Here is a 115,343-nt window from a genome sequence, read left to right on the forward strand (position 1 = left end):
TTCTCTCTGGGGCGTTTCACCACTCAAGAAGAGATCGACTACGCCATTGCGCTGGTGCGTAAATCCATTGGCCGTCTGCGTGACTTGTCCCCGTTGTGGGATATGTTCAAACAGGGCGTGGATATCAGCAGCATTGAATGGTCTCACCATTAATTCCAGACTTTAAGACTCAGGAGTAATCACATGGCTTACAGCGAAAAAGTAATCGATCATTACGAAAATCCACGCAACGTCGGTTCATTCGACAACGCAGATCCTACTATTGGTAGTGGCATGGTTGGCGCACCCGCTTGTGGTGATGTCATGAAATTGCAGATCAAAGTCAACGAAGCCGGTATTATTGAAGATGCTCGTTTCAAGACTTATGGTTGCGGTTCAGCCATTGCTTCCAGCTCTCTGGTAACTGAATGGATGAAGGGTAAATCTCTCGATCAGGCTGAAGCGATCAAAAATACTCAGATCGCCGAAGAACTGGAGTTACCGCCAGTCAAAATTCACTGCTCGATTCTGGCAGAAGATGCCATTAAAGCAGCTATCGCCGACTACAAAAGCAAACATACTGCCAAGTAGTTGTAACATAGGTTATCAATTGTTAGCAGAGTTGAGGAAGGTGTATGTCGATATCAATCAGCGACAGTGCTGCACAACGGGTCAGTGCCTTTTTAAATCACCGTGGTAAAGGCTTGGGTCTGCGCTTGGGCGTAAGAACATCGGGCTGCTCAGGTATGGCATATGTACTCGAATTTGTTGATGAAATGAACGACGATGACGTCATTTTTGAAGACAAAGGTGTGAAAGTGATCATCGACGGCAAAAGCATGGTCTATCTTGATGGCACCGAATTGGATTTCGTCAAGGAAGGGCTGAACGAAGGCTTTAAGTTTAACAATCCGAATGTCTCAAGTGAGTGCGGATGTGGTGAAAGCTTTAACGTCTGACGCCTGTTTTTGTTTCTACCTCAGGTACTTGTGCTTCATACAGCTCTCTTGCATAACAAGAGGGCTGTATAATATTTGCTAAGCCATCACTATATTCCAGAGCATGCTATGGATTACTTCACATTGTTCGGGCTGCCGCCTCGCTATCTGGTTGACGGCAACCAACTCACTACCCGCTATCAGGAATTACAACGTCAATTCCACCCTGACCGTTTTGCTAACCAGCCTGAACGCGAGCGTTTAGCCTCGTTGCAACAAGCCGCCACCATCAATGACGCTTACCAAACCCTCAAGCATCCGTTAAAACGTGCCGAGTATATGTTATCTTTGCAGGGTTTTGATTTAGGTAATGAACAGCACACCATGCGTGATACTGCGTTTTTGATGGAGCAGTTGGAACTGCGTGAAGAGCTTGATGAGATTGAGCGCAAACCCGATGCTGAAACACAGCTTGCTGCATTCAGTAGCCGCTTAGCGTTGATGACGCAAACGCGCAGTCAGCAAATGGTGGAACAACTGGATAAGCAACAGTGGGAGCTGGCGGCTGATACCGTGCGTAAATTGCGTTTCTTGGATAAGTTACAACAGCAGGTTGAACAACTTGAAGAGCGCCTGTTTGATGATTTATCTCGATAGTTTAGTGAAGTGAAAAGTTGTATCTAATTGATAAAAATAAATAAAGATCAATTTATTGATGACTGCAATGCCCAGCTACTTCTTATTAGGGCGCGTCACTAACGTTTTTATATGCTCTAAATAATTCGAGTTGCAGGAAGGCGGCAAGTGAATGAACCCAAGGAGTTGAGATAACGCCTTGGGTGAGTGATGGCAGCCAACACACATGCAGCTTGAAGTATGACGAGTATAGATTGATGGAAGCTCAACATGGCCTTATTACAAATTAGTGAGCCTGGTTTAACTGCGCAGCCGCATCAACGTCGGCTGGCCGCAGGCATAGACTTAGGTACGACCAATTCATTGGTCGCCACCGTGCGTAGTGGTAAAGCGCAAACGCTGGTTGATGAGCAGCAGCGGGATCTTTTGCCCTCAGTGGTTCATTATCAAGCAAATAGTATTGATGTTGGTTGGAATGCCCGCAATCTGGCGGCATTGGACCCGGTCAATACCATCAGTTCAATTAAACGTATGATGGGCCGCTCTTTGGTGGATATCGTACAGCGCTATCCTAATCTGCCTTACCAATTCCAGCCCAGTGAAAATGGCTTGCCGATGATCCAGACTGCCAGCGGGTTGGTGAATCCGATCCAAGTGTCTGCGGATATTCTTAAAGTATTGTCTGCTCGCGCCCAGGCGGCACTGAGCGGTGATCTGGATGGTGTCGTGATCACCGTGCCGGCGTATTTTGATGATGCTCAGCGTCAGGGTACCAAAGATGCGGCACGTCTGGCGGGGCTACATGTATTACGTCTGCTTAATGAACCGACCGCAGCGGCCATTGCCTATGGCCTGGATTCAGGTCAGGAAGGGGTGATCGCCGTTTATGATCTTGGCGGTGGCACCTTTGATATCTCTATTCTGCGTTTGAGCCGTGGCGTGTTCGAAGTGTTAGCAACCGGTGGTGATTCTGCCCTGGGGGGTGATGACTTTGACCATCTATTAGCCGATTGGCTGCGTGAACAAGCAGGTATTGACTCCCGTGATGATCATGGCATTCAGCGGCAATTACTTGATGCAGCGATCGCGGCTAAAATCGCGTTGAGTGACGCTGAGGTTGCAGAGGTGTCCGTTGCTGGCTGGCAGGGGCAGATAACTCGTGGGCAGTTTGAATCGCTGATCACCGCGTTAATCAAACGCACATTAATGTCTTGTCGCCGTGCGTTGAAAGATGCCGCAGTGGCCCCTGATGAGGTGCTGGAAGTGGTGATGGTTGGTGGCTCAACCCGTGTGCCGCTGGTGCGTGAGCAAGTCGGGCAATTCTTTGGTCGCACGCCGCTCACCTCGATTGATCCCGATAAAGTTGTGGCAATCGGTGCCGCCATCCAGGCCGATATTTTAGTGGGTAATAAGCCCGATAGTGACATGCTGCTGCTTGACGTTATCCCGCTCTCATTGGGGCTGGAAACCATGGGTGGCCTGGTGGAGAAAGTTATTCCGCGCAATACCACCATTCCAGTGGCCCGTGCGCAGGAGTTCACCACCTTTAAAGATGGTCAGAGCGGGATGAACATCCATGTGCTGCAAGGCGAACGTGAATTGGTGCAAGATTGTCGTTCATTAGCCCGCTTTACCTTGCGTGGCCTACCGCCACTGCCCGCTGGTGGCGCGCATATTCGTGTTACTTTCCAGGTAGATGCTGACGGTTTATTGAGTGTCACTGCGATGGAGAAATCCACCGGTGTTGAGGCATCGATTCAGGTTAAGCCATCCTATGGGCTGTCTGATGATGAAATTGCCAATATGATTAAAGATTCGATGGCAAATGCGCAAAGTGATGTCAGTGCGCGTAAGTTAGTGGAGCAACAGGTCGAAGCATCCCGTGTGCTGGAGAGTTTACAAGGCGCATTGGCAGAAGACGCAGCATTACTCAGTGAGCAAGAGAGTACCGCTATCGCACAGGCGATGGCCTTATTACAGCAGCAGATGCAGGGCAACGACCCACACGCAATCGAAGCTGCGATCAAAGCGTTAGATACGCAAACGCAAGATTTTGCCGCGCGCCGGATGGATGCTTCCATTCGCCGAGCGTTGGCGGGTCATTCAGTGGATGAGGTTTAATCATGCCCAAAATAGTATTTCTGCCCCATAAAGACCTTTGCCCGGATGGTGCAGTACTGGAAGCAACCCAAGGTGAGACTATACTCGACGTTGCCTTGCGCAATGGGATCGATATTGAGCATGCCTGTGAGAAATCCTGTGCCTGCACCACCTGTCACTGCGTGGTGCGTGAAGGGTTTGATTCCTTACCAGAAAGCAATGAGTTGGAAGATGATATGTTGGATAAAGCCTGGGGTCTGGAGCCGGAGAGCCGCCTGAGCTGCCAAGCCAGAGTGACCGACGAAGACTTGGTGGTTGAGATCCCGCGTTATACCATTAACCATGCTCGGGAACATTGATATGAGCTTAACATGGCAAGATACCCAAGAAATCGGCGAAGCACTTTACGACAAATTCCCTGATACCGATCCGAAAACCGTGCGTTTTACCGATATGCATCAATGGATTTGCTCTTTGGACGATTTTGACGATGATCCGCAGAAATCGAATGAAAAAGTGCTAGAGGCCATTCTATTAGTGTGGTTGGATGAGTTTGAATAAGTATTGTAGGGTCGCGAAAGCGGCCTTTTTTCTACCTGATCTGATACCTTATACAAAGAAATATTATTGGGTCCGCCGCAGTCAACACAGGGCTGCGTATAACTAGCTGAATAACAGCAAAAAATAATAATGAAGAGGTTGTCATGACAACAGAATTGATGCAAGTATCCCTGTCGCATAATCCGGCAGATGCCCGTTGGGGCGAGAAAGCGCTGTTGAGTAGCGATGCCGAGGGGATGACTATCCACCTGACGGGCAACGGTAAATTAGGTGCGATTCAACGTGCCGCGCGCAAAATAGATGGTCAGGGAATCAAACGCATAAAACTGGCCGGAGAGGGCTGGGGGCTGGAGCAAAGTTGGGCATTCTGGCAAGGGTTCCGTGGGCCAAAAGGTCAGCGTAGTGTGGAGTGGGCAGAACTGCCAGAGAACGAAAAAACTGAACTGGAACAACGCATAAAAATTATCGACTGGGTGCGCGACACGATCAACGCACCGGCGGAAGACTTAGGTCCAGAGCAATTGGCCAAAAATGCCATTGATTTGATGTGTGCCGTCTCGTGTGATGCGGTCAGTTACCGTATTACTAAAGGCGAAGATCTGCGTGAGCAGGGCTATGCTGGGATCTATACCGTGGGGCGTGGATCTGATCGTGCACCGGTATTGCTGGCATTGGATTATAACCCAACCGGTAATCCTGATGCGCCGGTAATGGCCTGTCTGGTAGGTAAAGGGATTACGTTTGATTCCGGCGGTTACAGCCTGAAGCAGAGCGCGTTCATGGACTCGATGAAATCTGATATGGGCGGTGCAGCCACCGTGACGGGTGCCTTGGCCTTGGCGGCGGCGCGTGGCTTGAAACAGCGCGTAAAGTTGTATCTGTGTTGTGCCGACAATATGGTTAGCGGTAATGCCTTTAAACTGGGTGATATTATCCGTTACCGCAATGGTAAAACTGTAGAAATCATGAATACCGATGCTGAAGGGCGTCTGGTACTGGCTGATGGCCTGATTGATGCCGCTGAACAAAACGCACCGCTGATTATAGATGCTGCCACTTTAACCGGCGCGGCCAAAACAGCATTGGGTAACGACTACCATGCACTGTTCAGCTTTGATGATGAACTGGCACAAGCGCTGCTGAACAGCGCGCAAAGTGAACATGAACCTTTCTGGCGTTTACCGCTGGCGGAATTCCATCGCAGCCAGTTACCGTCTAACTTTGCTGAATTGAATAATGTAGCGGGCGCGGCTTACAGTGCAGGTGCCAGCACTGCCGCTGCTTTCCTGTCGCATTTTGTGAAAAACTACCAACAAGGTTGGCTCCATATTGACTGCTCTGCTACTTACCGTAAAAGTGCAGTTGAACAATGGTCTGCCGGTGCTACAGGTTTAGGCGTTCGTACCATTGCTAATCTGTTGTTGGCGAAAGCTAAACAGTAAGTTTGGTGAATGAAGGGGCTAGCACACTTACGGGCACTCCGGCAGCTCACGGCGCTACGTCCGAACGGTGCGCTTCCCCTGCGTTTGGCTTTGTAAGCTACCAATGGGGCGCATTGACGTCCCTTTGTTCGATCTGCTCGACGTTTTTCGGAGTACAAGATGAGTTTGCTACAACCACCTGCCGATGATCACCACGATCACCATCACCATGATGAGGATCAGAGTCTGGAGTCGTTGTTAAAACTGGCGGCGACGGAGTCAATTTATCGTACTGCCTTTTTCCGCACACTATTGGATGCCACGGTGTTAGTGCTGGTGGCCGGCTCAGAACCGGGCGGTGAGGATAGCGAGATGACCTTCACTGCGGGCAATGGGGTGAATATTCTGCATTGGGAAAAGCAGGATGGTGAATCGGTCATTCCATTCTTTACCTCGATAGAAGTGTTGCAGCAGGCGCTGGATATCGCCGAAGATCAACAGATTGACAGTGAAAAACAGCCCTTTATTGCAATGCCAGTGCGAGTGTTATTTGAAATGACGCAGGGTGCGCACCTGTTCCTGAACCCGAAATCAGAACATGGTAAAGAGTTTTGGCCGCAGGAAGTGGCGATGCTATTGGAAAATGGCGGTTTAGCCCAACCGGCTGAAATGAGTGTGGATAAAGAGAGCCAAATCTTATTGGGCCAGCCGGAAGAGTATCCGGCGGTGATGGTTGATGCCCTGATCAAACTGTTCAGCCAGCGCAAACCGGTGCGGCGTGCTTTCCTGGCATTGATGCATGATAAAAGTGTGGATGAGCAGCCTAACTTACTGATTGGCTTGGAAGTAGATGCCTCGCCTGAGGAAATAGATCAACTGATTCAGGAAGCGGGCAATGTGGCCAGTGACCATGCACCAGATGATCGCCCGGTCGATTTCTGTCTGGTTAACGAGAAAGAGCGTGGGGTAAGCCACTATCTGATGACTCATACGCAGGCGTTTTATCAGCGCCGCTGGGGCAGTTGGCTGAGAAACGTTATTCCCTCGACCAGCCATTAATTCGCTGTTGGTGGGTCAGGTTAGGCCGATATAGGAAAGGGAGCCGTAACTGGCTCCCTTTTTTGACACACCATTCTCATTGCTACATGAAGAACTTAACGTGTTATTTAGAAGGTGTAAGCAACGCCCATATTAATAGTCATTGGGGTCGCAATGTTTTTACCTTTAGAGACTTTAACTTCAGAACCGATTGACAGGTTAGAGGTCAGGTTTACATTGACACCCACGCCCGCGTTAGCACGAGTCCCTTTCAGGCTGTTATCAAACATTTCGTTGTTAACCATCACCTTGTTACTGGCCATCAGGTCATGATCCACTGAGAAGATAGCGTAAGGCTTAATTTCAGTACCAGCGTTCAACACAAAGCGATAACCGGTGTTCATCCCCAGAGTACCAGTGGTAGAACGTGCGCCTTGGCTCTGTGCTTCCATGCCGTTAGACAGTTGGTACTGGCTCTTACCGGAGCTAAAGGTGTTCAGTGCGACATAAGGAGAGATATACATCTCATTGATATTGATATGTTTACCCGCCTTCATGGCCAGACCAAGACCGGAGAAGTTAGTATTGCCGGTGGCGCTGCCGCCTTTAGCTGTCACATTGAGGTTCTGTTTAAACTGGTTAGTTTTCAGCACACCATTAATGTAATAACCGCTATTAGCCAAATATTGCGCGTAAGCACCCAATGAGTTGCTTTCCACACTGCCGCTGCTCTGGTAATCAGATTTGATATTTGAGCTGCTGTAGCTGGCGAAGCTACCGATACTGAATACGGCATTACCTAAATCAATGGCTTTATCGCCACCTAAAGTCATACCATTCAACTTCTGGTTGAAGTTGGCCGCAGTGCCTTTCACGTTATAGCTGTCGTTCAGGTAAGTGAGCCACACGCCGCTTTCGTTAGCCGACGAGCTTTGCTTATCCAAACGATTCTGAATCGAACTTAATTCAGCATTAAAGATAACCGGCATGGTATTGGCGACAGCCAGCACACCCGCAGTACTTGGTGTCAGGGTTGTTTTATCAGCTACCAGTTTGAAGCCACCTTGACCATCACTGACCAGGTTGTGCTTATAGTTACCCAGATCTACCGGGCCATTAGCCAGTGCAAAGCGTGCGTTATTGGTGCCTGCCACATCAACGACATTCAGGTTAGCCGGAGCAACACCGCTGGCATCGATCTGAACGTTGAAATCACCATTGGCATCACCCGTTACATTCAGTGGTGCAGTAGCGTGGTTATGCAGGGATGAACCTAGGTTAAAGCTACCGTTACCTGCCAATGAGCTGATGGTCAGTTGCGCTTTCGTTTGGCTCATATCGATAGAACCGCCCGCCAGCGTGACATCTTTAAAGGCGAATTTAGCGGGTTTGCCATTCATGGCGCTAAAGGCCGCACGGGAAGTTGGGTGTAGCCTGACATAAGGTGCATCTTCGGCCACCAGCACCATGTTACCGGCTAAATTCAGGTCTGCATTTTGGGTTACTGCACCGTCATGGACGCTCAGGAAACTGCCTTGGTTGGCATTAATGATCCCTTCGACTGCGGCAGTTTGGGTGAAAATGGTGGTACCGCCATTTAACTCCGCATCTTTCAGCGAACTGTAGATCAGTGCATAACCGTCTTCAACCAGTATCTTATTGGCTTGCATGCGCGACTTAAGCTTCAAGATACCGCCGTTTACCGTGGTGTTATCAGCTTTCGCATTGCCACTAACGGTGAATTCTGCACCGTTATTAACCGTGGTATGCTGGGCGTTTGCGCTACCAGCAAGCTCGAAATGACTGTTATTCAGTTCGGTATGATCGGTGGTGGCACCATCATTAACAATGAACTTGCCGCCATTAACCGTCGTATACTCTGCTGTGGCACCAGTTGCCAGCGTGAAGGTACCGTTCTCAAGTGTGGTGTTAGAAGCACTCGCCTTGTCATTAACCGTGAATTCGCCATCATTGATAGTCGTACGTATCGCTCCCGCACCAGCTTCAACGGTGAAAACACCGCCATTCAGCGTGGTATCTGCTGCGATAGCTTTGCTTTGCAGGGTTAAGCTCCCACCTTTGATGATGGCTTTAGAAATAATAGCGTTATCTTTGGCAGTAATATCACCTTCGCTAACTATCTCATTGATATAAGAATACTCTCCGGCTGTAACCTTGCCACCTTTAGCAATCACCGCACCTTCTGATTTGGCTCGTTCAGTCTCATTTATCCCTTTAAGGCTCAACTGACCTTCTGCACCAACATTGGTATTTTTATCCGTACCACCGTTATTTTCCATAATGCCTTTGGTGATAACAGTGCTATTTGCCAATGCGCCAAGCGCCAACTTTACGGTGCCATCTTCGCTAACAATGCTGCCAATGATTTCGCCGTCTTTTTCCACATTTTGCGTGCCGCCCGATACTTGGGTATCGAGTGCAAAGGTTCCTGTAGCGACAGTTTGTTGCTCGGTGCTGGCAATTCTTTGCTCAAATGCAGGTATATCAATAGTCGTAGTCGTTACTTTCTCTAAATTAGCTAATTCTGCTGTCGCATTGTGCATTTCTGTCGTGCTGGTTGCGAGCTTATCCGCAGCGTCAGTTTTAATCTTATTGGCAGCAGTAACCTTAAGCTCAATGTCATTAAAAGCAACGTCGGCAGACTGATGTTTCTTGGTTGCGGCATCAGCTAACAGTTTTGCGGCTGCTGCATCCTTGATGGCCTTTTGCGCGTCTTCAGCCTTGGTTTTTTTGTCCACAGGCGTGTTTGGATCATCAATCAGTTTTTGTAGCTCGTTGTCGAGATCTGGTGTCTTATCATCCCAGGCTACATTGACAGCTTTAATTGCCGTGGTTTTTTCAGTATCAAGTTGTTTTAAGTTATCTTCAGCTTGAGTTTTTTCTTTCTCAGCGAGTTTGAGCTTTGCTTGATTAAATTTTAATTGAGGAGTCAGACGTACGACATCAACACTTGCTTTTTTTTCTGCTTCTTCTGCTTTTTTATGCGCCTGTTCAGCAACAGCGAGCTCGTTGAACTTAACTTGTTTATCGGCAAAATAAGCCGCCAGTTTTTCCTTTTGTTCCTGGCTAATCACACCTTGAGTCAGGTAATTTTGTACCTTAGTCAGAGTATTTTGGCTTGTTTGTTGCTGCTTTATTACGGTGACTTTTTGCTCAAGTTCTGGCGAAATAGTTGAATTATCGTTGGTTAATGACGCAGTAAACAGTGAGTTGGCTTCTTCAGCGGTGAACTGCCCCGGCGCTTTGTTATTGAGTGAGGCTGTAAAAGCATCTTTTGCTGCTGCATTGAGTTTGTTCTTGTTGTCTTCGGTCTTGTCTTTTGCATAAGCAACAACGGCTTCTAACTGCGCGATATTTTTTTCAAATACACCTTTAAATGAGTCTAGTTCTTTGTTCGCTTGTTTTTGTTGTGCCGGTGCTAATGCAGCAATGTTGGTTTCATAATCCTTAATCTGCTGCTGGTGATCCTGTTGCATTGTCGTAATTTGCGACTCAACCTGAGTAATCATCTCTGGTGTAATTGTTTGGCCTTCAGGGAAGATACTTTCCAGCAAGATATCTTCAGGGGCTTTGGTGTTAACCACGGTGTTAGTGGTTACGATAAAGCTGCCAGCATTGCCCATACCGAGAGTTGCACCGGGTATAAACGTAGATGTTGACGCAGCAATTGCCCCACCAGATATCAATGATGAGACCAAAATAGATAACGGCAATAAACGTGTATTTAATGTGTTGCGATGACCCATGGTTTTATACATTCCTATTTATAGATGAGTTTAAAAGACGAAATACTCAAAAGGGGTAATAACGACAAAATGTTGGATGAAATATAAATTGGTAAGCCGCTCATTCCTATTTATTAAAATATTAATTCAGGTGGTTTATATTAATTTGATTTTTAATTTTATTTTGTTGTGATGTTTTTCTTGTTTTTGTATTGATTTTATTGGTTTTTATCTTGGTGCTGTCTTTTCTTTCATTGGCGGATTGAATAATTTAATTTTTATTAAAAAAATATTAAATAGGTTTTTGGTGTGCGTTGTTTAGAAATGGCGATATAAATGCGAGCCAATGCGCATTTTTTTATGAAGAGAATGACTTGATTCCTCCCTCCCTATATTCCCTTTCATACCGATGCTATAATCTTGCTATCAGCCAGGGAGCAAGATATGAATCACAATGGTTTGCGTCGGTTAATGTCAGGAATTAAAGGGTGTCGGGCGGCTATATTGATCGCTGCGGCGTTGTTATTAGCCGCTTGTGATGACAGCAATAATAAGGGTGTGGTCACACCGCCTGCGGCTCAAGCCAGTACCTCGGCGGCAAAAACACCGGCGAGTAAACCCACAGATACAGTGGTACTGGCGGAGTTGGCAAAACGCCATGCTGGCCAGCCGCTCACCTTGCTGGATGCCTCTGAGCTGCAACTTGATGGGGCCAGTGCCATGGTACTGACCTTCTCGCAGCCACTGGATCCCAAGCAGGACTTCGCCGCGCAGGTGCATTTGGTTGATACTGTCAGTGGCAACATCGACGGTGCCTGGGAGCTATCCGATAATCTAATGGAGCTGCGTTTACGCCACCTCAAACCGGAGCGTAAATTGCTGTTAACTGTCGACAGCACGCTGAAAGGCGTCGGTGGCGCGCAACTGGGTGCACAGCAACAGCAGCAAATCACCACCCGTGATATTAAACCGAGTGTCGGTTTTGCCAGCAAAGGCTCTTTGCTGCCGGGCAAACTGGCGCAGGGATTGCCGGTGATGGCGCTCAATGTTGATAACGTCGATGTTAACTTCTTCCGCATTAAGCAAAGCAGCCTGGCTAACTTCCTCGCTAACTGGCAAAACCGCAGTGCGCTCTCTAACTGGGAATCGGACGAACTACTGAAAATGGCTGATTTAGTCTATACCGGCCGTTTTGATCTCAACCCTGCGGTTAATACCCGTGAAAAGCTGTTGCTGCCCTTAGCCGATATCAAGCCGTTACAAGAATCCGGCGTCTATCTGGCCGTTATGCAGCAAGCCGGTCACTATAGCTATACCAATGCTGCCACCTTATTTACCCTGAGTGATATCGGTGTTTCGCTGCATAGCTACCATAACCAGATGGATGTGTTCACCCAGGCATTGGCCGGTGGAGCGGCGTTGAAAGGCGTGTCACTGCAACTGTTAGATGATAAAGGCCAGGTGTTGGCTCAGGCCGAAACCGACGGCAAGGGCCATGCGCAGTTGGAAAAAAACGCTAACGCCAAATTGCTACTCGCCGCGCAAAATGGGCAGACCAGTCTGATCGACCTTAATGCACCCGCTTTAGATCTGGCCGAGTTTGATATTGCCGGTCCAGAGGGTTTCCAGAAGCAGTTCTTTGTCTTTGGCCCCCGTGATCTGTATCGGCCAGGTGAAACCGTAATTGTTAATGGGTTACTGCGCGATGCTGATGGTAAACCCCTAACAACCCAACCAGTTAAAGTCGATATCCTCAAACCGGATAATCAAGTGGTGCGCAGCTTTACCTGGCAACCACAGGATGGCTTGTATCAATACCAATATGCATTACCTGAAGGTGGCCCAACTGGCGAGTGGTCATTGCGCCTGAATTTGGGTGATAACCAACCACGGTTGTACAAATTCAAGGTAGAGGATTTTCTGCCAGAACGTATGGCGCTTGATATTGCCACCAATAAAGAACCGATCGCCACTGACAGTGAAGCTAGCTTTGCCGTCACTGGCCGTTACTTATACGGTGCCCCGGCCTCGGGCAACCGTCTGCAAGGCCAATTATTCCTGCGCCCACTGCGTGAAGCTGTTGCCACACTGCCCGGTTTTGAATTTGGTTCGATTATCGAAGAGAACCTCTCCCGCACTTTAGATGAGTTTGATACCACCTTAGATAACGAGGGGCAGACAGATATTGCGGTGGATAACAGTTGGCAGCATGCCCAATCGCCACTGAAATTGATTTTACAGGCCAGTTTGTTGGAGTCGGGTGGTCGGCCAGTCACTCGCCGTGCGGAGCAAGCGGTGTGGCCTGCTGATGCGTTGGTGGGGATTCGCCCGCTGTTCAATAAACAGCAGGTTTATGATTACCGCAGTGACAGCTATAAATCGCAGGCGATGGTGGATCAAGATACGCAGGCTGATTTTGAAATTATCTATGCGAATGCCAGCGGCGAAAAACTGGCCGCCAATGGCATTAAAGTGAAGTTGGTACGTGAGCGGCGTGATTACTACTGGCAGTGGTCAGAAAGTGACGGCTGGCAGTCGTTGTTTGATAAAAAAGATCTGACTCTGGCAGAGCAAAGTGTGAATATCACCGCCAACGGGAGCGCTAAAGTCAGTTTCCCGGTGGAGTGGGGCGCATACCGCATTGAGGTGAGTAACCCAGATAATGAATTGATCAGCAGTTCTCGCTTCTGGGCCGGTTACAGTTGGCAGGATAATACCGCTGGCAGTGGAGCGGTGCGTCCTGATCAGGTCAAATTAACATTGGATAAACCCGCTTACCGTCCGGGCGAAAAAGTGAAGCTACATATTGAAGCACCGGCTGCTGGTAATGGCTATCTGCTGGTGGAATCCAGCGACGGCCCGCTGTGGTGGCAGGAAGTGACTATTCCTGCGGGTGGTGCAGAGGTCGACGTGCCGATTAACAAAGAGTGGAATCGGCATGACCTGTATCTCAGTGCCACAGTGATTCGCCCCGGTGATAAATCACAACAGGCGACGCCAAAACGAGCGATTGGTTTATTGCATCTGCCGTTGGTGGATGAAACCCGCAAGTTGGCATTGCAATTGGATGCTCCTGAGCGTATCCGGCCCAATCAAACTTTAACGGTAAAAGTGAAGGCCAGCCGCAGTGGTGCGCCGTTACCGGAAAAAGTGCAAGTTTTACTGTCAGCCGTTGACAGCGGGATCTTGAATATTACGGATTACGCCACACCAGATCCTTACGATGCCTTTTTTGGCCGTAAGCGCTACAGCGCCGATCGCTATGATGTCTATGGGCAATTGATAGAAGGGCAAGGGCGCTTAGCCAGCTTACGTTTTGGTGGTGATGGTGATGAGGAAGATGCGCTGTCCCGTGGTGGCAAGAAACCCATTACCGAAGTGACCATAGTGGCGCAGCAAGCCCAACCGGTGACATTAAACGCACAGGGTGAAGGCACCGTTGAGCTGGCGATTCCAGACTTTAACGGTGAGCTACGTTTAATGGCCCAGGCCTGGAGTGATGAAGAGTTCGGCAAAGCAGAGTCGAAAGTGGTGGTGGCTGCACCATTGATTGCGCAACTGGCAGCGCCACGTTTTCTGGCCGGTGGCGACAGTACCCAACTGGCTCTGGACTTAAGTAATTTATCCGGTCAGGCGCAAACCTTAGCGCTGAAATTGGCCGCCAGTGATTTACTGGCGCTAAATGGTGCGCAAACTCAGTCCGTTACGCTGGCGAACGGTGAGCGTAAAACGGTACTGATCCCGGTTCGGGCGCTGAACGGGTTTGGGCAGGGTGATCTTGGTCTGACGATCAGTGGCATGGTACTGCCAAACGAAGAACTGCCAGATTACCAGCATCATTGGAAGATCGGCGTGCGGCCAGCCTATCCGGCCCAAACGCGCCATTTCGCTAATGTGCTGCGCAGTGGTGAAAGCTGGAGTTTGCCTGCGCAGGCTACGGCGGGATTGAGTGCTGAAACATTGCAAGGCCAACTGCTAATAACCAGCCGTCCACCTCTTAATTTGGCTCGTTATATCAGTGAGTTATACGCCTATCCTTATGGCTGTCTGGAGCAAACAGTCAGTGGATTGTATCCCTCACTGTACAGTAACCATGCACAGTTGACCGCGCTGGGCATCAAGGCCGATAGCGATGAAAAACGGCGGCAGACAATTGATGTCGGGATTGAACACCTACTGAGTATGCAGCGCTACAACGGTGGTTTTGGTTTGTGGAGCAACGACAGCCCGGAAGAGTTCTGGCTCACCGCCTATGCCACCGACTTCCTGTATCGTGCCAGCCAACAAGGTTACAGCGTACCAACGGCGGCACTGACGGCGGCGAATACCCGCTTACAGCGTTATTTACAGGATCCTAATCAGGTTGAAATTCGTTACAGCGAGCAAACCAAGCATACCCGCTTTGCGGTGCAAGCCTATGCAGGGTTGGTATTGGCGCAGCAGCAGCAGGCTTCGCTCGGCGCATTACGGCAGTTATATAGCCGCAACAGTGAAGCGCGTTCTGGCTTACCCTTGGTGCAGTTGGGGGTAGCATTGAAATTGATGGGCGACATGCCGCGTGCCAAAGAAGCCATCACTCAGGGGCTAAATACCACACGCAGTGATAAGGACTACTGGCTGGAGGATTACGGTAGCCCGATACGCGATGATGCCCTTATTCTGGCACTGTTAACCGACAACAATCTACTGCCACAAGCACGTGATAGTCGTCTGCTGGCCCTGTCTGATGCCTTGACCAGCCGCAACTACCTGTCAACGCAGGAGAGCAATGCTATATTCCTTGCGGGGCGCACCTTGATGAACGGCGCTGAAACGCCGTGGCAGGTTGCTATCGCGCCACAAGCTGAGCCAATTGCAGATAGTGTGACTCTGACCCAAAGTACCGCGTTAAACCAAAACTGGTCGGCATCACAACTGGCTGCGGGGATGCAACTGCAAAATCGGGGGGATACACCATTGTATAGCCGCGTTGCAGTGGTGGGATATCCGCAGCAAACCCCGGCACCATTCAGTAATAATTTACATATCACCCGGAGTTACATTGGGCTAGATGGCAATCCGTTGCAATTATCACAACTGAAAAGTGGTGAGTTAGTCTTGGTGCATCTGGATGTTTGGGCCGATAAACGGGTGCCGGATGCGCTGGTGGTCGATTTGCTGCCTGCTGGTCTGGAACTGGAAAACCAGAATCTGGGCGATAGCAGCGCCAGTTTGGGAGAGAGCGCCAGCAGCGTGACTGAGCTACTACAGGATATGCAGCAATCCGATATCAAGCATCAGGAGTTCCGTGATGATCGTTATGTCGCTGCCGTCAGTGTCGATGGCTACCGTCACACCACGCTGCTCTATCTGGCGCGGGCGGTCACGCCAGGCATCTACCAGGTACCTGCGCCACAAGTAGAATCGATGTATGTACCCGATTGGCGTGCGCTGGGGAGTACTCCGGCGCAGCTTGAAATCGTTAAGTGAATATTTACTTCCCCTGAGCGGCAAAATAGCTGTCAGGGGGAGTAATACGGTTAATGCGCAAAAAAATCTATTCCCGCTATCGGCGTATGGGCTGGGCGTTAGCGCTTATTCTGGAGTTGTTTCCGGCCACTCTTTGGCTGGCGGATAGGCTTTGGCCATTGCCTCTGGCTGAGGTTCAGGTAGCGCGGGTAGTGGTAGGCGAAGATGGCACACCGTTATGGCGTTTTGCTGATGCTGACGGCGTATGGCGTTATCCGGTGACGTTGAATCAAGTTTCGCCGTATTATTTGCAAGCACTGCTCACTTTTGAAGACCGCTGGTTTTACTCCCATCCTGGGGTGAACCCATTGGCGCTGGCTCGTGCCGCCTGGCAGGATCTGCGCGCCGGTAAGATACTTTCAGGTGGCAGCACGTTATCGATGCAGGTTGCCCGCTTGATCGACCCTCATCCGCGCACGTTAGCTGGCAAATTACGTCAAGTCTGGCGTACTTTTCAGTTGGAATGGCATTTTTCTAAAGAAAGAATCCTCGAGATCTACCTTAATCGCGCTCCATTTGGTGGCACCCTGCAAGGGATTGGTGCTGCCAGTTGGACCTATTTAGGTAAGCCGCCCTCTCAATTAACAGCGGCAGAAGCCGCGCTGCTGGCAGCATTACCGCAAGCTCCCAGCCGGCTACGCCCCGATCGCTATCCCCTACGGGCAAAGGCTGCCCGAGACAAAGTGTTAACCCGGCTGGCGGACTATCAGGTTTGGACCGCAAAGAATGTGGCTGATATCAAACAAGAGGACGTCTGGCTGGCACCACGTCAGATGCCACAATTGGCTCCTTTACTGGCTCGCCGTTTAACCAGTGGTAATCAGCGCGAAGTGATCCACACCACGCTGGATACCGGATTACAGCGCCAATTGGAGGATATGGCTACCGGCTGGCGTCACCAACTACCAGAGAAAACCTCACTAGGCTTGCTGGTGGTTGACCATACCACTATGAAGGTGCGCGCTTATCTTGGGTCGGTGGATTTTCAGGATAATAGCCGCTTTGGTCATGTGGATATGGTCAGTGCATGGCGCTCTCCGGGATCGACACTCAAACCGTTCCTGTATGCCATGGCACTAGATGACGGCCTGATCCATGCTGAATCTCTGCTTCAGGACGTGCCGCGCCGCTTTGGTGATTACCGGCCCGGCAATTTTGATACCGGATTCCATGGGCCGGTCAGTGCCAGTGAAGCTCTGGTGCGTTCGCTGAATTTACCGGCGGTTCAATTATTGGAAGCCTATGGCCCAAAACGTTTTACCGCCAATTTGCGCAATGGTGGTCTGAACTTACGTTTCCCCTCTCACAGTGAACCCAGTCTGGCGGTAATTTTAGGCGGAACCGGTTCACGGTTGGATCAATTGGTTGCCGCGTATAGCGCTTTTGCCCGTGGCGGAGTGGCGGCAACACTACGCTTTGAACCGCAGCAACAAATACAAGAACGGCGGCTATTCTCGCCGGGAGCGGCATGGATTACCCGGCGCATTATGGCCGGTGAAGCCAGACCATTACCGGATGACATTTTGCCAGCCAGCGTACCACTGGCATGGAAAACCGGTACCAGCTACGGCTATCGTGATGCTTGGGCTATTGGCATCAATGCGCGTTATACAATAGGCGTGTGGGTGGGGCGTCCAGATGGCACTCCGGTTGCCGGGCAGTTTGGTTATGCTACTGCGATACCGATACTTAATCAGGTCAATAACCTGTTGATGGCAGGGTTACAGCAAAGCATTCGCAGGTTACCGTCAGATCCAAGGCCATCGTCAGTCAGTCGGGAAGAGATTTGTTGGCCGGGTGGGCAACCGTTGGCGGTTGGCGATAGCAACTGTCGACAACGGCGTCAAAGTTGGGTGCTCGATGGTACTGTACCGCCCACACTGGCTGCACCCGGTCAGGAAAATATGCAGGGTAGCCAACTCAGTGTGTGGTTAAATCAGCAAGGCGAACGGGTTGCTGCGGATTGCTTAGGGGCCAAGCCAGCGCTAGTGGCCCTGTGGCCGTTGCCACTGGAGCCTTGGTTGCCACTGGCTGAGCGCCGCAATCAACGGTTACCCGCAGCAAGCCAGCAATGCCCACCACAAAGGGAGGCCAGTGCCGCCCCATTGCTGATTTTAGGTATACGTGACGGTGCCGTTGTTAAGCGCTTACCTGGCCATAATAGCCTTGATCTGCGCCTGGTAGCGCAAGGCGGGAGAGGTCAACATTGGTGGTTCCTCAATGGGGAGCAGGTGGCGGTGACCGAGAATAATCAGTCATGGGTACAAAGCTTATCTGTGCCGGGCGGTTATCAGCTTAATGTATTGGATGAAAGTGGTCAGGTGGGTAATATAATGTTCCGTATGGAATAGTAATACTGATAAAACTAATTAATAACAATGGTTAATTGGTTTTGGTATTTATCATTAAAATAACACCCCTGTGATAAATAAAATGATATCAATGCTTTTATTAGCCAGATAAAGTAATTACATCATGGTTTTTAGCACTGCTACTTATTGCTGGGGATTATTAGATGAACCATAATTACTTAATGATATTTTTCACGCTAATATTAACTGAAAACGTTTCTGCTCAAGAGGAAAAAGTGTGTTTCTTTGCTAATAATAACTATACGGGGAAATCAGTTTGTGCGGGGCAGGGGCAAGAAGTAAGTGATCTTAAGGATGAATGGAGTGACAAAATATCATCTATTTTTGTTCCCTCAGGTATGATTGTCACGGTTTACGAAAATAATGATTTCTCAGGTAAAGCATTGACATTTAGAGATGATGTTGATTTATTTTCCTCTCGCAGTTGGGCTGATTTAAATAATGAGATTAGTTCCTTTAGAGTTCGAAGCGCTGCCTGTTTTTATGAGCAAGATAATTTTTTAGGTGAATCAATTTGCCTCTCTGGTAACGAATATATTGATCTGTTCAATAATACTGATCGCCGTAGAAAACAATCACATGTTTTAAACCCACTTAATGATCAAATTAGTTCGATAAAACTACCGCAAAATACCCAAGTGACCGTTTATAAAAATGATAATTACAGTGGCGATTATTTTACTTTGACTGATGATTACTCAGCTTTTGATTTGCAAAAAATAGGCATGGATTATAGTATTAGCAGCATTCAGGTTTCTCAGCAAGAATATTTTATTTGCGACCAATACTGTGTTGTAAAGAATAGGATGATTATTCCGATACAATACGCCTTTGGTCGATATTGGGGTGATGAACGAATAGGTCAAAAACAAACCTTGGTAAGTTTTGATTTGAATGATAAAGGTAATTACTCTATAGAAATAATTGGCGGTGGTATATTTAAGATAATAGGTCGTGAGGCTTTTTTTATTCATGAAAGCAGAAGTCATAGTTCTATATTCAAATTGAGCAATGAAAGCGATACATTATCGATGTTATCGACATTTAACGGTGGCTATTTCGAGGTTCAACTTATAGAGTCTATTGGCGACCAGGTGGTTTATTACTATCCACTGATCACCTATTTGTTTGATGTAGATAACACTAATGTTAGATTTTTTATTAATAATGCAAATAAAATTGATCCATTAATTATAAATAAAATAGTGCTGACGGCTGAAAAAAATCAAAGTAGGGAAGGGCGAAGTCTGGTTGGAACAACCGCTTGTTGGTTAATTCCCCTGCTTAATATTTATAATTATGTTATCCAAGGGCGGTGTAATCAGGTAGACCGGTTTGTCACTAATGCTTATGATTTTTTCAATGGCGCTAACAATAAGATATTGCAAGTATCCGGTTCTTCGAAGCCCCTCCCTAAATTAATGACGAATGAAGCGTTGTCTGCTGACGTGTTTTTGACTGAGTTGTCCACTGAGCCGGTCGGTATATTGACTCAAATTAATTCTGATATGAACGGTAAATCATTGACAGTACCGGCCAGTGCACGGGCCTGTAAAGTTTCAATGAAAGATGAAGTGCTCCCTCATTTACGCTTTCGCCGCCAGCTTATTCCCCCCTGCATTGATTGGACATTGAATATTTTGACTGATTTTACACTGCTCTTTGGTGACAGTCTTGATAGTTGGAACGCTGAAAATTTTGGTCGGGTTATTGCACGGATTATCCGCTCAGGTGATACCGGTTATGCGGCATTAGATACAGCGACTGATGCGCGGTTTATTGAAAGTGTCCGAACCTATATCGCGGAGAATATTGATAATATCGCCTTGTTAAAGACAGCATTTGATTTTTCACAACTTAGCTATTCTGTTTATTTACATCACAATAGTCTGGATTTTAATGTCGAAACACCACAAGTAGCACAGCTACTACCTCAAGGGCGCTATGAGTTGGCACTGCAAAATTTCGAGTTTGTCGAAACCATCCCCAGAATACGGCAACACAATCAATGGCTAGAACAGCCTGAAATGCACTTTGATATTGAAATCATTAGCGGCGCAACCGAAGACACGTTGGCTGCCAGGCAACATGTCCTCCCGGATATCGAAGAATGGCGACGGCGCTACCGTGAGGCCGCGCAGACTTTAAAAAGCGCAACGAATATTGAAAACATAGGCAATCCCAATCTGTATGAGGGGATGGATGTGGTTATTTCTGCCTCGAATTTGGTGAGTGACGTGGTGCAGAGTTGGCTAATAACACCCCGTGACGATTATATCTATGTGATCGTTCGTCTATCAGGAGAGGTTATTAGCATCACGCTGGCCGTTGATATTAATGAGTTTGATGCTGGTGTTGCCGGCTCGCTGACTCATCCAGCTTATGTACTACATCCAACGGCTGAAGGTGTTATCAGAGGCGCAGGTACAGCGGCTATCAGAGCATTAGCCGGCTATTTGGCCAAAAAAGGGAAACGCGCACTGGTATCGGATGTGATCAGCCAACCCTCTGCCATTGTGAAAAAAAAGGTGGGCTTTCAATTTATCAATGAACTTTGATATTAATAACGTTTTGCCTGCAAAGCACTGCGAGTATGGCAAATGGGTTTTTATGCAAAGTGTGAGTTGTACGCAAAAATGAGTAATTAAGATAAATATTTTTTAATGAAATGTTGTGATTCCCGTATGCAAGCGTTAATCGCGCACTTATAATCGGCGGCCACTGTACAGGGGGCGGCATAATTTTGTAGTAAAGGAACCGTTCGCCAGCCAAGTTTATATCCTTATTTAGGGTAGTTAGCGGGGCGGGTTCCACGTCCGGTCAATATTAGAAATTCAATAGAGGTTATCATGGCTTTAGAACGTACTTTCTCCATTATCAAACCCAATGCTGTTGCCAATAACGACATTGGTGCTATTTATGCGCGTTTTGAAAGTGCTGGTTTCGAAATCATTGCTGCAAAAATGCTGCGCCTGACCAAAGAACAAGCAGAGGGTTTTTACGCAGAACATAAAGGCCGCCCGTTCTTCGATGGTTTGGTTGAATTTATGACCTCTGGCCCAATTATGGTGCAAGTTCTGGAAGGCGAAAATGCCGTTCAGCGCAACCGCGATATCATGGGGGCTACTAACCCAGATAACGCACTGGCGGGTACTTTGCGTGCTGACTTTGCCGACAGTTTTACCGCTAACGCAGTACACGGTTCTGATGCGGTTGAATCAGCTCAGCGTGAAATTGCCTATTTCTTCGCTGCGGATGAGATTTTTACCCGTCGCTAATGAGTTGATTCTGTGTAGAAATGGCCGGGATTTAATCAACTGAAACAATAAAGTTGCTCCGACACCTTTCCAATCATGGAATCCATGCTCTAAAATTCGTACAATGCCGCGCCCCGGTGGAGACATCTTTCCCGGGGCGTTCTATTATTTATTTATCGCCGTTTCGAAAGCCTATCCGGTTTAACACGCAGCGCCGTAAAGTGTAACAACGAGGCCACGACAACTCATGTCTGAACAATTATTAACTTCATCAGCACCAATTGATGCTGTCCCTACGACAGACAACGCGCCCGCTATTGCCGCGCCTGTCACTGGCAAAATTAATTTGCTCGATTTAAATCGCCAGCAAATGCGCCAATTCTTTGCTGAAATGGGCGAGAAGCCTTTCCGTGCAGATCAGGTCATGAAGTGGATATATCACTATTGCTTTGATGATTTCGAGCAAATGACTGACATCAATAAAGTGCTACGCGCCAAATTGCAGCGAGTAGCAGAAATCCGTGCACCAGAAGTAACCGAAGAGCAGCGATCAACGGATGGCACCATTAAATGGGCCATCAAAGTGGGCGATCAGCAAGTTGAAACTGTCTATATCCCGGAAGGTGACCGCGCAACGCTGTGTGTCTCATCTCAGGTAGGCTGCGCACTGGAGTGTAAATTCTGCTCCACGGCACAACAGGGTTTTAACCGTAACCTACGGGTATCGGAAATCATCGGTCAGGTATGGCGTGCGGCCAAAATTATCGGCGCAGTAAAAGCCACGGGTATCCGCCCAATCACCAATGTGGTGATGATGGGGATGGGTGAACCTTTACTCAACCTGAATAACGTGGTGCCGGCCATGGATATCATGATGGACGACTTTGGTTTCGGCTTATCTAAACGCCGTGTGACCTTATCGACTTCCGGGGTAGTTCCAGCGTTGGACAAATTGGGTGATATGATTGATGTGGCATTGGCTATCTCATTGCATGCCCCAACGGATGATATCCGCGATGAAATCGTGCCCATCAACCGTAAATACAATATCGAAGCCTTTTTGGCTGCGGTACGGCGTTATTTGGATAAATCCAAAGCCAATGGCGGGCGGGTTACTGTTGAATACGTTATGCTGGATCACATCAATGACAGTGTAGAACAAGCTCATCAACTGGCGGAATGCCTGAAAGACACCCCCTGTAAGATTAACTTGATCCCATGGAACCCGTTCCCTGGCGCACCTTATGGCCGTAGTTCAAACAGCCGGGTGGATCGTTTCTCCAAGGTATTGATGGAGTATGGTTTTACCACTATTGTTCGTAAAACGCGTGGTGACGATATAGATGCTGCATGTGGCCAGTTAGCGGGTGAGGTGATTGACCGCACCAAGCGCACCTTGAAAAAGAAAATGGCCGGTGAACCTATCTCTATTAAGACAGTCTGATTGATAGTATTGATTTCTTCTATATAACTAATTGTTATTTAACTTATAATTTGTTAGATGCTCAATACTAAAAAAGTTATACCCTAAATAATTCAAGTCGTGAGCGTTGCTGTAGCTAATGTGCTTGAAGTATGGCGGGTATCTTCACACATAAGGACAATTGAGAAAGCATGAAGCTGACAAGACTGTGGAGAGTTTGCCTGATAGCGACCGTATTGGCTGGCTGCTCCGGCTCATCGCCGGAAAAGGTTAGCCAACCCACCGCCGGGCAAACGCGTTTACAACTGGGTTTAGAGTATTTGGCGCAGGGTGATCTGAATGCCGCGCGGCAGAATCTTGAGAAGGCTGTAGAGGCTGATCCACAGGATTATCGCGCTCAATTGGGTATGGCGCTTTACGAGCAACGTATCGGTGAAAACAGTGCCGCAGAGCAGCGTTATCAACAAGCGATGAAACTGGCGCCGGGAAATGGCACGGTACTGAATAATTACGGTGCGTTTCTGTGTGGTTTAGGGCAGTATGTACCGGCCCAACAACAGTTTAGCGCAGCAGCGTTGTTGCCTGACTACGGTCAGGTTGCAGATAGTCTGGAAAATGCGGGATATTGCTTTTTACGGGCCAATCAAAATGATCAGGCTCGGATACTGTTGAGTCGGGCATTGAAGTATGATCCGGATAAAGGTGAGCCGCTGCTTGCAGAAGCTCAAAGGCATTTTGGAGAAGGGAATCGCGCTCAGGCGCAACTATTACTGGATGTTTACCAACATACGCTTCCGGCCAGTGCTGAAAGTTTATGGTTACAAATTCGTTTCGCCGCGCTAGCAGGCCGTCAAGATAGTGTTCAACGCTATGGCAAGCAGCTTGCGCGAAGTTTTCCACAATCCAAACAGTACCAGCATTTTCTAGCTAATGAATACTGAAGCCTCCCAAGATCAAACAGTTACAGAGACGACAGGTGTGCGCCTGCGTCAAGCCCGTGAAGCTCTAGGGCTAACTCAGCAGACGGTTGCAGAACGTCTGTGTCTGAAGGTATCCACAATCCGTGATCTTGAGGAGGATAAAGCGCAAGCTAATCTCGCCTCAACATTCCACCGTGGTTACATTCGTTCTTACGCCAAATTGGTTCACCTCCCTGAAGATGAACTGTTACCCATGTTGGAAAAACAAGCGCCAATCAGGGCAACAAAAGTGGCCCCAATGCAAAGTTTTTCATTGGGGAAGAAGCATAAAAAACGTGATGGCTGGTTGATGAGTTTCACCTGGCTTATTGTGTTGGTTGTGCTGGGGTTGACAGGAGCATGGTGGTGGCAAAATCATCAGGCGCAGCAAGCAGAGATAATCACTATGGCTGATCAATCCTCTGCCCAGTTGTCGCAAAATGGCGGGCAATCTGTGCCGCTGTCTGATGAGAATAGTGATCCTAACGCGCCGACAGATACCCAGGCTCCGGTGGCAACTAGCCAGCCTGCCTCTACACCAACGGCAAGTGGTGCTGCACCTGTAACAAACAGCGCAGCGCCTGTAGATACGGCAAATAACCGTGTCGAAACAGCAACCAATCAGGGGGCGGCTCCGGCGGAGTCTGTGGTCGTTTCCCCGAGTCAGGCACATGTGCCTGATGCTTCTACTGTGCAATCACCACTACCCACAGCAGACGCTGGGGTAAATGGTGCCGCAGCGTCTGCGGGTTCACTGGTAATGAATTTTAAATCTGATTGCTGGTTACAGGTTGTTGATGCTAGTGGGAAGACATTGTTTAGCGGCATCCAAAAAGGAGGCGCGACCCTCAACCTATCGGGTAAGTCACCCTATAAGCTGACTATTGGTGCACCTGGTGCGCTGACAATCACGTATCAGGGTAATCCGGTAGATTTGAGTAAGTTTATTAAGGCTAATCGCGTAGCCCGCCTGACCGTCGGTGTAGAGTAATATTGTGGTTTTGACAAACTATGTAGTGGTTCAGCTAAACAGCCACTGTAGTTTTGAAAAACTGCTTTGTTGTATAAACTACACGACTGTAAAGGAGAGTGTGTAATGCATAACGAATCCCCAATTATCCGGCGTAAATCTACCCGGGTTTACGTCGGTAAAGTGCCAATTGGTGATGGTGCGCCGATTGCAGTGCAATCGATGACCAATACTAAAACCACGGATGTTGCTGCGACTGTTGCCCAAATCGTAGCATTACAGCGTGTTGGTGTGGATATCGTGCGAGTCTCAGTGCCCACTATGGAAGCGGCTGAGGCGTTTAAATTAATCAAGCAGCATAAAGATGTCATTGTGCCGCTGGTTGCCGATATTCATTTTGACTACCGTATCGCCCTGAAAGTGGCTGAATACGGTGTTGATTGCTTGCGCATTAACCCCGGTAACATTGGTAACGAGGCCCGTATTCGGGACGTAGTTGCTAGCGCTCGCCACTACAACATTCCCATCCGTATCGGTATCAATGGTGGATCGCTGGAGAAAGATATTCAGGAGAAATACGGTGAACCTACGCCGGAAGCCCTGCTTGAATCCGCGATGCGTCATGTCGACATTCTTGACCGCCTCAATTTTGATCAGTTTAAAGTCAGTGTGAAAGCCTCCGATGTGTTTCTGGCAGTAAACTCCTATCGTTTGTTAGCCAAAAAAATCGATCAACCTTTGCATTTGGGTATCACCGAAGCGGGTGGTGCGCGCAGTGGTTCAGTTAAATCTGCCATTGGTTTAGGTCTGTTGTTGTCTGAAGGTATTGGCGATACGTTGCGTATTTCGTTGGCGGCTGATCCGGTTGAAGAAGTTAAAGTTGGTTTCGATATCCTTAAATCTTTGCGCATTCGTGCCCGTGGGATTAACTTTATCGCTTGCCCAACTTGCTCGCGCCAGGAGTTTGATGTTATCGGTACTGTGAATGCTTTAGAGCAACGGTTAGAAGATCTGATTACACCTATGGATGTCTCTATCATCGGTTGTGTGGTCAATGGGCCAGGTGAAGCATTAGTGTCGACTATCGGTGTGACCGGTGCCCATAACAAAAGCGGTTTCTACGAAGACGGTGTTCGCCAAAAAGAACGCTTTGATAACAAAGATATGATTGACCAGTTGGAAGCCAAAATTCGAGCGAAAGCATCCATGCTTGATGCAAGTAATCGGATTACAATCAATCAGTTGGATGATAAGTAAGCATCACTGGTCATGGGTTGTCGGTCAGCACAAAAGCGGGTTTTAGCCCGCTTTACATTGCGCCTGTAGGGGTAACAAGTTGTCATCATTGAATATATGGGTGGCAAGCCTCTATAATCGGCTTTATTTTTTGCACCATGCCCAAAGTAATTAGAGTGGCTGCGAACGGCGTTGCTGCTTCAAGTAAACAGGGTATAAAACTACAGAGAACAGACGTGGCAAAGAACATTCAAGCCATCCGTGGTATGAACGACTACCTGCCAGCCGATACGGCAATATGGCAGCGTATTGAAAGCATCTTGAAGCAAGTGCTTGCAGGTTACGGTTATAGCGAAATTCGCATGCCGATTGTAGAGCAGACCCCGTTATTCAAGCGCGCGATCGGTGAAGTCACCGACGTGGTTGAAAAAGAGATGTATACCTTTGATGATCGCAATGGCGAAAGTCTGACACTGCGCCCTGAGGGTACCGCAGGGTGTGTGCGTGCGGGTATTGAACATGGTCTGCTGTACAATCAGGAACAGCGTCTGTGGTACATCGGTCCGATGTTCCGTTATGAGCGCCCGCAGAAGGGCCGCTATCGTCAATTCCATCAGTTGGGCGCAGAAGTTTTTGGTCTGCAAGGGCCGGATATTGATGCCGAATTGATTTTGCTGACGGCTCGCTGGTGGCGTGCTTTAGGTATCTCAGAGCATGTGCAACTTGAACTGAACTCCATTGGATCATTGGATGCACGCGCTGATTATCGTGAAGCGTTGGTGACTTTCCTGGAACAGCATGTTGAGGTGCTGGACGAAGATTGTAAGCGTCGGATGTACAGTAATCCGCTGCGCGTATTGGATTCCAAAAATCCCGATGTTCAATTGCTACTTAATGATGCGCCTAAGCTATCTGAGTATCTGGATGAAGAGTCAAAACAACATTTTGCAGGTCTGTGTGAACTTTTAGACCAGGCCAGCATCCCATATACCGTCAATGAGCGTTTAGTCCGTGGTTTAGATTATTATAACCGTACGGTATTTGAGTGGGTCACCAATAGCCTGGGCGCACAGGGCACCGTGTGTGCCGGTGGGCGTTACGATGGCTTGGTAGAACAACTCGGTGGGCGTGCAACGCCTGCGGTTGGTTTTGCCATGGGCCTTGAGCGTCTGGTTCTGTTGGTGCAGGCCGTCAATGCTGACTTCCAGGTACCAGCGACAGTGGATGTTTATGTCATTTCGTCTGGTCAGGATACGCAAAGTGCCGCAATGCTACTTGCTGAAAACCTGCGTGATGCTATGCCAACGCTGAAATTAATGACCAATTACGGCGGTGGTAATGTTAAAAAACAATTTACCCGCGCTGATAAGTGGGGCGCCCGTGTTGCATTAATGCTTGGCGAAAGCGAAGTAGCAGCACAGCAAGTGGTCGTAAAAGATTTGCGAAATGGTGAACAAGAAACGCTGGCGCAAGCGGATGTTGCTGCGCGTCTGGCTTTGATGTTGGGTTAAGGAGAGAGACACCGTGGAAGTCTATACCACTGAAAATGACCAGGTTGATGCAGTGCGCCGTTTCTTTAGTGAGAATGGTAAAGCGCTGGCCGTGGGTGTGGTGCTCGGGATTGGTGCATTAGTGGGTTGGCGTTACTGGCAGAGTCATCAGAACACTGTCTTGACGGAAGCCTCCTCTGCCTATCAGCAAGCCAGTAATGCTTTGTCTGCGAATAGCGCCGACGGTGTTGCCTTTGCTGAAAAATTTGTTCAGGGCAATAACAATAACTACGGCGTACTGGCCGGGTTAGAGCTGGCTCATCACTTTGTTGAGCAAAACGTGTTTGATAAAGCGGCACAACAACTTACTCAGGCGCTGGGTCAGACCAAAGATGAAAATCTGTTGTCACTGATTAATTTGCGCCTTGCACGTCTGCAATTGCAATTGAAGAAACCAGACGACGCATTGAAAACACTGGATGCAGTGCAGGGTGATGGTTGGACTGCGATGGCCCAAGATGTTCGTGGCGATGCGTTATTAAGCAAAGGTGACACCGCAGGTGCGCGGGCTGCTTACAGCAAAGGCGTCGAATCAAATGCTTCTCAGGCGCTGCAAGCTTTGCTGCGTATGAAATTGAATAATTTGTCCAGCTAAGGGGTATTCCCATGCAATTGCGTAAAACACTCTTAGTAGGACTGGTATCTGTTGCCCTATTGAGCGGTTGTTCACTGTTTAACAGTGAAGAAGATGTGGTTACCATGTCACCACTGCCAAAAGTTGAGAATCAATTCACACCAACTAAAGTGTGGAGCACCTCAGTCGGTGGCGGTGTCGGTGATTATTACTCCCATTTACGCCCAGCCTGGCAGGGGACAACTGTCTTTGCCGCTGACCGTAAAGGGTTGGTGAAGGCCATGGACGCTGACAGCGGTAAGCAAATCTGGCAAACCGACTTGTCTGAGAAGACCAACTTCCTTTCCAGCAACCGTTCTGCAATGCTATCTGGTGGCGTCACCGCATCAGGTGCGCATGTGTATGTCGGCAGCGAGAAAGCGGTAGTTTATGCGCTTAATTCCGATGATGGTCAGGTTGCATGGCAGACAGTGGTGGCGGGGGAAGCATTATCTCGTCCGATTGTCAGCGATGGGGTGGTACTGATCCATACATCAAATGGCATGCTGCAAGCACTGAATGAATCAGATGGTGCGATTAAGTGGACATTAAACCTCGATACACCAGCGCTGTCTCTGCGCGGTGAATCTGCGCCAGCAGTCGCATTCGGTGCAGCGATTGTCGGGGGTGACAATGGTCGCGTCAGTGCAGTAATGATGGAACAGGGCCAGTTGATCTGGCAACAGCGTATTTCCCAAGTGACGGGTACCACTGAAATTGACCGCCTGAACGACGTTGATACCACGCCTGTGGTCGTCGATGGTGTGGTTTATGCATTGGCATACAATGGTAATTTGACTGCATTAGATCTGCGTTCCGGCCAGATCCTGTGGAAGCGTGAAATGGGGTCAGTGAATGACATTATTGTCGACGCGGGCCGCATTTATCTGGTCGATCAAAATGACCGTATTGTTGCGCTGAAAACAGATGGCGGTATAACCCTTTGGAGTCAAAGCGATTTATTACATCGTAACTTGACTGCCCCAGTGATGTATAATGGGTATCTGGTTGTAGGTGATGCCGAAGGTTATTTGCATTGGGTGAATACCGATGATGGTCGTTTTGTGGCCCAACAGAGCGTAGACAGCTCCGGCTTCCTGAGTGCGCCAGTGGTTGCCAGCGATAAGTTGCTGGTTCAGGCGAGAGGCGGCACGGTATACGCGTTTACCCGTTAATCCTGATTTAGTGCCTGTTTAACAGGCCAATAATAGGTCAATACCCAACGTTATTGGTGTTGCAGCAAGGCAGCAAACAAATGAACCCTGATGAACTGAGACCATCAGTTATTCGGGTTAGTGAGTGCCGCTAATACCGCAGCAATGTTCAAGAACGAAGGGTTTTAAGCGGCTCCTGAGATTCAGGGGCCGTTTGTCTTCTAAAAACTGCGCTGTTGCGGGTTTGGTACAGCGCTGTAATGATTTGAAAATTAAGTAATGAGGCTTCAACAATGATACCTGTCATCGCGCTGGTCGGGCGCCCGAATGTGGGTAAATCCACTCTATTTAACCGCTTAACGCACACTCGTGATGCGTTAGTTGCGGACTTTCCCGGGCTAACGCGTGACCGTAAATATGGTCGTGCCGAGGTCGAGGGTCATGAGTTTATTGTTATCGATACCGGAGGTATTGATGGCACAGAAGATGGCGTAGAAACCAAGATGGCAGGTCAATCGTTATTGGCGATTGAAGAGGCCGATATTGTCCTGTTTATGGTTGATGCCAGAGCGGGGTTAATGCCTGCGGATCAGGGTATTGCCCAGCATCTGCGCAGCCGTGAAAAAGCGACTTTCCTGGTTGCCAACAAAACTGATGGTATTGATCCAGATACTGCTACAGCAGATTTCTATTCATTGGGCTTAGGCGAAGTTCATGCCATCGCGGCGTCCCATGGCCGTGGTGTGACTCAGTTGATTGAAGATGTTATGGCACCCTATATGGATGCTGTAGAGCCTGAAGTTGAATTGACCGATGAAGAAGCGAATGCTGCTTATTGGGCTGCACAGGAAGCTGAGGACGACGCTGTTCCTGAAGATGACGCAGAAGATGATTTTGACCCACGGACTCTGCCAATCAAACTGGCTATTGTCGGGCGTCCTAACGTAGGTAAGTCCACACTAACAAACCGCATTCTCGGTGAAGATCGTGTGGTGGTTTATGATATGCCGGGCACCACGCGTGACAGCATTTATATTCCTATGACTCGCGATGAGCGTGAATATATCCTGATTGATACTGCGGGTGTGCGTAAACGCGGCAAAATCACTGAAACGGTTGAAAAATTCTCAGTAATTAAAACCTTGCAGGCAATCGAAGATTCCAACGTTGTCTTGCTGGTTATTGATGCTCGTGATGGTATTTCGGATCAGGACCTGTCGCTGTTGGGCTTTATTCTCAATAGTGGGCGCTCACTTGTTATTGCGGTCAACAAATGGGATGGCATGACAGAAGAAGCGCGTGCGCAGGTTAAAGATATGCTGGATCTGCGTCTTGGCTTTGTCGATTTTGCGCGGATTCACTTTATCTCAGCCTTACATGGCAGTGGCGTGGGTAATCTGTTTGAATCTATTCAAGAAGCCTATGACTGCTCAACCAAACGTGTGGGCACATCCTTACTGACCCGCATTATGCAAATGGCAGAAGAAGACCATCAGCCTCCTTTGGTACGTGGCCGTCGTGTCAAATTGAAGTATGCCCATGCTGGGGGTTATAACCCGCCGATTGTCGTTATCCACGGCAACCAGGTTACTGACCTGTCGGATTCGTATAAACGCTACCTAATGAATTACTTCCGTCGTTCACTAAAAGTAATGGGTACGCCAATTCGCATCCAGTTTAAAGAGGGTGAGAACCCATTTGCGGGTAAGCGCAATCCATTAACACCAAATCAGATGCGTAAACGTAAGCGTTTGATGTCGCACCTGAAAAAAGGTAAGTAGTAACAGCAAAGCGCGGGCATTCCGCGCTTTTTGCACATTTAATGACCGCCGTCAGTAAAGTGCAGCCTTGGCCGCTTAACGGTAAACAAAGGGAGTTGAAAGCCAGTCATGTCTTGGGAAACCTGGAGTTTTGCATTTAGTGTTACGATGCCTAACTTGCTGATGATGTTACTCGGTGTGCTGTTACGGCGCGTTGGCTTGATGGATGATCGCTTCTGTGATGGTGCGACCAAGCTGGTCTTCAATCTCGCCCTCCCTTGTCTGCTGTTTTTCAGTGTCGCGACCAATCATGTCAGCTTATTGGATAACCTACCCTTGGTTGTCTACGGCGCTATTGGTACGTTAGTGACCTTCTTGCTGTTGGAAGTCGCCGCCAAGTGGCTGGTAAAAGACCCAAAAGAGCGTGGTGTATTCGTGCAGGGAGGGTTCAGAGCCAATACCGCTATCGTCGGGTTGGCTTTTGCCATGACGGCATATGGTGCTGAAGGGGTGGCACTCGGCTCGATGTATCTAACGGTGACAGTGATTTTATTTAATATGCTGTCGGTGATCACCCTGACTCGCAGCCTGCAAGCTGGGCAGAGCGGCAAAATCAGTAAATTATCATTGCTACGCAGCATTGTGACCAACCCGCTGATAATTGGGCTACTGTGCGGTTTACTCTATGCACAAACTCAATTACCCCTTCCTCAGGTGATTGTGCAAACGGGGAGTTATATCTCTGCTTTGGCATTGCCATTGGCTCTGTTGTGCACCGGTGCGAGTCTTGACTGGCACGCGATGTTCCGTTCATCCAATGTGGCCGCGTTATCTTCAACAGCTAAATTATTCGTGGTGCCAATATTGATGACTGCTGGCGGCTTGTTAATGGGCTTTCGTGGGGCGACATTAGGGATTATATTCCTGTTCTCTGCCACCCCAACGGCGGCTGGCAGTTATGTTATGACCCGCGCCATGGGGGGCAATGCCACCCTGGCGGCGAATATCATTGCTATCACCACGGTCGGTTCATTTTTTACCACCGCGCTGGGGATTTACTTCCTACGATCACTTGGGGTGATGTAGTTTTTTAAGGAGAAATAGATGGATGCATTATGCCCGGTTTGCCAAAAACTGATGACCGAAGTAAGTGGCCACTTTCATTGCTCTAACTGCCATGGCAACTATCAGCCACAGGCGGAGTGCCCTGATTGCGCTAAACCGTTGCAGGTACTGAAGGCATGTGGCGCAATTGACTATTTCTGCCAGCACGGTCACGGCCTCATTTCGAAAAGCCGCGTTCACTTTAGTTACTTGCCGACGATTTGACTGGCCGCAATTGAGCCGGGTAGCATTACTCTTTTGCCGCTTTCCGTTGGCGAGCCTTTTTCGCCACATTGATTTGGGTGATTTCACTTTCTACCCAACCGTCCTGCAATCGGGTCGTCAGCTTATCGCCTGCCTGTATCTGCTTCGTGGTTTTCAGCACTACCCCTGCCGAGGTCTGCGTGACACTGTAGCCACGGGCCAGCGTTGCTAATGGGCTGACAGCCTCTAACTGCGAGCAGGCGATACCAAAACGTTGCCGATAACCATTAAGCTGGCGCTCTAATGCCTGGCGCAAGCGGTATTCCTGCTGCTGCACTTGCTGGCTGTAACGGTGAATCTGCCCTTGCGGTTGCACTTGCGCGAGGCGCTGCTGGAGCCGTTCGGTGCGCCGGCTTAACCCGCGAATTTGGTTTTGCGCGCTCTCTTCCAGGCGGCGTTGCAGCTTTAATAACAGGGTCTGCTGACGTGCCAGCCGCAAATGTGGATGTTGTTGCTGTAAACGGTGCTCAAGGCGGGTGAATTGCTGGCCGCGCTGCGCCAGATAATAATCCATCGCCATTTCCATCCGCTGCTGCTGCCCTTGAATTTGCCTGACCAGCTCAATCTGGTTACGGCTTACTAATTCTGCGGCAGCGGAAGGTGTTGGTGCCCGTAAGTCAGCGACAAAATCAGCGATAGTGATGTCGGTTTCATGGCCGACCGCACTGACTATCGGGATGTGGCTATTGAAAATAGCGCGGGCAACCCGTTCGTCGTTAAAACTCCACAGGTCTTCCAGCGACCCGCCGCCACGCCCGACGATTAATATATCGCACTCGGCACGTAGGTTAGCTAACTGAATGGCACGGACTATCTGCAATGGAGCATCAACACCTTGCACTGCTGTTGGGTAAATAATTACTGGCAATGATGGGTCACGGCGTTGCAAAACCTGTAGAACATCATGCAGCGCCGCACCACTGGCAGAGGTGATGACACCAACTTGCCTGGCAGGACTTGGCAGCGGTTGTTTATGATGTTGATCAAACAGCCCTTCCGCCGCCAGTTGTTGCTTGAGTTGGTCAAACTGTTGTTGCAGCAATCCGTCACCGGCAGGCTGCATGCTTTCCGCAATTAACTGATAATCGCCACGCGGCTCGTACAGGGTAATCGATGCCCTAACCAACACTTGTTGACCATTTTGTGGGCGAAACGTAGTACGGCGGTTAGTGTTGCGAAACATCGCACAACGCACCTGCGCTTGGGCGTCTTTTAGGGTGAAATACCAGTGACCGGATGATGGTTGGGAGAAATTGGATATCTCGGCCGTGAGCCAAATCTGGCCCATTTCCATTTCCAGCAGTTGTCGTACCGTCTGATTAAGGCGGCTAACAGTAAAAATTGTTGATGCGGAAGATTGTGACATGTGACCTGGATCAAATTTTAAAACAAGCACTTAATTGATCGATATTACCTACCTCAGACCGGTTGGCAAGAAAAATTATGAGAAAGTGCTGGAGGCAACCGATTACGCTCTGTATAATGCCACGGCAATATTTTATCTTTTCACATCCACCTTGGTGAGATATTGCCCATGCTACGTATCAAGAAAGAAGCTCTGACATTTGACGACGTTCTCCTGGTTCCAGCCCACTCCACAGTTTTGCCTAATACGGCCGAACTTGGCACTCAACTGACCGCAACTATCCGCCTAAATATCCCTATGCTGTCCGCAGCCATGGATACCGTTACCGAAGCTCGTCTGGCCATTGCGCTAGCACAAGAGGGCGGTTTAGGTTTCATTCACAAAAATATGTCCATTGAGCGCCAGGCTGAAGAAGTTAGCCGCGTGAAAAAACACGAAAGTGGCGTTGTTACCGAGCCGCAGACTGTTACCCCAACCACCACACTGCGCCAAGTGAAAGAATTGACTGCCCGTAACGGTTTCGCTGGTTACCCAGTTGTTACCGAAGATTATGAGCTGGTCGGCATTATCACTGGCCGTGATGTGCGCTTTGTGACTGACTTAGACCAACCCGTGACGGCGGTGATGACACCGAAAGAGCGTCTGGTTACCGTCAAGGAAGGCGAGGCTCGCGAAGTTGTCTTGCAAAAAATGCATGAAAAACGTGTCGAGAAAGCATTGGTTGTTGATGATAGCTTCCACCTGCGCGGCATGATTACCGTAAAAGACTTCCAGAAAGCAGAGCGCAAGCCTAACGCCTGTAAGGACGAGCATGGCCGTCTGCGTGTCGGGGCTGCCGTGGGTGCCGGTGCGGGTAATGAAGAGCGTATCGACGCGCTGGTCACCGCTGGTGTTGATGTTTTACTGATTGACTCATCCCATGGTCATTCTGAAGGCGTTCTGCAACGTATCCGTGAAACCCGTGCTAAATACCCTAACCTGCAAATCGTTGGCGGTAACGTTGCGACGGGCGCAGGGGCAAAAGCCTTGGCGGATGCCGGTGTGAGTGCCGTAAAAGTAGGGATTGGCCCAGGCTCAATCTGTACCACCCGTATTGTTACGGGTGTTGGTGTGCCACAGATTACGGCGATTGCTGACGCGGTCGAAGCACTGGAAGGGACCGGTATCCCGGTGATTGCCGATGGCGGTATCCGTTTCTCCGGCGATATTGCGAAAGCCATTGCGGCGGGTGCTTCCTGTGTCATGGTCGGTTCTATGCTGGCAGGGACTGAAGAGTCTCCGGGCGAAATTGAACTCTACCAAGGCCGTTCATTCAAATCTTACCGTGGTATGGGGTCACTGGGCGCGATGTCCAAAGGCTCTTCTGACCGTTACTTCCAAACTGATAATGCTGCCGATAAACTGGTACCAGAAGGGATTGAAGGGCGTGTTGCATACAAAGGTTTGTTGAAAGAGATTGTGCATCAGCAAATGGGGGGCTTGCGCTCCTGCATGGGTCTGACCGGTTGTGCCACTATCAATGAATTGCGCACCAAAGCTGAGTTTGTGCGTATCAGTGGTGCAGGGATTCAAGAAAGCCATGTGCATGATGTGACTATCACTAAAGAATCCCCTAACTATCGCATGGGCTAATTCCAGGGGCTTAAACCGGCGAATTTGGTCATCGTTCGCTGCTCGCATTGCTCATTGACTTGGTGTCAACTGCGCATGCCGTGCTGCGGGCGTTAACCAACTGTTTGGCTTCGCCGACTGGAATGATTCATAAATAATTATGGTAGCTATTTAATTTTATTATTTTTCTGTGGAATACGCCGCACATGACAAAAAATATTCATAAGCATCGCATCCTTATTCTTGATTTCGGCTCGCAATACACCCAACTGGTGGCGCGACGCGTTCGTGAAATCGGTGTTTATTGTGAACTATGGGCGTGGGACGTAACCGAAGCTCAGATCCGTGAATTTAACCCAAGCGGCATCATTCTTTCTGGCGGTCCTGAAAGCACCACTGAACACGACAGCCCACGCGCACCTGATTACGTGTTTACTGCGGGTGTGCCGGTATTAGGTGTGTGCTACGGCATGCAGACTATGGCGATGCAATTAGGGGGCAAAGTTGAAGGTTCAAATCAGCGCGAGTTTGGTTATGCGCAGGTTGAAATCAAAACTGACAGCGCACTGATCCGTGATATCAAAGATGCTATCAATCCAACCAACGAAGCAATATTGGATGTATGGATGAGTCATGGTGACAAGGTCACTGCCATCCCTGCTGATTTTGTGACGGTTGCCAGCACCGATACCTGTCCGTTCGCCATTATGGCTAACGAAGAGAAACGTTTTTATGGTGTGCAGTTCCATCCTGAGGTCACGCATACCAAGCAAGGCCAACGCTTGTTAGAACGCTTCGTGCTGGATATCTGCGGCTGCGAAGCATTGTGGACCCCGGCCAAGATTATCGAAGATGCCATTGTTCGCCTGCGCGAGCAAATTGGTGAAGATCATGTGATTCTTGGCCTGTCCGGTGGTGTTGACTCCTCTGTGACGGCAATGCTACTGCATCGTGCTATTGGTAACCGTCTGACGTGCGTATTTGTCGATAACGGATTATTACGGTTGAACGAAGCCGACCAAGTGCTGGAAATGTTCGGTGATAAATTCGGTCTGAATATTGTTCATGTTGCCGCCGAAGACCGTTTCCTTGCAGCGCTGGCCGGTGTCGACGAGCCTGAAGCGAAGCGTAAAATCATCGGCCGCGTGTTTGTCGAATTGTTTGATGAAGAAGCGTGTAAGCAAGATCAAGTTAAGTGGTTGGCACAAGGCACCATCTATCCTGATGTGATTGAATCAGCAGCGTCTGCCACTGGTAAAGCACACGTCATTAAATCTCACCACAATGTGGGCGGTTTGCCGAAAGAGATGAAACTGGGGCTGGTGGAGCCACTGAAAGAGCTGTTTAAAGATGAAGTACGCAAAATTGGCCTGGAATTAGGTCTGCCGTACGACATGCTATATCGCCACCCGTTCCCTGGCCCAGGCTTGGGTGTACGTGTGCTGGGCGAAGTAAAAAAAGAGTATTGTGATTTGCTGCGCCGCGCTGATGCCATCTTTATCGAAGAGCTGCATAAAGCCGATCTGTACAATAAAGTGAGCCAAGCCTTTACTGTGTTCCTGCCAGTGCGTTCTGTTGGCGTGATGGGGGATGGGCGTAAATACGATTGGGTGGTTTCACTGCGCGCAGTAGAAACCATCGATTTTATGACCGCACATTGGGCGCATCTGCCATACGACTTCTTGGGCCGCGTTTCAAACCGCATTATCAATGAAGTGAATGGTATTTCCCGTGTAGTTTACGATATCAGTGGCAAGCCACCGGCTACCATTGAGTGGGAATAAGTATCTTAACTCGTCGATAAGATAGTGTTGTGACATTAATTAAGCCTCCGATCTTTCGGGGGCTTTTTACTTTGGTTGCGATGAAATAAGCATTTATATTTTATCTTTACGGATAAATAAAAAACGAACGGCATTTTTGTGAGTATCGCTTTTAAGTCAGGTTGCTGTATGTGAATATAAAAACCGTGATGCTTACCTTCCCATGTGATGTAAAGGATACCTTTGGTTTCTTTATAATTAACAGGTGAAATATGAATGCTAAAATTAGTATTTTGATTATCCTATGTGTTTTTATATCAATGCCAGCAATAGCAGACCATCGTAATGAAGATAATGTCTGTTTTTATTCAAAAGATAATTATTCTGAAAAAGAGGATGGTACAAAATTTTGCGTGCCTTATTATACTGAAGATGAATGGCTATTTAGTCAGTGGAATAACAATATTGCATCAATAAAGATCCCTTCTAATTTACGGGTTGATGTGTTCAGTGATTATTCTTTTCTAGGAAAAGCGGCTTCATTTTATAAAAACACCAATGCGGCTGAGTTAGCAACGTATGGATTAACAGCAGACATCAGTTCTTATCGTGTATTACCAAAAAATTTATACTCTGAGAACCATCGGGTGATATTCAATTATCATTCAGATATTTTTCCTGAAAAATATTTCAGCTATGATTATTATGTTAACAATGGTCATAGCATCCTTTTAACTAAGCAAAGTCAGCCTATTGATGCCAATGGACAAAGTTCTTACCTCTTTTATAGTCATGCAGGGCAGATAATGACGGCCTTTATCGGGCAAGGGTTTGATCGTAACCTCTACTGCTTGTCACCGGTGGACCGGCGTAGTAATAATCTTGATGCAAATGTGGCATTTACCTATTGCGATTTTAATAACTCTGGCCAAAATTGGTTTCCCAAAATGGTAGAAAACAAACTACGATTAGTTAATCTGGGAACAGGTAGCGCTTTATCATTGGATCAAATTGGCTTCTATGTGAGGTTACATACTGGTCCAACTAATATTCTTTATGGCGGGAGGAATGAACATTCTCCGCAGAGTGTGTTCATTGATGAAAATACGGTATGGTTTGATGAATCTACTATTGATACGTGGAAGGAAAACGCAGTTAGACCCTTTTTACAATATAAAGAAACGCTTGAATCAAACGGCGTAAATGACCACCGTGAGGTAATTACCCATCGTTTGGATCAACCAGATGATACCTATATCTATTTGGGCAATAAAGATGGCCTAAATCATATTTATTATAATGCAGAAACTCAATACTTGATGGCGTACAATAAATTAAGTGAAGGTAAGGCATTAATAGAATCCTCATGCCTTTCATTATTGAATGATGGATCTGACAAACCTTCAGCCATTAGTTTTACCTACCACCGCAGCAACTACAGTGATAATAGTTTAGAATACCGTTGTGATAATGGTGTTGCTTATAATATGTACAACAAAAAATGGTACTTTATGGCTGACTGGGAATATCATTATCTGGTTAATGGCTATAAAAATAAAGTTTTGCATTTTTATATGAATGACAAACCACAATATATTAACTTCAACGGTGTGCTGACCGGGCCAAAATTAGGCGAATATATTGGTGCAGCAGTGAACTTTAATGAGCGAACCCCCCATGATGCAGTATTCATTAATAGTCCGGCTTTAGGCTATGTGCTTGATGTAGAAAAGAGCATTTGTGCACTGGATGGACTTACCGATGATAAAGGCATGCATTGCAGTGCTCTGAATGCCACATGGTCCGCAACAGGTGTTGGTGTATGGGATGTTAGTCTCAGCCGTGACTATATTCCCTGGCTGCTGGCGCAAATTTCTCACAAGTTACATATAAGCGAATGGACTACAGGATTAGATGCTTACTTGCAAAAAGTGGGAACACTGGAAACCTTTTTTGAGACAAATAAAGACCATCCTGTCGATGAGGCAATATGGCAACAAACTAAAGCACTCTTGGTGGAATTCTTGCATACCTATAACTCAACCGAATATCAGCAAGTTTGGCATCAAGTGGCGTATATCCTTAATCGTATTGAGGTAATGATGGAGGCGAAAACATGATCTACTTCTATAAATACAACGGATGAATACTGCGCTGGTATGCCTATTTGCCCGATTGGTACCATGTATAACGGTATTATCCATGTCGAAATAGCAGCACAGGCTGGTGCAGTTGTGCGCCCACAAGCGGTGGTTTATAAGTTAGAAATTAATGATAAAAAAGCAGATTACCGCAGCCACAGGTTATTAGTTTGAGTCATTATTTGCCACAGCAATTTGGACAATTGGCACTGAATATAAAAGCCGATGATGTGAAGGCGCTGCGCGGGGAATAGTGTATTAAAATAAGGGAGCTAAGGCTCCCTTATAAATTAATGACTTTTTGCCAACTCATTTGCCAGTTTAAGTGTGTTTCTTTGCATTTGAGGTGTAATCTCATCGGTACTGTCAAAAAGGTCGCGAAAGTTTTTGCAGAGCTCCACCGCATCATTATTAGAACAAAATTTATTTCTGGATGAGCAATTTTTTAATAATTCTATTAGTTTTTCTTTTCTTTGTGGATCGAGTTTAAAACTGTTTATTAAATCCGACTTTTGCTTTATTTCTTCATTTTTAAATGTTAATTCATGTAAAGAAAACTTAATTTCTGGATTGCAGTGTACATAATAAACTCCATTCAATTCCTCTATTCTTTCGGTCACCAGTTTCATATCAACAGGCAGGGTGGCTGAGGGTAAATTAGTGTCAAAAATAAAAACCACTTGACGAGTATGATTGTCCTTAATATTTAATGTGTTGATATCCCAATGATTGTCAGCTCCTTCTTCGAGATAGAAAAAGTTTCTAGGGTCCATATTTGCAGTAACATAATATAGCTTTTCACTAACGCCAAATTCAAGCGTGTTAAGTGATATTTCTATTCTTCCATTTAACTCCCCAATGGTGTTCTCTACATCAAATTGACTACTATATTGGTCTTGGATCAATGATTTAATATAATCTGTGGCTTCTATTTTACTATTTAATATTGGGCTGTTATTATTTTCACCTGAAAGTGGAGTATTTTTTTGTGTGAGGTTTATCGTTGCGACAGTCAATTCATTTGATATGGGCTGCATAAATAATCCTTAATTAAGTGGAGGTGAAAGTTGATTGCCTTTTTTCCCTATTTTAAGTAAAGGATTAAAATAGCTAATCAGGTTTTTACCTGATTCTGATTCAACATTGCCTTATTTAACCTTTTCATTATGCCAATGCATTAATATATATTCGCCATCATTACTGATACCGGTAGCTATAGCCACCCACCCCTGTTTTTGATAAAACGCCAGCGCATGCTGGTTTTTTGCCAAACATTTGAGTGAGCCGTGGCTGGCAAATCGCTGTTGTGCTGCCTGCAATAAGGCTTTCCCCGTACCGGCCTGTTGCACCACGGGGTCAATAAACAGATTATGCAGGAAACTCTCCTCCATAAAAATTGAGGCAAAACCCAAGTGTTGATCGCCATCAACGGCAACCAGCACCGTTTCACCTATCGTTGAACGATCAAAATCTTCCAGCCTAAAGCGTTCAACGTCCAGCCAGGTAAATGCTGCTTTACGTGATGCCAGATACAAGGTGCGCAGGAATGGTCGGTCACTTTCCTGATACTGACGAATCTTGATGCTCATCCTACGGTTATACCTCCCAGACAGGGCATTTTCGCGACATTGATCATTGGTTTAACCAATACATGATTGATCTTCTACCACCTGCCCGTGATAATAACAATTCTGACTCGGGGTGCCTGCCACAAACAGTGGCATGGCTGAGATATTACCCGTATTACCTGATCTGGATTATGCCAGCGTAGGGAAGTCTCGGCACCTTAGGGTACCGCCTTCTTGACCGCCGGTTAGGAGGAATATGTTTGTTCAACCTGCCGTTTTCTCTTTAGCTATTCTCGCTGTTGCTGCTATTCGAACTCCCATTGATATGAGTACGGGAGACATTCATGAAGCGAATTAATGCGCTCACGATTGCCGGAACTGACCCCAGTGGTGGGGCCGGTATTCAGGCTGATTTGAAAACTTTCTCTGCTTTGCAAGCTTACGGCACCAGTGTGATCACCGCTCTGGTGGCACAAAATACCCGTGGTGTGCAGTCAGTTTATCCCATCGAACCGGCGTTTGTCGCAGCTCAACTCGATTCCGTTCTCAGTGATGTGCGCATCGATAGTGCTAAAATCGGTATGCTGGCTAACGCTGACATTGTCGATATCGTTGCCAGGCAACTGCGCCGTTATCCCATCCCATTTGTAGTGCTGGATACCGTGATGGTCGCCAAAAGCGGTGATCCGTTGCTGGCGCCAGAGGCCGTGGACGCAGTACGCCAATTGCTGTTACCGCAGGTTGCTTTAATTACCCCGAATCTGCCAGAAGCGGCGGCGTTACTCAATTGCCAACCCGCTTGCGATGAGCAACAAATGTGTGATCAAGGGCGGGCGCTACTTGCACAGGGTTGCCAGGCGGTATTGATGAAGGGGGGCCATCTGAGTGGTGAAGATAGCCCTGATTGGCTGTTTACGGCACAAGGCGAACAGCGTTTTGTTACCCGCAGAGTGAAGACCCGTCATACTCACGGCACCGGCTGCACCTTATCGGCAGCATTGGCGGCTTTGCGGCCACGGCACCGCGATTGGGATGATACGGTGAATGCCGCCAAACACTATCTGCAAGGTGCATTAGAACAAGCCGATACCCTTGAAGTCGGGCAGGGGGTAGGGCCGGTGCATCATTTCCACCAGTGGTGGTAATCCCCTTCGTCCTTGAAGCTACAGGGTTGTTAGCTGCGCTCCCCCCGCAGAATCACTGACTTGAGTCAGCTCATCGGGATGTGTTCACTTGCCGCCTACCTGCAACTCCAATGACTTTGGGGATCCTTCGCCTTTGAAGCTGCAGGGTTGTTAGCTGCGCTCCCCCCCGAATCACTGACTTGAGTCAGCTCATCGGGATGTGTTCACTTGCCGCCTACCTGCAACTCCAATGACTTTGGGGATCCTTCGCCTTTGAAGCTACAGGGTTGTTAGCTGCGCTCCCCCCGCAGAATCACTGACTTGAGTCAGCTCATCGGGATGTGTTCACTTGCCGCCTACCTGCAACTCCAATGATGAAGTGCATGCCTTATTTATTGGAATAGCAGAGATTCTTATGCTAATAAATAGCGCTGAGTCATTGCAAACATCGCGATAGCTCGTTGCAAATGATGGGCATCAAAACGGTTAAGCAGATAACTGTCCGCACCCTTGCGCGGGCGAATACACAGTGAGAGTTTTGGCTCGCCTGCTGCACCGTTAATCAGATCAAATTGATAACTGCCGATATCTTTTTCATCTTCACGCCAGGAAATTTGTACCGCAGGTAAGGGGTTGCCTGTGCTAGGTTGGCGAACGGCAAAAAAGTACTCTCCGGCCCAGAACCCAGCGTAATCTCCATCAGCCTGTAGATGTTTGGTGCGGAAAATAGGGGCATCGACTAACTGGCGGATAGCCTCCGGCGTAATCTGTTGCTGGGTTTGCTGCCACAAAGGCGTGCCATTTTCAAGTTGCCAGCAGGCTGCGCCAAGATAATCATTCAATTCGCACCAATCAGCATCTAGTTGCTGCAGCAGCTCTTCATCGAGGATATTACGGTATTGCTGCATACCGCTAGGTTGCTCGCCCAATGTTTCGTAGGTGATTAACTCCATGGTGCGAGGTTTACGGCGAAAGCTCATCCACAACACAGCCTTAGGAATGCGGAATTCAATGGATTGAATGCTCAGACGATAGCGATCGCCTTTATTCACCACAAAACCGTTGGCCGTACCGCGCTTATTCTGGTAATTACGTACCACCACCACGCTGTTTAGCCCCATCCAACCGGTAACATAATGTTCGCTGTCGGAGTTAGCAACATCCAGATCGACAACCATCTGGATAATTTTATCCGTTTCAAGCTTAGCCAGCGGGTGGGCATCCCCGGCAGAGTAATACAGCTTCTCGGGTTCTTCGGGTAACTCAACAGTTAACATGGCATGGCCTTTTATCGTGTTGTGATCGGCTAATAGCTATCTGGTTCATAGCTTAACTCAAGCTGTCATACAGATTATGGTATAACTGGAATTAGGATGAAAATTCGTGCTATGGATCAACTTTTTCGCCGGTTGATGGTCATAGACAGGCAAACCAATACCACGCCCGCTGAGCCGTTGCACAGAGCCAGGTTCGCTGCTCGGCGAGTAGATTAATCAGATAATAAGGATTTCGATAATGAAAGGTAACAAAACCCGCCATTGTCTTGTTGCAGCGGTGATGTTCAGTGTCAGCTCTTGGGCCTTCGCGCAGTCAGCCACCACAACTGCCGCTGTCACGTCAGCCGCTGAGATGTCTCCCGCCCAAATCCGCACGACTACGGCAGATTTGCTGCAACAGCCGGTTTATAAGAATAGCTGGCAAAAAATGGTGAAAAGCCAAAAGAATCTCCCAGCATGGGCGCGCAAAGGGACAGGGACGTCGGCACCTTATGAGGTGCTAAATTGGCAAGGGCAGCAATACAAGGTGGGGCGAATTTGTAAACCTCATGATTGCAGTAATAACTTTATGTGGGTGGCGTTTAGCCAGAATAAAAAACAAGTATGGCAGGCGTGGGGAATGCGTATCTCTGTTGCCGACAAGCCACAAGCACTTGATAAGCCAAGTGAGTTCGCGACTTATCAATGGCTAGGTCGCCCTGATGACAGTATCCAGTCCATGCTAAAAAAACAGTTACAGCAAGATCCTAATTGGCACTGATGGTTGGTGATTCAGGCGTATTTATCAAAGATGCTAAACTCAATAGCGTTAACGATGCAGGCAGGGCGCTAATAAGCGAATTTATCTAGATTAATCAATTGATTATATCAGTATAAATGCTACTGGCGGATTTGAATGCTGTTTGTAGCGGCCTCGTAGCAGCGAGGCCTGTGTGGTGAATACAGCTAACGCGGGAGATATCAGCCAACGCCCGCTTGATGCAGGTCGTGCAGATTAATGGCTCCCACCAGTTTCCCGTCCAGGTTCACCACCGGTGCAGCACTGAGATGGTGCTGATGCAGTGCCTCCAGCGCTTCTCCTGCACGCCACTGCTCAGGTAATCGGTAGCCTGGCCGAGTGATAGCGCTTCCCAATGGTTGTTGTAAGGTGCCGCCTTTTACCAGCCAGCGGCGTAAATCGCCGTCAGTAAATACCCCGACTACCCGTTGCTCTGGATCACATACGGCCACCAGCCCTAGCCCTGTACGGCTCAGTTCTAACATGGCTTCCATTACGCTGTCGGATTCATGTACCATCGGCAGGCTATCACCGGTTCTCATTAAATGATGGACCCGATTAAGCAGCCTTGCGCCCAAGCTGCCGCCAGGATGTGAGCGGGCAAAATCTTCTGCACCGAAACCGCGATGGCGCATTAATGCCATTGCCAGGGCATCCCCCATCATCAGGGTATTAACCGCGCTGGAAGTGGGAGCCAACCCCATCGGGCAAGCTTCGTGCTCAACACTGATATCCAGTACACAGGCAGCACCTAGCGCCAGCGGGGACTCTTTACCGCCAGTGATGGCAATCACGGGAATTTTGCTATCCGCTAGTAATGGCAGAATCAGGTCCAGTTCTTTGGCGCGGCCAGAGTAGGAGATAAAAATCACCACATCCTGTGGGCCAATCATGCCCAAATCGCCGTGCAATGCCTCAGCAGGGTGTACAAAGAAAGAAGGGGTGCCGGTACTGGCCAGCGATGCAGCAATCTTTTTACCAATGTGACCAGATTTGCCAATCCCAGACACTACAGCCTTACCGGTGCAGGCTAACAATAACTCACAGGCCCGAACAAAATTATCATCTAAACGTGACAGCAACTTGTGCGCTTCGGTCAGTTCAATTTCAAGTGTTTCGCGGGCATAGGTAATTAACGGATTAGTCATTTTTATCAACCAGAATGATGTTAATGCCCATGTCCTGTAGTGCTTGCAAATATTCTGGGCTAATACCTTTATCTGTAATCAGGGTATCAACGGCACTTAACGGGCACACTACATTTGGGCTTTTACGGCCAAATTTGGAAGAGTCGACCAGCAAAATGATACGGCTAGCGGCGTGGCACATAGCTGTACTGACATGATAAACTTCGTTAAACGTAGTGACTCCCGCCTTTAGATCGACCCCATCCGCACCGATAAATAGCTTATCGAAACTGAAATTATCAAATGCAGACTCCGCCAGACTACCATGAAAAGAGGCTGAGCCTTTACGGTAAGTGCCACCTGGCATCAAGATAGTCTGATCGTTATCCAGTTCAACCAGTTCATTGACGATATGCAGGCTGTTAGTCATCACCGTGATATTGTTGAATTTTGTCAGGTGGGGCACCATTTGCAGCACGGTACTACCTGCATCAAAAACCAGGCTATCACCGTCTTTAATCAGTTTGCTGGCAGCTTGAGCAATTTGCTTTTTCTTATCCGTATTAATGTGGGTTTTACGGTCAATGGGTTGTTCTATATCATCACGATTTAATACTACCCCACCGTAGGTACGGATAACCGCCCCTTCATTTTCAAGGCTGGTTAAATCCTTACGGATAGTGGTACCGGTGGTTGAGAAATGCGCGGCGAGTTGATCGACGGCCGTCTTTCCGTGTTGTTGAAGATATTCCAAGATTGCAACCTGTCGCTGCTTTGGTTTCATAACGATCCCCGCTCAAGTATTTCCATTGCCTCTTCTCCAGGCATAACTTTCACATGAAAAAGAATAACTTTCATTGTGAAAATATCATGATTTCGGTTTAATCGCTAATAATAGTGCAGTTTGACATGCTTTATCCGTAGGGAAGATCACATCCGGGATTAAATCCTGCTGATGTAAGCCATGAAGCTGGGGTAATGGGCGAGGGCGGGCAAACACGCTAATGCCGCGCATGATCATGCTGTCACTGACCCGCATATTTTCATCGAAAGCCAGTGCTATCACCACGCGGGGTTTAAAACGCCCGCCAGAACGGCCAACACCGACTGATTTACTGTGCTGACATAGGCGATCGAAAGCACGGTTAAACTGATTGATTTGCCACCAGCCGAGCATGATTTGCAGTACCCAGGCGATGATAACAATACTGATCAGTGCGGATGTGGGGGACATATTTTATCCTTCTTACTTGATGTTGCAGCGATATTAGCGGCGTTCGTTGCTTAGCCCATCCTTGGGCCTTGCCTCGTTGAGGCCGCTAGAAACAGTCACCCTTCGCTCGCCGGGACTACAAACTGTTTTTTCAGACAGCATCGAACTTAAAACATCACCTGACCGCCGGTAATATTAATTGATTGCCCGGTGCAATAGGCCGCTTTATCGCTGGCGTAGAACAACAGCATGTTAAGCACATCCTGATAATCACAACCCCGTTTTAGTGGCACTTTATCGGTGTAATACTTTTCAACTTCTTCCGGCTTAATGCCCAGTTTTGCGGCGTACTGAGGTAAAAGTGACTGGAACATCGGTGATTTCAATAAATTGCCTAACATCAGGGAATGTACCGTAATACCGTAGTCAGCCAGGTCCAGAGCCAGTGATTGGGTCAGACCAACACCACCAAACTTGGCAGCACTGTAACCCGAGTTGTGTTTACTGCCTACTTTACCTGATTTGGAATTGATCTGAATGATTCGCCCAGCAATACCATCACGGATCATCAGGCGGGAGAATTCACGGGCACATAAGAAGTAACCGACCAGATTCACCTGTAGTGAGCGGTCAAAATCATCCAGTGGGAAATCAGTAATCGGTGCAGCTTTGGCAATGCCTGCGCTGTAAACGAGCAGGTTGGTTTGATGGAAACTTTGGTCTACTGCTTTTGCCAGCATCTGCACGCTGCTTTCATTGGTTGCATCAACCTGAAAACCACGGGCGCTATCTGCGCCGTATTCGGCATTAATCTGATCGGCGACTAGCTGTGCGTTATCTGAATTCAAATCAGCAACTGCAACTTTATACCCTGCTTCGGCAAGACCATGACACAAGAATGCGCCCAGAGTTTGTCCACCGCCAATAACGACTGCTACTTGTGACATAACTACCTCCAAAATTATCCTTGGTACTTGAAGCCGCAGCGGTGTTAGTTGAATGCTCCCGAATCACTGACGAGTGTCAGCTCATCGGGATTTGTTCGTCTGCTGCCTTGCTGCAATTCCAATTACTTCGGCTAATACCCTTAGCTCTTGCAGCATCCGCAGTGTTAACTACGATGCTAATGACATCGGGTATAAATTAATAAATAAGTTAACGAATAAATTTCAGTGAGCTACCGATAGCAATATCACTGGGTGTTGGCCCTATCACATGGATAGAACCGGGGAACTCAGGCTGCTTATCACCATTAAAACGAATGGTGACATGGCCCAGTTCACGCAGGTTCTGAGTTGCCACCTCGCCGACTGCGGTTATCACATAGCGCAGGTCAGCCAGTTCCATAATGTTGCCAGCCTGTAACTCCCCATCGGTATCGCTGTGCTGGTGGATAAAACAGAACTCTTCAATATCTTTGGGCGCCCCTTCGCGGAAGGTGATAAGCATGTCATCAAGCAGCGCCTCGCGGGCGCTGTCGCCGATATTGGTAATAGTTGTCTGATAAATAGTATTCATACGTACATCCTTAACCGTTGAATTTATTACCGATAATTTAATACTTACTGATAAATAAAGGCTGATACTGCCCAGGCAATCAATACTGTTGGGGCACCGGTAAGGAAGCGGCCAACCAGAACCGATGGAACACCGACACGAACGGTATCTTGCTTGGCTTCGGCTAGAGAGAGACCGACCGGGATAAAGTCACATGCCGCCTGAGCATTAATCGCAAATAATGCTGGCAGGGCCAATTGTGGTGGAATATTCCCCAAACCAATTTGTACCCCAACCAATACGCCGATAACTTGTGCGATAACGGCCCCTGGGCCTAAGAATGGTGACAACAGCGGGAAAGAGCAGATCAGTGCCAAGAGCACTAACCCTATCGGGCTGCTGGCCAGAGGTGTTAAACCGTGGGCGATAAAGTCGCCCAAACCTGATGCCATGATGATGCCGATTAATGCTGAAACGAAGGCCATAAACGGCAGAATAGTTTTCAGCACGGTATCGATAGTGTCGCGGCCTGACTGGAAGAACACCGCCACGACCGACCCCATTCCCATCCCAACTTTTGCCAGCAAACCGTCACTTTGTTCGGTGATTTTCTTGCTGGTATCGTAATCACGGCCAGATTTGCTTGTAGTTGTTTCCGCTGGTTTTGACGTTGCTGTCGCCGGTTCTGCTGGTGCAGTCGTTGCGGTGGCGTGATCGGTTCCACTGACTTTATGGATATTTTTTTCACGCACACCGGAAACATAAATATCTTCCAGTATGTATTGCGCCATCGGCCCGGATTGACCGGTTGAATGGATATTAACGGTTGGAATACGGCGTTTCGGATACAGGCCGCAGCGCAAGGTGCCACCACAGTCAATAATCGCCACAGCGATCTCTTCGGCTGGCGGCTCACCTTCTTTGAAGCCATCAACCGCTTCCCAACCAGTCAGTTCGCTGATGCGGTCAATGATGGCTGGTCGAGTACCTGCGGTGATATAGACAATTTTTTTACCTGGGACGATTGGCAACACTAATGGCCCACCCCAGCCGCCTTCGCCTTTTTCAATCCTGATGAATTCACTCATGATCTGCTCCACACAGTATGTATTTAATTTACATATTAAAGTTGTACGTTACGGTCCAGACGGATGCCCATTTTGCGTTCAAAGATGGAGGTCGTCAGATCGGTAACCCAGCCACGGAAGAAGTTGGTGAACAATCCAACCAGGAAGTAGCTAACAGCCAGCGGACCGAGTGGTAAGCCTAATGTGGTTAAACCACTGGCAATACCTAAGAACACGAACAACTCACCTGGGTTAATGTGTGGGAACAAACCATTCATCGAGTGGCAACTGTAAGAAGCGGCCGCGTAATAACTTGGTTTATATTTTTCAGGCATAAAGCGCCCAAGACTCAAGGTCATCGGGTTACAAAACACAAAAGTACCGATCAGTGGTAGTAGCAGATAACGTGAAACGGGGTTACCAGCACAACGCTGTGCTAATCGTTCAATCCTGTCCTGACCAACAAACTTGATCAGCGCATTCATAATTACTAACAAACTGATTAATAAAGGTAAAATCCCGGTGACCATGCCAACAAAAACTTCGCCCCCTTTTTGGAAGAGTCCGATAAACCACTCGGCTCCATGGGTTATAAGTTCAATCATTTTTTTCTCCTGTAATCGAGGTTATGGCTGTTTTTATAAACTTTTGTTTTGAAAAGAAACTTCAGGAACCGCGTGATAAAACGGTATTCAAAATACTGAGGTACCAGAATGAACTTCAGCATCTTGTCTGTCGCCATGTGAACTACCATAATCATTTTTCAGATTCATTTATTGCATATAGATCACACTTTGAAAGATAAACCTTTCAAAGTGAAAATTAAAGTTAAAAGAAAATGGGATTGAAATGAAAGGTTATGGCGTGAAATAAATGTGTTGGATCAGACTAAAGCCTGATTAGCGTTAAGTTTGTCAGAGAGATAGGGGTAATAAAGCCCAAAGGAATCATGGGCTAACCGCTGGGAAGCCCACTTATAAATATTTAACCTAGCAGTTCACAATTAGGTGGCAGGCGGCATCCAATTGCATTGGGGATTATCTCGATACGGAAATGTTTGCCTGCCAGTGGTTCGCCATCCAGATTAAAAGTGATGTCATGGGGGGCGGTGATTTCCAGCCAAGGCAAGGTGGCCTCCACTACATTTTTATTTTTCTCACCACTGAACACGCTGGTCAGTAGGGCAGGAAGCAATTCTTCTGCGGTCAGCAACCGCAATTGCAGCAAGCCATCATTAATCAGTGCGTCGGGGCAGAGAGGCTGTCCACCACCGGCTTGCCGACCGTTGCCGATACCTATCACCAGAGCATCACCCGCCCATTGGAAATCAGGGCCATGTATTTCACAGCTATCTGCTTTAATTGTATCCATACGCATCAGGCCATGAAGAAAATATGAAGCCCCCCCTAGTACGGCTTTGAGTTTTTCGGGGGTTTCAGTGGTAATGCGGGTGCCAAAACCACCGGTTGCCATATTGATAAAGTAGTGTTCGTCATTTACCCGAGCGATATCAACGGTAACAGCCCGGCCTTTGACCGCTAATTGCAGCGCATTTTCTATGTGCAGGGGAATATTACAACTGGTAGCGAAATCGTTGGCTGTGCCTAAGGGCACAATACCCAAATTAGGCCGATTGTAAGAGGGTAAGCCCATCAGTGCGCTGGCGACCTCATTAATAGTGCCGTCTCCGCCACCGGCAATTACAGTATCGACCCCCAGACCGGCTGCCTCGCCAACATAACGCTTCGCATCCCCATATTCCCAAGTGACTCGAACGTGAAGCGTGATACCTTCCTCACGTAAGTTCTTAACGGCATTGCGAACTTCAAGATTACCCGATTCCTTACCATTCAAGATCAAAAGGGTACGTGGCATTGAGGTCATAAGGTGCTCCAATCGTTTCTGCGATAGGAGTAACAGTAACCCATTGCTGTTTATTTTACCTATCCCCTTCTTACTTGAACTTGCAGGGGGGTTAGCGGCGTTCGTTACTCGGCCCATCCTTGGGCCTCGCCTCGTTGAGGCTACCGCAAGCAGTGTTCAAATCTGCTCCCGACAGATTTGTCACCCGAATCACTTACTTGAATAAGTGATTCGGGATTAATGCGCCTCATCCTGCGGGCTGGCATACATGTCACCCAAATCACTTGCTGGTGGTGAGTTTAACGCCTTTAGCTATATGAGATTATTCCGGCAATATGGCAAATATCAATTATCGTTAAGTTTAATAAAAAGAGGTTTTATTTTTGTTAGGGTATTTATTTAATGGAGATAATTAATGTTTGATGGTGAGGTTATTCAGAAAACCGGTTTTCTTATTATTAGTTAATAACTTAACAAGAACCATCAATAATAAAAAAGTAGGTAAATTCAATAATAATCAGCTGGATAGATACGTAAAAAAGAAAAGGCCAGCCCAAGGGAGATTGGGCTAGCCAAGGAGGTGGTTCCTAGTCTTGTTTTAAAACTTTTTTAGTTCTTGATTGTACTCGAGCTATGTTACCTCAGCGTAATTATAATTGATGTGATCTATTTCTAATATTTGCTAAAAATGCCATCTGGGTGATGGCATTATTTTTTATTGCTTTATGTTACGCTTTTTCATGGGGATTTCGGCTATTTGTCCCGTTTAGATTACGTACCAGTAAGCCATATTCTACATTAATGTCCTCGGGGATTGGCAAATACATGATATGGCCATTACCCGGTGCAATATCAGCGGGCTGACTTTTTTTATCTTGCATGCTGGCGAGTATGAACTGAATATTGCCGTTTGGCGTCATCAGCTCAACGCTATCACCGACCGAGAATTTGTTTTTGACCACCACTTCCGCCAAGCCGTCACGGCGCACACCGGTAAACTCACCGACAAATTGCTGGCGTTCAGAAACTGAATAGCCGTAATCGTAAGTTTGTTGCTCTTCATGCACATGACGGCGCAGGAAGCCTTCGGTATAACCACGGTGAGCCAAGCCTTCCAGCGTGGTCAACAAGGTTGGATCAAAAGGTTTGCCCGCAACGGCATCATCGATAGCGCGGCGGTAAACCTGTGCGGTACGGGCGCAATAGTAGAAAGATTTAGTCCGACCTTCAATTTTCAGCGAATGTACCCCGAGTTGAGTCAGGCGTTCCACATGTTGAATAGCGCGTAGGTCTTTTGAGTTCATGATGTAAGTACCGTGCTCATCTTCGGTGGCGGTCATGTACTCACCAGGGCGCTGTGCTTCCTCAATCATAAACACTTTGTCGGTCGGTGCGCCGATACCCAATGTTGGTTCAATATTCTTTACCGCGATCGGTTGATGAATATGCACGATGTTGCCGATTTCATCTTCTTTGCCTTCCTGAACATTATATTCCCAGCGGCAAGCATTGGTGCAGGTTCCCTGATTCGGATCGCGTTTATTGATATAACCAGACAGCAGGCAACGGCCGGAATAGGCCATGCACAGTGCGCCGTGAACAAAAATCTCCAGTTCCATATCAGGAACTTGCGCACGTATTTCTGCAATTTCTTCCAGTGATAATTCGCGGGAGAGAATAACGCGGGTCAGACCCATTTGTTGCCAAAATTTGACGGTAGCCCAGTTGACGGCGTTGGCTTGTACTGACAGATGAATATCCATCTGCGGGAACGCCTCGCGTACCATCATGATCAAGCCGGGGTCTGACATAATCAGTGCATCTGGCCCCATATCGATCACCGGTTTTAAATCACGCAAAAAGGTTTTCAGTTTGGAGTTGTGGGGGGCAATATTCACGACCACATAGAAGCGCTTACCAAGTGCATGCGCCTCCTGAATACCTAATGCCAGGTTTTCGTGATTAAACTCATTATTACGCACCCGCAGACTGTAACGCGGTTGGCCGGCATAAACCGCATCTGCGCCGTAAGCAAAGGCATAACGCATGTTTTTAAGGGTACCGGCAGGCGATAATAATTCTGGGGTAAAAGGGATAGATGAAGACATATAAACGGCTCTCAGTCTGAGTTCAAGTCAGGACCACGCCCGAAGGGGTGGTTAAAAGCCGGGGATTGTAACCTTGCCAATCAGGAAAATCAGCCATCGCACAATTTTTGTAAGGTTTAAATGATCTGGATCAATATAAAAAGAGAAAAGCGCGGTCAACTGCCCCGCGCGTATTCCCATCATCTTTCAAATTGCAAATTTTCGCGTTGAAATCTATTGGGTATAAGGATAAGTAGGTAAAATAGCGCTATCAGATAAATAAAAGTTACAGCGTCAAATCTTTAATTGTGGTGGTCGGGCCATTTTTTGTTACAGAGGCAATGCCATTTTTGGCGGCAGCTTCAGAACTGTAAGATTCACTGATACCAATAATCTGATGATTCTTTGCTTTCAAAACGAAGTAAGGTTCGTTTTTGACGTTACGCTTCAGTTCATACTGGCTTTCCAGCGGAGAGTTGCTTTGCACTGATGATATGCCGTTTTCAGCCGAGGCTTTACTGGCGTACATCTCACTGGAGAGAATAATTTCGCCATTGCTGGCTTTCAAATTGAAATGGTACTGCCCATTTTTTGCTTTCTTAATCTCATAGTGACCCATGGCCATAGTGTTTCTCCTATTGGTTGATACCTCTAACAGTGTAGTCAACGTTCATAGGAAGTCAGCTTAATACGCCTTACTCCAGCATAATTCGGACTGGGTAATATGGAAATTACAGTAAACGGCAGATCTCTGCTTCCCAGCGATATCCCATCCCATATACCGCGCGGATAAATGGCTTTTCGCCATCGAGTGATTCCAGCTTGCGCCGGAGATTTTTGATATGGCTATCGATGGTGCGATCCGTCACCACGCGGTAATCGTCATACAGATTATTCAACAGTTGTTCACGGCTAAACACATGGCCCGGTTGGGTTGCCAGTATTTTCAGTAAACGAAATTCTGCCGGGGTTAATTCTAATGAGTGGCCCTGATAACTGGCCTGAAAGCGGGATTCATCAATCAGCAGTGGCACCGTCTCACTGGGCTGCTGCGGGAGCGGCCGGCAGCGGCGCAGAATGGTTTTGACCCGCGCCACCACTTCCCTCGGGCTATAGGGTTTGCAGATATAGTCGTCAGCACCAATTTCCAGCCCCAGCAACCGATCAATCTCTTCGGTTTTTGCCGTCACCATCATAATTGGCACATCAGAGAAACGGCGGATTTCTCGGCAAATGGTAATGCCATCGCTGCCGGGTAACATTAAGTCCAGCAAGATAATGGCCGGTGGCGACTGACGGACTGCCGCGACTACCTCGTCTCCCCTGGTTAGCCATTGGGTCTGATAACCCGCAGCTTGCAGGTAATCGACCAATAGCTGGCCGAGCTTCGGTTCATCTTCAACAATCAATACGGAGCCAGACTGGCTGGCAGACTGAAGTGGCTCTTGCATTACAATGAATTACCCTATGGAATGGAATAACGGAAATATTACCGTAATCCGCAGGCCACCCAAAGGTGAATGTTCAGCACTGATTTTGCCATCGTGTGCCTCGACAATATTGTGACATATCGCCAGCCCTAGCCCAGAGCCGCCGCTGGCGCGGTTACGTGAACTTTCGGTGCGATAAAAACGCTCAAAGATACGTTGGAGCTGTTCATCGCTAAGGCCCGGTTTACTGTCCTGCCAGTGTAAGATTAATCTCTCTTCCTCTGGTTGCGCGATAATCTCAAGCTGCCCGCCCTCATTGGTATAGCGCAGGCTGTTTTCCAGTAAATTATGAAATAGCTGATTCAATCGGTCGGGGTCACCAAATATTACCGCCTGTTCAGACAGATGGGCGGTGATGGTGATATTTTTACTTTGGAAACGGCCATGGAAGCTGGCGATGGCGATTTGTAACAAGCGCACCGCATCCAGTTGGGTTTTACGGTAGGCCAGAGCACCGCGATCCGAGAGCGATAACTGATGTAGGTCGTTGACCAGTTTGGTCAAAATCCCTACCTCGGCTTGCAGTGAAATCAAGGATTCAGGTGTTGGTTGCCGCACACCATCCTGTAGCGCCTCCAACTCGCCGCGCAGTACTGCCAGTGGTGTACGTAGCTCATGAGAGACATCGGCCATAAAGTCGCGCCGCATTTGCTCGTTTTTCTCCAGCGAACTGGCAAGTTGGTTAAAGTCTTGCGCCAACCGGCCCAGTTCGTCACGGCTACTGACTGCCACTCGAGTGCTGAAATCCCCCGCAGCCAGCCGATGCGTGCCTTCCACCAGCCGTTTTACCGGAGCCAACATCCCGCGCGATAAAATCCAGGTCACCGCCGCCGCCAGCAGGGTTGATAAACCGACAATAATCCAACTGGTACGGCGTTGTTGTTGGTCAAAGTTAATATCGGCATTGCGCGTCAGTTTTTCGGGAGGGGTAGACATCACCCAGCCCACCACGAGTTTATTCACCTTGATGGCGCGACGGCTGGCTTCTTTCGGAACCTGACCGGTGTGCCCGACCAGTAGATTATTGTGATTATCGACCACCCAGAACTGAGCGCGCCAGCCCCGTGGTGGCAGGTTGCGGCTGTTATCACCGCTTTGCTCGAAAGATCGCATGATCTGATAAATCACCTGATCATTATTACGCAGGAAATCCCAGTTACCGTAACGTTGATATTGTACCTCAAGCGCATCTCCCAGCATGGCAATGCGCTGCTCATTGCTCTGTTTAATGTAGTCAATGAAACCGCGCTCGAAACTGGCTCTAACCCCCCAGTGCATCGTGATCAACACCAGCATGCAGGTAGCAAATATCGCCATAAACAGTTTTCCGGTAATGCCGATTCTCATTATGTTTTTACCTGTTTTCTCGCTTGCCGCCTGAGTATATCGCCATAGGCTACTCCAGCCTCATTAGCGGCTGCTTACTAAAGCGGTTGCGTAATCGGTCAAAATAGAGGTAAACCACCGGTGTGGTATACAGCGTCAGCAACTGGCTCATTACCAGCCCGCCGACGATAGTTATCCCCAGTGGTTGACGCAATTCGGCCCCATCACCGCTGCCTAGCACCAGTGGCAGCGCCCCGAACAAGGCGGCCAATGTGGTCATTAGAATCGGCCTAAAGCGCAATAAACTGGCCTGAAAAATAGCATCACGGGCGCTGAGATTTCCATTACGTTGCGCGTCGAGGGCAAAGTCCACCATCATGATAGCGTTCTTCTTCACGATACCAATCAACAGCATAATGCCAATAAGTGCGATCAGGCTAAAGGGGGCGTCGAACAATTCCAGCGCCAGTAGCGCGCCCACCCCAGCAGAGGGCAGTGTGGACAGAATGGTCAGTGGATGAACATAGCTCTCATACAAAATCCCGAGCACGATATACACCGTAGCGATAGCGGCCATAATCAGCCACAACTGCGATTTCAGTGTTTCCTGGAATACCTGCGCAGTACCGGTAAAGGTGCCGCGCACGCTGGCCGGTACCCCAAGTTCGGTCATTGCCCGCTCAACGGCGGCGGTTGCTGCAGATAAACTGCCAGCTTCCGGTAAGTTAAATGAGATGGTCGAGGCGGCAGATAAGCCTTGATGATTAACTGACAGTGGCGCATTGGCCGGTTGCCACTTGGCGAAATAAGACAGTGGAATTGACTGACCGCTGCTATTAATCACAAACATTTTATCCAACGAACTGACATCCTGAGTGTATTGAGGCGCGACTTCCATCACCACTTTGTATTGGTTCAATGGCTGATAAATAGTGGAGATCTGCCGTTGACCAAAGGCGTTGTTTAGCAGGGCATTGGCAGTGGACACATCAATCCCCAAGCGTGCCATGGTTTCGCGATCATAAGTCAGTGCCATCTCCGAGCCTTTATCCTGCTGGTCAGAGTTGACATCTGCCAGCTCTGGCAATTTAGCCAGCGCGGCGCGGACTTTGGGCTCCCATTCACGTAGTGCGGCTAAATCGTCTGCTAACAGCGTAAATTGATAACTGGCGTTGGCTTGGCGGCCACCGACGCGAATATCCTGCACCGGTGCCAGGAACAGGCTGGCTCCTGGCTCTTTGGCCAACTTGGCACGCAGACGAGTGATAATTTGCTGAGCGCTCTCACTGCGTTCACTCAAGGGTTTGAGCGAGATAAACATCGAACCGCTATTTGTGCGCGAGCCACCGGTGAAGCCGGTGACATTGTCGACGGCCGGATCAGCACTGACAATCTTCATAAAGTCTTTCAGCTTTTGCTGCATCGACTGAAACGAAATACTTTGATCAGCTTGAATAAAGCCCATCATCCGGCCTGTATCCTGCTCAGGGAAAAAGGTTTTCGGGATACTGATATAGAGCCAAACATTGAGCGCAATAGTGGAAAGCAGTACCACCATCACCCAACGTGTATGACCAAGTACCCAATTGAGTGAGCGACCATAACCTTGCTGGATAGCCAGCAGTATTTTACCAAACCCGCGAATCCGGGGTTGCTGACCAACCGGGTGTGATCGTAGCAAATGAGCGCACATCATTGGCGTCAAGGTGAGGGAAATGACCAGTGAGATACCGATAGCCACCGACAGTGTTACGGCAAACTCGCGGAATAAACGGCCCGGTAACCCCTCCATCAGCAGCAGTGGAATAAACACGGCCACCAGCGAAATACTCATCGACAACACGGTAAAGCCCACTTCACGCACCCCGCGCAGGGCGGCAGCCATCGGTTTTACCCCCGCTTCCAAATGGCGGGAAATATTCTCCAGCACCACAATGGCATCATCAACCACGAAGCCGGTGGCGATAGTCAATGCCATCAATGACAAGTTATTCAGGCTAAAACCGCACAGATACATAGCGGTAAATGTTCCGATCAACGAAACCGGTACGGCAACCGCAGGAATAAGCGTGGCACGCCCTGAGCGCAGAAAGAGGAACACCACCAGGATCACCAGTGCCACGGCGATCATCAGTGAGCGCTCCACTTCATCCAGCGAAGCACGAATGGTCGGTGAGCGATCTTGTGCAATATTCAACTGAATCGAGGCGGGGATCGAGGCGCGCAGGGCCGGAAGCTCTGCCCGGATCCGGTCGACGGTGGCGATAATATTTGCTCCCGGCTCGCGGCTGATCACTAACAGCACCGCCGGTTTACCATCGGACATCCCGGCGTTACGCACATCTTGCACCGAGTCCACCACCGTGGCGACATCCTGTAGCCGTACCGCTGAGCCATTGTTGTAATGAATCACCAGCGGGCGATAACCCTCTGCGGTTTTGATCTCGTCATTGGCCTGCACCTGCCAGTGCTGCTGACTGGAATCGATAGCACCTTGTGGGCGGCGGACGTTGGCGGTGCTGATTGCCTGTCGCACCGCATCCAGCGAGACACCTTGGTTAAACAATGCGCCGGGGTTCAATTCAACCCGCACCGCAGGCAGGGAACTGCCTCCCACCGAGACATCACTGACTCCCTCGGTTTGAGCAATTTTCTGCGCCAGTTTGGTTGAGGCAAAATCATATAACTGACCTTGAGTAAAGGTATCCGAGGTCAGCGTCATTATCATGATGGGCGCATCCGACGGGTTCATCTTGCGATAGGTCGGGCGGTTTGGCATGCCAGTGGGCAGCAGGCTTTGTGCGGCATTAAGCGCTGCCTGTACATCACGGGCCGCACCGTTGATATCTCGATTAAGATCAAATTGCAGAATGATCCGTGTGCTGCCCAATGAACTGGTAGAGGTCATTTCATTGACGCCTGCAATTCTGCCCAGTGCGCGTTCCAGCGGGGTGGCAATTGAAGACGCCATGGTCTCAGGATCGGCCCCTGGCATAGACGCACTCACCGAGATCACCGGATAATCTACCTGCGGCAGCGGTGATACGGGTAATAAGCTAAAACCAATAATACCGCTGAGGGTAATAGCCATTGTCAGCAAGGTGGTAGCCACCGGGCGCTGGATGAACAGAGCGAAGAATTTCACGGTTGCTCCTGCCCATGGGGTGACTCAGATGCGTCAGTATCCTGATGGCGATAGCGGTTTTTGCCGTGAGAGTTGCGCGCCAGTTTGTCAAACAACAGATAGATAACTGGCGTGGTAAACAGGGTCAGTACCTGACTGACAATCAGCCCGCCCACCATACACACACCTAGTGGTTGGCGTAGCTCGGCACCGGCTCCGGTGCTGAGCATCAAGGGTAATGCACCAAATAACGCGGCCAATGTGGTCATCAGAATGGGGCGGAAACGTAACAAGCACGCTTGGTAGATGGCATCATACGGGGTCATCCCCTGATCCCGCTCCGCGGCCAGCGCAAAGTCGATCATCATGATGGCATTCTTCTTCACAATCCCGATCAGCAAGATAATGCCGATAATGGCAATCACATCCAGCTCATTGCCGGTCAGCATTAGCGCCAGCAAGGCACCGACACCGGCAGTGGGCAGGGTTGACAAGATAGTGACCGGATGAATAAAGCTTTCATACAATACGCCGAGCACGATATACATCGCCACAATCGCGGCGATAATCAGCCACAGCGTGCTACCGAGTGCGGCCTGAAATGCCAGCGTAGAGCCTTGGAAGCGGGTGGTGATATCAGCCGGTAGCTGAATTGTCTGCTCAGCTTGTGTCACCGCGTTTACTGCTTCACCCAGGGAATAGCCCGGTGCCAGATTGAAAGAGATAGTGGCCGACGGGAATTGATTCAAATGGTTGATAGACAGCGGCCCGAAACGCTCTTCAATGGAGGCAATACTGCTCAGTGGCACCCCTTTACCGTCGCTACCCGTCAGGCGGATATCGTTAAATGCCGCCAACCCCGGCGTGGCCTGCACGTCATGTTCCAGCACCACGCGGTATTGGTTGGCTTGGGTATAAATGGTGGAAATCAGGCGTTGACCAAAGGCGTTATATAGCGCGCTGTCGATAGCTGCCATCGTGATACCTAAACGGCTGGCACTATCGCGATCGACATTAACAAACGCCACCAATCCCTTGTCCTGCCAATCACTGGTGACATCCTGGAAGGGGGCTTGTTGCTGCAACTGGCTAACCAGCTTCGGTACCCAAGTGCTCAACTCCTCAAGTGTCGTGCCTTGCAGGGTAAACTGATATTGCGTCCGGCTCAGTTGAGTATCAATGGTCAGATCCTGTACCGGCTGTAAGTAAAGTTTAATCCCCGGTACACCGGCGACGCTTGCCTGTAAGCGGGTAATGACCTGCGGGATGCGATCGTCACGGCTGTTGAGTGGCTTAAGGTTAATTTGCAACCGGCCATTGTTCAGCGTGGCATTAGTGCCATCAACCCCGACAAATGAGGTCAGGCTTTCTACCGCCGGATCTTTCAGGATAATGGCGGCTACTTGCTGCTGGCGTTCCGCCATATTACTGAATGACACGGATTGCGGTGCTTCCAGTGTCCCCTGAATCAACCCATTATCTTGCAACGGGAAAAAGCCCTTGGGGATCAGCAGATAAAGGATCACGGTCAGCGCCAGTGTGCTGAGTGCCACACCCAGTGTCAGCCACTGATGGTTAAGTACTTTTTTCAGTGCTACGGCATAATGGGCGATCACCCAGTCAAAGAATTTCTCACTGGCACGTGACAGGCGGTTTTGCTTGCGTAGTGACTCATAACTGAGCATCCGCGCGCACATCATTGGGGTCAGCGTCAGCGAAACTACCGCTGAAATCAGGATCGCCACCGCCAGTGTTACGGCAAATTCGCGGAACAGCCGGCCCACGATATCCCCCATAAACAGCAACGGAATCAATACGGCAATTAATGAGAAGGTGAGTGAAATAATGGTAAAGCCAATCTCACCAGCACCTTTTAGCGCCGCATCCAGCGGTTTCTCGCCTTTTTCAATATAACGGGAGATATTCTCTATCACTACGATGGCGTCATCGACCACAAAACCCGTGGCAATGGTCAGTGCCATTAATGTCAGGTTATTGATTGAAAAACCGAGAAAATACATCGCGGCAAAAGTCCCAATCAGTGACAGCGGTACTGCGACACTGGGGATAATGGTGGCTGCGGCATTGCGCAGAAACAGATAAATCACCATCACCACCAGCACAATGGCGAGCAGTAACTCAAACTGCACGTCACTGACGGAGGCGCGGATGGTGGTGGTGCGGTCGGTTAGTACCTTAACATCAACCGACTTGGGCAAACTTTTGATCAACTCCGGCAGCATCTCGCGAATACTGTCTGCGGTGGCAATGACGTTGACCCCCGGCTGGCGCTGGATATTCAACACAATCGCCTGCTGGGTATTGGCCCACGCGGCCAGTTTGTTATTTTCCGCGCCCTGCTCGATGGTAGCGACATCCTGCAAGCGGATCGGTGCTCCATTTTGGTATGCAACGATCAGATCACGGTAATCCTCGGCAGATTTCATCTGGTCATTAGCCGACAATGTCACCGAACGGGTGGGGCCATCGAGGCTACCTTTGGCGGAATTGACGTTAGCATTGCTGATGGCAGTACGAATGGTTTCGCTGTCCAGCCCCAATGCGGCGACCGCCGGAGCATTCAGTTTCACCCGCACCGCCGGGCGCTGCCCGCCAGAAATAGTGACCAGACCGACCCCGGTGACTTGCGATATTTTCTGCGCAATCCGGGTTTCGACCATATCTTCTACTTGCGTCATCGGGATGGCTGTGGAGGTCACGGCCAAGGTCATAATCGGCGGATCAGCCGGATTCACTTTGCTGTAAATCGGCGGATAAGGCAGATCATTGGGCAGCAGGTTGGTGGCAGAGTTAATGGCTGCTTGCACCTCTTGCTCTGCCACATCCAGTGGCAACGTAAGCTGGAATTGCAGCGTAATCACCGACGCACCACCAGAACTCTGTGATGCCATCTGCTTGAGACCAGACATTTGACCAAACTGGCGCTCCAACGGCGCGGTAATGGATGATGTCACCACGTCTGGGCTGGCCCCAGGATAGAGTGTCACCACCTGAATCGTCGGATAATCAACCTCTGGCAGGGCCGAGACTGGCAGTGCGCGGTAACCGAGGATCCCGGCCAGCAGAATGGCAATCATAAATAAAGTGGTGGCAACCGGGCGCAGAATAAACAGCCGTGACGGCCCGCCACCGGGTGTTGGAGGCATCACTTGCATCAGGATTTCTCCGCAGGAACAATGCTACCCGCCGCTTTTCCGCCCCGATGTGTGGCTTTCTCCTCGGTGGTCGGTTTCTCTGCGGCCCCCGTCTGGTTCGCCGCCGCCGCCCGTGGTGTTACCACTTCGACCTGCAAGCCTTCGGTCAGGCGATCAATACCGTCAGTAACCACGCGTTGACCCGCACTCAATCCGGCGCTAATAACCACTTGTTTGCTGTCTTGAATACCGGTAGTGACCAGATGCTTACTGACTTTATTCTCGTCATTTAAGATCCAGACAAAGCTCCCTTCATTACCCATTTGTACGGCTGCGGTTGGCACCACCACGGCATTTTGCAGTAAATCTACCTTGATACGGGCATTAACAAATTGGTTTGGGAACAGGGCGTCATCGTCATTGGCAAAGCGTGCTTTCAGCTTAATGGTGCCAGTGGTGGTATCAATTTGATTATCAATACTGAGCAGATAGCCCTGTGCCAGTCGCTGTTTATTGGTGCGATCCCAAGCCTCTACTGGCACGGTAGTGTTATTTTGGGCTGCATTCTTCTGCGCTTGCATGATTGCGGGGATATCGCTTTCTGGCAGCGTAAAGACCACATCAACCGGATGTGTCTGAGTGATCACCACAATGGGGGTTGCGGTACCGCTGGTAATGTAATTACCGACATCAACCTGTTTTAGGCCCACTTTACCGCTGATGGGGGCGGTAATACGGCTATAAGTCAGTTGCAGTTTGGCACTGTCGATAGCGCCTTGATCGGCTTTAACACTGCCTTCACTTTGGCGCACCAACGAGGCTTGGGTATCAAGTTCTTGTTGTGAAATAACACCGGTTTTCACCAGTTTTTGGTAGCGGGCCAGATCACGACGGGCATTATCCAGCGTGGCCTGATCCTTCGCCAATTGGCCCTGTGCTTGGGTCAGTTGTACCTGATAAGGGCGCGGATCGATTTCCACCAGTAAGTCACCAGCGTTGACCTGCTGGCCTTCAGTAAAGTGGATTGCCATTAATTGGCCATCAACCCGGCTGGTCACGGTAACCGTGTTGGCGGCAAGCACGGTACCTAAGCCGGTAAGATAGCGTAGTACAGCTTGTTCGGTTGCTGTGGCGGCCTGCACCGGTGACATGGGCATATTCCGCCGCCCACTGGCGCGGGCTGTGGTGGTCCCGTTAGCGGTGGGCTGCGCACCTGGCGGCGTGCTGGCAGGGGCGGCACTAAAGTCGCGCCAGACAAAGACAGCAACAATAATCGCCACCACCGCCCCGAGTACCATCAGTACCCTGGAAGTGCGTTTGGATTGAGCTTTCATGATGGCGGTAGTCCTTTTTGTTTATTTTGTTATGCGCACATAGATGCAATCAATTGGGTATCGATATGTTACTAGTTTAGCGGGGATTTACCGGATAAAAATGGAGGAAATATGAAAGTAGTGTCAGGGTATGTGAGATTTTGGTTTTTATAATTTTAGGATTCAAAATTGATAGGATTTGGTTGCAGTTGATATTCGATTAAGTGATGCGTTCTGTTTTTTGATTACCCACTATGCAGTGGGTAATCAAAATAGCATTAGCGATACAGGGTCTGCGCCCAACGGGCCAAACCGGCGGTCACTGAGCCGAAGTCATTGCCACCCACTAGCGGGATACCCGGTAGTTGCTGTTGCAGGGCCGCTCGTAGTAACGGAGAGCGAGCGCTGCCGCCCGTCAGATAGATGACATCTGGAGTGATATGGCTGGTGGATAACGCCAAACTGACTTGTTCCTGAATCCGTTGCAGTGGCTGAGATATGGCTTCGGCAAGCTGTTGCTGGTTGATAATCTGGCCTAACGCGGGCTCGACAAAATGCAGTGTAGTCGCCACTTGTGCTTGTTCGGACAGTGCGATTTTGCTCTCTTCCGCCGCCCGGACTAAACGGTAACTCAGGCGCTGTTGATACACTTTCAGCAGGCGTTCTACTTGCTGTGGATTTGCCGCGTCACGGATCAGATCACGCAGGAAGCGGCCATTAACTGTGCTGTAGAAATCGCTTTGTGCCGGAACATCGTTAGTCGCAACAGCATTCCAATAGGGCAGTGACGGCAGAGCAATCCCTTTCTCGGTCTCGCCACCCATGCCAAACAGCGGCATCAATTGTTTAAACGCGAGCATAATATCCAGATCGTTACCGCCAACGCGACAACCACTGTGGCCCAGTAGGCTTTGTTGGCGGTCTGCCAGCCCTTGCCACTTCGGCCCCATTAACAGCACCGAGCAGTCAGTGGTACCGCCACCGATATCCACCACCAGTACGGTTTTTTCTTCTGTCAGCGTCGCTTCAAAATCCAGCCCTGCGGCGACCGGTTCAAACTGGAAAGCAATATCACGAAAACCGGCGCGTTGTGCGGCGCGCAGTAAAATCCCTTCAGCTTGCCGGTTAGCGTCTTCACCGCCAGAGCCTTGGAAGTTGACTGGACGGCCAATCACTGTCTGACTGATTTCTGATGCCAGTACAGATTCTGCCTGACGTTTGATGTGGAACATCATGGCGCAGACCAAATCCTCAAACAGCGCCAATTGCTGAGGTTTCAACCCATTGGCACCCAGGAAGGATTTAGGTGATTTTACAAAGTATACGTCTTCAGGGTCTTCGATATAGTGGGCGAGGGCCGACAGGCCAAATGTCAGACTGTCGGCGGCAACCGGAATATCCTCTTCGCGATTAAACGCCATGGCTCGGCGTAATAGCTGCTGATTTTCGTCGCTACCGGTGGGTACCTGCCAGTGGCGGTGCAGGCATTCACTGACGGCTTCCCGTGTGGGTGCACACAACATGGAGGGCAGATAGACGTCATTATTTTCCAGTGCCAGTAAGTTGGGAGCATCATCCCGCATCACGGCAACTGAGCAGTTTGCTGTGCCGTAGTCAAAACCAATGAACATAATCGCCCCCCAGGCCAAATAAAGGGGGGCGACTTTACCCGATAGTGGGCAGCGGGGCAATCGTCATGTTAGTGATTTTTTAATCATGGTTGAGGGCGCAACATGATGAACCGGCTATTTAATCGCAAAATATCCGCTGTCGAGTAAATCAGACAACGGCTGCGGCGAGCTGATGGTTTGACCGTCAGCTAAATCGACACCGATGGTTATCAGTTTATTGAGCGTCAGGGGGAGTTCTGCTGGCCCAGCCAGAGTGGCGATATTGGCCCGCTGAGCAGTACCGTTAATGATAGAGACCAGCACTTCATCCATCTGATTGATATGAATATGGGAAATTAAGTCACTGTTAAATTTAATATAATCGATAGTGTGATCCGCCAGTAACTCGAAATCATTCAGGTTGTGACCAAACTCTTTAACGATAAGTTTGCCGCCCAGTTGTTGCAATTTAGCGAGAAAATTGCCAATCGCAAAGGGGTATTGCAGTAATGTGGATTCATCAACCATCCAATAGAGACTTTGTGGTGGCAGTACGGTTTGCTGCACCAAGGTCAGCAATGATTGGCGGAACTCTTCTTTGAGCAGCGCCACCTCTGACAGCGGGATAGCCAGCGCCAGCCCTTTATGTTTGATAGCTTGGGCATGTGTCATTAACAGTTGCTCACAGATCCAATTATCAATCTGCGGCAGCAAGCCATAGAGTAGCGCGGCTTCCTGAAAATCAGCCTGACTAACGTTAAGACCCTGTGGCCGATTAACCTCGAAACTGATTTGATAGAAACAGACAGACAACGGCGTTCTGGGGGGCGCGGTTGGGGTGAGTTGCAACTCCAGTTGGTTATCATTGAGAATGTTCTCAACATCTTCCCTGCTTAGCAGCTCGTGTTGGCGTGCCAATAGCTGTTTTTGCCGTGGTTGATAGAGATAAACCTGGCCGCGCCCACTGTGTTTGGCGGTATAACAGGCGATATCGGCCTGTGCCATAATTTCACTGCGCTGATTGTTACTGCTGCTTATTTGTGTCACACCCGCGCTGGCCCCAATACGATAGAGCTTATCTTCCCAGTAGAAATGATAGCCATTAATCAGTGATACCAGAGTTTGGGTAATGGCTTTGGCATGGGGCAGGGTGCAGTTGAGCATTAGCAAGCCAAACTCATCACCACCGAGGCGTGCAACACAATCGCTGTTGCGTAAGTGCTGGCGCATCAACTGGCTCAACTCTTTCAATAATGCATCTCCCGCCGGATGCCCGGCAGTGTCATTAACGGCTTTGAAATAGTCCAAATCAAGGAAGGCCAATGCATGTTGCTGGTTAAGTTCGACGCTAATTTGGATTGCCGCTTTCAATTTATTCTCAAAATTGGCGCGATTTGGTAGCCCGGTGAGATTATCGTGAGAGGCACTATGGCTGAGTTTGCGCATCATTGCGCGCGATTCGCCGACATCCTGAAACACCAGTACCGCTCCGACAATGTCACCTTCCAATGTTTTCAGCGGTGCGACCGACTCTTGAATATCATAATACTGGCCATCACGATGATGTAATACCATTGACTCATTGAGTGAAGAGTAGGGGCGATGATTCAGGCAATGTTCTATCGGGTTATCAATCTCCGCGCCGTCTACACCGTTAGTCAACTTGATGATATTGTTGACAGGTTGGCCTAATGCGATGGTATTTGCCCAGCCGGTCATTTTCTCGGCTACCGGGTTCATAAACGTAATCTTCATCTCTTGATCGGCACAAACCACCGCTTCACCGATGGAGTCCAGCGTGATATGCAGCCGTTCTTTTTCCTCGTGCAGCGCTTCCGTCAGGTTTCTGATTTCCGTCATATCCAGCGTGGTACCAATCAGACGCAAAATATTGCCATTTTTATCGCATACCATATTGGCTTGATTACGCAGATGAACAATTTCACCATCCGGTAATAACAGCCGGAATTCCAGACGGTATGGCTGGCGCTGCTTGAGGGCGGCGCTATATTCGCGATTAACCCGATTGATATCTTCCGGGTGAACATGTGTCCGCCAAACACGCTCATCAACCGGGGTATTAAACGGAATATGATAGAGTTCATACATCCGCTTATCCCAACTGAGAACCTGCGTTTTGATATCCAATTCCCAGATACCAATGCCCCCCGCCTCGTTAGCCAGCGTAATTCGCTCCATTAGGCGGCGGTTAACAATCTCGGTCTTTTTCAGCTCATTAATATCTTCAACCTGCGAGATGAAATAGAGCGGTTGCTGTTGGTGATCCCGCACCACACTGACCACCAGTAGTGTCCACACGATTTCGCCATCGCTGCGGATATAGCGCTTTTCCATCGAATAGCTGGGGATACGGCCGTGATAGAGGTCGTCGAGTAATTTCAAGTCAGCAGAGAGATCGTCTGGATGGGTAATTTGTTGGAAAGTCAGGGTCAGTAAGCTCTCCTGGCTGTAGCCCAATAACTTGCATAAGGCCTTATTGACCTGCATCCATTGGCCTTGCGGCGACACCAGAGCCATCCCGATGGCTGAATATTCCATGGCGTTACGAAAGCGGTTTTCACTTTCAATAATATGCTCTTTCTCCATGCGAAAGGAGTGCATTACCATCGCCATGGCATGGGGGGGAATTAATACCATTAATAAAGGGATAAAGGAGAACGCCTGAATTGACAGACTTGTATCGGAATGGATGGTATACAGCTTGAAATTAAGCATCAATGCGATCAGTAATGTTGCCATAAAGCAGATGGCAAATGTCTCAAAACGCGGTAAGCGGATTGAGGTCCAGATCAACACCATAATGACAAAGGTAAAGGGGAACGGCAGATAAATCAGTCCGAGATAGCAGGCGGATAACGATACTACCATCATAAGTATCATATCAAACAGTGCTTTGGATTTGGTCGCGATATTGAAATAACCCCGACGGTAAAGTAACCCGACCGGCCCTAAGGCCAACATCCCTACCGCCTCGGACATAAACCACACCGTGAGCACTTGGGTAAAGCTGCCGCTTTGTGGGGACAAATACCAAGCCGCTGCCAGCCCACTAACCAGAGGGACCATAATCACGGTACAAACCGAGAATTTGAGCCAACTAAGCAGATTATTGAGCGGGTCTTTGGCGTGCAGGAATTTACGCAGTAACCAAGCCCCGGCGGTTGCTTCAACCAGGTTGATTAATACCAGGGGGAGTGGGAACCAACTGATACCATATAAAATAAAATTAGCTGCAACAATACATATTCCTGCCGCTAATAACTGCCATAACCAATAGCGTGCAGGGTGGTGGAATAGCGCGACTATTAAGACTGCCGTCGGGAACCATAGTGGGGCGAGATTTTCTGACCGTTCAGAAAGCTGGATACAAAAGAGTGCGAACAAAAAAACGACAATACTGATGATAGTAATGTGGAGAATGGTTTTATTGTCAGGTGCCGGTTTTTCAGACGCACTAAGATCCATATAACGCCTTATTTTGCTTGCACATATTCAGGTATGATAGAAAAAACCATCACATAAAGAGTATGCCACCGCGACAAGACGGCATGTTCAAAAGTTTAGTATAGCTAAGCACTGTGGCGTGTTATTCCTCTTTCCCAGTGCTTAATTATTTGTTTATTAGCACAATAGTCAGACCAAGAATATAGTTGCCAGTCCCAGAAAGATGAAAAACCCACCGGTATCCGTGATGGCAGTGATCATCACACTCGATCCGATAGCAGGATCACGCCCCATACGGGCCATCGTCATCGGGATAATAACCCCCATGAGTGCCGCCATCAGCAAGTTCAGAATCATCGCTAATGTCATCACGCCACCCATCGCTGGATCGCCATAAAGCAGATAGGTCACGACCCCCATAATCCCGCCCCAGACCAGACCATTAATCAACGCCACGCCCAATTCTCTAAACATTAGGAAGGTCACGTTACCCTGTTGAATATGGTGTAATGCCAACGCGCGCACAATCATGGTAATGGTTTGATTACCGGTATTGCCGCCAATACCCGCCACAATCGGCATTAACGCTGCCAGAGCCACTAATTGTGAGATGGTATCCTCAAATAAGCCGATCACGCGTGAAGCAACAAATGCCGTACAGAGGTTGATTGCCAACCATGACCAACGGGTGCGCACCGCACGGCCTACCGGGGAGAACACATCTTCTTCCGGGCTTAAGCCCCCCATGCGTCTTAGGGTGGTATCGCTCTCTTCGTTGACCACATCGACAATCTCTTCGATGGTCAAACGACCCATCAGTTTGCCTTTGGCATCAATGACCGCAGCACTGATTAAGTCATAACGTTCAAAAGCACCGGCGGCATCTTCTGCTTTCTGTTCGGGTTGGAACGTGGTCGGGTTGCTATCCATCACCTCAAATACTTTAGCATCGGGCGCATTGAGCAGGATAGACGTCAGTGGAAGCTCGCCAAGCAAGGTATTCTTGCGGTCAACTACAAAGATCTTATCCGTGGCATCGGGGATGCTTTTCCGATAGCGCAAATAGCGTTGCACTGTTGCCAGCGTAATATCGGCACGTACTGTCACTAGCTCGAAATCCATCATTTGACCGACAGTATCGCGGCCATATTGGATAACTTCCCGCACTCGGGCGCGCTGGTCCGGGTCTAATGAGGTGAGCAGGCGGCCCATTAAGTTACGTGGCAGGTATTCAGCTAAATAAGCCTGTTCATCAACATGCAAGGTGCGCATGGCTTTTAACAGGTCTTTATCACTCATCTCTTTAATCAGTGTATCCCACACCGTTTCAGAGACTTCAACCAGCGTTTGGCCGCGTTTCTCGTTTTTGACTAACCGCCACAGTGCCAAACGTTCATCATGAGGCAATGCCTCCAGTAAGTCCGCAAGGTCCGCAGCATGCAGGTCATTGAGCAGACTTTTGATTTCTAACGTTTGCTCTGACAGTTGTTCATCACTGAGCTTTTCTTTCTCTTCCTGACGGCCAAGAATGCCATCAACCAAAGCCTTATTATTCAATAATAGAGAAAGTATCCGGTTGCGTATTTCAGCCAGTTTTTTCGTATTATTTTTAGTTTTATTCTTTATAACGGCAGAAATTGGCACAGGAATAATCGGCACTGGCATAGTGTGTCCTTAATTCGAAATCGACCCTTTGCCCCTGAAGTCGTAGGGATAGGCACTAAAACATTAACGACAAAACATCTAGGGGCTGAGATCGTCCTCATGTGGCCCCAGTGGTTCGCCCTCTACCGTGAGTTCAAGCTGCTGTGATTGCCTGCGCTCCTGGTGATGGGAAATAGACGCGATCGCCGCATACAATAAACGGCCAAACAGAATGAGAAAGCTCACCAGTAGGATTATTTTTGTTAGCTGTGCTGTTGGCCGTCTTCTCATCATTTACCTTCCTACCCTTCGCTCTTGGCGTTGCAGCAGTGTTTGTCACAATTAATGTTAGCTGCTCTCACTACTCGTCCCATCCATGGGCCTCGCCTCGTTGAGGCCGCTGCAAGCAGCGTTCAAATCTGTTCCCAACAGATTTGTCACCCGAATCACTGACGAGAGTCAGTGATTCGGGACTCATTCTGATCACTCGTTGGCGGCAACCACATCCACCACTTCTGGCTCTTCTTCGTCAATAATCAACTTCCAACCGACGACATCATCCCAATATGCCTGCTCACGCTCAAAATCCAGTTGCACCAGATTATTTTGTGCCAAATAGCCAGCGGGGAAACGTAATATCCAATGGCTATCGTCAGTTATCAACCGCAGACTCTCCGGCGTGGTAGTCGACTGACGCTGATTATTCAGTAATGTACTCAGACGTAATAACTGAATTAACGGTAAGTAATACTTTTTCTTGAATAAATTCAAACGCGGTAATTCATCCAACTTAATGCCTTTACGATGCAAGCGAACCAACGTTGCCAATAGCAGTTGTTGCTCCTGATTAAAGCCCGGCAAGTTGGTGTTCTGCAGAATATAGGCAGAATGGCGGTGCATCCCGCTGTGATTAATACTCAGACCCACTTCATGTAACATTGCCGCCCATTTCAACAACGCTTCAAGCTGCGGCTGCACTAACTTGGTGTTCTGCGCTAACCACTGAGTATAAAGTTGTTCAGTTGTTTCCAGCACTCGATGGGCTTGTTCACGGTCAATATTGTAGTGCTCGGCCAGGCTTTTTGCCGTGCGCTGACGAATATCCTGATGGCGGAAACGGCCTTCCATCTCATACAGCACGCCCTCACGCAGCGCGCCATCGGATAAGCGTAACTCTTTGACTGCTAACGCATCAAAGACACCGCACAAGATAGCCAGACCGGGTAAAAATACCGACTGACGATCTTCTGATAATCCCGGCAGACTCAGGGCTGAGAAGTGTTTGAATTGCAAAACTTGCTCAACCAGCATTTCGAGGCGCTCCGGTGTTATCAAACCGTCTTTTTCGCCCATTTCCACCAATACTTCATAGGTGGCCTTAATGGTACCGGATGCCCCCAGCGCGTATTGCCACCCCTGAATGCGGTATTGCCATGCCAGGTTTTCCAGTTTCTGTGCCGCCGCAAGACGGGCACGTTTGAAATTGGTCTTACTTATCTCACCGTGTGGGAAGAACTGCTGGGCAAAGCTCACACACCCCATACGGCGGCTCTCTACCAACAGTGGCTCAAAATCTTCACCAATAACTAACTCTGTTGAACCACCACCAATATCAATGACCAGCTTACGGCCTTTCTCTGGCTGAGTGTGTTCGACGCCCATAAAAATTAGACGGGCCTCTTCCTGGCCGGAAATGATTTCTATTGGATACGGAATAACCGCTGCCGCCCGCTTAAGGAAAATCTCTGCGTTAGCGGCTTGTCGCAGCGCATGGGTGCCCACAATACACACATTGTCTGGTGAGAAGCCCTGCAAGCGTTCTGCAAACAGCGCCAAACAGGCTAAACCCCGTTCGATAGCTTCTTCGCTAAGCATGTTATTGTGGTCCAAACCATCAGCCAGGTGTACGCGCTGCTTTAGGCGACCTAAAACCTGTAGCGCGCCGTTAACAACCCGGGCAATGACCATATGGAAACTGTTAGAACCCAAATCGATAGCTGCAATTTCCTGCGGCTTTGCGGTCGATGAACTGTTGGATAGCGGCATAGTTTTAGCTCGATGCGTCTGGTTGTTCCAGCGCTTTTAAATAATCATAGATGGCAATCTGTGCACGTACTTTGCGCCTATTACCACGCGGTACATAACGATTACTCAGTTCTTTATCAATATAACGGGCTTTTACCGTGTCGTTGAATAACAGCTCTAAAATATCTAGCACCCGTTGTTTTAATTTCGGGTCCAGCAATGAGACCGCGACTTCAATACGGTAATCAATGTTACGGGTCATCCAGTCAGCGGAAGAGAGATACACCAATTTGTCGCCTTTATTCTCGAAAACGTAGACCCGGTCATGTTCTAAGAAACGGTCAACAATGCTGGTAACCTGAATATTATCGCTGATCCCCGGTATATTAGGGATTAACGAGCACATGCCACGGACCAATAATCGGATTTTTACCCCAGCACTGGAGGCGCTATATAACCTATCTACCAGACCTTTATCTACTAAATTATTTATCTTCAGGGTGATACCGGCGCTTTCTCCAGCCTGAGCATGAATAATTTCCTGATCAATCAATTGATACAACATTAAGCGTGAGTTCTGCGGTGACACCATCAGATTATCAAACTTGACTGGGCGATAAGGATTTTCGATAAAGTTAAATACCCGCCGCACTTCATTGGTAATACGGGCATCAGCGGTCAGTAATGAGTAGTCGGTATAGATTCGGGCGGTTTTCTCGTTAAAGTTACCAGTACCAATATGGGCATAGCGCACGATCTCCTCACCTTCAAGGCGGGAAATCAGGAATAATTTGGCGTGGATCTTCAGACCAGGTGCTGAGAAAATAACGTGTACACCGGCGGCTGTCAGGCTTTTGGCCCAATGGATATTGGCTTCTTCATCAAAGCGCGCCTGTAACTCCACCACGACCGTGACTTTCTTACCGTTATGGGCGGCATGGATCATGGATTCGATAATGCGCGAATCCTTGGCGACCCGATAAATATTGATTTTAATCGCCAATACGCTGGGATCGAATGAGGCTTGACGCAGTAATTCCAATACGTGTTCAAAGGTGTGATAAGGGTAGTACAGCAGGACATCCTGTTCACGGATAGCGTCAAAGCCGTTGCGGAATTTATCAAACCAGATGTGGCGCAGACGTGGCATTGGCCGGTTAACCAGATTGCTTTTGCCCACATTTGGGAAGCTGATAAAATCTTTGAAATTATGGTAGCGACCACCTGCAATAACCGAGTCATCATTCGAGATACCCAGCTTGTTGCGCAGTAACTCCACCATCTCATTGGGCATGTCGCGCTGGTAAACAAAACGCACCGGTTCTGCCGTTAGGCGCTGTTTCAGGCTCGACGACATTAGCTCCAGCAGGCTGGATTCCATTTCTGTGACCAAATCATATTCGGCATCACGGGTCATCTTCATCGAGTAGGCGTTTAGCGCGTCGTAATCAAAGAAGCCTTTGAAAATCTCATCGAGGCAATATCTCAATATATTATCAAGTAATATCATTGGCTTGCGGCGGCGAGGTGCTTCTGGTGGCAAATTGACAAAGCGCGGAACTTTATCTGATGGGATTTCCAACAGGGCATAAGCAATTTCCTGACCCCGGATAATTTCCACAGCCAGATAGGTGTAATCGTCTTTTAGGAACTGTACCAGATTGGTGTCATGGTTAATCAGGATCGGCGTAATATGTTGGCGCAGATGCTGTTTAAAATAGAGCTTTAGCCAGGCTTGCTGATTTTCGGAAATTTGCCGCTCATTAATCAGGAAGATCTGATTACGTGCCATCTCCAGCAAAAGATCATTATATAACCCGTCAAACTCTTGATCGGCTTTTACCACTTTGCTCTGAATTTTTTTCAGCAGATGGCGGGAGGTGACGGCAGAGCCTTGCTCCTCGCTGATCAAAATGCGCCGTTTCAGATCGGCAAAGCGAACTTTATAGAACTCATCCAAATTATTGGAGTAAATACCAAGAAATCGCATCCGCTCGATGAGTGGATTGCTCTTATCCGCTGCTTCCTGCAATACCCGCTCATTAAAAGATAACCAGCTAAGTTCTTTTTCGATGTAGAGCTTTTCCTGACCCATTGCAACTCCAGTAAGATTATTGTGGGAGTATTTAGTGTCCTCAATCATTATTGCGAAAGATTGACAAGAAAGTCCAACAGATATCATTAGTTAACTTTGTTTGTTAAACCGCTATCTAACAGACTTTAACTGCGCAAAGGCGATATGGAACAGACAGGTCAGTCAGCGACGGGTTTGAAAGATGGTGAGTAGAAAACATTGTCATGCAAACGCCACAAAAGTGACATAAGATGCTCGGTCATCTGGCTGTATAGATATACGCTTGGATTGATAATAGTAAACGGGGCATGGGGCAATCGAAGAGTATGCAGCGAGCAGGCAGAGCAACACCATCAGGGAGAGATAAGCGCCGGGCTGTCATTGATCGTTTGGTACACATGGCGGTGACGGGTAGCGGCTTGTTCGTGTTGCTGACACTTATGCTGATTTTCGTTTATTTATTGTATGCCGTATTGCCATTGTTTAAACCGGCCTCCATCAGTTTGCATAATCAGTTCGCTGTCACTCGTAGTGCGCCGACGGCAGTGCTTGGCGTTGATATTCAAGGGCGGGTAGGTTATCGCATTGATAATCAGGGCAATGGTTATTTTATTCGGCTCAATGCGCAGGGGGCGTCCCCCGCCGGTAGTCTGATAAGCGAACAGCGATTGTCGCCGCCACCGGATTCAATCAGCCGTGCCGCCGGTGGGCAACCGTTGTATGGCGTTGGCCTGAGCAATGGTCGCCTGATACTACTGCAACCCGATTTTTCAGCTACACCGCCACGCTGGCAATTTCCGCTGGGTGAGTCGCCGCGTTTTATGGATTTGAAAGGTCACCGCTTACAGCATTTGGTGCTGGCTGAACCGCAATCACAGCAGTTTACCATTGCCGCCGTTACCGATGATGGTCGCTTGTTGGCAGGGGAGTTTACTGCCCAAGGGCAGCAGGTCACCGAACTGACGGGGGTGCCGAAAACAGTCGATCAGCTGTTATTAGCGCCAGACGGGCGTTTGATCTATCTGTTATCCGGTTACCAGTTGTTTATCTATCAATTCGGCCCGGAATTAAAATTGCGTGAGGTTGTGTCGCTACTGGATGACCAGCATGTGTCCGATGGGCCATTGACTCTCTCTTTACTGTCGGGGGGCAAGTCGTTACTCGTACAATCGCCAAACGGTGTAATAAGCCAATGGTTTGATGTGCGCAAAGCACCAGACAATCAATTTCACTTGACGCGCATACGCAGTTTCACTCCGGCGGGTAAGGGCTTACTGACCACTGAGAATGGGCGTCGGGTATTTGCCTCACTATCGCCACAAGGCGAGCTATCACTCTTCTCCAGTATCCAGTCAGTGCCTTTACTGCAACATAAATTAGCCAAGGGTGTTACCCACGCCGCATTCTCCCCTTGGGGCGATAGCTTGCTGCTTGAGAATGCGGCCGGTTGGTCTGCTTACCAATTGGACAACCGCTATCCAGATATTAGCTGGCGTAGCCTGTGGCAACGGGTGTGGTATGAAAATTACCCTGAGCCAGCCTATGTTTGGCAATCCAGCTCGGCTGAAGAGAGCTATCAGGCTAAATTCAGCCTGGTACCGATTATTTTCGGCACACTAAAGGCGGCCGCCTATGCCATGTTGTTTGCTATTCCATTGGCCTTGGCTGGAGCAATTTATACTGCCTACTTTATGTCGGCAGGTTTGCGGCGGGTGGTTAAACCGGCCATTGAGATGATGGGCGCATTTCCAACTGTGGTGATAGGTTTGATTGCCGGTATTTGGTTGGCACCGGTGATTGAACATTATCTGACGGGGATCTTGCTACTTCCGCCGCTGTTGGCGTTGACCATTTTACTGTGTGGCTGGGGGAGTGCTCGTTTGGCGCCAATGCTACAGTGGCGGCTGCCTGCAGGCTGGGACATGATTGTGTTACTGCCAGTTATCCTGTTGACCGGTTGGTTCGCCTTGTGGTTGGGCCCACAGCTATCGGTATGGGCGCTAGGGGTACCATTACATGAGTGGTTGGGTGACAACTACTCCCAACGTAATGCGCTGGTGGTGGGGATTGCTATGGGGTTTGCGCTGATCCCGGTCATCTTTTCGCTGGCAGAAGATGCACTATTCAGTGTGCCGCCGTCACTCAGCCAAGGCTCATTGGCACTGGGGGCGACTCCGTGGCAGACGTTAACTCGGGTCGTCTTGCCCTCAGCTTATGCCGGTATTTTCTCTGCACTGATGATTGGTTTTGGCCGCGCAGTGGGGGAAACCATGATTGTACTCATGGCGACCGGCAATACACCCATTATTGATGGCAGCATTTTTCAGGGGTTACGGGCAATGGCGGCCAATATCGCTATCGAGATGCCGGAAGCAGTCGTCGGGAGCGGCCACTATCGGGTGCTATTCCTGACTGCACTGGTACTGTTTTGCTTCACATTTTTGGTCAATACACTGGCAGAGGCGATTCGTCTGCGATTGCGTGAACGCTATCAGATGGAGCGGACGGCGTGATGAACATTGAACCTAAAGTCTCTGGCGTGAGCAAAAAGTGGTTGGCATCCGGTTCCCCGTGGATCTGGCTGACCGCCGGTGCTGTCAGTATCAGCCTGCTGGCGTTGCTTGGGATCATATTATTGTTGGCAGGCCAAGGGATGCGATATTTCTGGCCAGCCCCGGTCTATCTGTTTGAGCTTAAGCAAACAGCGGCAGGGCCGGTCAACATGATTGGCGAAATTTATCAACAGCAGACGTTGTCACGTCAGCAATTAGAACAAGCCGGAGTGATGTTGCCACCGCAGGCCGGTGAAACCGTAACCCGCTATTTGATTAAAACCGGTAACCGCGAGATTCAGGGCCAGGATTTCCACCGCCTGCTGGGCAGTGATATCCAGCAACGCACTTTGCCTAAAGATCTGCTGGTGCTGGATCGCCAGAACAATGGCACGGCATACGGCTTCCTCGCCGGCATGTTGGATAACGGCCAACCTTTAGTGGGCAATGATTTGGCTCAGGAACTGCTAAAACGTATTCCTGTGATACAAAGTCTGGTCAGGCAGTCGAAGGATATTCAGTTCCGCCAGATGAATATGCTTAATCAACAGTTTGAGGCGTTGCGGCTAGAGAAAAAACGGCTGCAAATGCATGGCGACCTGGACAGTAAATCACAGGACCGTATCGCGGCGGAGTGGGGCGAATTGCAACGTAGCCATCAAACCATGATGGATACATTACGCGGGTTACAAACCGAGCAAAGCCGTTACACGTTGTTATTGCGGGATATGAATGGGCAAATTCATCCACTATCACTTAGCCAGATTAACCACGCCTGGTACCCCAATGACATGACTTTTGGGCAGAAACTACGCCATTGGGCGGCACAAACCCAGAAGTTCTTGACCGATAATCCGCGCAATGCCAATACCGAGGGCGGTGTGTTCCCAGCTATTTTTGGCACGGTATTGATGGTGATACTCATGTCCATCGTGGTCATGCCATTAGGGGTAATTGCAGCGGTGTATTTACATGAATATGCAGGTAAAAACTGGCTGACCCGCATGATTCGTATTTCCGTGGTGAATTTGGCCGGGGTGCCCTCGATTGTTTATGGCGTATTTGGCCTCGGTTTCTTTGTCTATCTGATAGGGGGTTCACTGGATAAGCTATTTTATCCTGAGGCGCTTCCTAACCCGACATTCGGTACTCCAGGGGTGTTGTGGGCGGCGTTAACGCTAGCGTTGCTGACGTTGCCAGTGGTGATTGTTGCCACCGAGGAGGGGCTATCGCGCATTCCGGCCAGCTTGCGGCAAGGCTCGCAAGCGCTGGGAGCCACTAAGGCCGAGACATTGTGGCATATTGTGTTGCCGATGGCGGCACCAGCGATGATAACCGGGCTTATCTTGGCGGTGGCACGTGCTGCGGGGGAAACCGCACCGCTGATGCTGGTGGGGGTGGTGAAATCAGCGCCAGTCTTGCCGGTCGATGGTATCTTCCCGTTTTTGCATTTAGAACGTAAGTTCATGCATTTGAGCTTCCAGATATACGATATGGCATTTCAAAGCCCGAATGTGGAAGCGGCTCGCCCATTAGTCTTTGCCACAGCTCTGCTGCTGGTGATCATTGTGGTCGGGCTTAATTTAGCCGCTATTGGTATTCGCCATCATTTGCGTGAAAAATACCGAGGTTTATTGTTGTGACTGAACTTTTTAACCCACAGGACGAAATATGGGACTTTTGACGCCGGATTCACTGCCGCTGCTTAATGTGCAGCAATTGACCGATGAACAAACGGCGCTGGCAGTCGAAAAGCTCAATTTGTTTTATGGCGATAAACAGGTATTGCACGATATTTCATTTAATGTGCCTAAACACCGTGTTACCGCGCTGATTGGTCCGTCCGGTTGTGGTAAATCTACATTATTGCGCTGCTTTAACCGCATGAATGATTTGCTGGATAGCTGTCATTTTGAGGGTGAAATCCGGCTCGGTGGTGAAATTATCACCGATAAAACCACTGACGTTGCCGCATTGCGTCGGCGGGTTGGCATGGTGTTTCAGCGGCCCAACCCATTCCCCAAATCAATTTATGAGAATGTGGTATATGGCCTGCGTTTGCAGGGGATTCGTGACCGTCGGGTGCTTGATGATGCTGTTGAGCGCTCATTGCGGGCTGCCGCATTGTGGCATGAAGTGAAGGATCGGTTGCGGGAAAATGCCTTTCGTCTCTCCAGTGGTCAACAGCAGCGCCTGGTCATCGCCAGAGCCATTGCTATTGAACCTGAGGTGTTATTGCTCGATGAGCCAACATCCGCTCTGGACCCAATATCCACTCTAACCATCGAAGAGTTGATAACCACACTCAAACAGCAATATACCGTAGTGCTGGTTACCCATAATATGCAGCAGGCGGCGCGGGTCTCGGATTATACCGCCTTCATTCATCAGGGGAGTCTGGTGGAATATAACGATACCGATGCGTTGTTCACGTCGCCACACCAGCGCCGGACGGAAGATTATATCACCGGGCGTTACGGTTGAGCATTTAGCGTCAGTACAGTCAGCTTCTAAGGTGTTCGCTTTATTTATCAATTGCGATTTAAGTTTACACTTTCATGTGCCGCTCGTTATTTAGGTGACTATTGAATGGAAGCGTTAAGTGAAAGAGCTATTGATAACTCAGCCTGATTTTATGGAAACATTTAGTTGTGTCGGCACCGCCTGTCGCGAACACTGCTGCAAAGGCCAAAATGTCACGCTTGATAGAAATCGTTATCAAAAATACATTAAAAGCCCTTACGCAGAAATTAAACGCATTGCCATTAACCAGATTTCGGTTACTCAAGCCAGCCTTGCCTCTTGGGCCAATATTCACCCTGATAGTCAGGGGAATTGCCCCTTTCTTGATGAACAACGGTTATGTCAAATTCACAAACATGCCGGTGCTCATGCGTTGAGTCACAGTTGTGCAACGTTCCCCCGCGTTGAGCATGTTTATAAAAATCAGAAAATCAAAAGCATGTCATTGTCTTGCCCTGAGGTAACCCGGCAGGTGCTATTTTCCGATGATGCGCTAACGTTGCGTTTTTCTACTATCAACCAATATGACTATTACAAAGCGCCGGATATTGTTATTGAAGAGCGGTTGGTTAACCGCGCTTGCGCGGCAATTGCAGCCAGTCAGCAACCTAATATTGAAGAAAATCTTTGGGCGATAAATTGTTTTTTACAGAACTATCAAGCCTGGGATGACGTGAATAAAATTAAAATGGTTGAGATAGACAACCTGCGCACTAAACTTATCGCCACTATGACGGCAGGGCAAGCAGCCCATGAACTGGCAGCGATGAAGATAGCTCCGGCTATCAGTGATGAACTATTAAATTATTTGGCTGATTTTATTGCACAACTGGCTGATATTCGGGGGCGAAATACGCTGGCGGCTTATGCTCAACCGTTGCTGAGCTACGCCACTAATGATTTGGTTGGGCAAAATCACAATAAACAACAACTAAACAATGCATGGCAACAATATGCCTTGCCCTTTTTTACCAAACATCCGTCGGTATGGCGCAATTATTTTATGTTCCGCATTCATCATGACCAATTGGCGATGGGGGATGATCAAGCGGCTGTCACGGTATTTAATCTACAAGCCATAGATTTCTTCTATTTGAAAGCACTCATTTCAGCCTATGCCAGCCACCATGGGGAGCTAACCGAAGATGACGTGATTGGTATTATCTATTCTTATCATGCGTGCCGGGAATCCACGGATAACTCAAGCCATATATTTAAACAAAACGTGATAGCTTGGGTGCTAAAAGAAGATTTTTCATTACTATCGTTGTTGGCGTGAAATCGTGTTTAACTTAGTGGTGGGTTGTGTCGTTTGTTATCTGTTCCTAATAGGGCGCTATCCAGTGAAAAAGTTACCGATCATTCAATCTGAATATGTTGAATTGATATTGGGGCCAACTGAACTGGCCCCAGAGGATTAAGCACTCTTTATCGATGGTGTTTTATATTTAGCCAAATATTGTGGCTGGAAAATGCACATACGAATTACAGTACGGTATTCACCATTGATAAAGAACTCTTGCTTTAATTCACCCTCTATTTCAAAGCCTAATTTTGTATAGATATGGATGGCTTTTTGATTTTCTTTATCAACAATCAGATAAAGTTTGTACAAATTCAGTACCGAAAAACCATATTCCATCGCCAGTCTTGCGGCGGTACCTGCATGACCTTTACCTTGATGAGCCGGGTCGATAATTATCTGAAACTCAGCACGGCGGTGAATATGGTTAATTTCAACTAACTCAACCAGACCGACTTTTGTCCCCTGGCTTTCAATAATAAAGCGGCGCTCACTCTGGTCATGAATATGTTTATCATACAGATCAGACAGTTCAACAAAGGCCTCGTAAGGCTCTTCAAACCAATAGCGCATCACGCTGGCATTGTTATCTAACTGGTGAACAAACGGCAAGTCATCCCGTTCTAGTGGGCGTAACCTGACGCTGTTAGTGGTAGACATGCTTATTCCTCATTGGCGACAGCGGTTGCTGCCTTAAAAATTATACTATTAGCACAAGAGGTAAGCACAGGGGAATTAAAAAAGGCGCTAACCATAACTGGCGCGCCTTTAATCAATATTTATTAACTTGTTTTATTCAGCCGCGTAGCCTTGCGCAGGTAAGCGTTTACCATCCAGCCAAGCTGCATTATCACGCATAGCAAGACGGCCATCGGTAAACCAACTCACCACCAACGGATAAATACTGTGCTCCTGAGTTTGTACTCTTTCGACCACATCCTCTTCGCTATCCTCACTAAAAATCGGTACTTTGGCTTGCAGAATAACCGGGCCGCCGTCCAGCTCTTCAGTAACGAAATGCACCGAGGTGCCATGCTCCTGATCACCGTTTTCCAGTGCCTGACGATGAGTGTGCAGACCGGGGTATTTCGGCAACAGTGACGGATGGATATTTAACATCCGGCCAGCATAGTGCTGAACAAACTCCGCACTGAGAATGCGCATATAACCGGCTAACACCAGTAAATCAGGTTGATAGTGGTCAATGGCTTGCGCCAATGCCAAATCAAAACTGGCGCGGTCAGCATAGGACTTGGCATCCACTGCATGGTGGGGAATACCCGCCAATTCAGCACGTTCCAACCCATAAGCATCAGGGTTATTACTGAATACGGCACTGATGGTGCCTGAAATACGCCCTTGTTGTTGGGCGTCGATCAACGCTTGTAGATTACTGCCCTGGCCGGAGAGCAAAACCACGATCTTTTTCATATACCCTTCGTACTTGAAGCTGCAGGTTGAGTCAGCAATGTTATGGATTGATGATGACTTGCTCTGCACCGTCAGTCGCCGCAGCAATCACACCGATTTTCCAGGCTTTCTCACCGGATGCAGTCAGTAACTCAACGGCAATATCAGCCAGTTCTGCTGGGAGCACAACCACCATGCCGACACCGCAGTTAAAGGTGCGATACATTTCGTGGCGGCTGACATTGCCGGTTTGTTGCAACCAACTAAATACCGCGGGCCACTGCCAGCTAGCTTCGTCGATAACCGCTTGAGTCCCTGCGGGTAATACCCGTGGGATGTTTTCCCAGAAGCCGCCGCCAGTCAGGTGAGCAATAGCATGAATATCAAGCTGCTCAATCAGGCTGAGAATGGATTTAACGTAGATTTTGGTCGGTTCAAGCAAATGGTCAGCCAGTGATTTACCGCCCAACTGAGTTTGCTCAGGATTGGTATTGCTGACTTCCAGAATTTTGCGTACCAGTGAATAACCATTGGAGTGTGGGCCGCTGGCACCTAAGGCAACCAACGCATCACCCGGTGTCACTTTGCTGCCATCAATGATTTCAGACTTTTCAACTACACCAACGCAGAAACCGGCAACGTCATAATCTTCACCGTGGTACATCCCCGGCATTTCTGCGGTTTCGCCGCCAACCAGTGCACAACCTGATTGTTTACACCCTTCGGCGATACCGGTAATCACACTGGCGGCAGTCTCCACATCCAGTTTACCGGTAGCGAAGTAGTCAAGGAAGAACAGCGGTTCAGCACCCTGAACCACCAGGTCATTGACACACATAGCTACTAAATCGATACCAATGGTATCGTGACGTTTCAGGTCCATCGCCAGGCGCAGCTTAGTGCCCACGCCGTCGGTGCCTGAGACTAAAATAGGTTCACGGTATTTTTGCGGCAAAGCACACAGGGCACCGAACCCGCCCAATCCACCCATCACTTCTGGGCGACGAGTCTGTTTAACCACACCTTTTATGCGATCAACAAGGTCATTACCGGCATCGATATCTACGCCTGCGTCTTTATAGCTGAGAGAGGTTTTGTTGGTCACTGCGAGGTCCCCACGGCGGTTGGCTGTTTGAGCTTATCCCTTCATCCTTGAAGCCGCAGGGTTAGCACCGTTCACTTACTCGAATCACTTACTTGAGTGAGCTTATCGAGATGTGTTCGCTTGCTGCCTACCTGCAACTCCAATTATTTTGGGTATTAGGAATAAAACGCGATAATTCTAACAGCGCAGGCAAACGTTTGCGAGTAGCTTGTGATATCACGCTGATTTTTAGCTTTCTTGACTTAAGATTGATTTTCTATTGATCTGAATCAGGCTATTCATTGTGGCGTTCAAAAAAAAAGGCGGTATAATCTCGCGATTTTTTTGGCCGTCAACCGCCTAACCAGGAGAAAAATAATGAAGATCGTTGAGGTGAAACACCCGCTAGTAAAACATAAACTTGGTTTGATGCGTGAGAATGATATCAGCACGAAGCGTTTTCGCGAGTTAGCGTCTGAAGTAGGGAGTTTGCTGACTTACGTGGCAACCGCCGATCTGGAAACTGAGAAAGTTACCATCGAGGGTTGGAACGGGCCGGTAGAGATTGAGCAGATTAAAGGTAAGAAAATTACGGTGGTGCCGATTCTACGTGCCGGTTTAGGTATGATGGAAGGGGTGTTGGAGAACATACCGAGTGCCCGCATCAGCGTGGTGGGTGTCTATCGTGATGAAGAAACATTAAAACCGGTACCGTATTTCCAGAAACTGGTTGCCGATATCAACGAACGTATGGCGTTGGTTGTTGACCCTATGCTGGCAACCGGTGGTTCGATGATTGCGACTATCGATTTGCTGAAGAAGGCGGGCTGCCAGAGCATTAAAGTGTTGGTATTGGTTGCCGCACCGGAGGGTATCAAAGCGCTGGAAGAAGCGCATCCAGACGTAGAGCTGTATACCGCCGCCATCGATCAGTGCCTGAACGAACACGGTTACATCATCCCAGGTTTGGGTGATGCCGGGGATAAGATTTTCGGAACAAAATAACTGATGATAGCCGACTCGATAGTCGGCTTTTTTTTGAATAACTTTTAGCAAAATCATTTTTAAACACACCATTAAGAGGATAGAGAAATGAGCCGTCGCACCATCGGTGTCAGCGAGCGTCCACCGCTGCTCCAGACGATCCCCCTGAGTTTTCAACATTTGTTCGCCATGTTTGGTGCCACCGTTTTAGTTCCTATTCTGTTTAAAATTAACCCGGCGACGGTGCTGCTGTTCAACGGTATCGGAACCTTGCTCTATCTGTTCATTTGTAAGGGAAAGATCCCAGCTTACCTCGGTTCAAGTTTTGCGTTTATCTCACCGGTACTGCTGTTATTACCTTTGGGATACGAAGTTGCCTTGGGTGGTTTCATCATGTGCGGCGTGCTGTTTTGTCTGGTGGCGCTGATTGTGAAAAAAGCCGGGACGGGTTGGCTGAATGTGCTGTTCCCGCCCGCGGCGATGGGGGCGATTGTTGCCGTTATCGGCCTTGAGTTAGCTGGCGTTGCTGCGGGTATGGCCGGATTATTGCCTGCCCAAGGTGTGACAGTAGATTCAACCACTATCATCATTTCAATGGTGACGTTAGGGGTAACCATTCTGGGATCGGTGCTGTTCCGTGGCTTCTTCGCCATTATCCCTATCTTGATTGGTGTGTTGGTTGGCTATGCTTTGTCATTCGTGATGGGGGTGGTTGATTTAACCCCAATTAGTCAGGCCCATTGGTTTGCCTTACCGACGTTTTATACCCCACGTTTTGAATGGTTCGCTATTTTGACCATCTTGCCTGCGGCGCTGGTGGTTATTGCTGAACATATCGGTCACTTGGTGGTCACTGCTAATATCGTGAAAAAAGATTTGATTCGTGACCCTGGTTTGCATCGCTCGATGTTTGCCAACGGTATTTCGACGGTGATTTCCGGCTTCTTTGGCTCAACCCCCAATACCACGTATGGTGAGAATATCGGTGTTATGGCGATCACCCGTGTTTACAGTACTTGGGTGATCGGTGGTGCTGCGATTCTGGCGATCATGCTGTCTTGTATCGGTAAATTGGCCGCTGCGATTCAAGCGGTGCCGGTGCCGGTAATGGGCGGTGTCTCACTGCTGTTGTACGGTGTTATTGCCGCATCAGGTATCCGCGTGTTGATTGAGTCAAAAGTTGACTATAACAAAGCACAAAACCTGATCTTAACCTCTGTTATCCTGATCATCGGGGTGAGTGGCGCGAAAGTGAACATTGGCGCAACCGAACTGAAAGGCATGGCTTTGGCAACGGTTGTGGGGATTGGCTTGAGTCTGCTGTTTAAAGTGATCAGTCTGATTCGCCCTGAAGAAGAGATTATTGACGCTCAGGAAGACGAGTCCGCGCGTTAATATTGGCACAATAAAAAGTGATATCTGGCCGCGCGGTTATTGTGGGTTCGGCCAGTTTTTCGCTCTAGATCAGGTTTTTATGCTGTTGTTAATTTTTGTGGTAAGCTTGCCACGTTTTCCCGCCCGTTTTGTTGGTTGAGGTGCTTCTGAATACGCCGGCACAGCTTTCACTGCCACTCTATCTTCCCGATGATGAAACTTTCGCCAGTTTTTATCCGGGGGAGAACCCGTCCCTGTTAGCGGCGATCCAGTCCACGGTTCATCAGTCCCACGGCAGTTATATCTATTTTTGGTCGCGCGAAGGCGGTGGCCGGAGCCATCTATTACATGCCGCTTGTGCAGAGTTATCGCAAAAAGGTGAGGCGGTAGGCTACGTCCCGCTTGATAAACGCGCTTATTTTGTGCCCGAAGTGCTGGATGGTATGGAGCAATTGGCGCTGGTGTGTATTGATAACATTGAGTGTATTGCGGGTGATGAGCAGTGGGAAATGGCGATATTTAATCTCTATAACCGCATTGTTGAAACTGGCCGTACCCGTTTATTGATTACCGGTGATCGCCCACCACGGCAGTTAAATCTCGGTTTGCCTGATTTGGCCTCGCGCCTGGATTGGGGGCAGATCTATAAATTGCAGCCGTTGTCAGATGATGAGAAATTGCAGGCATTACAGTTACGTGCCAAATTACGTGGTTTTGAATTACCTGAGGACGTTGGCCGTTTCTTGCTAAAACGGTTGGATCGGGAAATGCGCACACTATTTATGACCCTGGATCAACTTGATCGGGCCTCTATCACCGCCCAGCGTAAGCTCACCATTCCTTTTGTAAAAGAAACCCTTAGCCTTTAATCCCCTTCCTTTGCCAAGTGGTAGGGGGCGCTGCGTGGGTTACCCGGCCCATCCATTGGCCTCGCTTCGATACGCAGCGTTCAATCATGGGGTGCAATCAAGTTACGGTAAAATCTCAAGTACCTGCTCTGGCGGGCGGCCGATGCGTGCCTGGCCGTTATAAACTACAATCGGGCGCTCGATCAGTTTTGGGTTATCGCTCATTGCTTGCAGCAACTGATCCTGCGTTAGTGCCTCATCTGCCAAATTCAGTGTTTTGTAGAGATCTTCTTTGGTACGCATAAGCTGCCGGGCGTCATGAAAGCCGAGTTGTTGCAGTAACACTTTTAACCCCGCTACTGACGGTGGGTGGTCTAAATATAATATGACCTGTGGTTGAATACCCTGCTGTTCAACCAGTGCGAGTGTTTCCCGACTTTTGGAGCAGCGTGGGTTATGATAAAACGTGACATCTTTCATGATAAATTTCCTTAAGACTTCTGGTATTTCTGGAAGCGCTTATCTAGCTGGCGCAACTGGTCAATGCGTGCATCATAACGCGCTTGTTCCAGGCTCCCCAATTTCACCCGGGCGCTGGCATCGCTGAGCAGGCCAATGGCCTGCGGCAATTTACCACTCAAGGCCAGACTCTCTGCCCGAGCAGCCAGCTCCTGATCGCGTAAACCCAGTGCAGCGGCCGCCTGGGCTAACAAATCCCAACCATTAGGATCGTTTGGATTAGCGAAGGTGTAACGGTTGAGTATTTTGACCGCTGCCGCCGGTTGGCCGCCCTGAACATACGCGTTGGCCAGATTCAATTGCAACACCGGCTCATCATTTTGTTTAGCGGTTGCCGCTTGCAGGCGGGCAATGGCAGCGGCTGTTTTGTTTTGCCCCAGATCGATATCAGTCATCAAATCAAGGAACCAAATATTGCCTGGCTGCTGCGCTAACAGGGGCTGTAACTGATTGCGAGCTTCATCGTACTTTTTGGCCTGGTACCACAAAATGGCTTGACCGTATTTAGCCGCCAGTTGCTCGCGCACCGTGCCTTTACTCAATTTTTCCAGCAGGTCTGGCGTGAGGCTGTTTTCAGTTGAACCATACATGCCCAGAATACGAACTTTGGCGAATAAGTAATCTTGTGATGACGTGATAGGGTGCGGTTTCATCTGATTAGCGCGGTTACGCGCATCAGATAAACGGCTGTCCGGTAAGGGGTGAGTTAGCAGCATTTCCGGTGGCTTTGACGCATATCGTGACTGATCGGCCAGTTTTTGCAGGAAATTAGGCATGGCCTGCGGATCAAACCCGGAGCGTTGCAATACCTGAATACCTATACGGTCAGCTTCCTGTTCGTTGCCTTGAGTAAAGCTGATGACGCCCTGTTGAGCGCCTGCTAACGTGCCGCTCAAACCTGCCATCCCCGCTTGTGGGCTGGCCATGGTTAACAGAATAGAACCTAATACCCCGACCCACGTCAGCGGTGCCATTCGTTGCTGCTCTTCCATCGCACGCGCCAGATGGCGTTGAGTCACATGGGATATTTCATGCGCTAATACGGATGCCAATTCACTTTCGTTCTCGGTATAGCGGAACAGGGCAGAGTGGAGCACCACATTGCCACCGAAGAAAGCAAAGGCGTTAATCTGATCGTTATTCACTAAATAGAAATGAAACGGGGTTCGTACCGAGTAGGCATTGGCGACCAGCCGATTACCCAGCGTATTGATATATTGGGTCAATAGCGGATCATAAATCAGCGGTGTGCTGGCGCGCATTTGGCGGACATAAAAATCCCCCATTGCATTTTCCTGATCGATACTCAGTGTGGCACCCGCAGAGGTGCCAATATCGGGCAGCAGATCTTGCGTCTCAGCGCTGGCTGGTATAGTGCCAGTGAGCAGCAAGCTACTGAGTAGTGTGGCGATCATTGTCTTACTTAACCGACCTGTTTTAGTTAACCGATAAGTCATAAATGAGGCTGCCCTTGCTAATGTAATGACAATTAGACTCCGAGATGTGTAAGAGTTCTTCTTCCTTGCTCTGCTCTCCAGTACAATCATCACGAAAGCGGGTTATACCCGTCATCTTTCAAATTGCAGGTGTAAGCTCATCGGGGTTCTCTTGCTTGCCGCCTTCCCGCATCTTGAAATCTATTGGGTAAGATCTCATAAATAGCATCAAATACGTCAAAGGTTAAGCTCAACATCCGTTGCTGAGGCTCGCAACTATCTTAGCCAGCATGGGGAGATAAGGGAACGTCTGACGAGAACAATTTACCTTCGGGTTATGTCCCTGCGTGTCGGGGCGGTTAAAGGGGACGACCAATTTGTCGTTCTCTCATGGTACTTAAGGAGCAATTACGGATGCTAGAGCTGTTGTTACAGTGGTATCGTCGGCGTTTTACCGACCCGCAGGTTATCGCTTTATTGGTTATTCTGTTGGTTGGATTCTGCATTCTCTACTTCTTTAGTGGCATTTTGGCTCCTCTGCTGGCGGCGATCGTGTTGGCGTATTTGTTAGAATGGCCAACCGCCCGATTACAGCGTATTGGTTGTTCGCGTCCTTGGGCTGCCAGTATCGTGCTGGTGATTTTCGGTGGTATCACACTCCTGGCTGTATTTGTTGTGGCGCCTACGGTGTGGCAACAGGGCAATAATCTGATATCAGATATGCCGAAAATGCTCAATAAATTCAATGCATTTGCTCAGACGTTGCCTTCACGTTACCCTGCGCTGGTGGATGCCGGGATTGTCGATATGATGGCGGAAAATCTGCGAAGTAAGCTGTCAGGGATGGGGGAGTCAGTGGTTAAAATCTCTCTTGCTTCATTGATAGGTTTACTGACATTAGCAATTTATCTGATTCTGGTGCCACTGATGCTGTTTTTCCTGCTCAAAGATAAAGAGCAGATGCTGAATGCGGTGCGGCGTATTTTACCACGTAATCGTGGTCTGGCTGGGCAAGTCTGGCTGGAAATGAACCAGCAGATAACCAACTATATTCGTGGCAAAGTATTGGAGATGGTGATTGTTGGCATCGCCACGTATTTAGTGTTCTTTGTTATGGGTATGAATTACGCGCTGTTATTGGCGGTGTTAGTCGGCTTCTCGGTACTGATTCCTTATATTGGTGCCGTGATTGTCACTATTCCAGTGGTGCTGGTGGCATTATTCCAGTGGGGGGTTGGGGCGGATTTCTGGACACTTTTTATCGCCTATCTGGTAGTACAAGGGCTGGATGGCAACTTGCTGGTGCCGGTACTGTTCTCAGAGGCCGTAAACCTGCATCCATTGGTGATTATTCTGTCAGTGATCATTTTTGGCGGCATGTGGGGCTTTTGGGGGGTATTCTTTGCTATCCCGTTAGCTACGCTGGTGAAAGCGGTTATTCACGCCTGGCCGGAGGAGTTTATCCCCGACGCAGATTAACTTATACTCGTCATACTTCAAGCTGCATCTGCGTTGGCTGCCTTCGTTCACCCCAGTCACTTACTTATGTAAGCTCTTGGGGCTTCACTTAGTTGCCGCCTTCCTGCAACTCGAATTATTTAGAGTATATGAAGATATGACGAATAAAAAAGAGCGCTTGAGCGCTCTTTTTTTGCAACTTTCGGCCAAGGCCAGTGTGTGATGACTCAGGCACTTTGGCGCAAGTAATCCATTACAATTTCGTGGTGGTTGGTGGTTTTGAAATTATCAAATACATGCTCCACCTTACCGTCCGCATCAATTAAGAAACTGATACGGTGGATACCGTCATAGGTTTTACCCATAAAGCTTTTTTCGCCCCAGACACCAAATTGCTCTGCGACCTGATGATCTTCATCAGACAACAATGTGAAATTCAGTAGCTCTTTTTCGGCAAAACGTGACAGCTTTTCAGGTTTATCGGTGCTAATACCGAGCACTTCGACACCTGCTTTCTTCAATTCATCCATGTTGTCGCGCAGACCACAGGCCTGAACAGTACAGCCAGGTGTCATGGCTTTAGGATAGAAGTAGACCAAGACACGTTGTCCCTGGAAGTCGGCCAAACTAATGTGCTCGCCATCCTGGTCTGGCAAACTAAACTTCGGCGCTATATCACCGGCTTTCAATGGGCTCATTATTAACTCTCCATTCGTGAGTCATGCTGTGGATAGTTCACAACGCTAATACTGCCTTGTGCGTTGAGTTCTGTACATAGCTGATAAAAAGCGTGTTCAATTATCGAACTGTTTTGGCTGGCGGGACTGTGCGCACTAATCTGGATATGTAACCGAGGGGGATTGCCGCCTTCAGCCGGTTGAGTCTTGGAAACCAACTCTGCAATATTCATATTGTGGCAATGGAACAAGTTGGTAAACCGTTCGATAATATGGGGGGAGTCATTGACTTCAACTTTTACCCATACTGTGGCAGGCATCGCTTTTTGGCCCTGAGCGTTGGTGCGCTTCATCACAATCAGCAAATCAAGCTCTGCCCCTCGTTGTGGCAAGGTCGACTCCAGTAGGGTAATCGCATTCCAACTGCCTGAAAGCAGCATAATAAATGTGAACTCCTCACCGAACATTGCCAGCCGGCTATCTTCAATATTACAACCGCAGCTACTGACATGGCGGGTGATGGTATTCACGATTCCTGGGCGGTCAGCACCCAGTGCGGTAATGACCAGATAATGTTCATCAAGCTGCGGCAAAATCGCTCTTCCTGTCATGCTCTTTGGGGTTACCATGGTAAACATAAAAAAAACCTGCTGCCAAGCGCTTACAACACAGTTGTTTGCTTGCTTTTGGATAGAGGTCAAAAGTACCATGAGTAACTTGTTTAAGGAGGGGGTGGGCAATGTTTACGGGAAGTCCAATGTTTACAGGAAGCATAGTTGCACTGGTAACGCCGATGGACGACCAAGGTGTGGTCGATCGTGCAAGCCTGAAGAAACTTATTGATTACCATGTGGCCAGTGGTACGGCGGCGATCGTCTCCGTGGGCACAACGGGTGAGTCTGCAACACTGAACCATGACGAACATGTTGATGTGGTCATGCAGACGCTCGAATTGGCCGATGGCCGCATCCCAGTTATTGCCGGAACCGGCGCTAATGCCACCTCCGAAGCAATTTCTCTCACACAACGGTTTAATAATACCGGCGTAGTGGGGTGTTTGACTGTCACGCCATATTATAATCGGCCAATGCAGGAAGGGTTGTATCAACACTTCAAAGCGATTGCTGAAAGTACCGATTTACCCCAAATTCTCTATAATGTGCCTTCGCGTACCGGTTGCGATATGTTACCGCCGACCATTGCTCGCTTAGCTAAGATTAAAAATATTGTTGCTGTTAAAGAAGCAACAGGGAACTTAAGTCGGGTTAGTCAGATCCAAGTGCTGGTTGATGATGAAGATTTCATCCTGCTCAGTGGTGACGATGCGAGCGGACTGGACTTTATGCAACTGGGCGGCAAAGGTGTTATTTCGGTGACGGCAAACATTGCTGCGCGCGAAATGGCCGAACTTTGTGCCTTGGCGGCACAGGGTAACTTTGCAGAGGCACGCCGTTTGAATCAGCGCTTGATGCCGTTGCATCAGCATTTATTTGTAGAAGCAAACCCAATTCCGGTGAAATGGGCCGCGAAGAAGCTGGGATTAATGGCGAATGACACTCTGCGTCTGCCAATGACCCCACTGACTGACCCGGCTAAACGGGTTGTGGAAGACGCGCTGAAAAGCGCAGGTTTGCTGTAACTCTTAGGGAAATTTGATGGCAATAACATTGCAAAAGTCGACGGTGGTAACGGTTGTGGGTGTTTCGCTGGCAATGCTGCTGGCAGGTTGCTCCACTGACCAACGCTACAAACGCCAGGTTGGCGGTGACGAGTCTTATCTTGAAGCTCCTGGGCTAAAGCCGCTTAACTCACCGGCAGGAATGATTCTGCCAGTGCAGAATGGTGAGTTTGATATCCGTTCCGTCAACTCTCAAGGCGCAGTGGGTAAACAGTTGGACATCCGTCCTCCGGTACAACCACTGGCATTGCTTAGCGGTTCTCGCGCTGAAAATGCTAACGATACCAGCAAGCTATTGTTAGAAAATAGCCCGCAAAATCGTAACCTTTGGGCACAAGTTACTCGCGTTCTTCAGGATAAAAACTGGACGATAGCCAGCCGTCAGGATGCCAGCCAAACGTTGACAACTGACTGGGTCAAATGGAACCGTGCAGATGAAGACGTGCAGTTTGAAGGCCGTTATCAGATAAGTGTGCAGGAACAAGGTTATCAGTTGGTGTTAGTGGTGAAATCCCTTGCGTTACAGCAAGGTGGGCAACCGGTCACCAGCTATACCGAAATCCAGCGCTACAACGGCGCAATGCTGAATGCCATTATCGAAGGTCTGGATAAAGTGCGTTCTGATAGCGAAAGCAGTCAGGCTTCCCGTAAAGTCGGCACGCTGGATGTGCAAAGCGGCAGCGATGATACTGGTTTACCGCAACTGATTGTACGTGCCCCTTATGCTGTGTTGTGGGAACGTTTGCCAGCCGCCCTTGAGAAGATCGGCATGAAGGTTAATGATCGTAGTCGTCCGCAAGGTTCGATTAACGTTACCAATAAATCCATGAGTAGCAGTGGTTGGGATGCGTTGGGGGCCAAAGACCCTGAATTGCCAGAAGGCGATTATAAGTTACAGGTCGGTGATCTCGATAACCGCAGTAGCTTACAGTTCATCGGTCCGAAAGGGCACACTCTGACTCAGTCTCAGAACGATGCTCTGGTCGCGGTGTTCCAGGCAGCATTTAGCCAAACTGGTGCTACAAGTACCAAATAAAACCAAAGGGGCTTCGGCCCCTTTAAACCCGTCATACTTCAAGCTGCATGTGTGTTGGCTACGTTCAATCACCCGAATCACTTACAACACAGTAAGCTCATCGGGATTATGAGCCTCATCAAAGGCTCACCCTACAGGTCAGCGCAGGCGCTGTTCAAAATGGTTTATAACCAATTTGTCATTCACTTGCCGCCTTCCTGCAACTCGAATTATTTAGGGTTTAGTCATTTTATGGCGAGTTATATTTTCACATTACTGGAGTAATTAAGATGCAAAAGCTAGCTGAGTTGTATCGTGGGAAGGCGAAGACCGTCTATACCACCGAAAATCCTGACCTATTGGTATTGGAGTTCCGCAACGATACGTCAGCACTGGATGGTCAGCGCATTGAACAATTCGATCGTAAAGGGATGGTAAATAACAAATTTAACCATTTCATTATGACTAAATTGGAAGACGCCGGTATTCCAACGCAAATGGAACGCTTGTTGTCAGATACCGAAGTGTTGGTCAAAAAACTGGAAATGATCCCAGTTGAGTGTGTTATCCGTAACCGTGCAGCGGGCTCGTTGGTAAAACGCTTAGGAATAGAAGAAGGTTTGCAACTGAACCCACCACTGTTCGACCTGTTTTTGAAAAACGATGCCATGCATGACCCGATGGTCAATGAGACTTATTGCAAAACCTTCGGTTGGGCAACTGAAGCACAATTGGCGCGCATGAAAGAACTGAGCTATTTGGCTAATGACGTGCTGAGTAAGCTGTTTGATGATGCCGGTTTAATCCTGGTGGACTTCAAGTTGGAATTCGGCCTGTTCAATGGCGAAGTGGTGTTGGGTGATGAGTTCTCTCCCGATGGTAGCCGTTTGTGGGATAAGAAAACCTTGAACAAGATGGATAAAGACCGTTACCGCCAGAGCCTGGGTGGTTTGATTGAAGCCTACGAAGAAGTTGCACACCGTATCGGCGTAAAATTAGACTAACCGCGCAATCGATTACGTTTGTCTGGCGCAGGGGAGATAGCTGCTATCTCCCCTCATTGTTCTTACTCAACGCCACCGCGTTGTTAGCTATGCTCACCTCTCGGCCCATCTCTGCTGCGAGGCCGCTGCAAACCGCATTCAGGTAGGCTCCAGACAGATTTGTCTCTCACTTGCCACCTGATTGTACCGCTAAGTACTTTGAGCATGTATGTGAATGCCAAATTCCCCGAATAGCACCAATCATTTAAGCTTTTAATGGTATTAGCTAAACAGATTTCCTACGATAATATGTAAGGAAAATATCTGGGAGTATCGCTATGCGTTGGCAAGGTCGTCGTGAAAGTGACAATGTAGAAGACAGACGCGGGGACGCATCCGGTGGTGGTGGCGGGTTCCGCCCTCCGATTGGCGGTAAGGGCGGTATTGTTATCCTGATTGTAGTGTTGGTGGCGGGTTACTACGGGCTTGACTTGACCCCGCTGTTAAATGGCGGTGATCCGATGTCACAAACTCAAACACAGCCACGTTCCCCAAGCTCAGTCAGCACCAAAGATGATCAATATGCCAAATTCACATCAGTCGTTTTGGCGGATACAGAAGACGCTTGGAAACCTATTTTCCAAAAAATGGGGCGCACCTATCAGGAGCCTAAACTGGTGATGTATCGTGGTGCAACTCGTACGGGGTGCGGCACCGGTCAGTCCGTTATGGGGCCGTTTTATTGCCCGGCGGACAGCACGGTTTATATCGATTTATCTTTCTATGAAGATATGAAGAATAAACTGGGAGCCGGAGGGGACTTTGCTCAGGCCTATGTGATTGCTCACGAAGTTGGCCACCATGTGCAGCATTTGATGGGTATTGATACTAAAGTGCGTCAGCAGCAACAGGGTGCATCTCAGGCTGAAGCTAATCGCCTCTCGGTCAAAATGGAATTACAGGCAGACTGTTTTGCTGGCGTGTGGGGCAAAGCCATGGAAGACCAGCAGGTGTTGGAAGTGGGGGACTTACAAGCGGCACTAAATGCAGCACAGGCGATTGGGGATGATCGCTTACAGCAGCAAAGGCAAGGGCGTGTCGTCCCCGATAGCTTCACTCATGGCACATCACAACAGCGTTATACTTGGTTTAAACGTGGCTTCGATAGCGGTGATCCCAATAGCTGCAACACGTTCTCAACCCGTTAAATTGATCAGCTAAAATCATCGGCGTTACAGCGAACAGCGCTGTAGCGTCAGGTACGAAAAGTATAAATAGATTATCATAAGACCACTTTCCTCTTACCGGCACGCTAGCTGCCGGCATTTATTGCAAGGCAGGGATAACCATGGCCGCTCTTGATCCAACTTTATTGATTCTATTGGCGTTGGCTGCGCTAGGTATCATTAGCCACAACATGACCGTCACATTAGCTATTCTGACACTACTTGCCATCCGTATTACTCCGTTAAATCAGTTTTTCCCTTGGATAGAAAAGTATGGCTTAACCATCGGCATACTGATTCTGACCATTGGGGTTATGGCACCGATTGCCAGCGGCAAAATTAGCGCCAGCGAGGTGCTGCACTCCTTTGTGCAGTGGAAATCGATATTAGCCATTGTGGTTGGGGTCGCGGTCTCTTGGTTAGGTGGCCGGGGCGTGTCGTTGATGGTTCACCAACCGTCAGTGGTGGCAGGGTTATTGGTCGGAACGGTGCTGGGTGTTGCATTGTTCAAAGGGGTACCGGTTGGGCCATTGATTGCTGCGGGCTTGCTTTCACTGGTGATCGGTAAATCGTAGCGTGATCAATGAGATTGTGGTCAGTCAGCCGCTGATGGCGCGGCAGGGGATACGGCGTTTACTGGTCCTCAGTGGCTGCGCAGATTGGTCGCGCCAGCAGGCATTAAATCTGCGTCAGCAACTGCCAGGTGATTGGTTATGGATAGCAGAACAGGCACCTGACACTTGCAACGCAATTCCCCCGACAGCGGCTAAAACCTTACTTGGGCAGGAAGGGTTACATGGCGTATTTGATGCCACAGAGGGTTTGAATAGCGAGGCGCTGGCGGTGCTGGCTGGCGCATTGCAAGCTGGGAGCTGGCTGGTGCTATTAGTGCCGCAGTGGGACAGGTGGCCATGTTTACCAGACGCTGATAGCTTGCGCTGGAGCGAGCAACTCACCCCCATCACCACGCCGAATTTTATTCGCCATCTCCAACGTCAACTTCAGGCTGATCCCGATGTTATTTTGTGGCAACAGAATCAGCCGCTATCTATACCTATGGCGTACTCTCGCCCGGACTGGCAGCAGCCCGACGGTTCCCCTACCACGGAGCAGCAAACTATCCTTCAACGCCTGATGCAGGCAGACCGAGGGACTTGGGTGCTGACGGCAGCCCGTGGGCGTGGTAAATCGACGCTGGCCGGTATGCTGGTGGCACAATGGCCCGGTAGCTGCTGGGTTACCGGGCCGGGTAAAGCTGCCACACAAGTACTGAGCGAGCGGGCAGGAGAGCGGGCACGTTTCTGGGCACCAGATGCACTGTTAGACTACTGCCGGTTAAACGACGTTAGCGGGGTTGACTGGCTATTGATCGATGAGGCCGCGGCTATCCCTGCCGCACTACTATCGGCGTTATTGGTGTATTTCCCACGGGCACTATTAACCACCACGGTGCAGGGCTACGAAGGCACCGGGCGCGGTTTCTTATTGAAATTCTGTACAACACTACGCGATTGGCATCCTCTGACGCTAACAGACCCTATTCGTTGGGCCAGCGGTGATCCGCTAGAGCGCATCGTGGATGAAGTTATGCTATTTGACGATGAGCTACCACACCGCGAATCTCTCTCAGCGCCAGTCGATATTATGCCCTGTAAGCAGCGCGATTGGTTGCACCACCCCGAATTGCTGCGACGTTTTTATGGTTTGCTTGCCAGTGCGCATTATCGCACCACCCCTCTTGATTTGCGGCGTTTGATGGATGCGCCAGGGATGCATTTTTCTGCGGCTAAGGTGGCTGATTCAGTCATTGGTGCTCTGTGGCTGGTGGATGAGGGGGGGCTTAGCAGTGCATTAGCCCATGCCGTTTGGGCAGGGAAACGGCGGCCAAAGGGGAGTTTGGTGGCTCAATCACTGGCTGCTCATAGTGGGCAATGGCATGCACCAACCCTACTGTCGCGGCGTATCAGTCGAGTCGCCGTCGCGCCATCGTGGCGGCGGCAGGGGATAGCCCGGCAGATGATTGCCGCCGAGCTTGCGTGTGGGCAGCGCGAGAGGCTTGATTATATTTCAGTCAGTTTTGGTTATACCCCCGAATTAGAATGCTTCTGGCGTGCCTGCGGCTTTCATCTGGTGCGTATTGGTAGCCATAAGGAAGCCAGTAGCGGCTGTTACGCGGCAATGGCGGTATCACCCTTGAGTCCGGCGGGGCAATCGCTCTGTGAGGCAGCACGGCAGCAATTAGAGCGTGATTGGTATTGGTTGCAACAATGGGTAGACATCCCAACGCCCTTATCGTTATCCCCGCCTCAACAACCTGACATTTCCTTAAATGACGACGACTGGCGTGAATTGGCTGGTTTTGCCTTTGCTTTTCGGCCGTTAGAAGCGAGCTTACCCGCTCTACAGCGTTTGTTATTACGCAGTCAATTACCCCTTCCCGCATTAAGGTATTATTTACAACAGGGTATTTCGCCCGCGCAGATTGTTAACAATCTAGCCCTCACCGGGCGAAAAGCATTAGTGGCGCGCTGGCGGCAAGAGGCAGCCGAGGGGATGGCAGAGGGTTGATGACAGTTATCTTTTATTGTCTTAAAACTCAATTTCTCATGATGTGTTGAAGAGGTTCTTAAGGTAAGGTATTCGCCATATTCAGGATGAGTATAGCGAGGATACCAGGCTAGATGCACACGCACAGATTGGTCACTGAAGGATTAGTAAAAATTGAAGATGGCATGGGGTACATTGATATTGAATTTGTTTTTGCGGGAGATGAAAAACGTTCCATCACCGTGAGGCTAATGTTCTGTCCCCCCTCTTTAGATCCTGTGGCGGCAGCCACTATGCACAGTATGATTGGTAAAAAAATCAGAGGATTACTCGTTTTTGTTGTCAGTTTTTACAATAGGCAGCAGGAAGAGCTAAACCCGACACAGATATTTGCAAAGCCTGAAGGCTCAATTGATCTACTGCTACATGAGTTACATTATCTCTATAGCGCGTTAGTTGACTTCATGCTCAGGGTGGCTGACATTGAAAGCACACAACTTCTGTATTTCTCTGCCGAGAACGAAGCCTTAAATACGATATATCCAAGGTATGTTAAGCGGTTTGCCAGAGAGCGTAATCTCACCTACCTAAATGATGGAGCTTGTTATGCGATACGAACGCGGCACTACCCACACGAAGGGTAAAATTGATTTTAAAGCGATTCATGATGGCAAAGTCGAAATGTTCAAACGATTTATGGCCGCTAAAGAAGTTGCTGAGCGCAAAGGCGAAGTGATAGTAAAACCGCTTTGATCTCATCTCTTTATAATGATAATGAAAACAGGCTAATTGGCCTGTTTTGTTGATAGGAAATTATTCGAGTAAATCGATTACCCATCGAGTCAGATCCCGCATCCGCCGTTACCTTCAATAATTCCCACCAACTCCATCAATAAAACCCAATATCTCTCCGAAACCAGCGGCGTATAGTATTGTCATTTAATGATTAAAGGCCGCTTGATGAATCAGACTTCTATCGTAGTGCAGCAACCTGCAACGCCAGAACAATTAATACTGTTGTTTCATGGTGTTGGTGATAGCGCCGCTGGAATGGCACCGGTTGGTAGCCATTTTGCACAAGCCTTTCCTCAGGCGCTGGTAGTCAGTATTGATGGTACATTCGCCAGTGGCATGGGGAGTGGACGTCAGTGGTTCTCAGTGCAAGGTATTACTGAGGATAGTCGCCAGGAACGTGTTGACGCCGTGATGTCGCAATTCATTGATATTGTACGTCATTGGCAACAGAAGAGTGGCCTTGGGGCACCACAGACCACTCTGGTCGGTTTTTCGCAGGGCACAATTATGTCACTAGAGGGTGTGAAAGCTCAGCCGCAGTTAGCCGGGCAGGTTATTGCGTTCAGTGGGCGTTTTGCGACGTTACCACAACAACCCATCGCTGACGTGGTGATCCATTTTATTCATGGTGAGCAGGATGGCGTGATTCCTATGGGGTATGCCAAAGCGGCAACCAGTAGCTTACTGGTTTTGGGCAGTCGCGTAACATTGAATCTGGATGCCAATACTGGGCATGGTATTAATCAACCAATGCTCAAACTGGCTATCGACCATTTGCGTGATGATATTGCTGGGAGGTAATTCACCCTGACGAAGGGGGCTGGCCCCTTCGTTTGAGATATGAGTCGAGCTTTACTTATTTTTCTTGTTCTTATCCGGCCAGTCGTCATCGTCGTCCCATTGCGCATTGTTATCGCGATGAGGCGGTAATTCCGGTTTGTTTTTTAAAAAACGTTTATGATCAAGGCGGCGTAATTCCTTTATACCGTTTAAGATAATCCCCGCAAGCAGGATAAGTATGATCCACCAATAATCTGCTAACCAGTGCATGGTTAAGTTCCTTCCGTTGATATACCCGTCATCTTTCAAACTGCCGGTGTTGGCTGCCTAAGTTTGCCGCCTTCCTGCATCTTGAAATCTATAGCGTATGAATAAATCGTGAAAAAATAATGGGTAAATGGCTTGCCAGCCACTCACTACCTGCCACATCCTGTGATTGCCAAGCTTCTAGTAGAATGTTGGGTGTCAGTAAATGTTCTGCCGCAGCAGCTAACGGGCGATAACTCAGGTGCCAAGGTTCTGCTGCAATACCGCCGTTGTCTTCGCTAAATGGCCGGTAAAAACCAAATTCAGCCATATGAACATCCAACCATTGGGTCAACGGATAAAAATAGCCGCCAGTATCGTATTCCCATGGCTCCAGTTGTAATTTTGTTTCTGCGGGCAACAGGGAGGGATCGTAAATATCCAGATCACTGCCCCAGTGGTGGCGGCTGGCCCCTGGCAGGGCAGACCAGCGCAAAATAGCTTCACAGCGGGCCTGAGCATCAAGTTGGCGAATGTCCATCGGCTGGCTGTCTTTATCTAATACTGGTCGCTCGCCGCGAAATTTACCATTCCAGATCGCTAATTGGCGGTCAAAATCGCGAAAAGTGCTGGCAGGCTGTAAATCGAACCCCGCCCGCGCAGCGGCTTGCTGCATGGCTTGAAAAGCGGCAACAGCCTGTGGTTGCAAACGATGGTTGCCGCTTAACACCGCCAGATGATCGGTTGAACGGCCGGTAAGCATCTGTGGTGTTAATGTATTAGTTGTCATGCGATGAGCTGCTCCATAACTCGCTGATACATCCGGCTCAGTAGTTGCAAGTCAGCGGCGTGCACACATTCATTCACTTTATGGATAGTGGCATTAACTGGCCCTAATTCCACCACTTGAGCGCCCATTAAAGCGATAAAACGACCATCAGAGGTACCACCGGTGGTTAACAATTGCGGAGTGATTTCAGTGTAGTGCTCAACAGCATTAACCACTGCATCGACCAGCGCGCCCCTTGCGGTAAGGAAGGGTTGACCAGACAACACCCACTCGAGGGTATAATTCAGTTGATGGCGTTCCAACAGCGCCTCTACTCGCTGCTTAATCATGCTGTCGGTCAGTTCCGTACTGAAACGGAAGTTGAACTGCACATAGAACTCACCAGGAATCACGTTATTGCTGCCGGTGCCAGCATGTAAATTAGCAATTTGCATACTGGTGGCAGGGAAGAACTCATTGCCTTCATCCCATTGCGTAGCAACCAGTTCATTCAGGGCTGGCATGGCACGATGAACCGGATTATCGGCTAAATGAGGGTAGGCCACATGCCCTTGAATTCCATGGATACGCAAGTTGGCGGTAATAGAACCTCGGCGGCCATTCTTCACCACATCCCCGACCCGGTCAGTACTGGAGGGTTCGCCAACCAGACAGTAATCCAACCGCTCATTGCGTGCCATCAACGCATTAACGACTTTGACCGTACCGTTAATGGCTTTGGCTTCTTCATCGGAGGTAATCATAAATGCCAACCGGCCTTTATGGTCTGGATGAACGGCAACAAAACGTTCGGCGGCGACCACCATCGCGGCCAGTGAGCCTTTCATATCGGCGGCACCACGGCCATACAGCATGCCATCACGAATGGTCGGTTCAAACGGTGGGCTGCTCCAATGGCTTTCATCACCGGTGGGAACCACATCGGTATGACCGGCAAATGCCAGTGTTTCACCTTCGCCGCGCCATGCCCAGAAATTAAGGGTATCGCCAAAATTCATGGGCTCTACCGTAAAACCAATAGCTTCTAAGCGCTTAATCATGATCGCCTGGCAGCCCGCATCAGAAGGGCTGAGCGACGGGCGTTTAATTAATTGTTGAGCCAGTTCGATTACCGGACAGATCATGTTATTGCACCTCGATAACGTGTTGTTTAATAATATGTTGTTGAATGAATAGTTGATAGCTTTCAATTTTGAAGCCCAGCAGCATCTCGCCATTGGTGGCTTCCAGCAGCGGGCGTTTAATTATGGCTGGTTGTTCTAGCATCAGCGCTTTGGCGGCCAGAGCATCGGTGATTGCATCACGCTGGGCCTGCGGCAATTTACGCCAGGTGGTACCGCGCGTATTGAGCAATGGCTCCCAACCCAGTTTATCGATAAAACCTTGCAGGCGTTCGTCACTCAATCCGTCCACACGATAATCGTGAAACTGATAGGCAATACCTTGCTCTTCCAGCCAGCGGCAGGCCTTTTTTATGGTATCGCAATTTTTAATGCCATAAAGGCGCAATGATGGGGTGGCTGGGCTATCTGACATGGAAAAATAATACCTCGGCTAGAATGGCAAATCAGGCCAGCCGCGTAGACGGCTGCCCGGAGCAAGGGGCAATTTGCCCATAATGCGGGAAAATGTGATTTGAATCCAGACGGCTATGCGTAGTTTAGCGCGGCGGTAATCAGAACTGAGCTGTTGATTTAACCAATACGGTCAAGGTCAGCGGCATAGTGGCGAATCGCTTTTTGGTAGAGGCTGATGTCCTGATAGTTTGAGGTTTCAGCCAGCAATATCAATAATGCAGCGACGGCCTCTTTGGTTTCACCGAGGTTATACAGCGTCATGGTACGGAATAAGGTTATCTCTTTCGCTTGCGGGAAATGAGCTAACGCGCGGTCAAATGTGTCCAGCGACTCTTGATATAGCCCCAGAGCGCGATAAGTGCTGCCCAGCCCCAGATAGGCCTCCTGCAACTCTTTACCTACCAGATTGTGCTCAATCGCGGCACGGTAGAAAGGGATTGCCTGCAACTCCAACCCCTGCACATCATACAGTGAGGCAATCTTATATAGCAGGCTGGCGTTATCGGGTGAGCGACGCAGTAAGTCTAGCGCCAGTGCCACCGCATCATCATAACGGCCCAGCTCTTTTAATGAGTCGATGGAGTGTTTCATGGTTGTGCTCTGTCTTTTGCCAATAACGGGTTTTGTCAAAAACGGCGTTTACCCCTATATATCTGAGCACGCTACTCTCGAATGATAAAACAGGCAAGCGATGTAATGCTTGCCCATAAAACTCAGCAACAGGGCAAAATTCAAGATCTCTGCTACAGATCCCATTTCAACAGATAGCAAGATCTCTGCTACAGATCCCATTTCAACAGATAGATAGCTTGCTTTCAATTTTGACTGTTCAAAAAACAGGCGTATAATGAACCGCGATAATTAGAGAGGATGTTATGGTTGAATTTGAGTTAAGTACGTGGAAAGAGTTTATCGATGCTATGCTGCGCAAGGCATAAGCGAATAAACCGGCAGTAAGAGTAACTATCTTTTTGTTGTTTTAACGATTGACTTATCAACACCCAGGGGCGAAAAATCGCTCGTCAGAAAGGCAGAGACCATGTTGGCTCTGCCTTTTTTATGCCCGTCATCTTTCAAACCGTAGGTGTGTTGGCTGCTCTCATTCACCCGAATCACTGACTTGATGTCAGCTCATCGGGATTCTCTTGCTTGCCGTCTTCCTACAGCTTGAAATCTACTCTTTCGCGCGCGGTGGCCTGCCTGGGAAGCGGCGACGCACCAGAACAAAGAACAACGGTACAAAGAAAATCGCCAGCACGGTAGCTGAAATCATCCCTCCCATCACGCCAGTACCGACTGCGTGTTGGCTGCCAGAGCCTGCACCCTGGCTGATAGCCATGGGTAACACACCAAAGATAAATGCCAGTGAGGTCATCAAAATAGGCCGCAACCGCTGGCGGGAAGCCTCAAGAGTGGCTTCGACTAAATCTTTGCCTTTATTGTTTAATTCACTGGCAAATTCGACGATTAAAATGGCATTTTTGGCCGACAATCCAATAATGGTTAGCAACCCGACCTGGAAATAAACGTCATTCTCCAACCCGCGCATCCAGGTGGCTGCCACCGCACCTATCACCCCGAGTGGCACCACCAACATCACAGAGAAGGGTATTGACCAGCTCTCATACAATGCTGCCAAACACAAAAACACCACCAATAACGAGATAGCATAGAGCGCTGGGGCCTGTGAACCCGATAGCCGCTCCTGATAAGACATGCCTGTCCACTCCAACCCAAAACCATTTGGTAGTTGTTTGACCAGCTTCTCCATGACATCCATTGCAGTACCGGTACTGATACCCGGTGCCGCCTCACCGACAATTTCCAGTGCAGAATAACCGTTATAGCGCTCCAATCGTGGTGAGCCATATTCCCAGCGGGTGGTAGAGAACGCCGAGAAGGGCACCATGCTGCCGCTTTTATTACGAACATACCATTTGTTAACGTCTTCCGGCAGCATACGGGCGGTGGCCTCAGACTGTACATAAACTTTCTTCACCCGCCCGCGATCAACAAAGTCGTTAACATAAGTTGAACCCCAAGCCGTTTTCAGCGTGTTGTTAATATCATCCAGCGCTACGCCCAACGCTTGTGCTTTGCGCTGATCGATATCTATCTGCAACTGCGGACTATCGTCCAATCCATTATGTCGCACTCGGGTCAGTACGGGCTCTTGAGCGGCCATCTGTAATAACTGATCGCGAGCAGCCATCAATTTGTCATGGCCCAGACCGCCGTGATCTTGTAATTCCATATCAAAACCAGAGGAACCACCCAAGCCTGAAATGGCCGGTGGGCTACTGACCGACACTCTGGCTTCGGCAATTTTATTAAATACTTTGGTGGCGCGTTCAATAATGGCAAAAGAAGAATTATTACTCTCTTTACGCTGCTCCCAATCAGACAGCCGAATGAAGAGGCGCGCCACATTTTGGCCGTTACCGCCTGGGCCGGATCCCACCGTTGAGAATACCGATAACACATTATTTTTTTCTTCCGTCAGGAAATAGTTCTCCACTTTTTCAACCACTTTCAGTGTCTGTTGCTGGGTTGATCCCACCGGAAGTTGAACTTGTGCCATAAACACACCACGGTCTTCCAATGGTAAGAATGACGTTGGTAACTTGATAAACAACAGAGCCAGCCCGCCCAGCAGCAGAAAATAGAGCAACATATAGCGCAAACTATGATGTAACACCTGAGCCACGCCTTTCTCGTAACGGTGAGTATTACGATCGAACATGCGGTTAAACCAGCCGAAAAAGCCGCGCTTGGCGTGATGATGCCCCGGCTGAATGGGTTTGAGCATGGTAGCGCAAAGTGCCGGGGTTAGAATCAAGGCTACCAGCACCGAAAGCACCATGGCGGAAACGATGGTAATGGAGAATTGGCGGTAGATGGCCCCGGTGGTGCCACCGAAAAATGCCATCGGGATAAACACGGCAGACAGTACCAGCGCTATACCCACCAATGCGCCCTGAATTTGCCCCATGGATTTACGCGTCGCTTCGCGTGGGTCTAGCCCTTCCTCGCTCATCACTCGTTCGACGTTTTCCACCACCACGATGGCATCATCAACTAACAACCCGATAGCCAATACTATGGCGAACATGGTTAGGGTATTAATACTGAATCCGAACGCCGACAGTACAGCGAACGTACCCAATAGCACTACAGGGACGGCGATTGTTGGGATAAGAGTGGCGCGGAAATTCTGCAAAAATAGATACATCACCAGGAAAACCAATAAAATGGCTTCCAACAGTGTTTTTACCACATCTTTGATTGAGGCTTTAACGAACGGGGTGGTTTCATAAGCAATCTTAGCTTCAAGCCCGTGCGGGAAGAACGGTGCCAGTTCTGCTATCCGTGCCTTAACCAACTCATCGGTTTGCAGTTCATTGGCCCCGGAGGCCAGCTTGATACTCATCCCAGAGGCGGCCTGCCCATTAAAGCGGCTCAGGTAATCATATCTTTCGGCACCCATCTCAATTTTAGCCACATCACCTAGCGTGACCAGCGATCCGTCCTGATTGACGCGCAGCGTGATCGCTCTAAATTGCTCCGGTGTTTGTAATTGAGATTGAGCATTAATCGTGGCATTCAAGGCTTGATTATCGACTGAAGGGGTACCGCCTAATTGGCCCACCGCTATCTGGCTATTTTGCGATTGGATAGCGCTGACAACATCTTGCGTAGTTAGTTGATAATTATTGAGTTTGTTGGGGTCCAACCAGATACGCATCGCATATTGTGAACCGAAAGCATCAATACTGCCGACCCCTTCGATACGGCTGAGTGGGTCTTGCAGATTACTGGCGACATAGTCGGCAATATCTTGTTTATCCATACTGCCATCGGTGGAGACAAAGGCCAGCATCATCAAGGTATTATCACCGGATTTTGAAACTGAAACACCTTGCTGTTGTACGTCTTGTGGTAGTTTTTTGATGGCAGATTGCAACTGATTCTGTACTTGTTGCATGGCTTCGTTAGGATCAGTTCCGGCCTGGAACGTCAGGGTTATTGATGCACTGCCGGAGTTGCTGCTCTGCGACGACATATACAGCAGTTTATCAAGGCCGGTCATGCTTTGTTCGATAACCTGCGTGACGGTATTTTCCAGTGTTTGTGCCGAGGCTCCTGGATATGAGGCGCTGATGCGAACATTGGGCGGAGCCAGATTCGGGTATTGCTCAACAGGCAGTGTTGAGATTGCTAATGCCCCGGTAAGACACAAAATTATCGCCAATACCCAGGCAAAGATCGGGCGGTCGATGAAAAAGTTTGCCATGCAGTGCCAGCCTCTATAAATAAAAAATCAGATACAGCAGAATCTACTGTGCACTTTACGCGGGAATGCGGGGGGAAACGTGAAGAAAATATGGAGAAGCTGTAAAAAACCTCGATAAAGCTGAGTTAATCCGCCTCTGTGTAGAAAATAGTGATAAACAGGTGTTTTCTCTGACATCAGGTAAACTGATTATATCCCAAGAATTTAGCGTGGCAGCCCGGTTGCAATGTTAAATAAGCAGGGAATAGCAGTCACTCAAAATAGGAATTTTTATGGAGCTAAATCCGGTATTTGCCCGTCGTCTCTATCTCTGCTGGTTAATCAGCAGCGGTGACTCGCTTAATGTGCCGCGTTTAATGGAATTGACCGGTTGGCCACGGCGAACCTTGCAGGATGTCTTGAAGGCGCTGCCCGGTTTGGGCATCACTCTGACTTTTGTACAACATGGGGTGCGCAATAACGCAGGCTACTACCAGTTGGATAACTGGGGACCACTGAACAAAAAATGGATATATGACAACCATGATTTTATTTTAGCAGCCATTGAGTAGCCTTACAGATAGCGAATAGTTTGGTCGCTATTAAATAATAGGGTGGTGGTTAGTACTTTTTATTTTCCAAAAACATGATGGTTGCCGCCACTCGCGAACGTACATTTAACTTACGTAATAAATTGCGGATATGCACTTTTACGGTTTCTTCTGAAATGTGTAACTCAAACGCCACCTGCTTATTGGACATCCCGCGCGCCACTTCTTGCAACACATCTAATTCGCGCTCAGTTAACTCAGCGAAAGGATTAATTTCTTCATGGCGGGAAGATAAATACTGTGCAACCTCATTGCTGAATACATTCTCGCCATGTGCTGCCCGGCGGATATTTTCCAGTAATATTTCCGGTTCGCTGTCTTTGAGCAGATAACCATCAGCACCGGCATCAATCATGGCATATACATCGCTGCGAGCATCAGAAACCGTCAGCACGATAATCCGCGCATCAATCCCGTCATGTCGCAATGCTTTGAGTGTATCCAGCCCGGACATTCCCTTCATATTTAGGTCGAGCAGAATCACATCCGGCTGACATTTGGCCGCTTCGGTAATGGCCTCACTGCCGCAGTTAGCTTCAGCAACGACATCAAAGCTGTGGTCCATCTCAAGTAATTGCCTGATACCACGGCGCATCAGTGGATGGTCATCAACGATCATAATAGTGTAACTATTGGTCATATAAGTAATGTCCCTGTAACCGATATATACCTCTCATCTTACAAATTGCAGCGGCGTTGGCGGTTGGCGTTACTCGCCCTGTAAACGGTGAGCAAATCTGCTCCCGACCGATTTATTGCTTGCCGCCTTCCTGCATTTTGCAATCTATTGGGCATAGACGTTGAATATTTGGTTGTTGAATACAGATTATTTTCGATAGCCAATTTAGCTGGCTATGTTATCCATTATTGTTAGTAAAACTGCGATCTAAGTGTACCTCAAAACTGAGGCCAAACTCATTTAACCGCAAGAGTTTACCTGAAGAATTAATTACCAAAAACGCATTTTATTTGATAGCCATTCTCATTAGGTAAATCGTTATATAAAAAAGGTAATAACGCAAATAGATTTAACAGCGACAAACTGCGTAAATAACCACTAAATTAATTGATCTTGCTCAATATCTACTACTGATTAACCCTAAAGAGTAATTATTTTATTACTCATTATTCTGTATCTAATACCCCAACACTGGGGAATCTTTTTAATAAAAATAAGAATTATTATCATTCAGAGTATGAGCATCTGAGCTTTCTCTATCGCACATGCGGGCGCGCCAGTAGATGTTAAGGATATCAGTATGACTGATTTATCACGGCGTAAATTGCTGACTGGCTTTTGGCAAGTAGATAAACGAGAACTTTCAGCGCATAGACCCCCCTGGTCGGTGATGGAAGCGGATTTTATTGCTGGCTGTACCCGTTGTCATGCCTGTGTGACTGCCTGTGAAACCGGTGTATTAGGGGTGGGCAGTGGTGGATTCCCCGAAATAGATTTCCAACGTGCTGAATGTAGTTTTTGCCAAGCCTGTGTGCAGGTATGTGAAGCGGGGGTGTTTACCGCGACAGATCGCGTGCCGTGGCAGTTTAAAATCAACATTTCAGCGCACTGTTTACCTTTTCACAATATTGAATGCCGTAGCTGTCAGGATAGCTGTGAGACCTGGGCAATTCTATTTCGTCCGCGCTTAAACGGCATTGCTCAGCCCGAATTAGACCTCCCTGCTTGTAACGGATGTGGTGCCTGTGTATCCAGTTGCCCAGTTCAGGCAGTAACCCTTACCCGGAGTGAAGATGGACGATAACGAATGGCATGTCTGTGGATTGGTGCTGCAAGCCAAACCGGCGCGAATTGCACAACTGATCGACGACCTGTTGGCTATTCCGGGAACAGAAATACCCACCAGTGATGCTGCTCTGGGCAAATTGGTGGTGGTTATGCAGGCAGCGCGCTCAGACGTGCTCCTGAATCATATTGAGTCAGCACGTAATCTGGATGGTGTGCTGGCCGTATCGCTGGTTTATCACCAGCAGGAAAGCCAAGGTGAGGAAATACCATGAAACTCAGCCGCCGGGATTTTATGAAGGCCAATGCTGCAGTAGCCGCAGCAGCAGCCGCCGGATTGACCATACCTACAGTCGCTAAAGCCGTCGTGGGTGAGACCACAAATGCAATAAAATGGGATAAAGCACCTTGCCGATTCTGTGGTACTGGCTGCGGTGTATTGGTCGGAACACAAAATGGCCGCATTGTGGCGTCGCAAGGGGACCCGGACTCACCGGTTAACCGTGGGCTGAACTGCGTCAAAGGCTATTTCCTGCCGAAAATCATGTATGGCAAAGACCGCCTGACTCAACCGCTGCTGCGCATGAAAGACGGTCAGTATGATAAAGAAGGTGATTTTACTCCGATCAGTTGGGAGAAAGCCTTTGATATCATGGAGCTGAAATTCAAAAATGCGCTAAAAGAAAAAGGCCCAACCTCGGTGGGGATGTTCGGCTCCGGCCAATGGACGGTATGGGAGGGCTATGCGGCTTCCAAGTTGCTGAAAGCAGGCTTCCGCTCCAACAACCTGGATCCAAACGCGCGTCATTGTATGGCCTCTTCGGTGGTAGGTTTTATGCGTACCTTTGGTATGGATGAACCTATGGGTTGCTTCGATGATATTGAAGAAGCAGATGCATTCGTGCTCTGGGGTTCCAATATGGCGGAAATGCACCCGATTTTGTGGTCGCGCATGACCAGCCGCCGCCTGACCGATGACAATGTCAGAATCGCTGTCCTTTCCACCTTCGAACACCGTAGTTTTGAACTGGCAGATAACCCGATCGTTTTCACACCGCAGACCGATCTGGCCATCATGAATTACATTGCCAATTACATTATCCAGAATAATGCCGTTGATCAGGGCTTCCTCGACCGCCATGTGAATTTCCGCCGTGGTGCCACCGATATCGGTTATGGCCTGCGCCCAACCCATCCATTGGAAAAAGCCGCCAAGAATCCAGGTAGTGATGCCTCCGAGCCGATGAGTTTTGATGATTTCAAAGCGTTTGTCGCCGAATATACCCTAGAGAAAACCGCTAAAATGAGCGGTGTGCCGGAGGACCAACTGGTGTCTTTGGCGCAGTTGTATGCCGATCCGAAAGTAAAATTAGTCTCCTACTGGACTATGGGCTTTAACCAACACACCCGTGGAGTTTGGGCCAACAACATGTGCTACAACCTGCACCTGTTAACCGGCAAAATCTCTAAACCGGGGTCTGGTCCATTCTCTCTGACCGGCCAGCCTTCTGCTTGTGGCACGGCCCGTGAAGTGGGAACCTTCTCCCATCGCCTACCGGCAGATATGGTGGTTACCAACGAAAAACATCGCCAGATTGCTGAAACCAAGTGGCAACTGCCTGCCGGCACTATCCCTGAGAAAGTGGGGTTGCATGCAGTGGCGCAAGACCGCGCGCTGAAAGACGGTACCCTTAATGCTTACTGGGTGATGTGTAATAACAACATGCAAGCGGGTCCGAATATCAATGAAGAGCGCATGCCGGGTTGGCGTGATCCACGCAACTTTATTGTGGTTTCTGATCCCTATCCCACTGTCAGTGCGCTGGCGGCTGATCTGATTCTACCGACGGCAATGTGGGTGGAAAAAGAAGGCGCTTATGGTAATGCTGAACGGCGCACCCAATTCTGGCGTCAGCAAGTCCCGGCACCGGGCGAGGCGAAATCTGACTTATGGCAGATTATTGAGTTTGCCAAACGCTTTAAGGTTGAAGAGGTTTGGCCTGCTGAGTTGGTCGATAAGAAACCAGAATATCGCGGTAAGACGCTGTATGACGTGTTGTTTGCCAACGATGTGGTAAGCAAATACCCGCTGAGTGAAATCCCTGCCGATCAATTGAATGACGAAGCACGCGATTTCGGCTTCTACATTCAGAAAGGGCTGTTTGAAGAGTATGCCGATTTTGGTCGCGGACACGGCCATGATTTAGCGCCGTTTGACCGTTATCACCAAGAGCGCGGTCTGCGCTGGCCGGTAGTCAATGGTAAAGAAACGCTCTGGCGTTACCGTGAGGGGTTCGATCCCTTCGTGCCGAAAGGCGAAGACGTGCGTTTCTACGGTAAACCTGATGGCAAGGCAGTAATCTTTGCGCTGCCCTACGAGCCTGCGGCTGAAAGCCCGGATCAGGAATATGACCTGTGGCTCTCTACCGGCCGTGTGCTGGAGCATTGGCATACCGGTTCAATGACCCGTCGCGTCCCTGAGTTACACCGCGCTTTCCCTGAAGCGGTGCTATTCATTCACCCACTGGATGCCAAAGCCCGCGATTTGCGGCGTGGCGACAAAGTGAAAGTGATTTCACGCCGTGGTGAAGTTATCTCATTGGTGGAAACCCGTGGCCGTAACCGCCCACCGCAAGGACTGGTGTATATGCCGTTCTTCGATGCTGCACAGTTGGTCAATAACCTGACGCTGGATGCCACCGATCCGTTATCCAAAGAAACTGACTTCAAAAAATGTGCAGTGAAATTGGCGCGGGTAGTGGCGTAATTGAGATTGCCTGCCCTGCGGGGTGGGCATGAGCAGCCAGTTATACCCCTCATCCAGGGATGCTCAGGAAAAGACGGTGTACTCAGGAGAAAATAATGAATAACACGATTTTTAAATCATTAAACCGCCGGTTTTTGTCAGTCATATCGCTGCTGGCGGTGTTGGTGATCGCCGGTGCAGCCACTGCTGCCAGCAATGTTGAAATGGACTTGACTCAATCACCAGAAGTCTCTGGCACGGCTGAAGGCAAAGTGAAAATGCCGAAACAGCAACAGCGCATGGCATTGAACTATGTTAACCAACCCCCGCTTATCCCGCATAGCGTGGATGGCTATCAAATCAGTAAAAATACCAACCGTTGCCTGCAATGCCATGGTGTGGAGCACTATCGCACCACTGGAGCACCGCGTGTCAGCCCAACTCACTTTATTGACCGTGATGGCAAAGTATCGAGCGAAGTCTCACCACGTCGCTATTTCTGTCTGCAATGCCATGTGCCACAAACCGATGCCGCGCCGATTGTCGGTAACAGCTTCCAGCCAGCCCCTGGCTTTGGCCAATAACCGAAATGAGCGATAAGCGAGATAAGTTATGAGCGAAACTAAAAAGCCCGGTGTTATCAGACGTACATGGCAGTGGTGGCGCAGGCCAAGCCGGCTGGCGCTCGGGACTTTACTGCTGATTGGCTTTATCAGTGGCATCATTTTCTGGGGTGGATTTAACACCGGTATGGAGATGGCGAATACTGAGAAATTCTGTATTAGCTGCCATGAGATGAAAGATAACGTTTATCAGGAATATATGGGGACCATCCATTACAGCAACCGCAGTGGTGTGAAGGCGACCTGCCCGGATTGCCATGTTCCCCATGAGTGGGGGCCAAAGATGCTGCGTAAGATCAAAGCGAGTAAAGAGCTGTATGCCAAGGCCTTTGGTTTAATTGATACCCCGCAGAAGTTTGAAGCTCACCGCCTGACCATGGCCGAAAATGAGTGGGCGCGGATGAAAGCCAATGGCTCGCAAGAATGCCGCAACTGCCATAATTTCGACAATATGGATTTCACCGCCCAAAAAACGGTGGCGGCAAAAATGCACAGTCAGGCGATAACCGAAGGGAAAACCTGTATCGACTGCCACAAAGGGATCGCTCATAAGTTGCCGGATATGAAGGATGTTCCTACCGGCTTCTAACCGACCTCTTTCGTCGTACTTTTCGCTGTTGAGATGCCCTGTTGACGTTGTGTCGACAGGGCATTTTTATTGCTTTATTGTGTCACTGCTCGCATAATGAGACCTGTTAACAGGTCTTTTTGAGGTGCCTATGCCAAGTATAATTTTGACTGATACCAGTGCCAGCGTGAGCGAACTGAAAAAAAATCCAATGGCAACAGTGAACGCTGGGGCCGGTTTCCCCGTAGCTATCCTGAACCGCAATCAACCCGCATTCTATTGTGTACCCGCAGAACTGTATGAACAAATAATGGAAGCGCTTGATGATCACGAATTAGCTGAGTTGGTTAACAGGCGGCGCCATCAACCCTTGCTTGATATCGATTTGGATAGCTATCTATGACCTATGCCGTTAAGTTCAGAGAAGAAGCGCTAAAGGAATGGCACAAACTGGATAAGACGATACAACAGCAATTTGCCAAGAAATTAAAAAAGTGCAGCGATAATCCGCATATTGAAAGCGCTAAACTACGTGGTATGAAAAACTGCTACAAAATTAAATTACGATCCTCTGGATTTCGATTAGTGTATGAAATTATCGATGATGTGTTGATCGTTGCTGTGGTTGCAGTAGGAAAAAGAGATCGTAGCGAGGTGTATAACCTTGCAAGTGACCGATTACGCTAATGACTATTAACCAGATTAAAGAAGGGTTTATGTCAGTCAAAATTGAAAATATTCAGAGTGAATTATTATCCAAGAACTGGTTCCAGCTACACAAATACACTTTTAATTTAATTACCGATAACGGAAAGTCAGTACAACAGGTTCGCGAAGTGTATGACCGGGGTAACGGCGCAACCATCTTGCTGTATAACCGCCAGAAGGGCACCGTGGTGCTGATTGAGCAATTTCGCATGCCAACCTATGTGAATGGCAATCCTGGAGGCATGTTGCTGGAAGCCTGTGCCGGTTTACTGGATAACGACTCACCGGAAGAGTGTATCCGCCGTGAAGCGATGGAAGAGACCGGCTACCAGGTTGATAAGGTGCAGAAGCTGTTTGAAGCTTATATGTCGCCGGGTGGCGTGACTGAAATCGTCTATTTCTTTGCGGCGGAATATCATCCAGATCAGAAAATCACTGATGATGTCGGCGTGGAGGATGAGGTGATCGACGTGGTTGAATTGCCGTTCAGCGAAGCCATTACCATGATTGCTGATGGCCGCATTAAAGATGGTAAGACGATCATGCTATTGCAATACGCCCAAATTCATAATTGGTTCAAATAAATACCTTTCTTACCGATATTGCCGTGTTATTAGCGGCATTTATTCCCCCTATTGTTGACCATCCTCTCTGATTGATAAGTAAATTCTTCAATTGAAGCAAAAATGTTATGCAGAGTATGGCCTGCTTCATAGATTGTGATAAATCACTCACTATACTGGTTCTGTTATTGGTCATATATACCCTTCGACCTTGAAGTCGCTGTGGTGTTAGCGACGTTTATTCACCCGAATCACTTACCTGAGTAAGATTATCGGGATTCGTTTGCTTGCTGCCTGCCTGCGATTTCAAGTTCCTTGGGTATAACCTTGAATAATAAAAGCAAAGGGAACCTACAATGGACGAACAGTTGAAACAGAGTGCGCTTGATTTTCACCAATATCCAACCCCAGGGAAAATTCAGGTGTCGCCAACCAAACCGCTAGCAACCCAACGGGATTTGGCGCTGGCCTACTCGCCTGGAGTGGCGGCACCGTGTTTGGAAATTGCCGCTGATCCTTTGGCTGCTTACAAATACACGGCTCGCGGTAATTTGGTCGCTGTGATTTCCAATGGTACTGCGGTGCTGGGGCTGGGTAATATCGGCGCATTGGCCGGTAAACCGGTCATGGAAGGCAAGGGCGTGCTGTTTAAGAAATTTTCAGGTATTGACGTGTTTGACATTGAAGTGGATGAACTCGATCCAGACAAACTGATTGATATTATCGCGTCTCTGGAACCGACATTCGGTGGCATTAATCTGGAAGATATCAAAGCGCCGGAATGTTTCTATATTGAGCAGAAATTGCGTGAACGCATGAAGATCCCGGTATTTCACGATGATCAGCATGGCACGGCGATTATCTGTACCGCTGCGGTACTCAATGGTCTGCGGGTGGTGAAGAAAGATATCGGTGATGTGAAACTGGTGGTGTCCGGGGCAGGGGCGGCATCGATTGCCTGTTTAAACCTGCTGGTGGCGCTGGGATTAAAGCATCACAATATTACTGCATGCGATTCCAAAGGTGTGATTTATAAAGGCCGTGAAGCCAATATGGCGCAAACCAAAGCGGCGTATGCGATTGAAGATAATGGTCAGCGTACACTGGGTGATGCGATGCCAGGTGCGGACATCTTCCTCGGCTGTTCTGGTCCGGGCGTTTTAACTCAGGACATGGTGAAAACCATGGCACCTAACCCACTGATTTTGGCACTGGCGAACCCGGAACCCGAAATCCTGCCGCCGTTGGCGAAAGCGGTGCGCCCTGATGCGATTATTTGCACTGGCCGCTCGGATTATCCGAATCAGGTTAACAACGTACTGTGCTTCCCGTTCATCTTCCGTGGCGCGCTGGATGTCGGGGCCACCACTATTAATGAAGAGATGAAACTGGCTTGTGTCCATGC

The 115,343-nt window shown here is 48.8% G+C and carries 96 protein-coding genes and 1 riboswitch (2 of these 97 cut by a window edge); of the genes, 56 read left to right on the forward strand and 40 right to left on the reverse strand.

The annotated features are described in order from the left end of the window. The 9 genes from EL015_RS05695 to sseB form a co-directional block, all read left to right on the forward strand. Positions 1-153 carry the end of an IscS subfamily cysteine desulfurase gene (locus EL015_RS05695; RefSeq protein ID WP_032907967.1) on the forward strand. The gene continues 1,062 nt to the left of window position 1, outside the view, so only the last 153 of its 1,215 coding nucleotides appear in the window; the start codon falls outside the window, past its left edge; it ends in the stop codon at positions 151-153. A gap of 30 nt (positions 154-183) precedes the next feature. Further along, the gene (gene iscU / locus EL015_RS05700) at positions 184-570 is read left to right on the forward strand and encodes a Fe-S cluster assembly scaffold IscU (RefSeq protein ID WP_005159510.1); all 387 of its coding nucleotides are present in this window, start codon (positions 184-186) and stop codon (positions 568-570) included. Positions 571-614: 44 nt separating this feature from the next. Beyond that, complete coding sequence (iscA, locus tag EL015_RS05705; protein WP_005192709.1) at positions 615-938, forward strand: iron-sulfur cluster assembly protein IscA; 324 nt, start codon at positions 615-617, stop codon at positions 936-938. A 108-nt stretch (positions 939-1,046) separates the two neighbouring features. Then, on the forward strand, positions 1,047-1,574 hold the full coding sequence (gene hscB, locus EL015_RS05710) for a co-chaperone HscB (protein WP_032907957.1): 528 nt from the start codon (positions 1,047-1,049) through the stop codon (positions 1,572-1,574). Positions 1,575-1,823: 249 nt separating this feature from the next. Next, complete coding sequence (hscA, locus tag EL015_RS05715) at positions 1,824-3,674, forward strand: Fe-S protein assembly chaperone HscA (RefSeq protein ID WP_005191954.1); 1,851 nt, start codon at positions 1,824-1,826, stop codon at positions 3,672-3,674. A gap of 2 nt (positions 3,675-3,676) precedes the next feature. Continuing rightward, positions 3,677-4,012, forward strand: a complete 336-nt coding sequence (gene fdx, locus EL015_RS05720) for an ISC system 2Fe-2S type ferredoxin (RefSeq protein ID WP_005191947.1) — start codon at positions 3,677-3,679, stop codon at positions 4,010-4,012. Between the two features lies 1 nt (position 4,013). Next, on the forward strand, positions 4,014-4,214 hold the full coding sequence (gene iscX / locus EL015_RS05725) for a Fe-S cluster assembly protein IscX (protein WP_005191944.1): 201 nt from the start codon (positions 4,014-4,016) through the stop codon (positions 4,212-4,214). A 143-nt stretch (positions 4,215-4,357) separates the two neighbouring features. Then, the gene (pepB, locus tag EL015_RS05730; RefSeq protein ID WP_005191941.1) at positions 4,358-5,656 is read left to right on the forward strand and encodes an aminopeptidase PepB; all 1,299 of its coding nucleotides are present in this window, start codon (positions 4,358-4,360) and stop codon (positions 5,654-5,656) included. A gap of 159 nt (positions 5,657-5,815) precedes the next feature. After that, positions 5,816-6,694: an enhanced serine sensitivity protein SseB gene (gene sseB / locus EL015_RS05735; protein WP_005191938.1), complete on the forward strand. Its 879-nt coding sequence runs from the start codon at positions 5,816-5,818 to the stop codon at positions 6,692-6,694. A gap of 107 nt (positions 6,695-6,801) precedes the next feature. Here sseB and EL015_RS05740 read toward each other — a convergent pair whose 3' ends face one another. Beyond that, positions 6,802-10,440 carry an autotransporter outer membrane beta-barrel domain-containing protein gene (locus EL015_RS05740; protein WP_032907824.1) on the reverse strand — a complete coding sequence of 1,213 codons (3,639 nt, stop codon included), beginning with the start codon at positions 10,438-10,440 and terminating at the stop codon, positions 6,802-6,804. A 423-nt stretch (positions 10,441-10,863) separates the two neighbouring features. Here EL015_RS05740 and EL015_RS05745 point away from each other — a divergent pair, with 423 nt between their 5' ends. The 14 genes from EL015_RS05745 to EL015_RS05815 all read left to right on the forward strand — a co-directional run bounded on the left by EL015_RS05745 (position 10,864) and on the right by EL015_RS05815 (position 32,550). Further along, on the forward strand, positions 10,864-15,888 hold the full coding sequence (locus tag EL015_RS05745; RefSeq protein WP_005191932.1) for an alpha-2-macroglobulin family protein: 5,025 nt from the start codon (positions 10,864-10,866) through the stop codon (positions 15,886-15,888). A gap of 53 nt (positions 15,889-15,941) precedes the next feature. After that, positions 15,942-18,278, forward strand: a complete 2,337-nt coding sequence (pbpC, locus tag EL015_RS05750) for a peptidoglycan glycosyltransferase PbpC (RefSeq protein WP_005191929.1) — start codon at positions 15,942-15,944, stop codon at positions 18,276-18,278. Between the two features lie 164 nt (positions 18,279-18,442). Next, positions 18,443-20,857, forward strand: a complete 2,415-nt coding sequence (locus EL015_RS05755; RefSeq protein WP_005191926.1) for a peptidase inhibitor family I36 protein — start codon at positions 18,443-18,445, stop codon at positions 20,855-20,857. Positions 20,858-21,148: 291 nt separating this feature from the next. After that, on the forward strand, positions 21,149-21,577 hold the full coding sequence (ndk, locus tag EL015_RS05760) for a nucleoside-diphosphate kinase (protein WP_005191925.1): 429 nt from the start codon (positions 21,149-21,151) through the stop codon (positions 21,575-21,577). Between the two features lie 226 nt (positions 21,578-21,803). Beyond that, positions 21,804-23,000, forward strand: coding sequence for a dual-specificity RNA methyltransferase RlmN (rlmN, locus tag EL015_RS05770; protein WP_005191921.1), 1,197 nt, complete (start codon positions 21,804-21,806; stop codon positions 22,998-23,000). 170 nt (positions 23,001-23,170) lie between these two features. Then, positions 23,171-23,920 carry a type IV pilus biogenesis/stability protein PilW gene (gene pilW, locus EL015_RS05775; RefSeq protein WP_032907821.1) on the forward strand — a complete coding sequence of 250 codons (750 nt, stop codon included), beginning with the start codon at positions 23,171-23,173 and terminating at the stop codon, positions 23,918-23,920. Further along, positions 23,910-24,929 (forward strand): cytoskeleton protein RodZ, encoded by a 1,020-nt coding sequence (rodZ, locus tag EL015_RS05780; protein WP_032907819.1) that lies wholly within the window; start codon positions 23,910-23,912, stop codon positions 24,927-24,929. Before pilW ends, rodZ begins: the two co-directional genes overlap by 11 nt. A 105-nt stretch (positions 24,930-25,034) precedes the next feature. Then, a complete protein-coding gene (gene ispG, locus EL015_RS05785; protein WP_005191913.1) occupies positions 25,035-26,165 on the forward strand; it encodes a flavodoxin-dependent (E)-4-hydroxy-3-methylbut-2-enyl-diphosphate synthase in 1,131 nt (376 codons plus the stop codon). A 215-nt stretch (positions 26,166-26,380) separates the two neighbouring features. Then, positions 26,381-27,655 (forward strand): histidine--tRNA ligase, encoded by a 1,275-nt coding sequence (gene hisS / locus EL015_RS05790; RefSeq protein ID WP_032907818.1) that lies wholly within the window; start codon positions 26,381-26,383, stop codon positions 27,653-27,655. Positions 27,656-27,668: 13 nt separating this feature from the next. Then, positions 27,669-28,289, forward strand: coding sequence for a YfgM family protein (locus EL015_RS05795; protein ID WP_005191907.1), 621 nt, complete (start codon positions 27,669-27,671; stop codon positions 28,287-28,289). A gap of 11 nt (positions 28,290-28,300) precedes the next feature. Beyond that, the gene (bamB, locus tag EL015_RS05800) at positions 28,301-29,482 is read left to right on the forward strand and encodes an outer membrane protein assembly factor BamB (protein ID WP_005191903.1); all 1,182 of its coding nucleotides are present in this window, start codon (positions 28,301-28,303) and stop codon (positions 29,480-29,482) included. A 272-nt stretch (positions 29,483-29,754) separates the two neighbouring features. Beyond that, on the forward strand, positions 29,755-31,242 hold the full coding sequence (gene der, locus EL015_RS05805) for a ribosome biogenesis GTPase Der (protein WP_005191901.1): 1,488 nt from the start codon (positions 29,755-29,757) through the stop codon (positions 31,240-31,242). A gap of 108 nt (positions 31,243-31,350) precedes the next feature. Continuing rightward, positions 31,351-32,307, forward strand: coding sequence for an AEC family transporter (locus EL015_RS05810; RefSeq protein ID WP_032907816.1), 957 nt, complete (start codon positions 31,351-31,353; stop codon positions 32,305-32,307). Positions 32,308-32,325: 18 nt separating this feature from the next. Further along, positions 32,326-32,550, forward strand: a complete 225-nt coding sequence (locus EL015_RS05815; RefSeq protein ID WP_005191897.1) for a zinc ribbon domain-containing protein — start codon at positions 32,326-32,328, stop codon at positions 32,548-32,550. A gap of 25 nt (positions 32,551-32,575) precedes the next feature. Here the strand turns inward: EL015_RS05815 and xseA are convergent, their stop codons facing one another. Further along, on the reverse strand, positions 32,576-33,955 hold the full coding sequence (gene xseA, locus EL015_RS05820) for an exodeoxyribonuclease VII large subunit (protein WP_005191895.1): 1,380 nt from the start codon (positions 33,953-33,955) through the stop codon (positions 32,576-32,578). A gap of 168 nt (positions 33,956-34,123) precedes the next feature. Between xseA and guaB the strand changes: the two genes are divergently transcribed. The 4 genes from guaB (at position 34,124) to EL015_RS22035 (ending at position 39,644) form a co-directional block, all read left to right on the forward strand. Beyond that, complete coding sequence (guaB, locus tag EL015_RS05825) at positions 34,124-35,587, forward strand: IMP dehydrogenase (protein ID WP_032907814.1); 1,464 nt, start codon at positions 34,124-34,126, stop codon at positions 35,585-35,587. A gap of 185 nt (positions 35,588-35,772) precedes the next feature. Next, on the forward strand, positions 35,773-37,350 hold the full coding sequence (gene guaA, locus EL015_RS05830; protein ID WP_005191891.1) for a glutamine-hydrolyzing GMP synthase: 1,578 nt from the start codon (positions 35,773-35,775) through the stop codon (positions 37,348-37,350). Positions 37,351-37,601: 251 nt separating this feature from the next. After that, positions 37,602-39,449, forward strand: a complete 1,848-nt coding sequence (locus EL015_RS05835; RefSeq protein WP_032907812.1) for a hypothetical protein — start codon at positions 37,602-37,604, stop codon at positions 39,447-39,449. 63 nt (positions 39,450-39,512) lie between these two features. Then, positions 39,513-39,644, forward strand: coding sequence for a hypothetical protein (locus tag EL015_RS22035; protein ID WP_269057149.1), 132 nt, complete (start codon positions 39,513-39,515; stop codon positions 39,642-39,644). 116 nt (positions 39,645-39,760) lie between these two features. Here the strand turns inward: EL015_RS22035 and EL015_RS05840 are convergent, their stop codons facing one another. Next, positions 39,761-40,507, reverse strand: a complete 747-nt coding sequence (locus EL015_RS05840) for a lipocalin/fatty acid-binding family protein (RefSeq protein ID WP_005191882.1) — start codon at positions 40,505-40,507, stop codon at positions 39,761-39,763. A gap of 111 nt (positions 40,508-40,618) precedes the next feature. Beyond that, complete coding sequence (locus EL015_RS05845; protein ID WP_005191879.1) at positions 40,619-41,059, reverse strand: GNAT family N-acetyltransferase; 441 nt, start codon at positions 41,057-41,059, stop codon at positions 40,619-40,621. A gap of 98 nt (positions 41,060-41,157) precedes the next feature. Next, positions 41,158-41,261, forward strand: a riboswitch (TPP riboswitch). 121 nt (positions 41,262-41,382) lie between these two features. On the opposite strand from EL015_RS05845, the gene thiD reads away from it, so the two are divergent. Continuing rightward, positions 41,383-42,183 (forward strand): bifunctional hydroxymethylpyrimidine kinase/phosphomethylpyrimidine kinase, encoded by an 801-nt coding sequence (gene thiD, locus EL015_RS05850; RefSeq protein WP_005191877.1) that lies wholly within the window; start codon positions 41,383-41,385, stop codon positions 42,181-42,183. Between the two features lie 392 nt (positions 42,184-42,575). Here thiD and EL015_RS05855 read toward each other — a convergent pair whose 3' ends face one another. Then, positions 42,576-43,439 (reverse strand): hypothetical protein, encoded by an 864-nt coding sequence (locus EL015_RS05855; protein ID WP_005184031.1) that lies wholly within the window; start codon positions 43,437-43,439, stop codon positions 42,576-42,578. Between the two features lie 238 nt (positions 43,440-43,677). Here EL015_RS05855 and EL015_RS05860 point away from each other — a divergent pair, with 238 nt between their 5' ends. Next, positions 43,678-44,199 carry an inhibitor of vertebrate lysozyme family protein gene (locus EL015_RS05860; protein WP_005184028.1) on the forward strand — a complete coding sequence of 174 codons (522 nt, stop codon included), beginning with the start codon at positions 43,678-43,680 and terminating at the stop codon, positions 44,197-44,199. A gap of 200 nt (positions 44,200-44,399) precedes the next feature. Here the strand turns inward: EL015_RS05860 and gutQ are convergent, their stop codons facing one another. The 21 genes from gutQ to ppk1 form a co-directional block, all read right to left on the reverse strand. Continuing rightward, positions 44,400-45,365 carry an arabinose-5-phosphate isomerase GutQ gene (gutQ, locus tag EL015_RS05865; protein WP_032906004.1) on the reverse strand — a complete coding sequence of 322 codons (966 nt, stop codon included), beginning with the start codon at positions 45,363-45,365 and terminating at the stop codon, positions 44,400-44,402. Further along, positions 45,358-46,128 carry a glucitol operon DNA-binding transcriptional repressor SrlR gene (srlR, locus tag EL015_RS05870; protein ID WP_005184024.1) on the reverse strand — a complete coding sequence of 257 codons (771 nt, stop codon included), beginning with the start codon at positions 46,126-46,128 and terminating at the stop codon, positions 45,358-45,360. Before srlR ends, gutQ begins: the two co-directional genes overlap by 8 nt. Before the next feature lie 84 nt (positions 46,129-46,212). Beyond that, positions 46,213-46,578 carry a transcriptional regulator GutM gene (gene gutM / locus EL015_RS05875; protein ID WP_005184022.1) on the reverse strand — a complete coding sequence of 122 codons (366 nt, stop codon included), beginning with the start codon at positions 46,576-46,578 and terminating at the stop codon, positions 46,213-46,215. 146 nt (positions 46,579-46,724) lie between these two features. Then, positions 46,725-47,504, reverse strand: a complete 780-nt coding sequence (srlD, locus tag EL015_RS05880; RefSeq protein WP_005184019.1) for a sorbitol-6-phosphate dehydrogenase — start codon at positions 47,502-47,504, stop codon at positions 46,725-46,727. Between the two features lie 208 nt (positions 47,505-47,712). Next, positions 47,713-48,075, reverse strand: a complete 363-nt coding sequence (gene srlB / locus EL015_RS05885) for a PTS glucitol/sorbitol transporter subunit IIA (RefSeq protein ID WP_005184017.1) — start codon at positions 48,073-48,075, stop codon at positions 47,713-47,715. Between the two features lie 44 nt (positions 48,076-48,119). Then, entirely contained in the window at positions 48,120-49,142 is a 1,023-nt protein-coding gene (srlE, locus tag EL015_RS05890) for a PTS glucitol/sorbitol transporter subunit IIB (RefSeq protein WP_032906002.1), read from the reverse strand. A gap of 35 nt (positions 49,143-49,177) precedes the next feature. Beyond that, positions 49,178-49,726: a PTS glucitol/sorbitol transporter subunit IIC gene (gene srlA / locus EL015_RS05895; RefSeq protein ID WP_004877312.1), complete on the reverse strand. Its 549-nt coding sequence runs from the start codon at positions 49,724-49,726 to the stop codon at positions 49,178-49,180. Positions 49,727-50,105: 379 nt separating this feature from the next. Continuing rightward, positions 50,106-50,996: a lipid kinase YegS gene (gene yegS, locus EL015_RS05900; RefSeq protein ID WP_072088772.1), complete on the reverse strand. Its 891-nt coding sequence runs from the start codon at positions 50,994-50,996 to the stop codon at positions 50,106-50,108. A gap of 716 nt (positions 50,997-51,712) precedes the next feature. Continuing rightward, positions 51,713-53,032 carry a prephenate-dependent tRNA uridine(34) hydroxylase TrhP gene (trhP, locus tag EL015_RS05905; protein ID WP_230857930.1) on the reverse strand — a complete coding sequence of 440 codons (1,320 nt, stop codon included), beginning with the start codon at positions 53,030-53,032 and terminating at the stop codon, positions 51,713-51,715. A 325-nt stretch (positions 53,033-53,357) separates the two neighbouring features. Further along, complete coding sequence (locus tag EL015_RS05910; RefSeq protein WP_032906000.1) at positions 53,358-53,696, reverse strand: YegP family protein; 339 nt, start codon at positions 53,694-53,696, stop codon at positions 53,358-53,360. A 106-nt stretch (positions 53,697-53,802) separates the two neighbouring features. After that, positions 53,803-54,522: an envelope stress response regulator BaeR gene (gene baeR, locus EL015_RS05915; RefSeq protein ID WP_005183995.1), complete on the reverse strand. Its 720-nt coding sequence runs from the start codon at positions 54,520-54,522 to the stop codon at positions 53,803-53,805. 9 nt (positions 54,523-54,531) lie between these two features. Next, positions 54,532-55,908: an envelope stress sensor histidine kinase BaeS gene (baeS, locus tag EL015_RS05920; RefSeq protein ID WP_005183994.1), complete on the reverse strand. Its 1,377-nt coding sequence runs from the start codon at positions 55,906-55,908 to the stop codon at positions 54,532-54,534. Between the two features lie 49 nt (positions 55,909-55,957). Beyond that, entirely contained in the window at positions 55,958-59,032 is a 3,075-nt protein-coding gene (gene mdtC, locus EL015_RS05925; protein ID WP_032905997.1) for a multidrug efflux RND transporter permease subunit MdtC, read from the reverse strand. Beyond that, positions 59,029-62,187 (reverse strand): MdtB/MuxB family multidrug efflux RND transporter permease subunit, encoded by a 3,159-nt coding sequence (locus EL015_RS05930; protein ID WP_005183990.1) that lies wholly within the window; start codon positions 62,185-62,187, stop codon positions 59,029-59,031. The genes mdtC and EL015_RS05930 overlap by 4 nt, the downstream gene beginning before the upstream one ends. Continuing rightward, positions 62,187-63,500, reverse strand: coding sequence for an MdtA/MuxA family multidrug efflux RND transporter periplasmic adaptor subunit (locus EL015_RS05935; protein WP_032905995.1), 1,314 nt, complete (start codon positions 63,498-63,500; stop codon positions 62,187-62,189). Before EL015_RS05935 ends, EL015_RS05930 begins: the two co-directional genes overlap by 1 nt. A gap of 257 nt (positions 63,501-63,757) precedes the next feature. Further along, on the reverse strand, positions 63,758-65,110 hold the full coding sequence (gene yegD / locus EL015_RS05940) for a molecular chaperone (protein ID WP_032905993.1): 1,353 nt from the start codon (positions 65,108-65,110) through the stop codon (positions 63,758-63,760). A 114-nt stretch (positions 65,111-65,224) separates the two neighbouring features. Then, a complete protein-coding gene (locus EL015_RS05945; RefSeq protein WP_005183983.1) occupies positions 65,225-68,575 on the reverse strand; it encodes a diguanylate cyclase in 3,351 nt (1,116 codons plus the stop codon). 168 nt (positions 68,576-68,743) lie between these two features. Then, a complete protein-coding gene (gene mgtE / locus EL015_RS05950) occupies positions 68,744-70,219 on the reverse strand; it encodes a magnesium transporter (protein WP_005183980.1) in 1,476 nt (491 codons plus the stop codon). Positions 70,220-70,297: 78 nt separating this feature from the next. Next, a complete protein-coding gene (locus EL015_RS05955; protein ID WP_032906020.1) occupies positions 70,298-70,489 on the reverse strand; it encodes a YfgG family protein in 192 nt (63 codons plus the stop codon). Positions 70,490-70,681: 192 nt separating this feature from the next. Beyond that, positions 70,682-72,244, reverse strand: a complete 1,563-nt coding sequence (gene ppx, locus EL015_RS05960) for an exopolyphosphatase (RefSeq protein ID WP_005183975.1) — start codon at positions 72,242-72,244, stop codon at positions 70,682-70,684. A gap of 4 nt (positions 72,245-72,248) precedes the next feature. After that, positions 72,249-74,318 (reverse strand): polyphosphate kinase 1, encoded by a 2,070-nt coding sequence (gene ppk1 / locus EL015_RS05965; RefSeq protein ID WP_005183973.1) that lies wholly within the window; start codon positions 74,316-74,318, stop codon positions 72,249-72,251. Between the two features lie 305 nt (positions 74,319-74,623). Here ppk1 and EL015_RS05970 point away from each other — a divergent pair, with 305 nt between their 5' ends. The 4 genes from EL015_RS05970 to fliB all read left to right on the forward strand — a co-directional run bounded on the left by EL015_RS05970 (position 74,624) and on the right by fliB (position 80,651). Beyond that, on the forward strand, positions 74,624-76,810 hold the full coding sequence (locus tag EL015_RS05970) for an ABC transporter permease subunit (RefSeq protein WP_005183971.1): 2,187 nt from the start codon (positions 74,624-74,626) through the stop codon (positions 76,808-76,810). Continuing rightward, positions 76,810-78,492: a phosphate ABC transporter permease PstA gene (pstA, locus tag EL015_RS05975; RefSeq protein ID WP_032905991.1), complete on the forward strand. Its 1,683-nt coding sequence runs from the start codon at positions 76,810-76,812 to the stop codon at positions 78,490-78,492. The genes EL015_RS05970 and pstA overlap by 1 nt, the downstream gene beginning before the upstream one ends. Positions 78,493-78,520: 28 nt before the next feature. Beyond that, positions 78,521-79,333 carry a phosphate ABC transporter ATP-binding protein PstB gene (gene pstB / locus EL015_RS05980; protein ID WP_005183969.1) on the forward strand — a complete coding sequence of 271 codons (813 nt, stop codon included), beginning with the start codon at positions 78,521-78,523 and terminating at the stop codon, positions 79,331-79,333. Positions 79,334-79,451: 118 nt separating this feature from the next. Then, positions 79,452-80,651, forward strand: a complete 1,200-nt coding sequence (fliB, locus tag EL015_RS05985) for a flagellin lysine-N-methylase (protein ID WP_005183967.1) — start codon at positions 79,452-79,454, stop codon at positions 80,649-80,651. A gap of 138 nt (positions 80,652-80,789) precedes the next feature. Here fliB and speG read toward each other — a convergent pair whose 3' ends face one another. From speG to purM, 3 genes are all read right to left on the reverse strand, one after another. Next, positions 80,790-81,335 (reverse strand): spermidine N1-acetyltransferase, encoded by a 546-nt coding sequence (speG, locus tag EL015_RS05990; protein ID WP_005183966.1) that lies wholly within the window; start codon positions 81,333-81,335, stop codon positions 80,790-80,792. Positions 81,336-81,467: 132 nt separating this feature from the next. Beyond that, positions 81,468-82,106 carry a phosphoribosylglycinamide formyltransferase gene (gene purN / locus EL015_RS05995; RefSeq protein WP_005183963.1) on the reverse strand — a complete coding sequence of 213 codons (639 nt, stop codon included), beginning with the start codon at positions 82,104-82,106 and terminating at the stop codon, positions 81,468-81,470. Positions 82,107-82,146: 40 nt separating this feature from the next. Beyond that, the gene (gene purM, locus EL015_RS06000) at positions 82,147-83,190 is read right to left on the reverse strand and encodes a phosphoribosylformylglycinamidine cyclo-ligase (RefSeq protein WP_005183961.1); all 1,044 of its coding nucleotides are present in this window, start codon (positions 83,188-83,190) and stop codon (positions 82,147-82,149) included. Positions 83,191-83,547: 357 nt separating this feature from the next. On the opposite strand from purM, the gene upp reads away from it, so the two are divergent. From upp to hda, 3 genes are all read left to right on the forward strand, one after another. Further along, positions 83,548-84,174: a uracil phosphoribosyltransferase gene (gene upp / locus EL015_RS06005; protein WP_005183956.1), complete on the forward strand. Its 627-nt coding sequence runs from the start codon at positions 83,548-83,550 to the stop codon at positions 84,172-84,174. Positions 84,175-84,261: 87 nt separating this feature from the next. Then, the gene (gene uraA, locus EL015_RS06010; RefSeq protein ID WP_005183953.1) at positions 84,262-85,548 is read left to right on the forward strand and encodes a uracil permease; all 1,287 of its coding nucleotides are present in this window, start codon (positions 84,262-84,264) and stop codon (positions 85,546-85,548) included. Between the two features lie 140 nt (positions 85,549-85,688). Beyond that, on the forward strand, positions 85,689-86,396 hold the full coding sequence (hda, locus tag EL015_RS06015; RefSeq protein ID WP_032906019.1) for a DnaA inactivator Hda: 708 nt from the start codon (positions 85,689-85,691) through the stop codon (positions 86,394-86,396). A gap of 102 nt (positions 86,397-86,498) precedes the next feature. On the opposite strand, the gene arsC is transcribed toward hda, so the two are convergent. Further along, complete coding sequence (arsC, locus tag EL015_RS06020) at positions 86,499-86,855, reverse strand: arsenate reductase (glutaredoxin) (RefSeq protein ID WP_005183948.1); 357 nt, start codon at positions 86,853-86,855, stop codon at positions 86,499-86,501. A gap of 11 nt (positions 86,856-86,866) precedes the next feature. Further along, positions 86,867-88,351, reverse strand: a complete 1,485-nt coding sequence (gene bepA, locus EL015_RS06025) for a beta-barrel assembly-enhancing protease (protein WP_050073534.1) — start codon at positions 88,349-88,351, stop codon at positions 86,867-86,869. A gap of 393 nt (positions 88,352-88,744) precedes the next feature. Here bepA and EL015_RS06030 point away from each other — a divergent pair, with 393 nt between their 5' ends. Continuing rightward, complete coding sequence (locus tag EL015_RS06030) at positions 88,745-89,809, forward strand: AI-2E family transporter (protein WP_032905988.1); 1,065 nt, start codon at positions 88,745-88,747, stop codon at positions 89,807-89,809. Between the two features lie 206 nt (positions 89,810-90,015). Here the strand turns inward: EL015_RS06030 and bcp are convergent, their stop codons facing one another. Together bcp and EL015_RS06040 are read right to left on the reverse strand one after the other, a co-directional pair. Next, positions 90,016-90,486 carry a thioredoxin-dependent thiol peroxidase gene (bcp, locus tag EL015_RS06035; protein ID WP_005183922.1) on the reverse strand — a complete coding sequence of 157 codons (471 nt, stop codon included), beginning with the start codon at positions 90,484-90,486 and terminating at the stop codon, positions 90,016-90,018. Between the two features lie 2 nt (positions 90,487-90,488). Next, positions 90,489-91,058, reverse strand: coding sequence for a glycine cleavage system transcriptional repressor (locus EL015_RS06040; RefSeq protein WP_032906018.1), 570 nt, complete (start codon positions 91,056-91,058; stop codon positions 90,489-90,491). A 164-nt stretch (positions 91,059-91,222) separates the two neighbouring features. On the opposite strand from EL015_RS06040, the gene dapA reads away from it, so the two are divergent. From dapA to ypfH, 9 genes are all read left to right on the forward strand, one after another. Further along, a complete protein-coding gene (gene dapA / locus EL015_RS06045; RefSeq protein WP_005183919.1) occupies positions 91,223-92,104 on the forward strand; it encodes a 4-hydroxy-tetrahydrodipicolinate synthase in 882 nt (293 codons plus the stop codon). 16 nt (positions 92,105-92,120) lie between these two features. Continuing rightward, positions 92,121-93,179, forward strand: coding sequence for an outer membrane protein assembly factor BamC (gene bamC, locus EL015_RS06050; protein WP_005183916.1), 1,059 nt, complete (start codon positions 92,121-92,123; stop codon positions 93,177-93,179). Positions 93,180-93,448: 269 nt separating this feature from the next. Then, a complete protein-coding gene (gene purC, locus EL015_RS06055) occupies positions 93,449-94,162 on the forward strand; it encodes a phosphoribosylaminoimidazolesuccinocarboxamide synthase (protein WP_005183911.1) in 714 nt (237 codons plus the stop codon). Positions 94,163-94,479: 317 nt separating this feature from the next. Next, on the forward strand, positions 94,480-95,349 hold the full coding sequence (ypfJ, locus tag EL015_RS06060; protein WP_005183908.1) for a KPN_02809 family neutral zinc metallopeptidase: 870 nt from the start codon (positions 94,480-94,482) through the stop codon (positions 95,347-95,349). 140 nt (positions 95,350-95,489) lie between these two features. Further along, positions 95,490-95,942, forward strand: a complete 453-nt coding sequence (locus EL015_RS06065; RefSeq protein ID WP_005183907.1) for a DUF441 domain-containing protein — start codon at positions 95,490-95,492, stop codon at positions 95,940-95,942. A gap of 1 nt (position 95,943) precedes the next feature. Further along, complete coding sequence (locus tag EL015_RS06070) at positions 95,944-97,935, forward strand: tRNA(Met) cytidine acetyltransferase TmcA (RefSeq protein WP_005183906.1); 1,992 nt, start codon at positions 95,944-95,946, stop codon at positions 97,933-97,935. 113 nt (positions 97,936-98,048) lie between these two features. Further along, positions 98,049-98,558 carry a hypothetical protein gene (locus EL015_RS06075; protein ID WP_032905986.1) on the forward strand — a complete coding sequence of 170 codons (510 nt, stop codon included), beginning with the start codon at positions 98,049-98,051 and terminating at the stop codon, positions 98,556-98,558. Continuing rightward, the gene (locus EL015_RS21675) at positions 98,521-98,667 is read left to right on the forward strand and encodes a hypothetical protein (protein WP_005183905.1); all 147 of its coding nucleotides are present in this window, start codon (positions 98,521-98,523) and stop codon (positions 98,665-98,667) included. The genes EL015_RS06075 and EL015_RS21675 overlap by 38 nt, the downstream gene beginning before the upstream one ends. A gap of 207 nt (positions 98,668-98,874) precedes the next feature. Then, positions 98,875-99,510, forward strand: coding sequence for an esterase (gene ypfH / locus EL015_RS06080; RefSeq protein WP_032906017.1), 636 nt, complete (start codon positions 98,875-98,877; stop codon positions 99,508-99,510). A 51-nt stretch (positions 99,511-99,561) separates the two neighbouring features. Here ypfH and EL015_RS06085 read toward each other — a convergent pair whose 3' ends face one another. The 6 genes from EL015_RS06085 to acrD all read right to left on the reverse strand — a co-directional run bounded on the left by EL015_RS06085 (position 99,562) and on the right by acrD (position 106,396). After that, entirely contained in the window at positions 99,562-99,759 is a 198-nt protein-coding gene (locus tag EL015_RS06085; RefSeq protein ID WP_005183900.1) for a YpfN family protein, read from the reverse strand. A gap of 88 nt (positions 99,760-99,847) precedes the next feature. Then, positions 99,848-100,525 carry a M15 family metallopeptidase gene (locus EL015_RS06090; RefSeq protein WP_032905984.1) on the reverse strand — a complete coding sequence of 226 codons (678 nt, stop codon included), beginning with the start codon at positions 100,523-100,525 and terminating at the stop codon, positions 99,848-99,850. Further along, a complete protein-coding gene (gene dapE / locus EL015_RS06095; protein WP_005183895.1) occupies positions 100,522-101,649 on the reverse strand; it encodes a succinyl-diaminopimelate desuccinylase in 1,128 nt (375 codons plus the stop codon). The genes EL015_RS06090 and dapE overlap by 4 nt, the downstream gene beginning before the upstream one ends. Position 101,650: 1 nt before the next feature. Further along, positions 101,651-102,061, reverse strand: coding sequence for an ArsC family reductase (locus EL015_RS06100; RefSeq protein ID WP_005183893.1), 411 nt, complete (start codon positions 102,059-102,061; stop codon positions 101,651-101,653). A gap of 158 nt (positions 102,062-102,219) precedes the next feature. Next, positions 102,220-102,693 carry a tetratricopeptide repeat protein gene (locus EL015_RS06105; RefSeq protein WP_005183873.1) on the reverse strand — a complete coding sequence of 158 codons (474 nt, stop codon included), beginning with the start codon at positions 102,691-102,693 and terminating at the stop codon, positions 102,220-102,222. Between the two features lie 583 nt (positions 102,694-103,276). Then, positions 103,277-106,396, reverse strand: a complete 3,120-nt coding sequence (acrD, locus tag EL015_RS06110) for a multidrug efflux RND transporter permease AcrD (RefSeq protein WP_005183869.1) — start codon at positions 106,394-106,396, stop codon at positions 103,277-103,279. Between the two features lie 272 nt (positions 106,397-106,668). On the opposite strand from acrD, the gene EL015_RS06115 reads away from it, so the two are divergent. Further along, positions 106,669-106,947, forward strand: a complete 279-nt coding sequence (locus EL015_RS06115; RefSeq protein ID WP_005183867.1) for a winged helix-turn-helix domain-containing protein — start codon at positions 106,669-106,671, stop codon at positions 106,945-106,947. A 49-nt stretch (positions 106,948-106,996) separates the two neighbouring features. Here EL015_RS06115 and narP read toward each other — a convergent pair whose 3' ends face one another. Next, a complete protein-coding gene (narP, locus tag EL015_RS06120; RefSeq protein WP_032905981.1) occupies positions 106,997-107,626 on the reverse strand; it encodes a nitrate/nitrite response regulator protein NarP in 630 nt (209 codons plus the stop codon). A gap of 619 nt (positions 107,627-108,245) precedes the next feature. On the opposite strand from narP, the gene napF reads away from it, so the two are divergent. The 9 genes from napF to maeB all read left to right on the forward strand — a co-directional run. Continuing rightward, positions 108,246-108,749 (forward strand): ferredoxin-type protein NapF, encoded by a 504-nt coding sequence (napF, locus tag EL015_RS06125; protein ID WP_032905979.1) that lies wholly within the window; start codon positions 108,246-108,248, stop codon positions 108,747-108,749. Beyond that, entirely contained in the window at positions 108,739-109,005 is a 267-nt protein-coding gene (gene napD / locus EL015_RS06130; RefSeq protein WP_032905977.1) for a chaperone NapD, read from the forward strand. The genes napF and napD overlap by 11 nt, the downstream gene beginning before the upstream one ends. After that, a complete protein-coding gene (gene napA, locus EL015_RS06135; RefSeq protein ID WP_032905975.1) occupies positions 109,002-111,497 on the forward strand; it encodes a nitrate reductase catalytic subunit NapA in 2,496 nt (831 codons plus the stop codon). Before napD ends, napA begins: the two co-directional genes overlap by 4 nt. 95 nt (positions 111,498-111,592) lie before the next feature. Further along, a complete protein-coding gene (napB, locus tag EL015_RS06140) occupies positions 111,593-112,060 on the forward strand; it encodes a nitrate reductase cytochrome c-type subunit (protein WP_032905974.1) in 468 nt (155 codons plus the stop codon). Between the two features lie 28 nt (positions 112,061-112,088). After that, positions 112,089-112,688, forward strand: coding sequence for a cytochrome c-type protein NapC (napC, locus tag EL015_RS06145; RefSeq protein WP_005183830.1), 600 nt, complete (start codon positions 112,089-112,091; stop codon positions 112,686-112,688). 130 nt (positions 112,689-112,818) lie between these two features. Beyond that, positions 112,819-113,070, forward strand: a complete 252-nt coding sequence (locus EL015_RS06150) for a type II toxin-antitoxin system Phd/YefM family antitoxin (protein ID WP_032905973.1) — start codon at positions 112,819-112,821, stop codon at positions 113,068-113,070. Continuing rightward, a complete protein-coding gene (locus tag EL015_RS06155) occupies positions 113,067-113,354 on the forward strand; it encodes a type II toxin-antitoxin system RelE family toxin (protein WP_032905972.1) in 288 nt (95 codons plus the stop codon). Before EL015_RS06150 ends, EL015_RS06155 begins: the two co-directional genes overlap by 4 nt. Positions 113,355-113,383: 29 nt before the next feature. After that, positions 113,384-113,959 (forward strand): GDP-mannose pyrophosphatase NudK, encoded by a 576-nt coding sequence (gene nudK, locus EL015_RS06160; RefSeq protein WP_032906016.1) that lies wholly within the window; start codon positions 113,384-113,386, stop codon positions 113,957-113,959. Positions 113,960-114,294: 335 nt separating this feature from the next. Beyond that, positions 114,295-115,343, forward strand: the 5' end (the start) of a protein-coding gene (gene maeB / locus EL015_RS06165) for an NADP-dependent oxaloacetate-decarboxylating malate dehydrogenase (RefSeq protein ID WP_005183822.1). The gene runs 1,231 nt beyond the window's last position; the window shows 1,049 of its 2,280 coding nt (coding positions 1-1,049); its start codon is at positions 114,295-114,297; its stop codon lies beyond the right edge, outside the window.

Source organism: Yersinia intermedia (genome assembly GCF_900635455.1).
GTDB lineage: Bacteria > Pseudomonadota > Gammaproteobacteria > Enterobacterales > Enterobacteriaceae > Yersinia > Yersinia intermedia.

Bases quoted from the DNA above. Each gene is read 5' to 3' on its own strand.
- iscU (WP_005159510.1), top strand. From the start codon at position 184: ATGGCTTACAGCGAAAAAGTAATCGATCATTACGAAAATCCACGCAAC.
- iscA (WP_005192709.1), top strand. From the start codon at position 615: ATGTCGATATCAATCAGCGACAGTGCTGCACAACGGGTCAGTGCCTTT.
- hscB (WP_032907957.1), top strand. From the start codon at position 1,047: ATGGATTACTTCACATTGTTCGGGCTGCCGCCTCGCTATCTGGTTGAC.
- hscA (WP_005191954.1), top strand. From the start codon at position 1,824: ATGGCCTTATTACAAATTAGTGAGCCTGGTTTAACTGCGCAGCCGCAT.
- fdx (WP_005191947.1), top strand. From the start codon at position 3,677: ATGCCCAAAATAGTATTTCTGCCCCATAAAGACCTTTGCCCGGATGGT.
- iscX (WP_005191944.1), top strand. From the start codon at position 4,014: ATGAGCTTAACATGGCAAGATACCCAAGAAATCGGCGAAGCACTTTAC.
- pepB (WP_005191941.1), top strand. From the start codon at position 4,358: ATGACAACAGAATTGATGCAAGTATCCCTGTCGCATAATCCGGCAGAT.
- sseB (WP_005191938.1), top strand. From the start codon at position 5,816: ATGAGTTTGCTACAACCACCTGCCGATGATCACCACGATCACCATCAC.
- EL015_RS05740 (WP_032907824.1), bottom strand. From the start codon at position 10,440: ATGGGTCATCGCAACACATTAAATACACGTTTATTGCCGTTATCTATT.
- EL015_RS05745 (WP_005191932.1), top strand. From the start codon at position 10,864: ATGAATCACAATGGTTTGCGTCGGTTAATGTCAGGAATTAAAGGGTGT.
- pbpC (WP_005191929.1), top strand. From the start codon at position 15,942: ATGCGCAAAAAAATCTATTCCCGCTATCGGCGTATGGGCTGGGCGTTA.
- EL015_RS05755 (WP_005191926.1), top strand. From the start codon at position 18,443: ATGAACCATAATTACTTAATGATATTTTTCACGCTAATATTAACTGAA.
- ndk (WP_005191925.1), top strand. From the start codon at position 21,149: ATGGCTTTAGAACGTACTTTCTCCATTATCAAACCCAATGCTGTTGCC.
- rlmN (WP_005191921.1), top strand. From the start codon at position 21,804: ATGTCTGAACAATTATTAACTTCATCAGCACCAATTGATGCTGTCCCT.
- pilW (WP_032907821.1), top strand. From the start codon at position 23,171: ATGAAGCTGACAAGACTGTGGAGAGTTTGCCTGATAGCGACCGTATTG.
- rodZ (WP_032907819.1), top strand. From the start codon at position 23,910: ATGAATACTGAAGCCTCCCAAGATCAAACAGTTACAGAGACGACAGGT.
- ispG (WP_005191913.1), top strand. From the start codon at position 25,035: ATGCATAACGAATCCCCAATTATCCGGCGTAAATCTACCCGGGTTTAC.
- bamB (WP_005191903.1), top strand. From the start codon at position 28,301: ATGCAATTGCGTAAAACACTCTTAGTAGGACTGGTATCTGTTGCCCTA.
- der (WP_005191901.1), top strand. From the start codon at position 29,755: ATGATACCTGTCATCGCGCTGGTCGGGCGCCCGAATGTGGGTAAATCC.
- EL015_RS05810 (WP_032907816.1), top strand. From the start codon at position 31,351: ATGTCTTGGGAAACCTGGAGTTTTGCATTTAGTGTTACGATGCCTAAC.
- EL015_RS05815 (WP_005191897.1), top strand. From the start codon at position 32,326: ATGGATGCATTATGCCCGGTTTGCCAAAAACTGATGACCGAAGTAAGT.
- xseA (WP_005191895.1), bottom strand. From the start codon at position 33,955: ATGTCACAATCTTCCGCATCAACAATTTTTACTGTTAGCCGCCTTAAT.
- guaB (WP_032907814.1), top strand. From the start codon at position 34,124: ATGCTACGTATCAAGAAAGAAGCTCTGACATTTGACGACGTTCTCCTG.
- guaA (WP_005191891.1), top strand. From the start codon at position 35,773: ATGACAAAAAATATTCATAAGCATCGCATCCTTATTCTTGATTTCGGC.
- EL015_RS05835 (WP_032907812.1), top strand. From the start codon at position 37,602: ATGAATGCTAAAATTAGTATTTTGATTATCCTATGTGTTTTTATATCA.
- EL015_RS22035 (WP_269057149.1), top strand. From the start codon at position 39,513: ATGTATAACGGTATTATCCATGTCGAAATAGCAGCACAGGCTGGTGCA.
- EL015_RS05840 (WP_005191882.1), bottom strand. From the start codon at position 40,507: ATGCAGCCCATATCAAATGAATTGACTGTCGCAACGATAAACCTCACA.
- EL015_RS05845 (WP_005191879.1), bottom strand. From the start codon at position 41,059: ATGAGCATCAAGATTCGTCAGTATCAGGAAAGTGACCGACCATTCCTG.
- thiD (WP_005191877.1), top strand. From the start codon at position 41,383: ATGAAGCGAATTAATGCGCTCACGATTGCCGGAACTGACCCCAGTGGT.
- EL015_RS05855 (WP_005184031.1), bottom strand. From the start codon at position 43,439: ATGTTAACTGTTGAGTTACCCGAAGAACCCGAGAAGCTGTATTACTCT.
- EL015_RS05860 (WP_005184028.1), top strand. From the start codon at position 43,678: ATGAAAGGTAACAAAACCCGCCATTGTCTTGTTGCAGCGGTGATGTTC.
- gutQ (WP_032906004.1), bottom strand. From the start codon at position 45,365: ATGACTAATCCGTTAATTACCTATGCCCGCGAAACACTTGAAATTGAA.
- srlR (WP_005184024.1), bottom strand. From the start codon at position 46,128: ATGAAACCAAAGCAGCGACAGGTTGCAATCTTGGAATATCTTCAACAA.
- gutM (WP_005184022.1), bottom strand. From the start codon at position 46,578: ATGTCCCCCACATCCGCACTGATCAGTATTGTTATCATCGCCTGGGTA.
- srlD (WP_005184019.1), bottom strand. From the start codon at position 47,504: ATGTCACAAGTAGCAGTCGTTATTGGCGGTGGACAAACTCTGGGCGCA.
- srlB (WP_005184017.1), bottom strand. From the start codon at position 48,075: ATGAATACTATTTATCAGACAACTATTACCAATATCGGCGACAGCGCC.
- srlE (WP_032906002.1), bottom strand. From the start codon at position 49,142: ATGAGTGAATTCATCAGGATTGAAAAAGGCGAAGGCGGCTGGGGTGGG.
- srlA (WP_004877312.1), bottom strand. From the start codon at position 49,726: ATGATTGAACTTATAACCCATGGAGCCGAGTGGTTTATCGGACTCTTC.
- yegS (WP_072088772.1), bottom strand. From the start codon at position 50,996: ATGCCACGTACCCTTTTGATCTTGAATGGTAAGGAATCGGGTAATCTT.
- trhP (WP_230857930.1), bottom strand. From the start codon at position 53,032: ATGCGTTATGCCTTTGCTTACGGCGCAGATGCGGTTTATGCCGGCCAA.
- EL015_RS05910 (WP_032906000.1), bottom strand. From the start codon at position 53,696: ATGGCCATGGGTCACTATGAGATTAAGAAAGCAAAAAATGGGCAGTAC.
- baeR (WP_005183995.1), bottom strand. From the start codon at position 54,522: ATGCAAGAGCCACTTCAGTCTGCCAGCCAGTCTGGCTCCGTATTGATT.
- baeS (WP_005183994.1), bottom strand. From the start codon at position 55,908: ATGAGAATCGGCATTACCGGAAAACTGTTTATGGCGATATTTGCTACC.
- EL015_RS05930 (WP_005183990.1), bottom strand. From the start codon at position 62,187: ATGCAAGTGATGCCTCCAACACCCGGTGGCGGGCCGTCACGGCTGTTT.
- EL015_RS05935 (WP_032905995.1), bottom strand. From the start codon at position 63,500: ATGAAAGCTCAATCCAAACGCACTTCCAGGGTACTGATGGTACTCGGG.
- yegD (WP_032905993.1), bottom strand. From the start codon at position 65,110: ATGTTCATTGGTTTTGACTACGGCACAGCAAACTGCTCAGTTGCCGTG.
- EL015_RS05945 (WP_005183983.1), bottom strand. From the start codon at position 68,575: ATGGATCTTAGTGCGTCTGAAAAACCGGCACCTGACAATAAAACCATT.
- mgtE (WP_005183980.1), bottom strand. From the start codon at position 70,219: ATGCCAGTGCCGATTATTCCTGTGCCAATTTCTGCCGTTATAAAGAAT.
- EL015_RS05955 (WP_032906020.1), bottom strand. From the start codon at position 70,489: ATGAGAAGACGGCCAACAGCACAGCTAACAAAAATAATCCTACTGGTG.
- ppx (WP_005183975.1), bottom strand. From the start codon at position 72,244: ATGCCGCTATCCAACAGTTCATCGACCGCAAAGCCGCAGGAAATTGCA.
- ppk1 (WP_005183973.1), bottom strand. From the start codon at position 74,318: ATGGGTCAGGAAAAGCTCTACATCGAAAAAGAACTTAGCTGGTTATCT.
- EL015_RS05970 (WP_005183971.1), top strand. From the start codon at position 74,624: ATGCAGCGAGCAGGCAGAGCAACACCATCAGGGAGAGATAAGCGCCGG.
- pstA (WP_032905991.1), top strand. From the start codon at position 76,810: ATGAACATTGAACCTAAAGTCTCTGGCGTGAGCAAAAAGTGGTTGGCA.
- pstB (WP_005183969.1), top strand. From the start codon at position 78,521: ATGGGACTTTTGACGCCGGATTCACTGCCGCTGCTTAATGTGCAGCAA.
- speG (WP_005183966.1), bottom strand. From the start codon at position 81,335: ATGTCTACCACTAACAGCGTCAGGTTACGCCCACTAGAACGGGATGAC.
- purN (WP_005183963.1), bottom strand. From the start codon at position 82,106: ATGAAAAAGATCGTGGTTTTGCTCTCCGGCCAGGGCAGTAATCTACAA.
- upp (WP_005183956.1), top strand. From the start codon at position 83,548: ATGAAGATCGTTGAGGTGAAACACCCGCTAGTAAAACATAAACTTGGT.
- uraA (WP_005183953.1), top strand. From the start codon at position 84,262: ATGAGCCGTCGCACCATCGGTGTCAGCGAGCGTCCACCGCTGCTCCAG.
- arsC (WP_005183948.1), bottom strand. From the start codon at position 86,855: ATGAAAGATGTCACGTTTTATCATAACCCACGCTGCTCCAAAAGTCGG.
- bepA (WP_050073534.1), bottom strand. From the start codon at position 88,351: ATGACTTATCGGTTAACTAAAACAGGTCGGTTAAGTAAGACAATGATC.
- EL015_RS06030 (WP_032905988.1), top strand. From the start codon at position 88,745: ATGCTAGAGCTGTTGTTACAGTGGTATCGTCGGCGTTTTACCGACCCG.
- bcp (WP_005183922.1), bottom strand. From the start codon at position 90,486: ATGAGCCCATTGAAAGCCGGTGATATAGCGCCGAAGTTTAGTTTGCCA.
- dapA (WP_005183919.1), top strand. From the start codon at position 91,223: ATGTTTACAGGAAGCATAGTTGCACTGGTAACGCCGATGGACGACCAA.
- bamC (WP_005183916.1), top strand. From the start codon at position 92,121: ATGGCAATAACATTGCAAAAGTCGACGGTGGTAACGGTTGTGGGTGTT.
- purC (WP_005183911.1), top strand. From the start codon at position 93,449: ATGCAAAAGCTAGCTGAGTTGTATCGTGGGAAGGCGAAGACCGTCTAT.
- ypfJ (WP_005183908.1), top strand. From the start codon at position 94,480: ATGCGTTGGCAAGGTCGTCGTGAAAGTGACAATGTAGAAGACAGACGC.
- EL015_RS06065 (WP_005183907.1), top strand. From the start codon at position 95,490: ATGGCCGCTCTTGATCCAACTTTATTGATTCTATTGGCGTTGGCTGCG.
- EL015_RS06075 (WP_032905986.1), top strand. From the start codon at position 98,049: ATGCACACGCACAGATTGGTCACTGAAGGATTAGTAAAAATTGAAGAT.
- EL015_RS21675 (WP_005183905.1), top strand. From the start codon at position 98,521: ATGCGATACGAACGCGGCACTACCCACACGAAGGGTAAAATTGATTTT.
- ypfH (WP_032906017.1), top strand. From the start codon at position 98,875: ATGAATCAGACTTCTATCGTAGTGCAGCAACCTGCAACGCCAGAACAA.
- EL015_RS06085 (WP_005183900.1), bottom strand. From the start codon at position 99,759: ATGCACTGGTTAGCAGATTATTGGTGGATCATACTTATCCTGCTTGCG.
- EL015_RS06090 (WP_032905984.1), bottom strand. From the start codon at position 100,525: ATGACAACTAATACATTAACACCACAGATGCTTACCGGCCGTTCAACC.
- dapE (WP_005183895.1), bottom strand. From the start codon at position 101,649: ATGATCTGTCCGGTAATCGAACTGGCTCAACAATTAATTAAACGCCCG.
- EL015_RS06100 (WP_005183893.1), bottom strand. From the start codon at position 102,061: ATGTCAGATAGCCCAGCCACCCCATCATTGCGCCTTTATGGCATTAAA.
- EL015_RS06105 (WP_005183873.1), bottom strand. From the start codon at position 102,693: ATGAAACACTCCATCGACTCATTAAAAGAGCTGGGCCGTTATGATGAT.
- acrD (WP_005183869.1), bottom strand. From the start codon at position 106,396: ATGGCAAACTTTTTCATCGACCGCCCGATCTTTGCCTGGGTATTGGCG.
- EL015_RS06115 (WP_005183867.1), top strand. From the start codon at position 106,669: ATGGAGCTAAATCCGGTATTTGCCCGTCGTCTCTATCTCTGCTGGTTA.
- narP (WP_032905981.1), bottom strand. From the start codon at position 107,626: ATGACCAATAGTTACACTATTATGATCGTTGATGACCATCCACTGATG.
- napF (WP_032905979.1), top strand. From the start codon at position 108,246: ATGACTGATTTATCACGGCGTAAATTGCTGACTGGCTTTTGGCAAGTA.
- napD (WP_032905977.1), top strand. From the start codon at position 108,739: ATGGACGATAACGAATGGCATGTCTGTGGATTGGTGCTGCAAGCCAAA.
- napA (WP_032905975.1), top strand. From the start codon at position 109,002: ATGAAACTCAGCCGCCGGGATTTTATGAAGGCCAATGCTGCAGTAGCC.
- napB (WP_032905974.1), top strand. From the start codon at position 111,593: ATGAATAACACGATTTTTAAATCATTAAACCGCCGGTTTTTGTCAGTC.
- napC (WP_005183830.1), top strand. From the start codon at position 112,089: ATGAGCGAAACTAAAAAGCCCGGTGTTATCAGACGTACATGGCAGTGG.
- EL015_RS06150 (WP_032905973.1), top strand. From the start codon at position 112,819: ATGCCAAGTATAATTTTGACTGATACCAGTGCCAGCGTGAGCGAACTG.
- EL015_RS06155 (WP_032905972.1), top strand. From the start codon at position 113,067: ATGACCTATGCCGTTAAGTTCAGAGAAGAAGCGCTAAAGGAATGGCAC.
- nudK (WP_032906016.1), top strand. From the start codon at position 113,384: ATGTCAGTCAAAATTGAAAATATTCAGAGTGAATTATTATCCAAGAAC.